Below are 115,343 nucleotides of genomic sequence, written 5' to 3' on the forward strand. Positions count from 1 at the left end.
AAGGGGATCACAACTGGAACTGTGTCACTAATAAAGCAAATGGTTGGATTTGCTTTAAAAATGTTGATTTAGGGGCAGGCAGCCGGCAGCTTGAGATACATGCAGCAACCGAGGGCGGCGCTGGAACAATTTCTGTTGTATTAGATGAGGTAAACGGTAAGAGCCTTGCCAATCTCAGAGTTGATTCTCACTATCCATTTGAATGGTTGGATGTTGAAGCACAACTTGAAGAGGTAAAAGGGATTCATGATGTCTATGTAAAATTTGAAGGCCCTATTTCTTTAAATAGTCTAAAAATGGTTTAAGGAGATTCTATGATAAATATTGCTCAAAATGTTCCATTAAGAGGTGCTATAAATCGTTCATATGCAAAAACTTGGGAAAATGCAATGGTAAGTGGAAATGGCCGCCAAGGAGTTATGGTCTTTGGCGATCCCTCCGATGAAACAATTATTGGCACGCATTGCCGATTATACCTTCCACAGGGTAACAATGATACCTTGCCCCATATGGCACCTTATCTGCCAACGGTAAGAAAGATCATTCAAAAGGAAGGGTATCAAAAGGCGATTAAATTTTTTTATGAAAAAAGTATTGATTTAGGCTATCGCGGCCTGCAAATGAGCGACCCGTCTCATCCGGGCTTTCAATTGCATATCCACTCACCATTAAAAGTGATTCGTGATTACTATAGAATGGAGAATTTTGAAACGGGTGAAATCGTTGTCAGCTTTGTTGATGAACAGAATATTCATCACGAGCGAAAAACATTTGTCTCGCGTTATGATAATGTGATTGTCCACACGGTTACAAACGGTGAGAATCGTGTGTCCTGCCTGCTTGAAGTGGAGGATTACGGGCAGCCGCTGATTGACCATCATCGGGATATACAGAAGAATTTTATCTTTTTAAATAATCTCTATCTTAAAGGCGATGGAAAAGGCTATAGGGCAGGTATTCGGATCCTTGCCCCAAATGGAAAGGTAAAAGTGGCAGACGGAAACATTCAAGTAGAAAATGCGGACAGTTTAACATTATTAATGAAAATCGTTCCTTTTCAGGGGGAAGCAGAATTTAGCAGTGAAACACTCAGAAACGATTTAAATACTATTGATGACTCTTACAAAGGATTATTAATCAAGCATAAGGCCATCCATACCGAAATCTTTAATCGCGTATCGCTAAATCTGGCAGACGATCAAGATCGAATGCGATCCATAGAAGATTTAGTACAGGAAGCAAAGGAAACGAATACGATTCCACTGGCATTGCTTGAAAAAATGTACGATGCAGGACGTTATGTTTTCATTTGCAGTTCTTGTGAACTATCTCCCAACTTGCAAGGGATATGGTCTGGGGATTTTCATCCAGCTTGGAGCGGTGATTATACGTTTGATACCAATGTCCAGTTATCAATCGCATCCGCCCTTTCATGTAATATGATGGAAGGCCTGCACGGCTTCATTCGAATGGTAAAAGAATTCTTGCCGGGATTTCGCGAGAATGCCGCCAGCTATTACGGATGCAGGGGAATCATGGCCTCCTGCCATTCGAGCACCACAGGAAGGCACTTTCATTGGAACGAAGAATGGCCGCTCATTTTATGGACATGCGGAGCAGGCTGGCTTGGTCACTGGTTTTATCAATATTATCAATATACCGGGGATAAAAAGTTTCTTTTGGAAGAAACCATTCCTTATTTAAGAGAATGTGCCTTATTCTACGAAGATTTCTTAATTGAAGATTCCAATGGTACTTACCGATTTACACCTTCTTATTCAGCGGAAAATGGCTGCGGCGATAATGCCACTCAGGATATAGCGGTTGCAAAAGAAGTTTTGACCAATTTGATTTCAGCTCATAAGGAGCTGGGGTTGGAATCTGATGAAATAAGCAAATGGGAAACGATGCTGTCCAAACTGCCTCCTTACTTAGTTAATAAAGAAGGAGCAATTCAAGAATGGTCGACTCCTGGTAAAGAAGAAAATTATAATCATCGGCATTTTTCCCATCTATATCCGATTTTTCAAAGTAATGAATTTTCCAGCAGCAGCAATCCTGTGTTATGGAACGCTTCTAAAATGGCTTTGGAAAAACGATTGGAAGCCTGGCTCAGGAACAAAGAGGGTGATACATCCTCTACACATGGCAGGATGCATGCCGCCCTATGTGCAACCAAATTCGGGATGAGCCAATTAGTCTATGAGATTTTGCAAATGATGGTTGTCAATGATTCGATGTATCCGACGATGGTTACTTCCCATTACAACAACCAAAATGTCTTTAATGTAGATGGAAATGGGGCAATCCCGCAAATTATCAATGAAATGCTTATTTATAGTAATAATGATAGTCAAATTACCCTTTTGGGAGCATTACCGGAACAGTTTTCGAAAGGAACACTCAAGGGGCTTCTATTGCCAAAGCAATTGCTGGTAAAAGAGCTAAAGTGGGATACGGAGAAGAGAGAAATTATGTTAGAAATTGAATCGGCTATTAAGCAGCAAGTTACGATTCAATCTCCGATATTTCCCAATCTCAAGATTACACATGACCGGAACTGTAAAGTAGTAAGTTCATTAGACTCCATTTGCATTGAATTAAAGCCGAAAGAAGCAGCTGATCTGTTATTGACCATTTAAATGAGGTGATGACCAATATGATAGAATCTCCCAAGGTACATAAAATTTTATACGGTGGAGATTACAACCCGGAACAGTGGCCAGAGGAGGTGTGGCAGGAGGATATGCACCTTCTTCCAAAAGCACATATTGATACCGTGACAATCAATGTGTTTAGCTGGGCCAAATTACAGCCTAGTGAAGAAGAATATGACTTTTCTGAACTTGACAAAATAATGGAGATGTTAAAGAAAAACCATTTTAAAGTTTGTTTGGCAACCTCGACCGCTGCACATCCGGCATGGATGGCGAAACGTTATCCGGATATATTGCGGGTTGATTTTGAGGGGAGAAAGCGAAAATTTGGCATGAGACACAACTCCTGTCCGAATAGTCCAACCTATAAAAAGTACTCTGTAAAGCTAGCTGGAGAACTTGCCAAGCGCTATAAGGATTTCGATCATATTGTGGCTTGGCATATTTCTAATGAGTATGGCGGAGAGTGCTATTGTGACAATTGCGGCAATGCCTTTCGGGGCTGGCTGAAAGAAAAATATAAAACAATCGACAATGTCAATAAAGCCTGGAATACAAGCTTTTGGGGACATACCTTTTATGATTGGGATGAGATTGTCCCTCCCAATAGCTTGAGCGAACATTTTGGCTATAATCGGACGACCTTCCAAGGAATTTCATTAGACTATGCAAGATTTAATTCTGATAGCTTACTAGAATGCTATAAAGACGAATACAAGGTAATAAAAGAAATAACACCACATATCCCGATCACGACCAATCTTATGGGCCTCTATAAACCGCTGGATTATCAAAAATGGGCTCCTTATCTTGATTTTATCTCATGGGATAACTATCCATCCAATGATGATCCATATAGCAGAACAGCGATGAGCCATGATTTAATGCGCGGATTAAAGCAAGGGATGCCTTTTGCGCTAATGGAGCAAACACCAAGTGTAACCAACTGGCTTCCATATAATGCCTTAAAACGGCCAGGTGTGATAAGGCTTTGGAGCTACCAGGCGGTTGCCCATGGTGCGGATACGGTCATGTTTTTCCAGATGCGACGTTCCATTGGTGCATGTGAAAAATACCACGGCGCTGTTATCGATCATGCAGGTCATGAAAATACCAGGGTATTCCGAGAGTGTGCCGAATTGGGACAGGAACTGGAGCTATTAGGAGATAAACTCCTTGGAAGCAGGGTCAAATCAGATATTGCCATTCTATTTGATTGGAATAATTGGTGGGCGATTGAATATTCTGCAGGGCCGAGTGCTGATTTAAAGTATCAATCACAAATTCACCACTATTACCAGGCATTGTTTAACGAAAATTACAATGTCGATTTAATCAGCGTGAATGATGACTTTGATCAATATAAACTTATCATTGCCCCGGCTCTTTACATGGTGAAAGAAGGCGTGGACCAAAAGTTAGAGAAGTTTGTGAAAAATGGCGGTACATTCCTGACCACTTTTTTTAGCGGCTATGTAGACGAACACGACCTTGTTCAGGTGGGCGGTTATCCAGGGAAACTAAGTGAGTTGTTAGGAATCTGGGTGGAAGAAACAGATGCTCTGCCAGTTGATCAGTGGAATGAAATTATCGAACAGGAACAGTCCTATAGCTGTAATTTATTATTTGACATTATCCATTTGAAAGGGGCAGAAGCCATTGCTTCTTATGGAAAAGATTTTTATGCGGGTACTCCTGTAGTTACGAAAAATACCTTTGGACAAGGTGCAGCGTGGTATGTCGGCTCTAATCCGGAAGAAAGATATTTATCCAAGTTACTTAAAACTATCTGCCATGATGCAGGCATTAAACCGATTTTGCCAGCAAGTGAAGGAATAGAAGTTTCAAGAAGGGTAAAAGGAGAAAGTCAATATACCTTTATATTAAATCATAATGACCTTCCTAAAAAATTGGTATTAGAGCAACCCTATCGCAATCTGCTTAATAACAAAGAGTACGCAAATGGTGAGGAAATTGTCCTGTCACCGAAAGATGTATTAATACTTGAGAATCTGTAAGGATTACTAAACTATTTTATAAAAATAGATTGCAATAAAAGGTGGAGATCAAGAGATGAAATTCAGTAATGGATGCTGGTTAAATAAAGAGGGATACCAATTCTTTCACCCTGCTGAGGTAAATGATACTAGATTAACAGATAACAAAGTGACCATTTATGCTCCTTGCCGAAAAATTAATCATCGTGGTGATACTTTAGACGGAGGAATGATCACAATAGAGTTATCCTCCCCAATAAACAATGTGATTAAAGTAAAAGCGTACCATCATAAGGGGACTCTAAATCTTGGACCTCATTTTGAAATCCATAAAGAAAATGTGGAAACTGTTATTGACACCCAAGAGAAGGTACTAACATTTGTTAGCGGAAATCTAAAAGCAAGCGTGAACAAAGAAGATTGGAAGTTATCCTTTCATCATAATAATGAATTATTAGCTCAATCTGAAGGGCGTTCGATGGCTTATATTTTAACAGAGGAAAATCAGCCTTTTATGCGCGAACAGCTTTCTCTTGATGTAGGTGAATTAATCTACGGATTGGGTGAACGCTTTACACCGTTTGTTAAAAATGGTCAAACAGTCGATGTATGGAACGAAGATGGAGGAACAGGCAGTGAACAAGCTTACAAAAACATACCTTTTTATGTAAGCAACAAAGGCTACGGGGTACTAGTGAATCATCCGGAAAAGGTTTCTTTTGAAGTCGGTTCAGAAAAAGTCTCTAAAGTCCAATTCAGTGTGGAAGGGGAATCCCTGGAATACTTTATTATTAATGGACCTACATTAAAAGAGGTTTTATCCAATTATACGAAACTTACGGGAAGGCCAAGTCTGCCGCCAGCATGGTCGTTTGGTTTATGGCTGAGTACTTCATTTACGACCAATTATGACGAAGAGACGGTTACCAGTTTTGTTGAAGGCATGGAACAAAGGGATATTCCAGTAGAAGTTTTCCATTTTGACTGCTTCTGGATGAAGGAGTTTGAGTGGTCTAACTTTAAATGGGATGACAGAATGTTTCCAGATCCAGAAGGCATTTTAAGAAGATTAAAGAACAGGGGCTTAAAAATCTGCGTTTGGATCAATCCATATATTGCGCAAAAGTCTGAGCTATTTGATGAAGGAATGGAAAAGGGTTATTTAGTAAAACGTTCTGATGGTAGCGTTTGGCAGTGGGATAGGTGGCAGGCAGGCATGGGCCTTGTTGATTTCACCAATCCGGATGCATGTAGATGGTTCCAGGAAAAGCTGGAAGTATTGCTCGATATGGGAGTAGATTGCTTTAAAACAGACTTTGGTGAAAGAATCCCAACAGATGTCGTGTACTTCGACCATTCCAATCCGCAAAAGATGCATAATTACTATACACATCTTTACAACAAGACTGTTTTTGAATTATTGGAACGGAAGTTTGGCAGAAAGGAAGCGGTAGTGTTTGCACGATCAGCCACTGTAGGCGGGCAGCAGTTCCCGGTTCATTGGGGCGGTGATAGCTGGTCCAATTATTACTCCATGGCAGAAACACTACGCGGCGGATTATCTTTCGCATTGTCCGGGTTCTCCTATTGGAGTCATGACATCAGCGGCTTTGAAGCAGGGGCTACACCGGATCTTTATAAGCGCTGGACCCAATTTGGGCTTCTTTCTTCACACAGCCGTTATCATGGAAGCGGTGAATACAAAGTTCCTTGGCTCTATGGTGAAGAAGCGGTCGAAGTGTCACGATATTTTACGAAGCTGAAGCTTCAATTAATGCCATACTTGTATAGAAATGCATGTGAGTCGGCACTATCAGGCATTCCTATGATGCGGCCGATGGTGTTGGAATTCCTGGAGGATACAACGTGTCATTATCTAGATCAGCAATATATGCTGGGTGACAGCTTGCTTGTGGCACCAATACTTAATGACCAGAGTCTTGCAAAATATTATCTTCCTGCCGGAAAATGGACCAATTTTATTACGAACCAGGTAGTAGAAGGTGGAAAGTGGATTCAAGAAGAGCATGGATATATGACTTTGCCTTTAATGGCTCGCGAAAACTCCATTATTGTAATGGGAGCTGAGGCCAATAGAGCCTCCTATGATTATACTGAAAATGTAACGCTTCATCTATTTGAATTACAAGAAGGCACGCCTGCTGCTGCAGATATTTACAATCATCAAGGAGAAAAGGCAGCTAGGGTGACGGCTGTAAAAGAGGGAAATCGTATTAAAGTAAACAGTGAAGGTTTAAGCGGACAATATAAGGTAGTATTGCGTAATATTTTTAATGTCCAAGATGTTTCTTCAGGTGAGACCACTCTTACAGCTGAAGGAATCATGATTACTGTGGATTGTGAAAGAGTTGAAATAGAAATATCATAAAAAAAACAGCCAAGATTTTTTCTTGGCTGTTTTTTTATGACTATTTGGAGAACTTGGGATTCGATCCTGTAATCTACTCCATCAATTAATAAAACCTCATTTACAAAACGGTTGAGCAGCTGTTGATCCATCTGCAAAATCCCCCGCTAACAGCTCTATCACAAAATCCTCAAAGGGTGTCTTCCCAGAGTTGTTTTGTAATTTATAAAGATGAAGAATTCTTTTAAAAATATTGGCTATACAGTTGTTATCCCCTCTGGAAATGACAGAAATCTAATTGTTTTTATATTATACGATAAGAAGTTCCTAGGAAATACATAAATTTGCATTGTTATAATCTTATAGATTATTTTATGAGTAATTAAAATAAGTTCCTTTCACCACCTGTGGTTTTGTCGAATACTTCGACTTTATTCGGGGAGTGACAGGCACTTACATTAATAAAAGGATATAAAACGATCTTGAGGAAGATGTGGGAAAGCTAATCGGTAGGGTATTTAATAAGGTGTACCCCAATGCAGAGATAACAGCCATTAATAAAATGGATTTTGTTCTCTGGGGGACCAAAGGTTAAATAAGAGAAATAATGTAATGCCTTATTCATTCTAGGTTTTGGTTAAATGTGGTATATACTAAAATTACTATTATATAATTAGGCAGGTGCTAGTTTTGAGCAAATATGTTGTTAACAATAACTCCATTGATACCATCATGGGATGGATTAAGGCGGGAGAAATTGCAATCCCAGAGATCCAAAGGCCATTTGTATGGGATGCAAGTAAAGTAAGGGATTTGATGGACTCTCTTTATCAAGGTTTTCCTATTGGGTATATAATCACATGGAGGAATCCGGATACAAAACTAAAAGACGGGACCACTTCCCATGGTAAAAAAATATTAATCGATGGTCAGCAAAGGATAACAGCTATGACCGCTGCTCTTCTTGGTGAAGAGGTGGTGGGATCAGATTATAAGAAAAAGAGAATCAAAATATCCTTTAATCCAAAGGAAGAAAAATTTGAGGTTTTCAATCCAGCTATCGAAAAAAATTCCGAGTGGGTAGGGGACATTTCGAGTTTTTTCAAAAATGGTTTTGATATGTTTGGATTCGTACATCAATACTGTTCGATTAATGAAATTAGTGATCAAAATAAAATTGGTCAGATTATCAACAGACTAGTCAATATTCGCTTCAGTAACATTGGAATAATTGAGTTATCCCATGAACTTGATATTGAAACAGTGACAGAGATATTTATCCGAATTAATTCTCAAGGAGTTGTTTTAAGTCAAGCGGACTTTGCGATGTCTAAAATAGCTGTAAATGAAATTTATAATGGGGTACTAATAAGAAAAACCATTGATTACTTTTGTCATTTAGCAAAAAATCCGGCAGATTTTTCAACAATACAAACTAATGATTCACAGTTCGCGAGTACGCATTATTTTGACAAAATTAAGTGGATTAAAGATCATCATGAATCTCTGTACATACCTGATTATTCTGATTTACTTCGTGTTGCTTTTACATCAAAATTCCTTCGTGGTAGATTATCAAACCTAGTTAGTTTACTTTCAGGAAGGGACTTTGAAACCCGTGAATATAAAGAAGTAATTGCAGAGCAAGCATTTGCCACCCTGGAAGAAGGAGTTTTAGCATTTGTAAATGAGACCAATTTTAAAAGGTATTTGATGATTGTAAAATCGGCTGGGATTATTAATAAGAGCCTCATTCGGTCACAGAATACATTAAACTTTGGCTATATTTTATATTTACTTCTGAGAGATAAAAAGGTTGATCAGGCTATTATCACTAAAACAGTTCGAAAATGGTTAGTACTTTCAATATTAACTGGCCGTTACTCTGGATCGCCAGAGTCCTGGTTTGAGTTTGATGTTCGACGTTTTAAAAGTGCTGTTGATGTAGAACAGTATGTTAAAAATGTTGAGGACGGAGAACTATCTGACGCGTTTTGGAATAATATTTTAGTTACCCGATTAAATACATCAGTTGCAAGCAGTCCTTATTTTAACCTGTTCCTTATGGCACAAATAAAAAGCAGTGATAAGGGGTTTCTTTCAAAAGAGGTGGAAGTAAGGCATCTCATCGAGGAACGTGGCGATATTCATCATATTTTCCCTAAGAAACACTTGCAAAGAAACGGCATTAATAATCGTGGCCAGTACAATCAGATTGCTAATTATGTATATACCCAGCAGGAGATTAATATAGCGATAAAGGATCAGTCCCCTGCAGAATACATGAAAAAAATGAAAGAGCAATGTAATACCAAAATAATAAAATTAGGCGAAATTGATGATTATACTCTTTTACAAGAAAACTTAAAAGAGAACTGCATTCCTGATGAAATTTATAACATGGATTTCAATCAGTATGAAGAATTTCTAGAATTAAGAAGAAAGTTAATGGCTATAAAAATTAAAGAATTCTATTTTGCTTTATAAAAATTATGTTGGTCAGTGGAGCTATTTCGAAATCATTCACAAGAACCACTGACATTTCCTCTTATTTGTATGAGTTCCTGTCACCACCCACAATTCCCCTTTCAAAGATTGAGGTAGGTAGACATACAAAAATCAAATCTAATCCGATTATAGATTGTTTAATTAAAGCTCTATTAAATAATCTTATTAAATGTAAGTGTGAAATAATCCCCATTTGCTTGACAGTTGGGGATTGTTTTTACGCTTACCAATATTCTTTAAACAAAGTCCATTAAACCGGGATAGTAATTGAATTTTTCCATGTACAATAAGGTTGCACTAACTATAAGTGAGCATTACAATTGAAGTATCAATTGGTAATGAATGGTGATTAAATGAGTAATTTTATTGATAATCTAAAAGTCTCTTTACATAAGGGGTTTATTGACCAAAGCACAAATAAAACCGGAATTTATAAGCCGAAGTTATTAGTGAATAATGCAAAAAAGGGCGAAAATGTTTTAAATACCTTACTTGATGAACTAGATAGCTGTGAATCCTTTATTTTTTCAGTAGCATTTATTACTGAGAGCGGCCTGGCAACTCTTAAATCCCATTTTCTTGACCTTAAACGAAAAGGGGTAAAAGGTCGTATTTTAACTTCAACTTTTCTGAATTTTAATCAGCCAATAGTCTTTAAGGAACTCATGAAAATTGAAAATGTTGAAGTTCGGACGACTGATTTAGAAGGGTTCCATTCTAAAGGATACATATTTAATCAAAGAAAACATTATTCTTTAATTGTGGGGAGTTCCAATTTAACAGCCCATGCATTAAAAGTGAATTACGAATGGAATGTTAAATTAACTTCGCATGAAAACGGGGAAATTGTTAATCATTTTAATAATCAATTTGAAGAGGTTTGGAACGAGGCCCTTCCTTTAAACGAAGAATGGATTCAAACGTATGAGAAGAGGTATACACCACTTGTTCACAGGAAAGCTTTAGACCAGGTGATAGAGTTACCGTCTCAATATAATATTAATTCTATCGAAGAGGCCCTGAAAATAAAGCCAAATAAAATGCAAGAAGCAGCATTGCAAGGAATCCAGGCGATTCGTGATTCAGGAGCAAATAAGGGTTTAATCATTTCTGCAACAGGAACTGGTAAAACATATTTGTCTGCGTTTGATGTGAGGCGGTTTAGCCCAAAACGGATGTTATTTATCGTACATAGAGAGCAAATACTGCAAAAGGCTAAAGAAGATTTTAAAAAGATACTTGGCGGAATAGATGCGGATTTTGGAATACTGTCAGGTACTAGTAAACAAACAAATGTAAAATATTTATTTGCCACGATTCAATCCATTTCGAAGGAAGAAACTTTGGCCCAGTTTGATTCAAAGGAATTTGACTATATTTTAATTGATGAAGTACATAAAGCTGGTGCTCAATCCTATCAGAAGGTTATTGATTATTTCAATCCAGACTTTTTAATGGGAATGACTGCTACTCCAGAACGTACAGATGATTTTAATATCTTTGAGCTTTTTGAGTATAACATTGCTTATGAAATTCGTTTGCAAGAAGCCCTGGAAGAAGATATGTTATGTCCATTCCATTATTTTGGGGTTACAGAATTAGAATATAATGGTGAGATAATTGATGAGACAGCGGTATTAGCTAAGCTTGTTACAGAGGAACGCGTAAATCATATTCTTGAAAAGATCCATTACTATGGCTTTTCAGGAGAAAAAGTAAAAGGGTTAATGTTCTGTAGTAGGAAAGATGAGGCAATGAAGTTAGCTGATGCTTTCAATGAGAAAGGACTACGAACAGTTGCTTTAGTCGGGGATCACAATCAGGATGAACGGGAACGTCGGGTAAAGCAACTCGAAGAGGGCCTATTAGATTATATCATTACTGTAGATATTTTTAATGAAGGAATCGACATTCCTAGTGTTAATCAGGTAGTCATGCTAAGACAAACCCAATCCAGTATCATTTTTATTCAACAACTTGGTCGGGGACTTCGTAAACATTCAACTAAGGATTTCGTTACGATCATTGATTTTATCGGAAACTATAAAAATAACTATTTAATACCTATTGCCCTATCCGGGGACAAATCACAGAACAAGGATAATATTCGTCGCTATATGAAGGATACAAGCTATATTAAAGGAGTATCTACGATTAATTTTGAGGAAATTGCCAAAAAGCAGATTTTTAAAGCGATTAACAACAGTAATTTAACAGCTTTAAAAGTTTTAAAAGAAGCATACGTTGAGTTGAAGAATCGGATTGGCAGAATTCCTTATTTATATGATTTTGTAACGAACCATTCCATTGACCCTGAAGTCATAGTTGATAAGTACACGAACTATTATCAATTTTTATTGAAACTAAAGGAAGAAGTACCGTTATTGACGAAGTATCAAAACAGTATTCTGACTATGCTTTCTACGGAGATCTTAAATGGCAAAAGGAAACAAGAGATTATTTTATTAGACCTTCTTTTAAAAAAAGAAACAGTAAAATATGATGATTTTATAGAGAAATTAATTCATTTTAATTGTCCAATTGACGAGGAGACCCTTTCCTCAGTGTTGCGCGTTTTTAGCTTGGAGTTTTTCACACAAAGTTATAAAGAAAAGTATGGAAATAAGCCAATTATTCTTTTACAAGATGATGGTACCTTTACATTTAATAATTTGGTTCGAGAAAGTTTATTGGATAATCCATATTTTAACTTTCTAGTAACTGATGTTGTAAAAAGCGCCAAGGAAAAATCTAAGTTATACCAATCTGAGGAACCTCTTAGCCTTTATCAGAAATATTCAAGAAAAGATGCATGTAAGCTTTTGAATTGGACTAATGATGAAAGTTCTACCGTTTATGGCTATAAAACAAAACACAGAACTTGTCCAATTTTTGTGACCTATCACAAAAACGAAGATGTTGAATCTAGTATAGATTATGTAGAAGAATTCCTAAGCCCTGAAGTCCTTAAGTGGTCAACAAGAAGTAACAGAACGCTAGAATCCAAAGAAGTGAAAACAATTATTGAATCCAAAGAAAGAGGGATTGACCTTCATATTTTTGTAAAGAAAGATAATGATGAAGGAACTGATTTTTATTATTTAGGAAAAGCAACCCCAGATAAAAATAATATCGAGCAAGCAATTATGGAAGATGGTAAGGGAAAAAAGTTACCAGTTGTTCATATGAACTTGGTAATGGAAAATCCAATTGAAAATAAACTTTACAACTACATTATTAATGGTACGAATGATTAAAGTATAGTCTTCTCATTTCGAGAAGACTATTTTTCTTGGATTAATTGTTGAACTGCTGGAACATCCGCCGGTGCCCACTTGAGCGACTCTAAGTTTTCTCTTTTTAACCAGATCAACTTTGAATGCTCACTTGGAGTTGGTGTTCCCTTTACTACTCTACATTTAATTGATATCAAATTGACAATAAATGTTTCGTATTCATGTGTGTTGTCATTAAAAACTTCATTAAATGTCTCAATCTTACAGCCCAACTCTTCATCAATTTCCCTTTTTAGCGCTGAATAAATGTCCTCATTTACTTCCACTTTCCCTCCTGGAAATTCCCACATATTTGGAATCGACATTTCGGGGGACCTTAAAGCACATAGAATTTCTTGCTGTTCGTTTTCAATGATCGCTGCGACTACTTTTACAAGTTTTTTCAATGGTAACCTCCTAGAAGCTGATTATTAGTAATACTATATCATTTTTGAAAAAAAGATTCTAAAAGGGAGTTTTTATAACTTAAATCTTAACGTTAAAATGGGGGCAGTTGGTGTTGGTTATTATGTGAATGGTTGAACAAAGGTGTAAAAAATCTAAAAAATGCTGCAAAAAAATCGTTTCATAAAAAAATGAAAAAGCTATTCCATTTTGGTAGCTTTTGGAATATAATACAAACTGTACTACGAATAATAGTACACTTAATACAGATTGGAGGCACCCGTTATGTTTGAGCTAGACATAAGGAGCCGGAAGCCGATATACGAACAGTTGGTAGAAAAAATGAAGGAGCTTATCATGAATGAAGTATTAAAACCTGATGAACAGCTGCCATCCGTAAGAACATTAGCCACAGAACTCACAATCAATCCGAATACGATCCAAAAGGCTTATCGAGAATTGGAAATCCAAGGATTTATCTATTCCATTAAAGGAAAAGGCAGCTTCGTTAATCCCAATAATCAAATAAAGGATGTAGAGAAAATAGAGGCTGTACGAAAGGATCTTGAAAAGTTAGTCGTAGAAGCTTTGTACCTGGGAATCCCAGCGAGTGACATCATCCAATTAATTCAAGACCTGGACAAAGCAAAAGGGGGAGGCGAAAGCAATGATTGAAATGAAAGGTGTCAGCAAAAAATTTGATCGGTTTATTGCACTGGAAAAAGTCAATTTATCCATTAACAAAGGCTCCATTTACGGACTGATCGGATCAAATGGTGCAGGGAAAACCACTTTAATTAAACTGTTGGCAGGAATTTATCGCCAGGATCAGGGAGAAGTAACAATTAATGGGGAAAGAGTATTTGAAAATATCAGTCTAAAGCAAAAAGTCTTTTACATACCAGACCAGCCCTACTTCTTCTCGCAATATACTGCAAAGCAAATGGCCCGTTTTTATAAAAGCTGTTACCCAACCTGGGAGGAGGAACGGTTCCGAAGCTTGGCCGAGTTATTTGAGCTGAATGTGAATAAAAAGATCCATACCTTCTCAAAGGGATGGCAGCGACAGATTGCCTTCATTCTCGCTCTTTCCTCCAATCCGGAGATCCTCATTTTGGATGAGCCATTGGATGGGCTTGACCCAGTTGTCAGGAAAAAGGTGAAAAACCTGTTGATTCATGATGTGGCCGAAAGAGATATGACCATTTTAATATCCTCACATAATCTTCGTGAGATTGAAGATATTTGTGATCATATCGGGATTATCCATAAAGGCACACTCTTAATCGAAAAAGAATTGGATGATCTGAAAGCTGATATTCATAAAATACAGGTTGCTTATAAAAATGGTACTCCTCCAGAAAAGCTTCTATTAAATCTTAATCCTCTTCATACAGAAAAGCGGGGAAGCGTGTACCTTTTCATTGTCAGAGGAGATGAAGATGAAATAGAGAGAAAAATCCTGCAAACAAACCCTGTCATTTTTGACTTGCTTCCTCTTACGCTTGAGGAGATCTTTATATATGAAATGGGGGATATCGGCTATGCTATCAAGAATGTCTTGGTTTAAAAAAGAATTACTGCTTCAAATTGGCCGTAGTACGGGCTGGGTTTCAATTGTTTACTTTCTAGCGTTGCTATTTATTTTGCCGATTCAATTATTAATGATCATCTCTGATGAAACCAAAAGTTATTATCCACAACCTAACAATCTGTTTCTTGTTAATTTTTCCTTTCAAATTGGGCTAATGGTTATTGTCCCAGTCATCTTGGCAGTATTCTTGTTTCGTTTTCTTCATGTGAAACAAGCAGCCGACCTGATGCATAGTATCCCTCTTAAAAGGGATAGGATTTTTCATCAATATGCGCTTACCGGGATGATATTTTTAATCCTGCCTATTGCCGTCATTACACTCATTATCCTTTTTATGCATAACATTCTAGACATCAGTGCCTTGTATAGTATAAAGGATATTTTCTACTGGGCGGGGACGACAATAATAATTACTTTGCTGTTATACTCAGCCGCTTTGTTTATTGCCATGATGACAGGAATGTCCATCGTTCAGGCAGTTCTAGCTTATGTTTTTCTCTTCTTCCCAATCGGGATTACGATGTTGGTATTTTTTAATTTAAAAATAGTACTCTATGGTTTTCCAGGGGATTATTTTCTCAATCGACAGCTTGAAAAATTGTCCCCCATTACCTATGCGGCTGTCCTCGATGGCAGGAAGTTTCGATGGAACGATGGGATTGTTTATATGATTTTAACGATCGTACTATATGGACTTTCACTGTTTTTCTATAAAAAAAGAAACCTCGAAGCAGCTTCCGAGGCGATTGCCTTTCCGAAATTACGTTCCGTTTTTAAATATGGGGTTACATTCTGTGTGATGCTTCTGGGTGGTTCCTATTTTCAAGAGGTTTCCTATCAAAGCTTTAGCTGGACCGTTTTCGGTTATGTGATCGGGGCTGTGATTGGCTATTTAGGAGCTGAAATGATCTTAAGAAAAACGTGGCGGGTTTTCGGACGTATAAAAGGCTTAATTGTTTATTTAGCCATAATCGCTGTCATGGGTATAGGCGTTCAAATTCTAGGAATCTATGAAAATAAAGTTCCTGAAGAAGAACAAATTAAAATCGTCCTGTTCTCCAATCAATTGGGTTTTTATGCAAAAGATGATATTTACAGAGAATACTATACGCCATTGCCGATGAAGGAAAAAGCAAATATTAAGGCCGTCCGCAGGCTTCACGAGCAGCTTCTTTCTGATAAAAAACTCAATCAGACAAAGAAAGAGCGCCAATCTGTGAATTTCTATATTCAATATGAATTGAAAAATGGGAGCAAAGTGACAAGGGAATACAGTGTAAATGAACGTCTTTATGAGGACTTTCTCAAACCCGTCTATGAATCGAAGGAATATAAGCAATCCACAAATGAGATTTTTAAACTAACCGAGAATAAAATTAAATCCCTGACGATGGGTGCTGGACCAGTTTCCAACGGAGTGACCTTGTCTAATTCTAACGATATAAAAGAAGTGATTGCAGCTTTAAGGAAAGATGTATTGGCAGAATCATATGAAGACAGCCGGTACTTTAAGGGCTCATCGATTGAAGTCTATCTAGGCAGTGACCGCTTTATGAGTCTTGAGTTTAAGCCAAACTATCAAAATTTAACTCAATGGCTAAAACAAAAAGAAATGCTGAAAGACGCCATGCCAAGCTCAGATGATGTCACTCATGTACTTGTAGCAAAAGAAGGCGGCATTGAAAATCCTGAAGATATCGAAAAAATTAAACGTGAAATTGAAAAAAGTAAAGAGGCCTTAGACGTAACCAATAAGGGTCAAATTGATCAAATGTTAAATAACGCAAGTATGAACTCGAATCACGAATACATGGCTGTCTTTTACTTCCGCACTGGCCATTATTATGAAGTCATGTTCTTTGATGAAAAGCATGCACCGGAGTTCATGAAGGATCATTTCAAATAGGATGGTGGAGAACCTGAGCACGATTGATTTTAACCAAGTCTATTCTGAGTACGCCAACGGTCTGCTCTATATTGCCTTCAGTTACACACATGACAGGCGTTGGGCAGAGGACATTGTTCAGGAAACATTTATAAAGGCATTTAAAAAAATAGATACAATCGAAGATACGAAAAAAGTAGGTGCCTGGCTGTCGATCATAACAGCCAGGACTGCGATCGATTTTTTGCGATCGGAAAAAAGAAATAGATGGATAACAGTTGACGCTGCTCAAATGGAACCTATCATGAATCATAAGAAAAATGGAATGGATACCGAGGAAATGGCAGGCATACGTTTTCTTCAAGAGGATGTGGGCAGGTCAATGGAAAGCCTATCAAAGGAGTTCCAAGAGGTGCTTACCCTTAAGGTGAATTATGATCTAAAGGAAAATGAAATCGCACGGCTGCTCGGTTTGAAGTCAACAACGGTCAAGACGCGGATATATCGGGCTAGAAAACAACTAAAACAGGTCTTTGCAAAAAAGGAAACAGTTTTAGATCTATATTGATCTCCAAATGGCAACCCGCTTACAGTAAGAATGGAATTAGAAACTGAAGTTCCTGCAAGTTTTTATACAGAGTTTACAAAAAAAGTGTAGTCTTCTCATTTTGAGAAGACTACTTTTCATTAATGAGTTGTTCAACTGCGGGAATATCAGCTGGGGTCCATTTAAGTGAATCAAGATTTTCTCTTTTTAACCAAATGAGTTTTGAATACTCAATCTTTGTTGGGGTACCTTCAACAACTCTACATTTGATTGAGATTAAATTGATAATAAACGTTTCGTATTCATGGGTATTGTCATTAAATACTTCTTTGTATGTCTCTATTTTACAACCTAACTCTTCAGTAATTTCTCTCTCTAATGCTGAGAAAATGTCTTCATTTGCTTCTACTTTCCCCACCAGGGAACTCCCACATATTTGGTATAGACATTTCAGGTGATCTTATAGCACATAGAATTTCTTGGTTTTCATTTTCAATAATCGCTGCCACTACTTTTACAAGCTTTTTCATGATGCCTCCTATTTGTAATTATTTATTAGTAATAATATCATCTTTATTTAAAAATTCTTGTTGAGAGAGTACTGAAGCACCAGATACTGATTGATACAAAAGTTAATCAAACGATTAATTGCATCGTTAAATCTCTTGGTACATATAAAGTGTCGGAAAACATTTCTAGTTGATAGCTTTTAACTCAATAATCTTCTTCTCATTGCAATCCCCTTCGACTTATGCTATGACTAGACTAGAATTTAAAGGATATAGGTGTGGTACGAATGAAGATAAAAGCATTGTTTGTGGCCCCGTATGCCGCTATGGAGAATTTAATAGAAGAGTGTCGGTATGAAGAGACTGAAATAGATCTTCACATTGAAATTGGAAATCTTCAGGAAGGCGTTGCTTTAGCAAAAAAGGCAGAAGCACAAGGATTTGACGTCATCATCAGTCGTGGTGGAACTGCCAAGTTGATTGGTGAAACGGTCGGCATTCCTGTTATCGATGTCCATATTTCTGGTTACGATATGCTTCGAGTCTTCACGCTTGCGAATGATCTTCCCAGGAAGAAGGCGATCGTAGGCTTCCCAACTATTACTCTCGGAGCAAAGGCGATTATAGACCTTTTGGATATTCCAATAGATATTTTCACGATTAATGATGAAAGTGAAACAGAGCCATTACTATCAAGGTTAAAGCATGAAGGGTATCAGCTCATCATAGGGGATGTCGTAACGTATGAAACAGCTTCAAGATTGGGGTTGCTAGGAATATTGCTTCAATCGGGAAGGGAAGCTATATTTGATTCATTTAAGGAAGCGAAAATGGTGGCAAGATGGATGCTGAATAATAAGCTGGAGATCGAACGATTAAAGGCTTTATTACATATTACTGCAAAAGACTTTATGCTTCTTTCACACAATGGCGATATTGTCTATGAACAATGGGCTACTTTCCAGTCAAGACCCATAAATGAAATTCCATTAATTATGGATACAAATCAGGATGAAGCTAGTGGGAAGGAAATCTCCTATATCAAAGATAATAATGGGGAAACATTAAAACTAATCAAAACGAAAATAATGACAACAGAATTCTCCTATCTTTTTTGTCAATTTTCTCATTTGAAGATTAATCCTGAATCAGAAGAAATTATGAAGGTCAATGTGCTCGCTCCCCCGCCAATTATTCACCATAGTAAAGCGATGAATTTATGTCTAAATATGATTGATCGCTGTCTTTCTCACACTCGTTTTATCTTAAATGGAAAAAGGGGTACCGAAAAGGAATTGATTGCTCAGTATATTCATTACCATAAAACACATGGGAACGGATTATTTGCTTCGATAAAAGCATTGGATTTACTAGATATCAATCTGGAAAAGGTAGATAAGGATATCAAAACCATCTATATTCATTCTATTGATCTTTTAGATGAGGCACTAAGAGATGAGCTTTGGAGAAAAATCGGGTCTATAAAAGTTAGAGGAATAACAATTATTATTGGAATGATCGAACTACAGCACTCTTGGGAAATATATAGTGATGATATCATTCGGATTTATATCCCTTCTTTGGCTGAACGGAAAGAGGATTTAAAGGAGCTTGTGACGTCGTTTATTCTTCATTTTAACCAAACATTAGGGACATCTGCCATTAAAATGAGAGAAGATGGGTTAGCATTATTGGCGGAGTATGATTGGCCAGGTAATGTAGGAGAATTAAAGGCAATATTAAAAGATGCCGTCCTCATGGAAAAGGGTTATGTCATTGAAAAAGGATTAGTTGAAAGTCTGTTAAAACAGAAAGGATCAGCAGATGTGGGAATTTCCACCGATTTCTTGATGGGGACCTTAGAAGACATCGAGAAGAGAATTATTGAAAAAGTGTTAGAAGAAGAGGAATTTAACCAAACAAAAGCAGCTAAACGCTTAAATATCAATCGCTCCACACTTTGGCGTAAGTTAAAAAGTTAATTTAATAACAGTTTAAAAATGCAACGGTTTCATTTCATCTAAATTTATTTGAAATAAAACTGTTGCATTTTTTGTCGAATGGAATTAAAATAATAAATGTAATCGATTTCAAGTGTTTTAACTGTTGAAAAATACAACATAAGGGGATATGATTAATATGAGAATTAAAGCAGCGATTGATAAAGTTCCAGGCGGTATGATGTTAATACCCTTACTTATTGGAGCGTTAATTCGTACATTTTTACCTGGAATTTTTGATTTACCAGAATTTAAAAGTTCTTTTACAGGGGGATTATTAACAGGAACTTCAGCTCTACTAGCAGCATTTTATATTTGTTTAGGTTCAACTATACGATTTCAAGCAACCGGTTACATCTTGAAAAAAGGGGTAAGCTTATGGGTTGGTAAAATTGGAACAACATTTCTCATCGCTTTACTGATTAAAGCCATTTTTCCAGATCAGAACCACTTATTCTTAGGGTTATCTGCTTTAGCAATTATAGCGGCATTTTCTGATACAAACGGTGGACTTTATATGGCACTTATGGGTCAGTTAGGAAAGAAAGCAGAGGATGTTGCAGCTTATTCCATTATGTCTCTTGAATCTGGTCCATTCTTTACGATGTTAATTCTTGGGGTTGCTGGATTAGCAAGTTTCCCACTGTTAGCATTTGTGTTTGCTATCCTTCCTTTATTACTTGGAATGATCCTCGGAAACCTTGATGAAAAAATGCGGGAATTCTTAAGTAAGGGACAAGACGTTATTATTCCATTGTTTTCTTTAGCCATCGGTGCTGGAATTAACTTAACTAATGTCGTGAAAGCTGGATTTTCTGGTGTCATCTTAGGTGTGGCGGTAGTCGTAGTTACAGGTATAGTCTTATTTATCATTGATCGCATCACAGGAGGAAACGGTGTAGCAGGTATTGCCGCTTCATCAACTGCTGGAAATGCTGCAGCTGTACCAATGGCTGTTGCGGCTGTTTATACCGGATATAGTGAGATTGCAGCTACAGCAACACTTCAAGTTACAGCAGCGGTTATTGTTACGGCCATTTTTACTCCGCTCCTTACAACTTGGTATGCAAAACGAGTGGAACAACGAAAAGCAACAGTATAACTGTGTGGAAAGAATTTAGTAATAAAGGAGTCGTAAATGATGCAACGTTTTTACATTATTGCGGATGATCTAACAGGGGCAAATGATGCAGGGGTGCAGTTATCGAAAATAGGGATATCCTCTACTGTGTTCTTTGATTATAAAGACTCCTCTTTACAATCAATAGAGGATGTCGCAATTATTGATACTGATAGTCGCGCGCTAAGTGAAGAAGCTGCATATGAAACGATTCAGAATGCCAGTTCTATCTTTCGGAAACAAGGGTATGAACAAGTATATAAAAAAATGGACTCAACATTACGAGGAAATGTAGCCGCCGAATTGGCGGCTCTTGTTTCCGTTTATCAGCCTGAAATAATTGTTGTTGCTCCAGCCTTTCCGAAAATGAATCGTCAAACAATTAATGGCTATCAATATGTGAACGGTGAACGTGTCTCGGAAACAGAATTTGGCAGGGATCCGAAAACGCCGGTAAAGGAAAGCTTTATTCCGGATCTATTAAAAAAATATGTAGACGATCGGATTTGTTTAATCGATCAATCTTTATTAAACTCCTCAAACGAGAATTTAACCAATAAAATTGTAGAGAATACAGGGCATGGCACCACTTGGTTTATATGTGACGCAGCAACAGATGATGACTTAAAGATGATTGCAGAGACATTTGGACAGTTTAATAAAAAAACCGTTTGGGCTGGATCAGCAGGATTGATTGAATATTTGCCGAATGCCTTACAACTAAAAAAAGCGGAAATAAATCAGCAAGAGGCACTAGGAATCGAACAAACATTAACCGTATCAGCTAGTCTATCATTGGTTACAAAACAGCAGCTTGAGATGGTAAAGATGATGCCCGATACTCATTTTGTAGAAATAGATCCTGTTAATTTAATTAAAAAAACCTATAGATTATCCGAAATTATCGATGAGTTTACAAAGGAATCCTACAAGAAACATTTTGTGCTTTTTGTGGATTCGTCGGTTGAAAATAGAGAAGCAACCAAACAGCTTGGAACTGAACTTTCTCTAGGTAATACACAAATTAGTGAAGCCATTTCCATGGAACTTGGCGTGATTGCTAAAGCCATTGTTCATTCAATGCCCACTATTAATGGATTAATTCTAACCGGCGGGGACACTGCAAAAGCTGTCTGTAACCAACTAAATATGAATCAAATGCAATTGTATACAGAAATAGAAGCGGGATTGCCTTTAGGGAAATTAGGTAATGCAACAAACGCTCAAAGGTACTGGACGGTTACGAAGGCCGGCGGTTTTGGAAATGAACATTCATTACTAAATGCTTTGAAATTTATGACAAGAGAGGATGTTTGAAATGGTTGAAATTAAACCAATTATTGGAATTACTATGGGGGACGGCGCAGGAGTAGGCCCTGAAATTATTTTGAAAAGCCTTCAAAATCAAGAAATATATGATATTTGTAATCCAATTGTCATTGGTGATACCAAGATTCTGAATCGCGCAAAAGGATTTGTTAATAGTGATTTAACGGTTGAAACCATCACTGATACTCAAATTGATGGTCTTACGTTTGAACGCGGAATCGTCTATTGTTTAGACCTTAATTTACTTAGCGAAGACTTACCTGTTGGACAAGTGTCCGCCGAGGCAGGACATGCTGCATTTGAATACTTAGCAAAAGCGATTGATTTAGCTAATAACCAAAAGATTGATGCCATTTGTACAGCTCCTTTAAATAAAGAAGCTTTGCACAAAGGGGGACATCGATATCCTGGACACACAGAAATTCTCGCTGATTTAACCAATACAAGTGAGTTTTCGATGATGCTTTCTGCGCCGAACTTAAAGGTTATTCATGTGACAACACATGTTGGTATTATTGATGCTGTTAAAATGATTAATCCAGAACGTGTCTACCGTGTGATCAAGTTAGCTCATGAAACACTTACTAAATCCGGAACTGAAAACCCAAGAATTGCTGTTTGTGGAATCAACCCGCATGCAGGTGAAAATGGCTTATTTGGTTACGGTGAGGAAGAAGAGAAGGTCATTCCTGGCGTCAATAAGGCGAAAGAAGAAGGAATTAACGTTGTGGGTCCTTTACCAGCAGATACATTATTTTTCCGAACTGTTCGCGGCGATTTTGACATCGTTGTCGCTATGTATCATGATCAAGGACACGGACCAGTTAAAGTATTAGGCTTAGATGCCGGCGTTAACATTACAGTTGGCTTACCAATTATTCGAACAAGTGTTGACCACGGAACAGCATTTGACATTGCCGGTAAGGGAATTGTCGAAGAAAAGAGCTTAATGGAGGCAATCCGCCAAGGTGTGGAACTTGCTCCGAAGAGACAATAGAATTCTCAGGAAGGATGCTGATTTAATAAGTTTGATTTCTTATTAAATCAGCATCCTTTTTATATGGCATCTCGGTTCAAATCAAATCGTTATGAGACAGGCTACTTTTTCGATAGGCTTTTAATGAGATCGCAGCTAGTAAAATAATCGAAATCAGTATATAGGCAATCCCACCTATCAATCCTAAAGATCGAGGTGAAAGATAATTTAGAGCAACCCCAGCTAAAAACATCGACAGCCCCAATATCGTATTTCCAATCGTTGCTAACAGCCCAAACATCATTCCCTGATTCTCTTCAGGAATTTCCTTCATCAGTACGGTATCAAAGCAGGCATTCCCTATTCCCGACACAAAGGCAACAAGGCAAAATAGAAGAATCGCAAAGACAACTAAATGGGTTCTACTTAATAAAAATAGGAATGTTCCCTCGAGCATTAAACAGACTAAACCCGTGACTAAGAAGTTTTTCCTAAGTCGATTGGCTATCGAATAGCTTAACGTTAACCCAATCCCTAAAGACCCATAAAAAAGACCGACACCGATATCTCCTAAATGATAAACATTAACAGCATAGACACTAATCAGGACATTATCAATTCCATTCATAAATGCAATCAAAATTTCGCAGATGAATAGGATTAGAACGGCAGCCGACATCAAAACAATCCTTTTGAATACAGCGAATAACGATTTCTTTTTTGATTCATTGTTTTCTGTAATTCGTTCATTTTCAGGGAACTTTATTGTAGAGATAATAGCTGCAGCACCTAAGAATGATGCTGCGTTGAGCCAAAAGGTTACATGGGGTCCAAAGATAAACGCCACGATTCCTCCCGAAAAGGCACCACCGATTAAGACGATCCCAATCAGTACTTGTTCCAAGCCATTCACTTTCAAAAGATGCTCCATGTTGACAATCCGAGGGATGGACGATTTTCTTGTGGGGCTATAGATGGCTTCACCAGCAGCTAGAAGGAAGGAGCTAATATAAACAATCCAAAGTTCCTCTTTACTGTGAACCCATAAAAAGGAAAGAGCAAATACAATTCGTATTAAATCAGTTGTTACTAATATGGCTTTCCTAGAGAACCGATCTGCCAGCCATCCCCCTATAGGAGCAAAAAAGGCAAAGGGAATTAATCGTATCGCTAAAGTCATTCCCACGGCTAAACCTGAACCCGTTATCTGTAAAACAAGTGCTAATACGGCAACTGAGCTAAAGCGATCTCCCATTCCATTCACAACTCCCGCTAGGAATAACCTCTGGTACTGTTTTTCTTTTCGTAAAATGATCATCACGGGCACCTTCTTTCATAGAAATCTAATTTTATAACCATCTAATTAGCTGAGCGAAAAAACCGAGCGCCGGAAGACGCTCGTTTAGCTCAACCACCATAACTCAACAGGGTTTAATTCATATTGATTATTTTCACGGTACATATACTGACACATAATAAGCTCACGCCGTAATGTCGCATAATCCTCATGAAATTGCTTTAAATATTCATTGATTTCTTTTTCAGGATACACTTTTCCAAATTCTAATCCTTTGACCATGTGCTCGAGTACCACCAGCTTTTTCTTTCGTTGGGCTGGGTAATTTTTTAGTTTTCCATCTTTGGTGAAGAAGTTATTAATAATAGCTGCCCGTTCCTCAGCGGTAACCGACATTTCCATACTTGCTTTTCCCCCTGTGCCAGCTGTTAGAATCGCCTTCGCACTGCTTTCTAATATTTTCGTATTAAGTGAAAAATAGATAGTGTTCTTATCACGCTTTTCCTTGATTAGTCCAACTTCTCTAAGCTTTGCCATATGGTGGGTAATCGTTGGCGGTTTAAGTCCAAGCTTTCCAGCAATCGCTTGGCCATGCAGTGGACCCTGTTGGAGCAGAGCAATAATACGAATTCGGGTAAGATCGCCTAAAGCTTTATGAAATTCCACAATTTTGTTTAATTGCATTCTTTATACACCTGCTTTAATAAATATCTAATTAGATAATAGTCGAATTACATATTTAAATCAATGGTTAATTATCTTAGTTGGATAAAATTGCATTACTTAATTAAAATGTAATTGGATCTCTTGGAAAGTAAAGAAACATTTCACTCAAAAAGGTTTAAGCAATACCATAGAAATTAATTCGAAATAGATCTTATTAAAGAAAGTGATGATTGAAGATGAGAGTAATAGGCATTGATTTATCAGGGCCGAGTAACCATAAGGATACTGTTCTGACTGTATTTGAAAAACAAGGCAGCCAATTAAAATTTGTGAAATGGATCAGTAACGTTGGTGACCAGGTGATCTTAAATGAAATTTTAGCTCAGAGTCAATCAGGTGAAGTTGTGGTGGGTATAGATGCCCCGTTATCCTACGAGGATGGGGGCGGGGACAGGCAAGGTGACCGTGAGCTTAGAAAGTTTATTGTCGGATTAGGAATGAAGCCAGGATCAATTATGCCGCCTACTCTAAATAGAATGGTGTATTTAACGCTAAGAGGAATAAAACTGTCAAGAGAAATCGAGAATCTTAACACTCCTTACCCTGTCTCCATTGTCGAAGTACATCCTGGGGCTGTAATGGGTTCAAGGCTGTCCAAAAATGAATTTGAGTTTGTGCTGAACTATAAACAAGTTCTGTCATCACGAATGTTTATTTGGGAATGGCTTAATCAGCAAGAACTAATAGGACTCCCTGTATTGGTCGAGGAACCAAGTCATTGGATTGATGCATGTGCTGCCGCATTAGGTGCTTGGCATTGGAAAGATCCCGCGTTAAAACCGAGCTGGTTATATAAAGCTTTGCCGCCGCTGCATCCCTACGATTATTGTTGCTAGTTTATAGAGGTTTGTAGCAGGCTGTTGTTTTGGCTGTTAAAGGAAGTAGCTGCTTGGAAAAGCTTCCAGTATCCAAAATCGCTATGAAATATTTCTTTCAAGCCAACACCTTCCATTTGACATTTTCAACTGTAAATATTAAAATTACAGTATAGAATCTGATAAATGAGTTAGAAGGTTAAATTTTTTTAATTGAACTGTAATTATTTTTATTACATTTTAAGGGTATGTAAAGTTAGATTGTGTAAAATTAAGCCATGTTTCATCCAACTCACATTGGGGTATCTAACTAACTGATATCTCACGTATACCAAATAATATGTAAGGAGTGTTTAACGAATGGTGACTCTTTATTCGACTCCAAGCTGTGGTTCTTGCCGAAAAGCAAAAGCGTGGCTCGAGGAACATCATATAGACTATATCGAAAGAAATATATTATCTAATCCCCTTACTGTCGATGAGATAAAATCGATTCTTCGCTTGACTGAAGAGGGAACGAGTGAAATTATTTCAACTAATTCGAAGACATTTCAGGAACTAAATATAAATATTGAATCTCTACCGCTTAATGACTTTTACAAATTAATCATGGAGCACCCGAAAATGTTGCGGCGTCCAATTATTCTGGACGAAAAAAGATTGCAGGTTGGATATAACGACGAAGAAATCCGAAGCTTTCTACCCCGTAAGCTTCGTACATTTTTGAATACCGAACTACAAAGAATAGCCAATTAGAGATTAAATAATAAAGGAGAAATGAGAAATGATTGAAGTATTCGTAACAGTTAATTATAAAGAAAGAAATTATCATACAAACGTCCTTGTGAAAAAGGAAATGGCCTGGGATAAAATTAAAAGGATTGCAGAAGAACAAGTTAAAAAGCAATGGAATGTTTAAATTTACCCTAGCTTAAAGGAGATATCTAGCTTTAATTAGCTAGATATTTGACAAGCTAATCTGGAACGGTTTAGTATTAATGATGCTAAAAATAATTGTACTATAGTTTTTATTTCTTAGGAGGGCAGGCCATGAATAGTGATTTTACACTAGCGATTCATAGTTTAACTTTTCTTGCGCTGCAGCCCGACCGGATGTCGACAAGTGATGCTATTTCAGCGAGTGCCTGTGTACACCCTGTGCGGATTCGTAAAGTGCTAAGTTTGTTAAAGAAAAATGGAATTATAAAATCAAAAGAAGGACCTGGCGGCGGATTTTTGTTTGCTCTGGAGCTAAATGAAGTTAATCTTTGGGATATTTATAAGATCACCTCTGAAGGAGCGCTGCAGCCGAAGTGTCCTGATTCAAATGAGCGATGTATTGTTGGTGCGAATATGCAAAGAGTTTTATTTTCTATATTCTTAGGTGCTGAAGAACATTTGGGTGAATATTTAAAGAACTATACATTGAAAGAAATTATCGATCTTGTCAATCACGAACAATAAGTGGATGAGACTGTTAGATGATCGCAGATTTCTTTTTACTTTAATTGTAATAAAAAAAGTTACAGATTAAATTATTATGTACAATAAACTAAACTAAGTAGGTGAAAAGAATGTTGTTACAAACAGGTGATTGGATTAAGGGAACATTACGCGATGGGGAACTAATCATGGGTTATATTGAATCACTTGATACTTCAGGAATCGTCAGGGTAAATGTTGTTACAAGTGACAATCATGAGGTCATTGGAAAAAAAGTTACGATGCTGGGTGAACGAGTGAAGAGGCTGCCTGTCTCTAATGTGTCAAACAAGGCACAAATTCAATTCCTAATCGACTTGGCTTTATCCACCGGGGATGAAGAATGGTTTATTGAGCTTACTTCGAAATTAAACGCAATGAAACAACTGCTGAATCAATGATAAAAAGAAATCTTCATATATAATGGAAAAAATCCGTAGGTCAACCAAATTGCTGGTTGACCTTTTTGTTTAGTCCTTTAATATTAAGTAAAAATTTAGTTAAATGAACCAGAATTAATTCATGGTAATTTTATTATATTCTGTCTTTGGAAATGCTAGTAAACGAGTGAATTAAGTTAGTATTATATTATAACTCCTATTAACTTGTTAAATAAGGTTATAAGTAGAGTGCTTATAGAAAATATTTACTTTTTATGGAATTTTTTAAAAAATATATTTTACTAAATATTGAATATTTTTAACTAAAATTATAAAATATAACTAAGTTTATTTTATGAAAGTAAAATGCTAAATAGAGGCTTGTAAACACCATGAATAGTAACATATTAACCCGAACAGTTTGAAGAAACTACGAGGTCACTGTCTATGTTGCAAGTATTGGAAAGGTGCACAAGAAATTAAATCGAGTACGTGCTATTAATATCATTAAATGAAATGGGGATTGTGAAAATGAGTGTATTAGTTCTTGGTGGAGCCGGTTATATTGGATCACATGCTGTTTATCAATTAATTGACCAAAATGTTGACGTTGTTGTTATTGATAACTTATTGACAGGTCATGAAGAAGCCATTCACCCAAAAGCGAAATTTTATAAAGGTGACATCCGTGATAAGGAGTTTTTGCAAAGCGTTTTCGAGAATGAAAAAATTGAAGGTGTCCTCCATTTTGCTGCAAGCTCGCTTGTTGGCGAATCAATGACCAACCCTATTAAATATTTTGATAACAATGTATACGGAACACAAGTTCTTTTGGAAGTTATGAAAGATTATGGAGTGAAAACAATCGTTTTTTCATCTAGTGCTGCAACGTATGGGGAACAAAAAAGTATGCCCATCACAGAAGAAACTCCCACAGTACCAACCAATGCTTATGGAGAAACAAAGTTAACAATGGAAAAGTTGATGAAGTGGTGTGACACTGCTTATGGAATTAAATATGTATCATTGCGTTACTTCAATGTGGCGGGAGCAAGAGAAACAGGAGAAATCGGTGAGGACCACGATCCTGAAACCCACCTCATTCCTGTTATTCTTCAAGTTGCTTTAGGAAAAAGAGAGTATATTTCTATTTTTGGCGATGATTACGATACGGAGGATGGAACCTGCATTCGTGATTATATTCATGTAGAGGATTTAATTGCAGCCCATTTATTAGCACTACGTTATTTACAAAATGGCGGGGACAGCGATATCTTTAACCTTGGAAGCAGTAAAGGTTTTTCTGTTAAAGAGATCGTGGAATCTGTGAGAGCTGTAACAGGTCATTCAATCCCCGCGAAAATCGAAGGCAGAAGAGCTGGTGACCCAAGTACATTAATCGCGTCCTCTGAAAAGGCGAAACAAAGCCTCGGTTGGAATCCTAAAAGAACTTCAATTGATAAGATTATTAAGGATGCATGGAATTGGCATCAGACAAAAATAAACGGATATGCAAAGTAGGGAGAGAAAACCATGAACGTATATAATTCATTAGACCTGCTGCTTCAATATGACGTGATAGTTAATTAAACTTCATTCTTTTTGCTGCTTTTTAGATGTGCCAATTTGGTAAATAACGGGTTTAAAGCGTGAATTCAAAGAGTTTACTCAAAAAGGTGAAATAAGAATAGCAATCCGAATGGAACAAGTAGATCCTTTTCTTCCTTATACATTAATACTAACCAATTAAAAGGGAGGCATTTTTATGAATGAGCAAGAAAAAGAGTTGCAGTATAAAACTTCTATTATTCTAGGAAAAGATACCAGCCACATGAAGTTAAATGAAATTATTGCAAGATTGGTTAATGTGATTGAAACAACCAAAAAACAAAAATAACAAAGTAGAATTTATTATAAGGAGCCTGAATGTGTTAGAACAAATAATTGTTATGGGTTTACATTCTAATAAAGCTGCTGAATTTGTGGAAAGAGCATCCTCCTTTGAATGCAAGGTATTTATCTTGAAAAAAAAGTCTAGGTGACCGGCGATGATAACAAAGGAAGAGACTCTTGATAATCTAAAAAAAGAATTGCTTCGAATTGGTACAACAAACCAAAGCGATTATGATTTGTTTAAAAGGAAGGGTCAAGTTTATAGTACTACCATTTGCCGCAGATTAAAACTTAGTTGGCCTAGGATTGTGGAACAAACCGGTCTGAAGGACTTGAAGAAAACTTAAATACTTAGCACTAAAATTTCTTAGGGCTTTGATTCAAATAACGTAAGCTTCTCAAACTAAAAATCACCTCGAAGTGATTGGATAGAGAAGCTTTTTTTTATGTTTATCTCCTATACACCCTCTATCTATAATTCAACATCTAATACAATAAGAAAATATTGTTCGAAAGCGATCTCTCTGTTATCATTAATGTAAATTAAGTAAAATTGAGTAAAGACTGAAAATTAATGGAGTAGATGATTAAAATGGTAACAATAAAGGATATTGCAAAAGAGGCCAGTGTTTCTATTGCCACGGTTTCAAGGGTTTTAAATGATGATCCACTTCTTTCTGTTTCAGATGAAACACGAAATAAAGTGTTGGAAGTAGTAAATAAATTAAATTATAAACCGTTAAGAAGAAAAAAGGAAAAAGTAATAAAGAATAAAGAGGCCTATAATATCGGCTTGGTTTTAACAAATGATGAATCCATTGATCCTTATTTCATGTCTATTAGGCAAGGTATTGAAAGTTTTTGTGATCAATATTCATTAAACATTAGCTCTGTTTTTAATGTAGGTAAGAGTGGTTTTTCCGCTGCGGCTATGGCTGGGCTTGAGGGTCTCATTATTCTTGGTGATGTAAATATAAATGAACTAAAGGAAGTTTATCGTAAAAATAATAATATTGTATTTGTGGATTTTTCACCGGAAGAACAAAATTGTGATGTAATTATCTCGGATTTCAAGGCGGCGACTTGTGAGGTTATGAACTATCTGCTTAGTGAGGGACATAATCAAATTGCGTATATCGGCGGAAAGGGGTTAATAAGGAGCATTCATAATAATGGGATGATGCTTGAGAAAGAAGATATTCGGAAAAGCACCTATGAAGCTATAATGAAGGAAAATGGACTTTATCAAGAGGAACACGTTCTTTTGGGGGAATTTGGCCCACAAAGCGGTTATACATTAATGAAACAATTAATGAGAAATGAATCAATTCCAACTTCGGTTGTCATTGCAAGTGATCCAATGGCGATTGGAGCCATTAGAGCGTTACAGGAAGCAGGTATTAAGGTTCCAGAAGATATTTCTGTTATTAGTTTTGATGATATAGAAGCTTCAGCCTTTTTAAATCCACCTCTTTCTACAGTGAAAGTCCAGACTGAAGAAATGGGAAAAACAGCCGTTAAACTTCTATATGATCGACTTAAAAATGGGAGAGAAATTCCATTAAAAGTCACTTTGCCGACCGAACTTGTCTTAAGAGAAAGTACAGGTCCTAAAATCTAATATGTTTTTTATTTAGTTGAAGAGGGAGTTGGATTTCAATAGGGATTCAATCTCTCGCAAGAGGATGGTTATTTGATTAGGTTAAAAGGAAGTAAATAAAATGATGTGTAAGACATTCTGAGGACCTTTTCTGAAGGGGTCCTCTTTTTTATTTTAGTAAAACCGATCTATTTTACTATAAATTTACATGTAATTATACGAATAACACTAGAAAAAGCACTTTAATATGAAGAAATATATGAAAAATTTCAAAATGTCTTGAATGTATGCGCTGTATTTGGTAAACTATTTTTAGTAAAAGAAATGTAAATTAACTATTTAAATAAATGTAATCGTTTTATTAAAAAGGTTAAGAGGAGATTTAAAATGAAAAATTTAAGTAGAAATTATTGGCTTTTTGGTGCATTCTTTTTTCTTTATTTCTTTATTTGGGCTGCTAGCACAATGTTTTTGTCTCTGTGGTTAACAAATGTAGGGGGATTAAGTGGGACAAAAACGGGGATTGTTTTCTCAGCTATATCGATCGCTGCTATCTGTTACCAGCCGTTCTTTGGAATAATTGCGGATAGGTTAGGATTGAAAAAGAATTTACTTTGGATCTTTATCTTTTTATTAGTATTTATTGGACCATTCTTTATTTATATATTTCCTCCGTTGTTAAAAACACATATTATTCTGGCGGTAATCATTGGCGGTGCTTATCTGGGGGCTATCTTTAATGGCGGAGTAGGAGTAATTGAAGCCTATATCGAGAAAGTTAGTCATGTAAATCATTTTGAATATGGCCGGGTTAGGGTGTTTGGAAATTTTGGTGCTGCAACTAGTACTTTTGTTACTGGTCATTTATTCAATACAAATCCAAATCTAATCTATTGGATTTGTACGGTTGCAGCCATTCTTTTAGCGGTTGTGTTTAGCTTTGCGAAAATGGGTGGAGAAAATTCGAAAATTGTTACAAATGAAAATGAATTAGCAGTACCTAAAGGTTCAACATTGGAGCTTTTTAAAAACAGGAAATTTTGGTTTTTTATGCTGTATGTAGTTGGAGTAGGCTGTGTTTATGAAGTATACGATCAACAATTTCCAGTATTTTTTACACACTTCTTTGCAACGCCGGAAAAAGGTACAGAGATTTTTGGAAATCTTGTAACTCTGCAGATCTTCCTGGAAGCGATTGTCATGATATCTGCACCATTTATTATCAATAAAGTAGGGGCGAAAAGTGCTCTTATCTATGCTGGTTTTATAATGTCTTTCAGAATTCTAGGTTCTAGTTTTGCTGAGGGGCCAGTTGCCATTAGTTTATTAAAATTAATGCATGCTGCTGAGGTACCTATTTTATTAGTAGCGGTATTTAAATATATTTCAGCGAATTTTGATATGAGATTATCAGCAACCATCTATCTAATTGGGTTCCAATTTTCAAAACAAGTAGGATCAATCTTTTTATCTACCATTGCAGGAAATATGTATGATACTGTAGGATTTGAAAGAGCCTACCAATTATTAGGTGCCGTAGCGTTGGTATTTACAATTGTCTCAATATTTACACTTTCTTCAAAGAATAAAGGTAAAATCCAAACTGTAAATGTCCAAAAAGCATCTTAGACCATAATGGGGAGCTTTTTATAAACGTAATTAAAGGGCATTTTTAAGAAACACAGAAAACCTTGCCGTTTTGGCAAGGTTTTTTATAGTCTTAATTTTATACAAACCGATTTCGACCTGACAACATACCAAAAACTGTAAGAACGACAGAGACGGTCGTTAGAGCAATAAGTGGAATGGTCCACACATGGGTCATATCAAACAAATAGCCGATAAGCAGAGGGCCTACTGCGGCTAGGATATAACCGGTTGATTGTGTCATTCCCGATAACTCTACAGCACGACTGGCGTTCCGAGAGCGAAGTCCAATATAACTTAGCGCCAATGGGAAATTCCCGCCTAGTGCAACCCCAATAAAGATAATACTAATAATTAAAATAGGATAGGATGATCCTAATAGTAACCCAGCATAACCAATAATAGACAACAACCCCAATAGTAATGCAATCCATACCTGGGAACGATAACGTCCTGCGATGACAGGGATAAAGAAACTAGCTGGCAGTCCGACTAGTTGGGTAATCGATAGCATCCAGCCAGCGGTTCCCATACTTAGTCCATGACTTTGGAGAATTTCAGGTAACCAAGAGATCGTTACATAAAATAAAAACGATTGAAAACCCATAAAGATGGCAATTTGCCAGGCAAGAGGCGATTGCCACATTTCCTTTGAACTTGATGGAGCTTTTTTGATTTCTTTATGATTCCCTTGATTAAATCTAACCAGATAGGTCCATAACAAAATCGCTATGACCGCTGGTATTCCCCATACAATCAGGGCTCCCTGCCAGCCAAGATTCAAATCTTTTGCGAGCGGAACACTTAATCCTGATGCTAATGATGCAATCAATCCCATTGAAGTAGAATACACACTTGTCATGAGACCGAATTTCTCTGGGAACTTATCCTTTACCACGGCAGGCAAAAGGACATTTCCTACTGCAATTCCTACCCCGATAAAAAGAGTGCCTGTGAAAAGAAAAAACGTCATGGGGATGGACCGAATCACGATACCGATCACAAGGGAGATTAAGCCAAGTAATAACGTCATTTCATTAGAAAAGCGGTTAGCCAGCCTTGGAACAATCGGTGACATGGCAGCAAAAACAAGTAATGGAAAACTCATTAATAAGCCAGCACTCCAATGGGCAAGGCCAACATCCTCTTGAATCATCCCTACTAAAGGGCCTACCGAGGTAATCGCCGGCCGCAGATTAAAGGCTACTAAAACAATCCCAGTAACCAATAAAAATATATATGTCGATTTCACGCGTGCAGTTGATTCATGTGGTAACTCCACTAATAAAACCCCTCTCTAAAAACAAACCTAAATTAGTATATCATAATTCATTTGAGATGGAGGCAGATGTTCGTTTTTAGTCTGCTAAATTCTTCATAAAATCCTGATACTCCGGCCAGTTTACAATCCGAGGCATTGCTACGTGCCGGTTATAGGATTGGTCTTTTAGATAAACTTTTACAGCTTCTTCTGAAAGAGTCTGTAAAATCGCTGGCTTATCATCGAAGTAAAAATCTAAGTGTAATTGCTTAATAATATTCACTTTTTCGTGATCCTTCATTCCCCAGAAAAACCGTTCATCATGGACAGGAAAACCTTGTTCCAATAACCATTTTTTCGTGCGTTCGCCATGCTCTTGGTAACGTGCCGTAATATAATAAATTTCATGACCCTGCTTTTCTAGCTCTTGCAGCAGTTCGACCGCTCCTGGAAAAGCAGGACAATCGGTGTAGTAAATTTCCTCTACCGTACTTTTCCACATCTTTGAGCCTTCTTCGGCTGTCATTCCGAATGGTTCATGAATCTCTACTTTTTTTAATGCCTTAAAAATTTCTAGTCCTATTTCTTGGCCTAATTTTTTATTATAAATATGGAAGGCATGCTCTCTTAAATTAATCAGCGTATCATCAATATCAAAACCAAATCTCATGTAAACTCCTCTTTCATATTGCTATTTTTTATCTTTTAGAAAAATTCCTTGTCCTATTTTAATTGTTGAAGAGCTCTTTGATTACCCGATGGGGTGGCGAATCCTCTGTTCGGGTAAATGAAACGTCTTTTCATTGCCTGGTGAGGAGGCGATTCCTCTGTTTGGGTAAATGAAATGTCTATTCATTGCCCGATGGGGTGGCGATTACCTCTGTTACGGTAAATGAAGAGCTTTTTCATTGCCCGATGAGGTGGCGATTAGCCCTGTTACGGTAAATGAAGAGCACTTTCATTGCCTGGTGAGGTGGTGATTAGCCCTGTTACGGTAAATGAAGAGCTCTTTCATTGCCCAGTGAGACGGATTTCTCCCTATTACAGTAAATGAAGAACACCTTCATAGCCCAGTTAGCTACAACATCCCCCGGTTACAGTAAATGAACTGCTCTTTCATCTAAAAAAAATGGATGGTGACCAGCACCGTCCATTTTTTAATATATCGGATATCCTGTAAATTTAAAATCCCGCCCAACTGGCGTAACGGTTAAATTGGATAACTCAACAGCATTGCCCATCTCAGCAATTCCTGCTCCTTCTAAAAAGGTAGGAGCAGACTGCCCGCCTACAAGCTTTGGAGCCATGTATAGGACCACTTTATCAATTAATTGTTTCTCAAAAAGAGCCGCATTGATCGTACCACCTGCTTCAATTAAGACAGAAGATACAAGCTTTTCCCCAAGCGTATTCATCACATCTGCCGGATCCACTTGACTTGAACCGCTTGTGACAAAAACGGAGATGCCGCGTTCCTCTAACTGTTTCCGTTTTTCATTATCGTAATTCTCACTAGTAAAAACCCAAGTCTCTGCCTGCTGATCGGTTACCACCTTTGCATTCAAAGGAATTCTGAGCTTTGAGTCCAAAATCACCCGAATCGGATTCCGGCCATTTGGAATTCTTGAGGTTAGTTCCGGATTGTCTTCCACTCCTGTATTGACCCCAACAAGAATCGCCATATTTTCACTTCTTAACTGATGGACATCTTGGCGGGCATCTGGAGCAGTAATCCATTTGCTGCTGGCCGTATAGGTAGCCGTTTTACCATCGAGAGTGGTGGCTGCTTTTAAGGTGACAAATGGTTTTTTCTCAATGATGAATTTATTAAATACTTCATTCATTTGACGGGATTCTTCCTCGCATACTCCAATCACCACTTCAATCCCGGCATCTTTAAGAATTTTCACACCGTTACCCGCGACAACAGGATTTGGATCCAACGTCGCGATGACGACTTTTTTAACTCCGGCCTCGACAAGTGCAACGGCACAAGGACCTGTCCGCCCATGATGGGAACAAGGTTCTAAGGTTACATAGATGGTCGCACCTTTAGCATGATCTCCTGCCATTCGAAGGGCATGGATTTCGGCATGTGGTTCGCCGGCTTTCATGTGAGCACCGACCCCGAAGATTCGATTGTCATTGACAATCACGGCGCCAACCAGCGGATTCGGATCGGTCTGGCCTTTCATGGCTTGGGCATTCTGTAATGCCAATTGCATATAAAATTCATCATTCATAAAACCCATATCCTCCTGCCATATCAGGATGATGCTCGTATCATCCTGTTTCTCAAAGCTTATCCAAGCTACTCTAAATGACCTGATTTATTAACTTTTGTCTTTAAGTATTTCTCATTATACTCAGAAACATCGCCCCATAATGGCGTTCTGCCGGAGAGCGGGGCACCTGCATTTTTTAAGGCTTTCAGTTTTTTTGGATTGTTTGTAATTAAGGTGACTGGCTTTGAGCGCAGTGCCTTTAATACCTCAATTGCGTCATCATAGTTTCTTGTATCATCCGCAAAACCTAAACCTTCATTCGCCTCAACTGTATCATATCCATTTTCTTGAAGAATATAGGCCATCGCTTTGCTAAATAAACCGATTCCTCTGCCTTCGTGGTTAGCTAGGTAAAACAACGCGCCTGCCCCATGCTCGACGATCATTTTCATGGATTGTCGTAACTGGAAGCCGCAATCACAGCGTTTGCTGCCAAAAATATCGCCAGTATGACAGATAGAATGCATCCGAATCAAGGCATCATCACCGTATTCAAAATCTCCGTATACAAGGACACTTGATTGTTGAAATTCCGCTAATTTAGCTGAAGATAAGTGCTGAATGACTTGTTGAAAATCTTCTGTTACATGGTCCGTCTTCAACCAGCTGTACCATTTAAACTCAATGGTTTCCCCATATAAATTAACAGGCAGCTTAATTGGGCCGACCAGATAAATGGCCTCTTCACCTTTATTAATTAATTTAATTTTATCTTCTAATAATGAAAGGACATCTGCCTTTAATTGAACTTGTTCCATGATCATTTCCCCAATCCCATGTTTTTATTATTTTTTAAACACCGTTTGACAGTGCAGGAATTTTAAAATTGTCTTGAAAGGTTTGTTCTTTTATCATTTGCTGACTTTGTAGTTTCTCTGAATCAGCACGCCGGGCGACTTCTAATTTTCTTAATTGTGCTGCACTTCGATCATTTTTGTCGAGTGCTTCCTCGATGACATCTGCTAAAGCATCCGCATCTAAAAGGGCACAATTGATTCCGAACGCACCGGTGGGACTCATTGTATGAGCAGCATCCCCCATGATCACAACCCCGTCCTTCGCCCATACCGGTGAATGACTGCTTTGTACTTTTAATAAAATAAAGTCGTTCCATGACTGAATATTTTGATGGACAGTTTCCGTTAGCTCTGGAAATGCCTCGATCACTTGCTCCATAAATGGGGCAAATGATTGCTTTTTCAAGATTGGATAGGAATCTTCTTCAATGTTCCAGCCAATCTGAATAAATCCGCCCTGCTGGGTAAACAATGCTAGCTGTTTACCGCCGACTAGGGCATTTTTAATGGTTGGCTCCCATCCTTCAGGGCTCGGAATTTTCGCCCAAAGCAAGTCATACCCATGTTTAATGGTTGAAAAAGGGATACCAGCAAGTCTTCTTACGGTCGAGAAACGGCCATCTGCGCCAACGACAATCTTACTTTTTATTGTTACTTCTTGATCGCCTTTTGTTGCTAAAAGGCCTGTAACCTCTCCATTATTATTAAAGCTTAAATCAGTCACTTTTGTCCCCATTAAGAGCTTATAATTCTGATAAGGTTCCGATTTGCGAATCAATACACTTAACAGATTCTTCTGTGGGACATGGATACCGACGTGCTCTTCTCCAGCTCCTGGTGTAACGGTTTTTATGACATGACCATGCTGCCAATATTCGATCCGTTCCATTAATAGCAGCCCAGCTTCTTGTACTTCATTATATAGATTATATTTTTTTAAAACACGTTCCCCGTCTTGATTGAGATGTTCGCCCCGAAATTCTTTGTCGATCCCTGTGTGACGTTCAAGAACGATGGTTGATATCCCTTTTTTCGCGAGCAAATATCCTAGTAGGGCGCCGCCTGGACCACCACCGACAATACAAACATCTGCTTCATGATTCATGTGTAAGGACCACCTTATTTAGTCTCGTATTATTTCTATTTATATTAACGTATCGGTAATGTACTAAAGCAATTGAACAAGAATGATAATGATAATGATGTTATGTTCCTTCGACTTAATAACTCACTTACTTTATGTAACTTATTATATTTTTGAAATTAAGTTATGTCAAATAATTTTATTACCTATTGTAATTTTATTGTGATTTGTAATATGATAATGATGAATAGGAGGGGAAACCATGAATCAACCTGAAATTTGTCCTCGATTCGAAAAAGCCATGGTGATGATGAGCCAACGCTGGACAGGTCTAGTGATTTATCAGCTGCTAACAGGGTCGAAACGCTTTTGCACACTAGAATCTTCTATGGGAATTAGTGGGAGGGTTCTTTCGGAGCGTCTAAAGGATTTAGAAAATCAAGGAATCGTTAAACGCGAGGTGTTCCCTGAGACACCAGTACGTATTGAATATTCCCTAACCGATAAAGGACTAGCCTTGGAGCCCATCATTAGAGAAATTGAGAAGTGGTCACAAGCCTGGCTGCCAATGGAATCGGAACAATAAAACAAAAAGTAGCTTTCGGATGGCGCAATGCCATCCGTTTTTTTTGTTTACATAGAAATCATATGCGATTAGGACAAGAACGGCAAGAGTGGGGTCGGCTAGTCCAAATGCAAGAAAGATTCGGTCTGGAGCGAGAGTTGAAGGGAGGTCTAGTCTAAATGAAGGAAAGATTCCAACACTACCACAAGAACCCCAAAAAATTTCGAATCATCTATTTCAAATCGTAATCACAACTTTTCCTTGCGCATGTCCTTCATCAAAATACCTAAAGGCATCCCTCACTTCGCTCAACTTATAACATCTATCAATAACTGGCTTTACCTTGCCAGCTTCAACAAGCTCTTTCATATAGATCAAATCCTCTTGGTTCGCCCTTTGTAAAAAGCTGCCCATTTTCTTACTTCCAGTCATAGAAATCCAAGGTCCAAGGGCAAGGGCTTGAAACATTTGAGAACCGGAACCGCCGACATGAACAAACATACCATTGGGCTTCAAAGCACGCTTATAAGCAGAAAGTGGAAGACCTCCGTTAACACCAAGAATCAGGTCAAAACGCTCTGTTTTTTCAGTAAAGCTCTCTTTGGTATAGTCAAGACAACGATCTGCCCCAATTGACTCCAGAATAGCTAAATTTCTCGGACTGCACACACCCGTTACCTCAGCACCAAGTGCTTTCGCAATCTGTACAGCAAACGTTCCGACACCGCCAGAGGCACCATTAATCAGTACCTTCTGACCGGACTGAAGTTTGCCTTTATCTCGCAGACTCTGCAACGCTGTAACCCCCGCCATTGGTACTGCGGCAGCCTCTTCAAAGGATAAATTACCAGGTTTTAATGCTAAGGCATTTTCAGGAACAGATACATATTCGGCAAATCCAGCCCACCCGCATCCGGAAAGGTCACCAAACACTTCATCTCCTGATTGAAATTGCTTTACCTCTTTGCCAACAGCTTCAACCTGACCCGCAATATCACCTCCAGGAATCGTGTATTTTGGTTTCAATAGACCAAAGGCAAATCGGGCTAAGAACGGTTCACCTTTTAAAAGAACCAAGTTTCCATAATTCAAGGATGCTGCCTGAATTTTTACTAGTACTTGATTCTCCTTAGGCTCAGGTTTTTCCACTTCTTTTAATTGAAGAACATCTGGCGGGCCATATCTGTCATAAACAATAGCTTTCATCGTTTCTCCTCCTAAATTCCTATGAATGTTTAGCTAAACTCTTCAATATCTAATAATTATCGTTAAAGGAACTATAAAAGAACTACTATTAGATTTTTCCTCACTCTGAAGAAGGGTGGAGAAGAAACGCAGCGAATTAAATAAGTGACCTAATATTTGAGGTGTCAAGTTATGCTGACACCAAGTATAAATCACTCTTAAAAGTACGAGGATATAAGGATATGAACAGAAAATGAGGGATATGAAGTGAGGAATCTTACAAAATTCACTATAAAAACGCCAGCAAATGAAGTATTTGAAGCCTTCGTAGATCCATCCAAAATCGGTAACTTTTGGTTCTCATCGAGTTCGGAAAGGTGGGAACAAGGTAAGATCATTACTGTGAAGTATAAAGAGTACAATGCCCAATTGGAAATAGCCGTGTTGGAAATTCAAACCAATAAGAAGATCGTATTCCAGTGGGGGGCCAATGGAGAAGGGCACGTTGTCACAATTACTTTAAAAGAGGTGGAACCCTCAAATACGATCATTGAAATTGTGGAAGAGGGGTTCCATGAAAACGATGCCGATTTCGTCAATCAACTATTAGATAATAAAGAAGGCTGGGTCTTTATGTTAAGCTGCTTAAAAGGGTACCTGGAATATGGGGTTACTGGATTAAGAGGCGGGTTAGTGAAAGAGTAATATGGGTGATAATAGAAGGGGAAGTCTTGAAAAAGGTTTCCCTTCTTTAGTCATGCTCGTTTTTATTCTCCAATCCAAAACTACCCCAGATTTCTCTACAGACCAATAATGGCTGTTTTATGTCGTTATATTTAATAAACCAATACATACAGGCTATTTTTACGATGACTTGTATGTATTGGTTTATTTCTGTGTTAAAAGCGCCCATGTTTTGCTTTCCTTATTCTTTATATCCCATGACCCGAATCCTTTTATAATCACCAATCCAGCTGCCGTCCTTAAACAGAACCTCTTTTAAATTGGTTTCCACCTTTGCGATCAGGCAGTCCTTTTTACTTTCAGGAACGCCTGCTAACATGCCGCCACAGAACATATCGATCCAGTTTTTAATGGCAGATTTCCCCTCTAATGGAGTTGGCCGGTCAAAGTGATGTGCAAAAGTTACTCTGAACCCGGCTTGTTCCATTAAGGACGAGTATTCAGCAATACTTGGAAAAAACCAAGGAAAACTTTCTAGGTCAAAAGTGAAACCTTCTGCCTCAATTTGATGAATCACTCCATCCGATATAGCCTGAACGTTACCCTTGCCGCCAAATTCAGCCACAAATCTTCCGCCTTGTTTTAAGCTATTATAAATACAAGTTAGTGCTGGTTGTGGTTGTTTGATCCAATGAAGTGCAGCGTTGGAAAATACAGCATCAAATTCATGTTGAAATGCTAACTCTGTTGCATCTTGAACGAGGAACTCTAAGATGGGTATTTACTTCTGGCTTGCTCAATCATTTTCGCGGATTTATCCACTCCGGTAATCTCTGCACCAAAACCAGCTAACTTTCTTGCTAAATCACCTGTTCCACAGCCAAGATCAAGGATTTTTTCTCCCTTTCTCGGAGCTAATAACTCAATTAAACTTTCTCCAAACATCGATACAAATGAATGTTTAGAATCGTATAAATTGGCATTCCATGAGTCCATTATTTTTTCCATCTAAATCGCTCCTTTAAAATGAACTGTATATTCCTTTGATTCGATTATAATGGAGTAGTTAAATAATGGATATTAACAAAAAATAAAGAATTTAATAACGAACTGTTATTGATCGTCTGAAGAGCTTTTTCTGACTTGATTCAGTTTGCAATTACTAAACAAATTAGTTTCTAAAAACACAAAGCACCGCAGGAGCGCGGTGCCATAAGTAACTATTATATTCTTAATCTTTGTCGACATCTGCTGTTAGCGATGTGCCGGCAGGTCTCTCGCCATTCTGTAAATCAGCAATGGTCAGGCCGAAATTCATTTCTAAATGGGGGTAATCTTTAAAGCCCTTCCAGTCACCGCCCCAGTCAAATCCTAAAGCCTTTGCCATTTGAACGACTTCAGTCCAGTCTGCCACTCCATTTTCATTTCGATCATATTGCCTATCCCAAAGTACATCACCTGAAGGGGTCTCTAATGCAAAGTCAATCGCTAGCCCAAAATTATGATAGGACTCTCCTCCTTTAGCGTTTGTAACAATATTCCCCCCGGTTGAACGGCCTTGTTGATAAAGTTTGTCTTGATCCCCCGCACTACGAAAACCATCTGTAATCACGACTTCAATTCCTTTTTTAGCGGCTTGCTGGATTAATTGATCGCTCCGTTCTTTTACAACTGGATTAAGTTCTGTAGGTAAGGGTACCGACTGATTTTTTTTCAAGTCCGTAGAGGATTTAGAATCCAAATAGAATAGGATGAAGACCAGAACTAGAGTGATAGTAAACAATACACTTCCTATCCGTTTTAGCTTCAAAATGACTAGTCCTTTCATAAAAGTTATTTCATTATAATAAGATGAGAATCATCTAAGTGTTGTTTCCTATATTTCGGTTCACTTTAGGATAACGTTGGTTCCTTTATTATAGCTTAAAAAATGATAGAAATAAGTAATTTAGGGGGATTATGCGGAAATATACAAAGAACACGCGGATAAATGTCGAAATAACGCAGTAACAATTAGAAATCCCACGAAAGAAACCAATCCTTAGTGGAATATTAGATTGATAGTCGGAATTTCTAGAAAGAAAATCGTCATGGAATAAGTTATGTTTGCTTAGGGACTTAAATAGGAAGACTGGCAAGAAAAGGGGTATAATAGACGCTATAAAATTGTCGTAATTTTTGAGAAAAAGGGCGTGAATTTGATTTTGCTTTCATCAGGTGATTCACTTTTTAAACAGCCGGCTTTTAGGAACTATTGGGTATCAAGGATTTTAGCATCGACCTCATTCCAAATGCTGTCCGTTGCAATCGGATGGCAAATGTATGATTTGACTCATGATGCTTTCAGTTTAGGATTAGTCGGACTTGCTCAGTTCATACCGATGGTACTACTAACATTTGTTGTTGGTCAGATTGCCGACAACTATGACCGTCGAAAAATAGTTTTCATCTGCCTAACGATTGAAGCTGTTATTGCTGGATTGCTTCTATATGGAAATATTGGCGGCTGGCTAGGTCGTGAAGCGATATTGGCGGCAGCTGCTGTTCTTGGGGCTTGTCGAGCGTTTGAAGGTCCCACCTCAGCTGCGTTATTGCCGCAATTGGTGCCCAAAAAAATCCTGCAGCAAGCCATTTCATTAAGTACTACTGCTGGACAGACATCCCAAATCTTAGGCCCCATGATCGGTGGTTTACTTTTTTCATTAGGGGCTTCCTATGTTTACAGTACGGCAACAGTTGCGTTGCTTGTGGGAGCTGTTCTTACATATATGATTCGTGCTGAACATGAATTCATCCGAAAATCTGAGCCGGTTTCATTACGGTCCATTTTCTTAGGATTGGAATTTATCTATCGTCATCCGGTTATCTTAGGGACGATCTCGCTTGACTTGTTTGCCGTCCTGCTAGGCGGAGCTACCGCGCTTTTACCGATTTATGCACAGGACATTTTGCATACAGGTCCATGGGGATTGGGATTAATGCGGACTGCTCCGGCAGTTGGTGCGTTAGTAGTGTCGCTTGTGCTTGCCTATTATCCGCTTAAAAATAATATCGGTTTAAAGCTGTTTGGAGCACTTGCAGTGTTTGGTTTGGCAACGATGCTTTTTGCTCTTTCAAGCAACTTAATCGTTTCGTTGTTTGCGTTACTGCTGATTGGTGGTTCGGATGTCATCAGTGTGGTGATAAGATCCTCACTGGTACAGCTGCAAACACCAGATGAAATGCGAGGCCGCGTGAATGCGGTAAACTCGCTATTTATTGGGACGTCTAATCAACTTGGTGAGTTTGAATCAGGAACCTTAGCGGGTCTGATTGGAACAGTACCTGCGGCTTTTATTGGTGGAGTTGGAACGATTATTGTTGCGGGATTATGGATGTATTTGTTCCCTTCGTTGAGAAAGATTCGATCATTATCAGAGAGTTAACACTTTTAGGATAGATGTGATTTTATAACGGTTTCCGTTTCATATCCACATTAGACAGGCAATAGTAAAGATTAACTAATTGCATCGCATTTGCGGTGCTTTTTGTTTAAGTGCTAAAATGATGAGCTGTCAATTTTAAATTTTAGGAAGAGGATTCGTTATAGGGGATCTTCATTTACCGTAACGGGTCAAAATTCACCTCACTGGGCAATGAAAGGATCTTCATTTACCGTAACAGGTCAAAATTTACCTCATCGGGCAAAGAAAGGGAACTTCATTTACCAAAACAGGTCAAAATTCACCTCACGGGGCAATGAAAGGGAACTTCATTTACCGAAACAGGTCAAAATTCACCTCACGGGGCAATGAAAGGGCTCTTCATTTACCATAACAAGGCAAAATTCACTCCACCGGGCAATGAAAGGGCTCTTCATTTACCGTAACAGGTCAAAATTTACCTCATCGGGCAAAGAAAGGGAACTTCATTTACCGAAACAGGTCAAAATTCACCTCACAGGGCAAAGAAAGGGAACTTCATTTACCGTAACAAGGCAAAATTCACTCCACCGGGCAAAGAAAGGGAACTTCATTTACCGTAACAGGGCAAAATTCATCTCATCGGGCAATGAAATAATGGCACAATTTTTCTCATAATAAAAGACCTATCATCAGTAGCTTCCATATGATAGAGTTACCTAATAATAACTAAGTTAAGGGTGATAGTATGAGTAAAGGGCTTAAAATTGAATCTCCCAAAATAGCAACAAACTTAAGTACGGCTCAATTCCATGATGTTTATAATGAAGAAGATCCGCAATTAATCAACTGTATGGTGACAGGTTCTCGAGCAGATGAGGTTGAAATTAATAAACTGATACTTTCGGGAGTTGTCTTTAAAAATGTAACGTTCCTTAATGCTAAGCTGCATAGGATTGATATGACAGATGTAGTCTTTGAAAACTGTGATCTCTCCAATGTTAGATTCAGTGAAGGAATCATCCATCGCGTCTCCTTTAAGGATTGCAAATTAATGGGAGTGGATTTTTCTGACGCTAATCTGGGAAATGTAACGTTTGACAATTGTTTGGCTAATTTCAGTGAGTTTGTTGAATCTAGTTTAAAACAGGTGGCCTTTCAGCAAAGCTCCTTACAGAGTGCCAACTTTTATGATAGCAAACTTACTAAAGTGAAAGTGACTGAATGCGACCTTAATGATGCTCATTTTGAACAAACATTGTTGAAAGGGATTGACATTAGTACCTGTCGATTTGAAAAATTAAATGTGTCGATTGAGAGTCTGGCTGGGTGTGAAGTCTCACCGGAACAGGCAATCGGATTTGCTTCTTTGATGGGATTAAAGGTAAAACAATAAGCTTTTTAGAACGATGCATCCATAATACGGAGCATCGTTTTTTTTTTGCAGTTTTTTTGATTGTAATAATAATTTTTTCATTGAGAATTAAAAAATACGAGTCCAGCCTTGATATAAAATGTATATTCCTAAACCGGTATAGATGATAACCAGCAAGAAGCTAATCCAATATTTCTTAGTTTCAGAACTAATCGGGTTACGGTAGTGCATGGGGACAAAAAATTCACCGATATGATCAAACAACCTTATGTAAACCCAATAAAGTGAATAGGAGTCCCAATAATCCCAGCCATTTTTAAATCTAATAAACCCTGCAAAGTCCTTAAGAAGAACTTCAATCGAAAAAACCAAGGTAAGTGTCATAAAGAAAAATGGAAAGGTTCTCCGTTTTGGTCTAAACCTTATAATAAATAATGCCAAGAAGCTAAAGCTGATCGCAACTACGGGCAGTACCAGTGGGAGAGGGAGGACAAATCGGTAAAAATCCATCATGTAAAATATAAGGCACAAACAAGAGGAAATAATTAAACTAATAATCAGTACGAGTCCATAACGAAAGATATTTTTTCTTACAGTAAAAAAACAGCCTAAACCGTTACATATAAGGGCGAGAAATAAAATTATATAGTTTAAGGTTATTTGTCTCATTTAAATAACGCCTACCTAATAGGGAATACTATATTAGTCTTGTTCATTGATCGATATTCATACCTCCTGGTTAAAATAAAAATGTTGAGCGTGAGGACATATTGTTCATTTTGCTGCTGTTGTGGCAGCGATTATTTTTTTCAGTATCTCCCTTTTTCAACGTATTAGTTAAAAAGGCTTGGTTCGTAATCAAGCCTCTTTTATTTTAGAAAAAACATAGTTTCTAAGAAAATTCTAATATTGCAGAGCTACACTATTCTTGTGTAAAAGTTATAAAACAGCAATAGGAGGATTTGTGAAATGAATAAAATGAACAAAAAGTGGATTGCCCTTTGTTCTACGGCTATTACAGCAGTATACGCAGCGGGATATTATACAACCGATACACAGGCTGCTAATAACCAGCCTATTCAACATATTGCTACAAATGTCCAAACAAATAACCAAACCTTAAATAATACAAAAAGCAGCAGCAAAGAAGTTAATAAACTCTACAAAGATGGAACCTTCACGGGTACTGGCATGAATCGACGCGGAACCATAGCTGTCCAAGTTAATATTAAGAATGATCAAATTACTGCTGTTGAGATTAGTGATTTTGCCATGCATTATTCGGAAAGTGATGTTGTAGGCCTGCCAAACGAAGTCTTGCAGAAACAAAGTGCCCAGGTAAACAATGTTTCAGGTGCCACTTATAGTACCCAGGCTTTTGAAGATGCTGTGCAGGATGCTCTTAACCAAGCACATAACGAGGTAGGGTAACCATGAGAAAAACAAAATTATATATGGATACCTTTGTTGATATACAGGTTGTTGCAAAGGGGGCAAAGGAAGAGGCTGAAGTCAGGATTGAACGGGCATTTAACGCCTTTTACAAAGTGGAACAAGCCTGCAGTCGTTTTACCTCTTCAAGTGAAATAATGCAGGCTTCTCGTACGGTTGGCACTCCAATTAAAATCAGCCCATTTTTGTTTAAACCGCTTCACTTTGCAATCGAAATGGCAAGGTTGACGGATGGATTATTTGATCCGACTGTGGGAAAAGCGATGGAGCAGCAAGGGTTTAACCGCCATTATTTAACAGGAGGCCTAACCGAAAGTCCATCAGCGGCTTCTGTTTCCTACCAGGATATTATCCTAAATGAACAAACTAGCACCCTAACTTTAAAAAAGCCTTTAGTCATTGATTTAGGAGCTGTTGCTAAGGGATTTGCAATTGACTTGGCTTCACACGAACTCGAGGACTTTGAGGGATTTGTAGTCAACGCCGGCGGTGATCTGTATGCAGGCGGACTTAATGAACACGGACAGTCGTGGAAAGTCGGTATCCAGCATCCTTATCAAAAAGGACAAGTGATTGACACCATAGAGATTTCAAATGAAGCAATCTGCACATCTGGAAGCTATGAACGTAGGTATCCAGCAAAATCAGATTTTCATCATTTAATGAACCCTAAAACAAATCAATCACCCAATGAATGGATCAGTGCCAGTATTATTGCCCCGTTTGCCATGATGGCAGACGCTTTTTCAACCGCCTCTTTTCTATATGGCAGAGACAAAGCGAAAGGGTTTATTGAAGAGACAAATCTAAAAGGAATGCTGGTAACACCTGAATTACAAATTATTAGAGCAGGAGGGATTTAAGTGAAAGCTAATAAATGGTTAAAAACACCAAAAGGCTATGTCATCATTATCATGGTTGTTTATTTAGTCATTGCATCGATTGGGGCAAATACAATATTGGGTTTGGTAAATAGTCTAATCGCTGTTATTGTATCTTTTGTAGTTGACCGAATTTATTGTAAAGTGACAAATCGAAAGAGCAGCAAAGATGCTACGGTGATAACAGCCTTAATTATTTCTTTGGTGTTAAGTGTAACTACGCCTTGGTTCATGGTCGCTGGAACAGCTCTTATCGCTATTTTGTCTAAGCATCTGTTGGTATATAAGAAGAAACCAATTTTTAATCCAGCGGCGTTTGGATTATTTATTTCAATTATTATCTTTCATACAGAACAAAGCTGGTGGGGAGCTTTTGGGGATCTTCAATGGTGGACGATAATCTTCCTGTTGATTGGCGGCTATCTCGTAACGGACCGGGTTAATAAATACCCGCAAGTCTTTTCTTTTTTGGGGACCTTTTTTGTGTTGCTATTTCTGATGGGCTGTTTGAATATCGGGAGTGCGGCGGATGCCCTAAGACCGCCATTTATTAATGCTGCTCTATTTTTTGGCTTTTTTATGCTCACAGACCCGCCTACATCGCCTGCTAAATATAATAAGCAGGTTAAGTTCGGTGTTCTTTCAGCAATTTCAGGAATTATTATTTATGCCATTTTTGGTGGATTAACCTATTTGTTTGTTGGGCTATTTATAGGGAATCTTTATAGTTATTATCAAAAACGCTCCTCTTCAAAAAGGGTAGGAGGTAGAAATCAGGAGAAACCATACTATAGGGCGATTAGTAAGTAGGCGGAAAAGTTGGGGAAGACTAATTTTTATGGTGTAAAAGGAAGTGGCGGGGAACAATGCGGATATTGGTCGTAGAAGATGACTTACCTTTAAGAAGAATCATTTCAACTATTTTAAAAGAAGAACAATATGAAGTGGATCAAGCTGAAAATGGGGAAGATGGCTATTTCATGGCTTCATCAACTGAATACGATTTAATTACACTTGATATTATGCTTCCGAAAATGGATGGCTTTACCTTAATAAGACAGCTGCGGAGCGAAGGATTTCAAACACCTACCTTGTTTCTTTCGGCTAAGGATCGGATTGAGGACCGAGTAAAGGGACTCGATTTTGGGGCGGACGATTATATTGTTAAACCCTTTGCAACAGAAGAGTTTTTAGCGAGAGTTAGGTCGCTCCTTCGCCGCACAGGGAAGATGGGATTAGAGGGGAAAATTGCATACGGCCCCATTCTCTTAGACACGAATCAGCATGAAGGATTTATCCAGCAAGAAGTTTTAAAGTTAACGATTAAGGAATATGAATTACTTTTTTATTTGATTCAAAATAAAGAACAAATACTCACAAGGGACCAAATTTTTCAAAGAGTATGGGGAATTGAATCAGAAACAACAGAAGCAATTGTTGATTTGTATATCCACTATCTACGAAAGAAGTTAGCTCCTTTTGGTTATGAGCCATTCATTCGCACTGTCCGTGGTGTGGGATATATGTTAAAGGAGTAGTGGGCTCAATGTTTAAAAAAACAAAACTCAGGCTTGTTGTTCTAAACGCACTTGTCTTTTTTATCCTCCAGAATACTTTTGGGGCTCTGATTTACCTATATATGCACTATAGTTTGTATCAACAAGTAGATAACAATCTTTTAGAAAAGAAGGATCATTTACTCCATGAGAAGGAGAAAATTGGGGAGGAGTTTAACCAGGAGCGAGAGGAGAATCATCGACTTATCTATTTATTATGGGAGAAAGACCTTAAACTAAGAAAGACCATTCCCAGCAATTCGTTTACTAAAAAAGATACTGAACGCTTTTCAAAGTTGTTAAATAAGGAAGGGCTTCAAACTTTTTCGATTGGTTCGAACTCCTATCGTTTCATCAACCTCTCTGTTTCAAATAATAAAAACTATCCATCTGTTGAAAAAATACAAGTGATTTATAACCTTAAACGTGAAAAGGAAATGTTATCTCATTTACTTATGGTTATTGGTTTTGGCTCGTTGATCAGTGTATTTATTGCTATTCTTGCGGGAATTTACCTTGCTAGAAAAGCCTTAATTCCCATTAAGCTTTCTTGGGAGAAGCAGCAGCAATTTGTTGCAGATGCTTCTCATGAATTGCGGACCCCGCTATCTGTTATGAAGCTCAATTTAGAGCACTTATTTCGCCATCCTGACCATAGTATCGAAGAGGAAAGTGACATCATCCATCAAGCTATACAAGAAATTAACTACTTGTCAAAGATGACCTCCGATTTATTGACCTTAGCTCGTTCGGACTCCAGCGAACAGCTATTAAGAGCAGAACCCATCCATTTAGACGATATTTTAGACAAAGTAGTGAAGGAATTTAGTATGCTAGCTGCCGTAAAAAGGATTGGGTTAACGGCTGATATTCAGCCTATCGAGATGACTGGTGATAGAGAGAGACTAAAACAATTGTTTATCATTCTATTAGACAATGCACTAAAATATACGAAAGAAAATGGAGCGATTTCCGTTAAAACTAGCAGTAAGAGTTCCCGTGTTTTTATAGAAATTTCCGATACAGGGATCGGTATTTCGAGTGAAGACCTTCCGCACATCTTTAATCGTTACTATCGTGGAGATAAGTCGAGGACTCGCCACTTGGAAGGATCTGGATTAGGGCTTTCTATCGCTCAATGGATTGTTCAATCCCATTCAGGCAAGATTCGGATTACTAGTAATGAAGGGGAAGGGACCCATGTTTTTATCAGCCTTCCCTCTAAAAATTAAGAACCGATTGAAGAGATGGGAATTCCTTCTCTTCTTTTATTTTGTGGCAGGGTTTGTTTAGAAATAAAAAGAATTTCCTTAACGATCTAATTTTTCTCTAATAGTCACAAAATAGAATTTCATGATGAATATTAATTCCTCCTGGTTAAAATAAAAATGTTGAACTTGAGGACATATGTCCTATCTTGAACACGAAGAAATATCTTTTAATAAAGGTAAATCTAGTTTAGGGAGAGATACATGATGAAAGGATTCCTATTTGCCGTTTTCGGGGGAGCTTTTATTACACTGCAAGGGGTAGCGAATACACGGATTAGTGATGGTATAGGGACCTGGCAGGCAGCGACGATTACCCAGTTTACCGGTTTTATAGTGGCACTCGTGATTACTTTTTTCGTCCGAGAAAATAAATGGCAGGGATTCAAGCGGGTAAATCCTTTATATTTATCTGGAGGTGCGTTTGCAGCAATTGTTATTTTTGGTAACGTCACATCGATCCAAAGAATTGGAGTGACCATGTCCATTTCTGCCTTATTGATTGCCCAGTTAACGTTAACTTTTATTATTGATAGTAATGGCTGGTTTGGGCTAGTAAAACAACAGATGAGACTGCCGCAATTTATCGGGATTGGCTTGATGATTGCCGGTGTAGTCATACTTCGTTTTTAATGGAGGTCGAAGAGTTGTGAGGGAAATCATAGATGGAGGGAAGTTGGATACTTATATCCAGATGCATCATATGGATAGGATATTCACGGAACAGCTCCTACAACATATAACTCTGTATTGCTTTGATAAAGGGGAGTTAATTTGCTCTCAAGGTGATCCAGCGCAGTATTTATATATTCTAGTTGAAGGGAAAATCAAAATCTATACTAATTCTGCTGAAGGTAAAACCCTTATCCTTTCGTTTAAAACGCCGCTTGAGGTGATTGGGGATCTGGAATACGTACAGAGTATTGATTTTATCAATACCGTTGAAGCGGTATCGCCGGTTATGATGATCGGTGTTCAGCACCGCTGGCTGAAGCAATTTGGTCATGACCATGCACCATTGCTCAATTTTTTATTAGAGATTATTACGAAAAAATTTCATCTTAAAAATAAATCAATGAGTTTTAATATTATGTACCCTGTGGAAGTCCGGCTGGCGAGTTACCTTTTATCTATCTCGTTTGAAGAATCGGAGCTGGTTACCAGCATAAAAGACGCAGCAAACTTAATTGGAACAAGTTATCGTCACTTAAATCGGGTGATTACTCAGTTTTGTAATGAAGGCCTGATTGAGCGGCATAGAGGCTTTATTCTTGTAAAGGATATAGAGGGATTAAGAAAGCTTGCTGGGGACAATATTTACGAATAAGGTTGAGGGAGTGAAGCTTAAATGATAGTAGGATTTATGTTTGCATTGATCGCGGGTTCGTTAGTTAGTTTGCAAAATATATTTAACAGTAAGGTCAATGAACGGGCAGGTTCATGGGCGACAACTACGCTTGTGTTAGGGCTTGGATTTTTGGCATCCTTGATAATGGGGCTGATTTTTGAAGGGGGAGAATTGTTTCATTTACAAGGGATGAAGCCCTGGTACTGGGTGAGCGGAGTCATTGGGGTAGGAGTGGTTACTTGTATTGTTCAAGGAATAAAACGGCTCGGACCGACAGTTGCTATATCGATCGCCTTAATCTCGCAGCTTGCGTTCGCATTATGGTGGGATTCCATGGGTTTTATGGGATTGGAAAAGGTGCCTTTTACTTTTAAGCATTTGCTTGGTGTCCTGGTGATTGTGGCGGGAATTGTCGTATTTAAGTTTGGCGGCAGACATGAGAGTCGTAAAGTGTCCAGGATTATTCAAAATGGGTCAGAGCATTTAGGTAGAAACTAAAGCAACCTTTTACGGCTGCTTTATGTTTTGTTGCTCTGTTGATGTTGATTGCAAAGAGGAACGTTCTAAGGCTTCGGTTATTTTCTCTTTGGTGATTTCGATATTTTCTTCGGTACGGGTATTCCAAATACTATACTTCATTTGATTTCCCCCGCCATCGTTTTCGTTTTTCATCAGGAAATTCACCTCCATTCTTATCGTTTCTAGAAGGAGGTGAAAATATTTATGCAGCCTAAGGAAATCTACGTCCATTTCTTTGGATAAAGGGTATTGACTCACGGATGAAGGGGATTTTTGCTTAGAAAAGGGGTGTTTAGTCTCGGATGAAGGAAATTTACTTCCGAGAAGAGAGTTTTAGATTAAAGTAAACGCTACGAGTTAAATTTTTGATAAAGCGATGCGATCCAAAGAGAAGCTAGAAATCTATCAAGAGCGCATCATAAAAATAATTGAAAATCAATTGGCCAAAAAATTACTGGGATCTTGAACTGCAGTACCTAACTCGTCATCCCGTCCCCTCTAGTACCGGCTCCACCTACGCCAAATACCATGATAGCCACACATGCTATCCCCACTAATAGATAGTATACCCATTTTTTATTAACAAACTGTGTCTTATTTGTTATAAGCATATTAATTCTCTATTAAAGTAGTATTAAATCTAAAATAGTTTATCAGTTGATTTAATAAGCATTAAAATAAAAAAGACGGTTCGGAATCCTGAACCGTCTTTTCATTATGTTGTCTTTACACTGTGGCTTTAGGTTTTTCAGCACCAGCATTTTTGTTAGCCATTTTTCTAACGAAAGGAACAACCCAACGGTCTAAACCAATTTTACCAGCGTTATAGCCTGCGGTTAAGATGATAAAGCCTAAGAAAATGTCTCTAGGGTTATGAGATACTGTTCCTGCTAAGAAGAAAGAGAAGTTCATCACTAGACCAAAGAACATCGCCGTTGTTGTTAAGCAGCCTAAGATTAAGCCTAAACCGATTAATGTTTCACCCCAAGGAACGATTACATTAAAGATATCAACGTTTGGTAATGCAAAGTGTTTTAGGAAGTCTACATACCAGCCAAATACGACAGCGCCGTCTGGGCCTTTTACGGGGTTGGCGATCGCTCCTTTTAAAAATCCAGAAGCATCGAATCCGCCGCTCGTTAATTTTCCAATCCCTGCAGAGATCCAAGAGTAGCCAAGATATACACGCAAAACAGTTAAGATCACTGCTGAAATTTTATTTTCTCTTAAAAATTTGTTAAACATAAATGATTCCACCCTTCAAATTTTGTTTTCTCTTTATGGTTCTACTATATTCTTTTTTCACTTAAAAAACATGGCAATAGGGATTAGTTCAAAGTTTGTTCGAAATGTTATGGCAGAAATTTGACAATCAGGAAGGGCATCATATTAGTGAGAATACAAAATCAAAACTCCCACTACGGGGTGGCAGTGGGAGTCTTGATTTTATATTCTAGTTTTTCACTTAATAAGGTCGAGCCGAGGATAAGGATTCCGCCTATGATTTGAATGACAGTCATGCTTTCACCTATGAAAATGGCAGAGATTATAACAGCGGAAATTGGGTCGATATAACTTAGAACTGCAATGGTGGAACCCTTTAGTTCTTGAATCGAGGTAAAATATAAAAAATAAGCCAATCCTGTATGGACAATACCAAGGATCAGGATAAAGAGAAATGAAGTAGCTTTTAGCCCTGTAAAAGTAAGATCCCCGTGCCACCATACATATGGCAATAGCACAATGGCTGCTGCCATTAATTGGACTAAGGTAATTTCAAAACCTGATAGGTTTTGAATAAATTTATTCATTAAGATAACGCTGGCATATAGGGCTGCTGCCAGCAGACCATATAAGATGCCAAGGGTCTGATTTTGCCCTTCTCCCCCTGGATTAACAATTAAAAACAGGCCGATCATTGCGGCGATAATGCAGCCAATCTTTCCGCTTGTCAGTTTTTCCTTCAGAACCCATGGAGCCAGGATCATCACAAAGATAGGAGCAAAGTAATAGCTGATCGTAGCGTTTGAAATGGTTGTGTACCGATAAGATTCAAATAAGAAAATCCAATTGAGGCCGATTGCTCCTCCTGATAGTAAGAGGAGGAGTGCATTTGCTTTTAATGCTTTGAATGATGGCTTATGTTTGACTAAAAAACTAGCTGCAAGCAGGAACAGGCTCCCGATTACTCCTCTTAAAAACGCAATTTCACTGGATGACATCTCAATATTTTTTACAAAGACCCCAATGCTTCCAAAGATGAGCATGGTCGTGATAAGTCTCATTTTTCCTTTCATGTCTAGCCCCCCTAGTATAGTTAATCGAATCATAAAATACGTGTTTTCACAACCGTTTTTTGGTGGGCTTTAAAAAAAAGAGCAGCTCATCTGTTTGTTGATGGCTGCAGATTGTCTTGATATAAATCAATATACAAGTTTCCTTTTGTGGTGACGACGGCATAGGAGACTTTAGAAACCACGGTATTTCTGTTTTGGAGTTCTGCCTTGAGCCATTCTTCAGTGTAGGGGGAGTTAGAGAGGTTATCCGATAATACTTTACCATCCATTATTAACTCTACTGGAATCTTGTACGGCGTCGGCTTTATATTTAAATCTCTTCGGGTGAGACTCTGATATTCTGCTTTTTTTAAAACTGACAGGGAGCCATTTACCTCTAAAATAGCCCACTCGACTTCATCGATCGTAAAGATATCTTTACCCCGTAATGCTTGTTTTAGAATATCAATGGAAAACCCCACTTTTTGTAATGATTCTTCTAGGATTTTCCCCTTTTGTATGAGCGTGACGGGTTTTCCAGCAATCCGTTCTCGAAAGCGCTGACTTTTGACAGAGAGGATATTTAAGGTAAAAATAATGGTCCCCATCATGACAAACGAAAGGATAAAGTACAGAAAGCTGATTTTATAATTAAAGGTTAAATTTCCTGCTATGGTACCCATGGTAATGGTAGCAATAAACAAATGATAGGTTTTTTGAAAAATGGTTCGTTTTCCGAGAATATGTACAAAAATCCATAAAATGACAAAAGCCGTAATTGTCCTCATGATAATAACTAAAAACACTGACATACGTTTCTCCCAAACGATGATTTGTTTGGGATAGTTTGTTCTTTTGAACGAGATTTATTCTTTTCTTCTATAACTGATTAAGGACCTTTGAAATAAACTCTGAATAATTTTCAATATGATAATCCGCGGTGATCACAGGATTTTGAAACGCAACCGTTTTAATGTTTAAACGACGGGCTGGGATTAAATCTAAATCGCGGTCACCGACAACCAAATCAATATGATTATTTTTTAAGACGTACTCATAGGAAGCCGTATGCGGCTTTCTAGTAAATCCTTGTTCTTCAACTGAGACAATCTCTTCAAAGTATTTTAATAAATTGAATTTTTCCAGCAGCATCAGGGTGGATTCCTTTTCACGGTGTGTGACAATAAAATTCCGATCGACTGAATCCAAAACCTCCTCAATATGATCAAAAGGCTGACTGTTTACAGAGTGTATATTGTACAACCGCTGATATTCTCCCCTCAGGTCTTCCGAAATACCATAATGCTTAAAGGCAGTTTTTGAATCCTTTTTCAACCACCGTAATACTTCGGCTCGATCTAGGTCCTGCTTGCTAAGACTTACAAACCCCTCCACCAGTGCCGGATAAGTATCAAAAAGGGTACCGTCAAAATCCCAGAGTAAATTCATTTTTATCCCTCAATTCTTAAAAGTTTTCACTTTCCTTATCCTATAGAAAAATCAGACTATATTCAATTATTCCAAACCTTTCCTTACATACATAAAGACCCCTAAAGTTGGAAAACTATTTTAAAATGGGGGTGGTTCATAATGAAAAAGACAATTTTGAAAATGCTTCTGAAAAAATTAAATTCTGAACCACAGTTTGACGAACAATCTAATCAAAAGGTAATGGATCTAAAGAAAAGGGATATAAGCAAGAATTATGAACATAATTTGGATACGTTTAAAACCCTCTTCAGCTATCCGAAAAATACAGATGTTAAGGTACGTGAATTAAGGGTCAGAGCCCTTGACCGCCGTGCCTTTATTATCTATATAAGTACAATGGTTGATGTCGAAAATATTCAGGAAGGCATTATCGAAAAATTACTCAAAAGCAATCAGCCTACAAGGAATATCGAGGATATCGTCTCCTATCCCATTCTAAAAACCTCGACCATCATCGGAGAAATTACCGAGTATATTACAGGTGGCATAGCTGCACTGTTTATTGATGGTGATCAGGACTGCTATTTGTTTGAAACGACCAAAACGCGCGGACGTGGAATAGAAACGTCGCAAAATGAGGTAATTGTTAAAGGGGCAAAGGAAGCCTTTAATGAAAAGGTAATTGATAATATAGCGCTAATTCGAAAAAAGATTAAGAATGAGAATTTGATTATAGAGTCTCAAGTTGTATCGAAACGGTCAAGGAATGATGTCTTTCTTGTTTATCAGAAAGATTTAGTGAATGAAGAACTGCTCAAGAACATAAAGGAAAAATTAGCCGGACTGGATACCGATAAAATCCTCGATTTAAGTATATTAGAGCAATATCTTGAAGAGCGGCCCAGATCACTATTTCCAACGCTATTGTATACAGAACGTCCTGACCGGGCAGCCTCCTTCATTGAAGAGGGGCATATTATCGTATTGATGTCGAACTCGCCCAGCTGTTTAGTGCTGCCAGCTACTTTTTGGGCAATCATCCATTCCCCGGAAGATCATTACCTAAGGACGCCTTATGGTAATTTCATTCGTATTTTGCGGTTAATGGCGATGTTTGTCGCTGCATTCGCCTCATCCTTTTATATTGCCATAACCAATTATCATGTTGGGATGATTCCGCCGGATTTATTGATGGCGATTGCAGGGACAAGAGAACGCGTTCCTTTTCCATCGATTATCGAAATTTTGATGATGGAAATTGCCTTTGAACTCATTCGGGAGGCCGGGTTACGAGTCCCGTCTCCAATTGGTCCTACAATAGGTATTGTTGGTGCTTTAGTTTTAGGACAAGCGGCCGTTCAGGCAAATGTGATTAGTCCGATTGTTATCATCGTCATTGCCTTGAGCGGCTTAAGTTCATTTATTATTAGTGATACCAGTCTTAATTTTGCCATCCGAATCAGCCGCTTTTTATTTATTTTTACTGCCGGGACTATGGGGATCTTCGGGGCAACATCATTATTTATTTTAGGATTGTTTTATCTAGTTTCGTTAAAATCCTTTGGTACCCCATACTTTGCGCCGATGACCCCGCACTTCTTTTCATCTAAGGATTTAATTATCCGGCATGTTCCGTTTAAAGAAAGGCTTCGCCCTGGTTATTTAAAACCAAAGGATATGGTTAGACAAAGAAAGGGATAACATTATGGATCAGCAGCAGATAAAACTTGGTATACGTGAATATGTTTCTATCGCTATATTGATGGTTGGGGCGAAGGCAACCGAGGATACTCCGACCATTCTATACAAGATAGTACAAAATGCCTCGTGGATGATTCCCATTCTTGCGGCAGGAATTTCTATTATTCCATTACTTTTATTGTTAAAAACTCTTTCATTGTACCCTGACAAAGATTTATTTTCAGTTATTCGAAAAGTATTCGGCAAGTACATTGGTTTTTTGATTTGCCTGGTTATTTTCCTTATTAGCTCATGTGGGATATCGTTCGATTCACGGTCGTATTCTAATATCATTCGGACCTTTTATTACCCAACCACCCCTACACTAGTGATTTATGCCTTGTTATTGTCCATATGTGCATATGGTGCAAAAAAAGGCATTCAACATATTGGATCGGTAGCGTATCTAATTGTTTTCTATGCAGTTATCTCCTTATATATTGCCTTTTTGTTAAGTACAAAAACCAGTACAATTCGAGCAATGTTTCCCATATTAGGGTCAGGACCTGTAGAAATAGTTAAAGGTAGTTTTATCGGACTGTCACTATTCACTGATTTTTTTCTATTTACGACCTTCATCCCTTTTATAAGTTCCGGAAAGGATTTCCGGAAAGGAACCTGGATTTCTTTTCTATTTATCACATTTAGCCTAGGTGTGATGATACTAGCTTATATCTGTATGTTTGATACTTCATTAGGAACGATTGGCTATCCTTTTCATACACTGATCCGCTATATATCACTGGGAACCTATCTTCCTAATGTAGAAATCATCTTTTTTGTCATTTGGCTAATGTCAGCCTTTATTCGCTTTACGGCGTTTTTGTATATTAATGGGATGATGTTCGGATTTTTGTTTAAAATCAAAGATTTCGAATACTTAATTCCATCCTTAGCCACACTTTACTTATTAATAGGAAGCTTTCCCGAATCAGCCATCGAGGTCAGCCAGCTTAAAATGTTTACTTCGAGTGCTGCAGGTTTTGTATATACTTCTATGTCGGTCTTGCTTTGGTTAGCTGCAATGTTAAGAGGAGAATTTAAACATGCGAAAAACAGGAATAGTATGTAAAGGAATCATATTTCTAAGTATGATATGTCTTCTATCAGGCTGCTGGGATCGAGAGGAACTCGAAGATCGCTCCTATGTAATAGGGTTAGGACTTGATAAATCCGAACATAAAGGAAAAATCAAAGTGACCATGCTGCTTGCAAACCCTGAGGTGGGCAGTGTACAGGGAGGCGGGGGTTCAACCGAAAAGCCGCGAGAAATTATTACCTTTGATGTGAATGATATGATTGCCGCCAAAGGGACCGCCAATTCCATCATTTCTCGAACCATTAGTTACGAATTTTTACGAATTATTATCGTATCTGAGAAATATGCGAAGGATAAAAACTTTCCGACGACCATTTTTGATACTCAAAAAGATAAAGAAATTCGAATGAATACCTATTTAGCTGTTTCTCGAGAAAACGCTAGTGACTATTTTGTTAAAAATAAGCCTATGATGGAAACAAGGCCGCATAAATACTTTCAATATATGGTCGATCATGGGATTGAAAATGGAATGATTCCAGATTCAACCTTATTCCGCTATTTTAAAACGTTAGATAGAGGAACAGACCTCTATTTGGCAATGTATACAACAGCTATCAAGTCTAAGAAGACCAAGGTAAAAAGTGAAGATGAATATATTGCGGGCCAGGTAGATGCATCCGGTGAACTGGATGATACGCAATTTATTGGCTCTGCCGTTTTTAAAAATGGGATAATGACTAAAAAGCTCACTGGCCAAGAAACTAGGATTGTCAATATTCTAGATGATACAACGGACATCAAAGACATCTTAATCGATATTCCGGAACCTTTTTCTAAGAAGGGGAAGGAATTAACTTGCAGAATAATGAAAAGGGAAAATAATAAAGTGAAAATGAGAAATTTAAAAGGGACGAAGCCTAAAATTATTATCACCATCCCTTTAAAAGTAGAACTTATGACAAATCCATCGATGGTTTCCTACATATCTGAAAAAAATAGGCGAATATTAAAAAAACAAGTGATTAGCTACTTAAAAGAAAAGCATGAAAATTTATTTAAGAAATCACAAACAAAATTGAAGGGTGTACCCTATCCATTACCCCTTTATGCACGTCCCTATTTCCTAACGAATAAGGAATTTGAAAAATTCGATTGGGGGAAATCGTTTTTAAGAGCCGATATTATTGTAAAACCGGAAATCGAGATTATTGATTATGGAAAGCAAACAAAAAAACCAGTCAAGGTGGGAGGATAGTATGCAATTAGTAACGTACATCGTTTTATTTGGCATTATAGCCTATACCTTTGGTTTTGGCGTTACCTTGTGGAAGGGAAAACAGAAGTTAAGTGCGGCTGCTGTATTTTTTCTATGCCTCACGATAATCGTCCTTCCGTTCTTTACGATTATTTAAAAGAAGGCAAGCTAGTTGATCACTGATACCACACCTAATTAGTTCCTACCTCGATAAGTAAGAAAACCTGTTGAGTAACTGGGTGACCTTTTCTTAAAGCGAATTACTTTATCGATGCGAATGTAGATACTTTCGTTAAACTATAAAATAGGTTTATACTAGGTAAGTAGATTATTTGCGAAAAAGTAGACTAGGAGAGGTGATCATCGTGCTGAAAAAAATCGATATTTTAACCAAAATTGTAGATTGCGGGGTCGTTGCAGTTGTTCGTGCCGATTCTAAGGAAGAGGCCGCAAACATTTCTGAAGCCTGTGTAAAGGGAGGTATTCAGGGTATTGAGGTGACCTTTACAGTCCAGGGTGCAGATGAAGTGATTAAAGAATTGGCAGCGCTTTATCAAAATCACCCAGATGTGGTGATTGGCGCAGGAACTGTGCTTGATGCGGCAACTGCTAGAATAGCGATTTTAGCCGGAGCACAGTTTGTGGTCAGCCCGGCGTTTGATGAAGCAACGGCAACACTATGTAATCTTTATCAAATTCCTTATATGCCAGGCTGTATGACGCTTACTGAGATGAAGCGAGCGTTAGAAGCAGGAGTGGATATTGTGAAATTATTCCCTGGCAGTGCCTACGGTCCAGATTTTGTTAAGGCTGTCAAAGCGCCGCTTCCACAAATTAATATTATGCCAACCGGCGGTGTTAATTTGGAGAATGTTGATAAATGGATCAAGAATGGCTGTGTCGCCGTCGGTGTAGGCGGAAATTTAGTCGAACCAGCCAAAACGGGGGAATATGAAAAAATCACTGAATATGCTAAGCAGTATATCGAAAAAGTTCAAGCGGCAAGAGGATAATAACCGATAGGGGGATAAGCTGATGGCAGTCAATTTAAAAGATACGACCACCTTACATAACGGCGTGAAAATGCCTTGGATGGGATTAGGCGTGTTTAAAGTAAAAGAAGGCGAAGAAGTGGTTGAGTCGGTTAAGGCCGCACTTAAAAACGGTTATATTAGTATCGACACTGCTGCAATATATGGCAATGAAGAGGGTGTGGGTCAAGCAATTAAAGAGTCGGGCATTCCCCGGGAAGAGTTGTTTATTACGACAAAGCTTTGGAATTCTGAACAGGGATATGAATCCACGCTAAATGCTTTTGAAACCAGTCTTAACAAGCTTGGACTCGATTATCTGGACCTTTATTTAATTCACTGGCCAGGAAAAGATAAGTTTAAAGATACGTGGAGAGCGTTTGAAAAGCTCTATAAAGATGGCCGTGTGCGTGCTATTGGTGTAAGTAATTTTCAAATCCACCATTTAGAAGAGTTGATTAGTTCGGCTGAAATTAAACCAATGGTGAATCAGGTGGAGTATCATCCGCATTTAACACAGAAGGAGCTTCATGCTTTCTGTAGAAAAGAAGGAATTCAACTTGAAGCATGGTCACCTTTAAAGCAAGGACAGCTGCTTAGCGAACCGGTTCTTGTCGATATTGCCCAAAAGTACAATAAATCGGTAGCTCAAGTCATCCTTCGCTGGGATTTGCAGAATGAAGTGGTGACGATTCCAAAATCTATTAAAGAACATCGCATCATTGAGAATACCGAGGTCTTTGATTTTGAATTGTCCCAAGAGGATATGGATAGAATTGATGGATTAAACCAGGATAGTCGTGCAGGTTCTCATCCGGATGAGATGACTGTTGGCTTTGTATAATACGGAAGCACAAGCAGATAAGCTTTATCTTGCTTGTGCTTTTTTTACTTGAAGGCTCAGGCTGCTAGCCTATCTTTAAATTAATTTCTCATTAAGCTAATCTACGTTTATTTTAGCGGTATCCATATCTCAGAGTAATAATCTGGGCTCCATGGGTCACCTGGAGAATAGACTTCTAACTCAGGACCCGCTGCATGCTCGAAATGACTTGATGGGAACCATTCCGAAAAGATCTGTTTCCAAGCATTCTGCATGGAATCTGGCATTGCCCCGTGTATTTCAAATACTCCCCACTTGGCTGCAGGAATATCAAGAATCTCTAAACCCTCTGGCTGAGGACCTTCATATTCAGCAGCAATCCAGTAATCCATTAATTCGGGCTGCTGGGAACGTTTGTCTACACAGACACCCACAACACCTTTGATTTCACCATTATTGAGCTCAACTAACAAATCATTTGTGCCATCAGCATGAACGTCATCCCACATTTTTGGAATTTCCCTTAGATTTTCTCCGTTCACACAGGAAAACTCTCGCTTAATTCCAACCACTTGAAAATGTTCTCGTTCAATAATTTTATAAATCATCCGCTTTGCTCCCTTTCGATTTATCAAATATCAATGAAGGCGATAAAGGATATTTTATGATTTAATCTTTTTTACCTAACCCGTGCATGATAAATTGGACCGTGCGTTCGGTTTCCAGTTCATCATCCCACGGAGCATCTGGGAACAGGATATACCGTGAAAATAAGTAACCCATAACACTAGTGATCACGAGACGAGCAACACTTACGGCAGGCATCTCAATAATTTGCCCCTTTTGCTGATAGCCTTCAATGATGTTTGAAACACGGCCAAACAAATTTTTCGCAATCAAATCAATAAATTGTTCTCGCAGCTCTGGGTGAAAGGGAATCTCTTGAACCATGATTTTAACTACAGGGAGAAGTTTTTTTAAGACATCTCTGCGGTTCTCAATCGTCGCCTTGAGAAAATCCTCGACGCGGTCGTACTGCTGATTTAAGACCTTATCAAAGTCATTTATAATATAGGGGCCAACCACCTTTGCCATGATGGGAACAACAATAGCCATTAATAAATCCTTTTTGGTTTTATAATGACGGAAAATCGTTCCTTCCGCTACCCCAGCTTTTTTAGCAATTTCACTTGTTGACGTGGAGGCATACCCTTTTTCTGAAAAGGATTCAATCGCCGCAAGGAGTATTTTACGTTGCTTCTCGGTTAATTTTTCCTCATCAAACAGCTGTTGTATCAGCATTTCTTCTTGTTCGAACATGGTTTACTCCTTTAAATTTTTCGATACTTCTTCAAAACTACTATATTTAGGAGGATAAAAACAAGGGCAAATCCTAATAAGACAAGCAGATCGTTAATAATATCAGTAAAGCCTAACCCTTTATACATAATGGAAACCAATGCATCTCCGCCGTAATACAGGGGCATAATTTTTGCAATTACTTGCATCCAGTCCGCCATACCTTCGAATGGGAAAATCCCTGCAAAAAAGACCTGAGGAACAATCGCAATCGGTATAAACTGCATCATTTGGAATTCGGAATTGGCAAAAGCAGATAATAGGATCCCAAGGGACAAGGCAACAAGTGCAAGGCACAGATTGATAACGACCACATTCCAAAATGAGCCCACAAGCATAATGTCTAATACTTTGACCGCATAAACAACGACAATCAGGGTTTGAATGATCGCAAATAAACCGTATCCTGACAAGTAACCAAGCACAATGTCTCTTCGTTGAATCGGTGTAGCTAATAAACGGTCCAACGTTCCAGTTGTCCGTTCCCGAAGCAAAGCGATACCTGAAATCAGAAATACAAAGAAAAAGACAAAGAAACCAACTAGGATAGGGCTTAACTGATCAAAATAGGTTGTATCGTTATCACCGTATATATAAGTGGTTTCGATTTTTGGAGCCGCAGCCTGCTCGAGTTTTAATGGCACCCCTTGCAGCTTATTCTGAATCTCTTGCATGAATTGGGTCATTTTTGCAGATTGCTTTTTGGCATTTTCCGCCGCAACCGCTTGTTGAACTTTGATTAGCAGGGCCTTAGTAGCGGAAGGCTGATCATTTTCAAGTGTAAGTTTTATATCATTTTCATTGACTTGAAGAATCGCATCTAAATTATTTTGTTCCATGACTTTTTTCCAGTTAGAACGGCTGGTATATTGTTTAACAGTGATTTCTTTACTTTTTAATTGTTTAACAAGGGAAGCATCCGCTCCAATCACACCCATTCTCGGATTAACCGTATTACCTCCCAGCAGGTAATGGAGAAGAGTAAGAATTAATAATGGAGCAACCATCATCAAGGCAAGCGCCCGTTTATCGCGGAGCATTTGATGGATAATTCGTTTAACTAAAGCTAGAATCCTCATTTTTTAACACCGCCAGCCTTTAAAAATACCTCTTCTAATGTCGTGATTCCGTACTGTTTCTTTAATTCTTGCGGTGAACCGCTTGTTAGGATTTCACCATCTCGAACCATGGCAAGATAATCACATTTTTCGGCTTCGTCCATTACATGGGTTGTAACTAGGATGGTTTTGCCTTCTTGCTTTAAACGGTTGATTTCAGCCCAAATCGATAGGCGCAGTTCGGGGTCGATTCCGACTGTTGGTTCATCTAATACAAGAACCTGCGGGTCTTGGATGAGGGCAACAGCTAATGATAACCTGCGTTTCATGCCGCCAGAGTAGTCTTGAACCTTCTTTTTTAAATCAGCTGTGAGATTAACTAAATTGGCAGCATAGGCAATGCGTTCTTTTTGTACTTCTTTCTTAAGTTTAAAAAGTGAAGCGAAGAAGGCCAAATTTTCTTCACCGGTTAAATCAGTGTAAAGCGCATCAGCTTGGGCCATATAACCAATTTTTTGCAGCAGCTGTAAGTTAGGAACCGTTGTATTTAGTACCTGAACATCACCTTCGGAGGGACGATCCATACCGACAATGATTTTTACTAGCGTGGTTTTGCCGGAGCCAGAGGGCCCAATTAGGCCGTAAATTTGTCCGGGTTCAACCGATAAGTTAACATGATGCAAAACTTCTTTTTTTCCAAAACTTTTACTGACATCTTTCAAAAGAATCGATGCTGACATAGATAAACCCCCTTCGGGAATAAAAGTGAGTGATTACTCACTTTTATTATAAAGCAGCTAAAAGTATAAGGTCAATTGTGTTTTGAAAAAGTTTAATAATTTGATGGGAGATATAAAAAAAGCACGATTTCCCTGATGGAAATCGTGCTTTGAATAAATTATTCTGTTACAGGCTTTTTCAAGATACCAAGAAGCACTGCGGAAACAACTGCACCAATCACGACTGATAACAAGTAAAGCAACCAGTTACCGCTAACAAGCGGCATGACGAATACTCCGCCGTGAGGGGCACGAAGGCCAATATGGAACATCATGGTTAATGCACCTGCTACAGCAGAACCTGCCATTACAGAAGGAATGACACGAAGCGGGTCTGCTGCTGCAAACGGAATCGCACCTTCCGTGATAAAAGATAATCCCATAATATAGTTTACTTTACCAGCTTCACGATCCTGCTGGCTGAACTTTTTCTTGAATACAGTCGTTGCGATGGCAATACCTAGTGGAGGAACCATTCCAGCCGCCATAATCGCTGCCATTGGCTCATATACACCATTTGCTAATAAACCAGTACCAAATACGTACGCTGCTTTATTGATTGGACCGCCCATATCAAACGACATCATAGCACCAAGGATAATTCCAAGTAGCACGGCATTTCCAGTTCCAAGATTTGATAACCAGTGAGAAATAGCAAGGTTTAGAGCACCGACAGGTTTATTGACAACAAACAACATGATGAAACCAGTTAATGCAATACCTAATAATGGGTATAAAAGAATGGTTTTAATACCTTCAAGTGATGCTGGCATAAAGGTTAATACTTTCTTCAAACCGACTACTAAATAACCAGCAAGGAAACCTGCGATCAGTCCGCCTAAGAAACCAGCGCCGCCGGCATTTGCCAGCATACCGCCAACCATACCTGCCGCGAATCCAGGACGGTCTGCAATACTCATCGCGATGAAACCAGCTAGAACAGGAACCATTAGAGCAAAAGCATTACCGCCGCCGATCGTCATTAGGGCTTCAGCAATCGGATTATAAGTTGGATCATCTGGTTTAAAGGCATTAAAGCCAAACATGAAACAGATGGCGATTAAGATACCTCCGCCGACAACGAATGGAAGCATGTTGGATACACCGTTCATTAAGTGCTTGTAAATCGTTGCTCCAACGCCTCTGCCTTGCTTTCCGCTATTATTGCTAGCAGCAGATCCATTTCCTTGGTAAATTGGGGCATCCTGCTTTAACGCACGGTCAATTAATTCCTTAGGTTTGCGAATTCCGTTTGCTACCGCGGTTTCAATTACGTGCTTGCCGTTGAAGCGGGCCATTTCCACTGTTTTATCAGCCGCAACGATAACTGCCACAGCGTTTTCAATTTCTTCCGCTGTCAGCACGTTTTTCGCCCCACCGGAACCATTGGTTTCGACTTTGATGTCAACACCCATTTCCTTCGCTTTTGCCTTTAAGGAATCAGCTGCCATATACGTATGGGCAATTCCTGTTGGGCATGCTGTAACGGCAACAATAAATTGATTTTTCCCAGCCATTGACTGTGTTTCTTCTTTGTCTTCTTGATCATACTTGTTGATGATTGCTAACACTTCATCTTCGGACTTTACTTCTAACAGCTGTTGACGAGCCTCAGGGTTCATTAAGATAGTTGAAAGACGTGCAAGTGCTTCTAGGTGAGTATTGTTTGCACCTTCTGTTGCTGCGATCATAAAGAAAAGGTGGGCTGGCTGACCATCAAGAGATTCATAGTTTACTCCTTCTGTTGATCGGCCAAACGCAATCGCAGCTTGTTTAACTGCCTTTGTTTTGGCATGTGGAATGGCAATTCCATCACCAATACCGGTTGTACTTTGTGCTTCTCTTGCTAGAATAGCTTTTTTATATTCCGCCTTGTCAGTTAATTTGCCGGCACGGTCTAAGACCGTAACTAACTCTTCAACTACATCTAATTTTTGTGTGCCTTTTATGTTTAAGTTAATCGTATTTTTGGTTAAAAGCTCTGTAATTTTCATAAACAGTCTCCTTTAGAATAATTTCGTTTCGAGCTTTACTTGCGGGAGTAAACTTTCGATTTTTTCAGGGGTACATAGACCAATCGAAAAAGCTGTAGCACTTCCTGACGCAACACTAAAGCGGAAGGCTTCTTCAATCGATTTTGTTTTTTCATAGGTTGCTAGAAAACCAGCTACCATTGAATCCCCGGCACCAACGGAGCTTTTAACCTCTCCTGTTGGAACTGTTGCGATGATGGCTTTGTCTTTGTTAATAAGGACGGCACCTTCACCTGCAAGAGAGACAATCACATTTTGTGCACCTTGTTTGATCAGCTCTCTGCCATATGGAATGACTTCTTCACAAGTGGATAGGGTCGTATCAAATAAGTCACCCAGCTCATGATGATTAGGCTTGATTAAGAAAGGCTGTAATGGAATCACCTTTTTTAATAAGTCTCCTTCAGCATCAACGACAAATTTAATGCTTTTTTCATTACAAATCTCAGCAAGCTGTTCATATGTGTTCGTTGGCATTGTGGAAGGAATGCTTCCCGCCAAAACAAGGGTATCCTCGCTTGTTAACTCATGAATTTTTTGCTTCAATGCTTCGAAGTTTTCTTTCGTAAGGTTGGGACCGGATGCATTGATTTCCGTTTCTGAGTCAGACTTTACTTTTACATTGATTCTGGTATCGCCTTCAACCCTGACAAAATCCGTGTTAATTTCAAGAGACTTTAGATAGTTTTCAATATAATCTCCTGTAAAACCGCCGATAAAACCTAGGGCTTTGTTCGTCATGTCTAATCTTTTTAAGACTTGTGATACGTTAATCCCTTTTCCGCCAGGCAATTTAGTTTCCTTTTTCGTTCTGTTTAATCCGCCTAAAGTGACTTGTTCTAACTCGACGATATAATCAAGTGATGGATTTAGCGTTATTGTATAAATCATGAAGTAACCACCTTTATTTTTGTCTTACTGGAATACTGTTCCTTCGTATCGGGGTCCAACTCGTTTGTAAGAATTGTTGCTTCGTGAAGGTCGGTTATTTTTGCAAATGCAATCTCAGAGAATTTGGACTCATCTGCTAAAATATAGGCTTCACGAGAGAGGTTGATAGCTTGTTGTTTAATCATGGCCTCTTCTTGGTCAGGAGTTGTATACCCTAATTGTGGGTGTATACCATTTACACCCATAAAGCATTTATCAAATCGATACTGTTCAAGGCTCTCAAGTGCACCGCGGCCAACCATAGCTTTGGTAGTAGACTTGATGTGGCCCCCTAGTAAATAGGTCTTTATATTTCTGTCGAGTAGCTCGTTTGCATGCATAAGTCCGTTTGTTACAACGACAATCTGACTGGGAAGGAAAGGAATCATTTCAAAAATGGTCGATCCTGCATCTAAATAGATACAATCACCTTCTTCAACTAAGCCTCCAGCATATTGAGCGATTTCCCGCTTAGCTTGAAGGTTTTTGGATGATTTCTCGGTCATGCTGGGTTCTTGCAGCTTTCCCTGAAGTCTGGCTGCACCACCATGAACTCTTTTAAGAAATTTGCCTTCTTCAAGTTGGGTGAGATCCCGGCGAATCGTCGATTCTGATGAATTCGTAAGCTCAACTAGTTCATGCAGCTTAACTGAGTTCTTTTTCTTTAATGTTTCTAGAATAATTTGATGGCGTTCAGGCTCTAACATCCGATCTGCCTCCTATAAAACGCTTTCATAACTTACTTGTAGTTCCATCATACTGATTTTTTTAAAAAAAATCAACCAAAAACTTTCATAAACGTTCTATAACATTCAAAAGCGTTCACTATTTTGACGTAATTTTAAAAAAGGCTTTAAACCTTATAAAAAGGCAAGAAATTAAGTCCCATTGTTATTTATTTGGTATAATAATGTTGATATTGGTAAATTTTACTTGGAAGTTGCTGACTGTTTCTTTTTTAGTTTTGCCTGTTTTTTAGATAAAAATATAGGTATTTTGGAAGGGAGTCATTGGAGTGTTATCTTTTGAGGAAAAAAAGGCTATTTTTCATTCATTTAAGTTGAAGGAAAAGATGAACGGTAATGGAAAGGTGAGCTTTGTTTATCCTGAAAGTATTCAAAAGGGCCAGACTTTGGCCACGCAATTACACCCAAGTGGAAATGGCTATGTGATCGGAAAGTATATGTCAGAGGACACTATCAAGAAACACGGTTTTCAGGTGGATCCACGCGGGTGGATCTCCATTAAGGTATTGTCAAAGGAAGAAATCACGAAGGTTATAACGGAGGCTATCAACTCGATGTCTGGCGGTCCTGTGGATGTGCTGCTTCCAGAGAGTGAGGGGGCAGAACAGGAAGTTGCAGAAAGGGACGATTCTTTTGAAGCAGTAATTTCTGAAAAGACTTCGGATCCTGTGGAGGCTTCTGTTTCGGCAGAGGATTTTGCAGAAATAGGAGAAGAGAGGACTGCTGTGGCTTCTGAAAAGGTGGAAGGTCCTGCTGTTGAAAAAATTCCTGCTGGGAGGGCTGAGCGGGAGAATGAAGGGGAGCCTGTCCAACAGGGTACATATGAGTTTTATCCAGGTTCGTGTCTGTTTGCCTGGATGGGGCTGACGTTGTCAACTATGGAGTACGGGTATTTGGTGTGGAAGAAGACATTTCAAAATATAGTTGGTGCCGGTTTAACGGGAGATAAAGATTAAGTGGATTATTTTGGAAGGCACAAGCAATCTGGGATTGCTTGTGTTTTTTGATGGAAGCTAATCGGTCTTAGAACTAGTCCATCAAATCACATCTATCTGACAATTTCCGATTTCTATTGGACAGTTTAGCTAAGGGATCCGATGATTTTGTCCAATAGGAAGGTTCTAAAGGACAGTTTGGCTATGAGATTCGATGATTTTGTCCAATAGGAAGGTTCTAAAGGACAGTTTGGCTTAGGGATCCGATGATTTTGTCCAATAGGAAGGTTCTAAAGGACAGTTTGCCTAAGAGACCTGATGGTTTTGTCCAATAGGAAGGTTCTAAAGGACAGTTTAACTAAGAGATCCGATAATTTTGTCCAATAGGAAGGTTCTAAAGGACAGTTTAACTAAGAGACCTGATGGTTTTGTCCAATAGGAAGGTTCAATTGGACAGTTTAACTAAGAGATCCGATGATTTTGTCCAATAGGAAGGTTCTATTGGACAGTTTAACTAAGAGCTTCGATGATTTTGTCCAATAGGAAGGTTCTAAAGGACAGTTTGCCTAAGAGACATGATGGTTTTGTCCAATAGGAAGGTTCTAAAGGACAGTTTAACTAAGAGATCCGATGATTTTGTCTAATAGAAAGGTTCTAAAGGACAGTTTAACAATGAGATCCGATAATTTTGTCCAATAGATAACCTCGATCGGACAATTCCTATTACTAATTATACAGAGGGAAACATTGTCCATTAGAAATAATCAATCCGAGCTAACCAAGCATAAAAACTACTCCCGTATCCAGCCATTTTGTTTTATAGTAAAAGGTAATGAAAGGAAGTGGACCCATTGTCTAATCATACCGTTTTATCTCATGATGATCGCAGTCATGAGCCGCTTCGTGCCAAGTGTGAGGACTGCTTCGGGTTGTGCTGTGTCGCCTTGCCGTTCGCTGCTTCAGCGGACTTTGCTTTAGACAAGGAGGGAGGAACACCCTGCACGAATCTATAATCAGACTTTCGCTGCGGGATCCATCAGCACTTAAGGAAAAAGGGATTCAAAGGCTGTGCAGTTTATGAATGTTTTGGAGCCGGACAAAAAGTCTCACAAGTTACCTGCCAAGGTAAGAACTGGCGGGACAAAGAAACATCCAAGGAAATGTTTGCCGTATTCCCTATCGTTCAGCAGCTCCAGGAAATGCTCTGGTATCTAACTGAAGCCCTATCATTGGAAGCCACCGCCGTCATCCATACAAAACTCCGTCAAGCCATCGATCAAACAGAAAAACTTACATTCCTCAGTCCTAACCAACTTAAGGAACTCTATATACCAGGACACAGAGCGGAGATAAATAACTTACTTGTAAAAACAAGCGAGCTAGTCCGTGCTGGTTCGAAACCAAAACGAAAGGTAAGTCGTGGTGCTGACCTCATTGGAGCTAACTTAAGAAAAGCGGATTTGAGAGGAGCTAACTTACGTGGGGCCTTTCTGATTGCGGCGGACCTCAGGGAAGCAGACCTGCGAACCGTAGATTTTATTGGAGCCGACCTTCGCGATGCTAACCTTAGCGGAGCTGACCTGACTGGAAGTATCTTTCTCACTCAAGCCCAAGTAAATGCTGCCAAGGGAGATGCCAAGACAAAGCTGCCTCGATTACTCTCGCATCCATCCCATTGGTCAGCCTAATCATCCAAACCCGCACTATATAAAAGATAGCTGACCAGTAAAGGGGAAAAGTTATGAGACAAATCACGTTATCTAACGGAACCATTGTTGAGGTGGAGTGTTTAAGCTGTGCATTAACAAGCGGCCTGGTGCAGCCTGATGGTGGAGTTGTCATTGAGACAGAGCATTTCCATGCGCATCAGGATGTCGCTTACCCCATCAAAGGATTAATCATCTTGGCATCAAAGCGGCATATTTATTGCTTTGATGAATTAACGGAAGAAGAGAAGCTTGATTATATAAACCTTTTAACAAAAATCAGAAAAGCACAAAGAGAAGTTCTAGGAATCGACCATGTTTATTACTTTTATAATGAGGATACTACCCACCACTTTCACACTTGGATGGTACCACGCTATAAATGGATGAACGAATTTGGCCGCTCGGTTGAATCCCTAAGGCCTGTCTTACGTCATGCTAGAAATGAAATGAATGACCAAGAGAATGTAAACGAGGTAATTGAAGCGATTAGCCTGCTGGCAAAGGCATTACGTGGGGAGAGGTAATGGTCCGATTGAGCGACCAAGTCAAAAAGGAGGAAAAATACATTCCCTCCTTCATTTACCGCGTAGTTTCCTTAAAAGTAGTCCTAATCACCTGACTGGTTGCAGGGTTGAACTCAATATCGACAAACACGCCAAATTCCTTTTTGTCATCTTTTAACCAGAGTTTAAATTTTTCAGTGCTGGACCGCGGGCCTGTTACTCTCCCAATATGAAGATAATCGATAATTTTCGCATGAGGATACCTTTCTTGCGTTTTCTTCATTGCGAAGGTACCCCATTTGGCATAAGGAGGGATGGGTTTTTGTTGGGCGGCAGCCTCGTGATGGAACTGCCATATTCCCATATCTATAAAAACAAACGTAATCATCAAGCTGATCAGAAGTTTTTTCATATGATTACCCCTTTTTTATTAGCATTACATATCGGGTTATAACTTATGTTGGGAAAAATTGAAAGAAGAGAAATAAATTGTTCAGCGTTTATAATCGAAGATAAACAAAGGAGAGCGCGCTAATGGAAATTCGGTTATTAACCCCATCTGTTGCCACAAACTACTGGGCATTACGGCTCGAAGCATTAAAGAACCATCCAGAGGCCTTCTTAACTAGCTATGAGGAAGCAGTCACAAGGGAAAATGCTGTGGAACAAACGGCTCGTAACTTTACAGCGGAAGGAAACTATACATTTGGAGCGTTCGATAAGGATGAACTAATTGGCGTAGTGACGCTTCTTCAAGAAGAACGGATGAAAATTCGCCACCGGGCAAACATTTTTGCCATGTATGTCACCCCTAGAAGTAGGGGATTAGGGGCAGGAAAGGCATTAATGACCGCGGCTATTCAGAAAGCGAAGGACGTCGGGGGAATTGAACAAATCAATTTAAACGTAACTGCCAATAATCATCGTGCGAAACAGCTTTATATCCAATTAGGCTTTCAAGAGTTTGGGCTTGAAAAGAACGCTTTAAAAATAGACGGTGTATATTATGATGATGCCTATATGGTGTTACATTTAAATAGATAGGAATTCGTTGCTTAAGGATCGGGGTATGGGCAAATTATGAATAACGTTCATACTCCAAAATGGAGGCTATTTTCTTTTATTAGAATTTAATGAAAGCGCTATCAAAAGCGCAGCTCAAGTGATATAATGGAATAGAGGAGCAAGTATGTCACTTCTTAACAGGAAAGGGGTCGCTTGAGTATGACGGAAAGCATTTATTCTCATTTGAAAAAAAGAGGGGTTGTTGTTCCCGAGCATTACATTCAACCTTTAAAGGCCCAGTGGGATGCACACCAGATTTTAAATAATAGTCCTAATCTTAATAATTATAAAGAATTTAATCTTAGCTCGAACCATTTGAACGAGGAGTTTGATCACGAGTAGAGAGAAATTCCACAAAATGACAGAAACCTCTTGATTCTAAAACGGAATTCCAGTAAGATAAACATACGTTATAACGAAAAGGGTGACTTAAAGTCCAATGATTAACTAGTCCTATTTTTGGAAAAAATTCGGATAACGAACATATTCTGGATAGGATTCGTGCGGGCTTTTTAATAAATGTAGCGAAGTAAACGAGTACTTGGCTGTTTTATGTCCTATAGTGCCTCCTGTCCGGTTTGTTGGATAAGGAGGTTTTTTATGGAACAAGCAAATGCAAATGTTTCAATGGGGTTATTGTTTCGAAATAGGGTAATTCAGACGTTATTACTCTCGACGTTTTTTCTACAAATTGGGGTTTGGGTAAGGAATTATTCCATTTTGTTATATGTGGTAGAAAAAACAAATGAAGACCCTGTCGCTGTATCACTGATATCGGTAGCGGAGTTTGCTCCAATCTTTCTGTTTTCATTTATCGGCGGGACCTTTGCGGACCGCTGGAAACCGAAAATGACGATGATATGGTGTGATTTTCTGAGTGCCATCTCCATTTTTGTGGTCTTGCTGGCCCTTTTCTTTGGTGGATGGAAGGTCATCTTTTTTGCAACATTGGTATCATCGATTTTATCCCAGTTTTCACAGCCTGCTGGAATGAAACTTTTTAAGCTTCATGTAAAAGAAGAACTCATTCAAATGGGAATGTCCATTTACCAAACCATCTTTGCTTTGTTTATGATCATTGGCCCGGTACTTGGTACGTTTGTTTACCAGCATTTTGGAATCAATGCAGCGATTGCCATTATGGGAGTAGCCTTTTTACTTTCAGCAGGGATCTTATTCTTACTGCCGTCAGACTATGATGCAGAAGAAATGTCAGAAGCTACGACCTTACTCCAAGAGATGAAGGCTGGATTCAAATATGTATGGCAGAGCCGTGCCCTCACAATGCTGGGGGGATGTTTTGCGGCGGCGGGCTTGGCGTTAGGGCTTACTCAGCCATTAGCTGTATTTCTTGTAACGGAACAGCTTGGTCTGCCGAAAGAGCAGCTGCAATGGCTGATGGCGGCATTTGGGATCGGAATGATTTTGGGCGGAGGTCTTACAGTCGGGTTCTCGAAAAAGACACCACCGCAAATTTTGCTTGCGATTGGTATGGGTGTCAGTGCCCTTGGCTTTTTGGTAATGGGGCTTTCCGACATGTTTTGGTTGACCTTGACCGCTCAATTTATCAGCGGTTTGTTTATGCCATGTGTCCATATCGGAATCAATACCATGATCTTAAAGAATACCGATTCAGCCTTTATTGGCCGTGTTAATGGGATACTAAACCCAATATTCATGGGTTGCATGGTAATTACAATGACAACAAGCGGCTGGTTGAAGAAGACTTTTTCCCTAGTTTCAATGTACGAAACGACCGCTTTGCTTTTTGTGATCGGTGTTCTTTTTCTAGTGCCTTTATTCAAGGGATCTACGATATTGGAAAAAAGTAAAGAAGCTTAATAGAACAAAGGGGGGAGCTTGGAGATCCAAGCTCCTTTTAAGTTTATCTTATATTTGGTAAAATTAGGATGTCGAAAAGGAGGGCATCTTCAAATGGATGTTATTGAAAAAGCGCTGCAAATTGCAGCAAAAGCCCATGTTAAACAACGCCGAAAAGGAAGCGATATCCCCTATATTGTGCATCCTGTAGCAGTTGGTATGATTTTAATGAAGGCAGGATATGATGAAACGCTGATTGCAGCTGGTATCCTCCATGATACGGTAGAAGACACGGACCTTTCATTGCAGGATATTGAACAGGAATTCGGATTCAAGATTGCGGAAATTGTTCGTGGATGTTCGGAACCAGATAAATCTTTAACGTGGGATCTTCGAAAAAAACATACAATTGAATACCTAAAAAATGCTCCAAGTGATATCAGGGCAGTCGCTTGTGCAGATAAATTACATAACGTACGTTCCATTACGAACGATTATAATCAAGTAGGGAATGAAATTTGGAGTAAATTTAATGCCGGTAAGGAAAAACAAGAATGGTACTATACCCATATAGTAGAAAGTTTAAAATACCAAAACTCCTTTCCTTTAGTCGAAGAATTGGAAGAAGCGGTCCATCACTTATTTAACAGATGTTCGTAAAGACTTTGCAGGTCAGACTTTACTAGAAAATATGATAGAATGGGAACATTGGAACTGGTGATGGAGGTTTACAAGTGATTACATTCTACAAAATTGTTGTGTTCATTCATATCTTTTCTGCAATCATCGGAATGGGTCCAGGGTTTATTTTAACAACAGTCGTTAAATCAGGAAAAACGATGACTGAATTAAGACATTCTTATCGGATCCGACACAAGCTCCATATTTTTGTGATGGCGGGCGGCACATTGCTGCTGATTACAGGGATAACGATGGGTTTTCTAAATCCCAGCTTGTTTCGGATGGGATGGTATGTGACCAGTTTGGTCTTATTTTTAGCGGCACTTGCAATCGGTCCGCTTGTCTTATCCCCAAGGTCAAAACCTGTAAAAGCATTATTGGCCAACCATCAAGGTGAGGAGATTCCTGAGGAGTACTGGCGTTTAGCCAAAATTTTATTTCGCTGTGAATACTTAGAAAATTTCATTTTCATCATTATTATCGCTCTTATGATATTAAAACCATACTAACCAAGGAAGGTATTGCATATAAATGTGCATACCTTTTTTTGTTATCTAGGAAAATGGAAAGCTGTTTGACTATACAAAAAAATAAATTCAAGTTAAACTGTATTAAAACATATAATTCCAATAAGAAAGGTGGGTATTTTGATGACCGACGATATACGATCAATACCTCGTCCACTTGTAAGAACGAATCAATGGATCATCGTTCTAAGTGTGGTTCTCACATGGATATCTGGTATAGAGTGGCTTTTATTAATACCGCTTCTTGCTGGGTTAAGCGGACTTTTATTCGGATTTAATCCAGATTGCAAAACTATTTTTAAAGAAAGAGCCTAAGGCGTACATTCCTGAAGATTGGGAGCAGCAACAGTTTAATCAGAAGTTGGCTGTTTCATGTCTGGCTGTAGGTTTTATTAGCTTCTTAGCGGGCTGGAATGTGTTGGGCTTTATCTTTACTATTCTAGTTGCAGTGGCCGCATTTGTTGCCATTCTTGGCTTTTGTATCGGCTGCTTTGTCCATTATCAATGGAGACAATATAAATACCGGCGTTCCTCTTTATAGCTGCTCAAAAGCTTTTGCCAGCCGTGCAAGGGCTTTTTTGAGTAAAATTAATAATTTTTAAATAGTAGGTATTGTCAGATATTTGTGTTGACTGATAAAAGTTAGAACTACTAAAATTAAATGATCAAACTGTAATCGAATCGTTGACTTTCCGAATTTATAGGGATATTTACGAGTTCTTTATCAGACTCCTGGTTTTGGTGATACGACTGATTTTGATGCGATTAATAGGCATTACCACCTATCGAACCATATTGCTAGTAATGACCAAAAAAGTTTTCATATTTTGCCGAAAGTACCTGACCTTTCAGGACTAACTTCCCAGCATAATCGTCAAAATTCAAGTAATAAGCCTGAGAAATTTTTAATAAAATGTGAGAAAGCAGAATAGGAGTATAAAGTTAATGATTATACGTGATGCTGTAGTAAAGGAATTACCGCTGATTCGAGAACAACGGATTCATGCTTATGAAATACATGAACATAGCATTCCAGAAGGACATTGGGGAGCATTGAAACAAGCAATTTCATCCGATGCGGATACCAATCCTGATATTGTACGAATCGTGGCAGAATTAGACGGAAAGATTGTCGGCAGTGTGGTTTTATACCCTGCTAAAATAGATGCCTATGAAGGCAATGTCGAGAACCTAGATTATCCTGAAATTCGCATGCTCGCGGTTGCCCCCGAGGCCCAAGGAAAAGGGATTGCAACGGCGCTTATTTCTGAATGCATCGCCAGAGCAAAAGGCAAAGGCTTTCAGTTTATCGGTTTGCATACCGGAGAATTTATGACCGGTGCAATGAGATTATACGAACGGCTGGGATTTGAGCGAATTCCACAACATGATTTTCAGCCTGCCAATGATGGTATCGTTGTAAAGGCCTATCGCCTCAGCTTAAATAAAGAAAATCTATCATATTAGTAAAAATATTTTAATAATTAAATAAAATTATCTTAAAACCCACTTGACACCTCGGAAAAGTCAGAATAAAATGGAAATAATTAAAGCCCAAATAATAAATTAAAAAAGGTTAAGCTGATTGGTCAACCAAAGGCTTATACTCCCAGACGAGAGTATAGGCCTTTTTGTGTCTAAAGAGAGGAGAGATCAGCCAATGACGTATCCAATAAGTAAGTGCAGTCCACATTGTAGTCAATCAGATGGAACATTAAAATTTTTTATTCATAAAACCAAGTATTCTGATGTGATATTGGCGAATTAAATTTAAAGGGAGAGGGTCTGATGGCAGCAATAGATCAAGAGAGAACAAAAGTCATTTTAGAGGCATTAAAAAATATTGAGTATGGTTCTGTTACAATCACGATTCACGATGGGTCAATCACGCAAATAGATAAAACAGAAAAGACTCGTTTCGAATCAAGACGTTCTACTGCAAAAAATCAAAGAGTATAAGATAAGCCGATCAGACGACTGAAGGCTGCTTAATTTTACCTATGCTTACGGCATGCCTGAAGATAGGCACATCGATTCTTAGGCAGGAATAAAAATTAGGCAGCTTTTTTTAATTAGAGGGGGAATCATGATGAAGAAGCATTTATGCAAATTTACACTGGTATTTGCGTTAATCGCACTTATTTTAGCAGGATGCAGCAGTAACGAGAAATCTAGTACTGAAACATCCACGAAAAAAGAGAAAACGGCCGCTCAAGAAACGACGAAAAAGAAAGATCCAGTCCAGTTATTAAACGTATCGTACGATCCTACGAGAGAGCTTTATGAACAGTACAATAAAGAATTTGCTCAATACTGGGAAAAGAAAACCGGTCAGCAGGTGACCGTTCAACAATCACATGGCGGTTCTGGTAAACAAGGGCGTGCGGTTATTGATGGACTTGAAGCAGATGTGGTAACACTGGCATTGGCCTATGACATTGATGAGATTGCTAACAATGGTTTGCTTTCTAAGGACTGGCAAAAGAATTTAAAGGATAATTCTACACCGTATACTTCAACGATTGTTTTCTTAGTTAGAAAAGGGAATCCAAAAGGGATTAAGGATTGGGATGACTTAACGAAGAAAGGAGTATCTGTTATTACTCCGAATCCAAAAACGTCTGGCGGCGCTAGATGGAACTATTTAGCTGCTTGGGCGTATGCACAAGAGAAATTTGGCGGAGATGAAGCCAAAACCAAGAAGTTTATGAGTCAATTATACAAAAATGTCGAGGTATTAGATTCAGGAGCTCGCGGTGCAACGACTACGTTTGTCGAACGCGGAATTGGTGATGTGTTAATTGCCTGGGAGAATGAAGCGTATCTCACTTTAAATGAGTTAGGAAAAGATAAGTTTGAGGTTGTGAATCCGTCACTCAGCATTCTTGCGGAACCGCCGGTGGCTGTCGTTGATAAAGTAGCAGATAAAAAGGGGACAAAAGAAGTAGCAAAGGCCTATCTGGAATATTTATACTCCGATAAAGGACAGGAAATTATCGCGAAGAATTACTATCGTCCACGGAACGAAGAAATTCTGAAGAAATATGCAGATGTCTTCCCACAAATTAAGATGGTCACGATTGATGATTATTTTGGCGGCTGGAAAAAGGCGCAGGAAAAACATTTTAATGATGGCGGGACCTTCGACCAAATTTATCAACCTAAATAAGAAGAATAATAGGGAGCATTCGTGCTCCCTATGTATCTAAATCGGAAGGGGTCAACCTCATGGGTCTTTTTAAAAAGAGAACAGGCGTATTGCCGGGTTTCGGATTATCGCTAGGGTTTACGATGACCTATATTAGTATTCTAGTAATCTTACCTTTATCGATGATTTTTATAAACTCAGCGAAAGCTCCTTGGTCAAAAATTTGGCATACCATCTCGGAGCCAAGGGTTGTGGCGTCCTATCAGTTAAGCATCGGTGCCTCTCTAATGGCGGCAGCGATCAATGTTATTTTTGGAGTTTTAATCGCTTGGGTCCTAGTTCGATACCGCTTTCCAGGTAAGCGTATCATTGATGGGCTCGTAGACTTACCCTTTGCATTGCCAACCGCAATCGCTGGGATTGCTTTAACGACCTTGTATACGGAAAATGGCTGGGTCGGCCAATTTTTAGGATTTAAAGTGGCATTCACTTCGCTCGGAATTACAGTAGCCTTAATGTTTATTGGCTTACCCTTTGTTGTTCGAACGGTACAGCCCGTTTTACAGAACGTAGATAAGGAAGTGGAGGAGGCCTCTGCAAGCTTAGGGGCAAACCGGCTCCAAACCTTTGTGAAAGTGGTTATGCCGGAGCTGTTCCCTGCTGCTCTGACAGGCTTTGCCTTAGCTTTTGCCAGGTCGCTGGGTGAGTATGGATCAGTAGTATTTATTGCAGGAAATATGCCGATGAAAACAGAAATTACCCCGTTGTTAATCATGACAAAGTTAGAACAATATGACTATGCGGGCGCAACTGCGATTGCCGCTGTCATGCTTGTATTTTCCTTTTGCATGCTGTTGGTTATTAACCTATTACAATGGTGGACCAATCGAAAATTTATTTAATAATGAGGTGTAAAAAATGTCCGGACATGTTCCATTAACATACTCAAATCCACAGATACAGAATTCCAATAAAGAAGCTGAACCGCGTTGGGTTCGTTATTTATTGATTACATTAGCCGTCGGTTTTTTAGGGCTGTTCCTGGTTTTACCACTTCTTGCTATTTTTATAAAGGCCTTTGATAAAGGCAGTTCTGTATTTTTGGAGGCGATCAGCAATCCAGACGCCATTGCGGCAATCAAATTAACGATGCTGGTTGCTTTGATTGCTGTACCACTTAATGCCATTTTTGGAGTTGCCGCAGCATGGGCGATAACTAAGTTTAATTTTAAAGGAAAAAGTTTGCTGATTACGATTATTGACCTGCCGTTTGCGATTTCACCGGTTATCGCAGGGCTGGTGTTTGTTTTGTTATTCAGCAGTCACGGATTATTTGGTCCATGGCTGCAGGCGCATGATATAAAAATTATCTTTGCTGTTCCCGGCATTGTGCTGGCAACCTTGCTAATCACACTGCCTTTCGTAGCGCGAGAATTAATTCCATTAATGCAAACACAGGGGACAGCCGATGAAGAGGCCTCGATGACGCTTGGGGCAAGCGGTTGGAAAACGTTTTGGCTGGTAACCCTTCCGAATATAAAATGGGGCTTATTATATGGAGTGATTCTCTGCACGGCCCGTGCGATCGGAGAATTTGGTGCGGTATCGGTTGTTTCAGGACATATTCGTGGAATGACGAATACCATGCCGCTTCATATTGAAATTTTATATAATGAATATCAATTTTCAGCAGCCTTTGCTGTCGCATCATTAATGTCACTGTTCGCAATCATCACTTTAGTAGTAAAAAATATCATTGAGTGGAAAGCAAATAAGACCATGAAACCAGAAGAGGGGGAAGCATAAAATGAGCATTCAAATTAATAACATCTCAAAATCGTTCGGAAGCTTTCAAGCCCTCGAACATATTAATCTAGACATACAAACTGGGGAACTGGTTGCACTCCTCGGACCGTCTGGTTCTGGGAAAACCTCGCTGTTAAGAATTATTGCTGGACTTGAAGATGCCAGTGATGGTGTGATCCTGTTCGGCGATGAAGATATTACTTTATTGAGTGCAAAAGAACGCAAGGTTGGCTTTGTTTTTCAACATTATGCCTTATTCCGCCACATGACCGTTTTTGATAATATTGCGTATGGTTTAAAGGTCCGTCCGCGTAAAAATAGACCCTCAAAAAGTGAAATAAAGGAAAAGGTCACTGAATTATTGAAACTAGTAAAACTTGAAGCTTTTGCGAATCGTTATCCGTCCCATTTATCAGGCGGACAACGGCAGCGTGTCGCTCTTGCCCGGGCATTAGCCGTTGAGCCTAAGGTGCTTTTGTTAGATGAACCGTTTGGCGCTTTGGATGCCAAGGTCCGAAAAGACCTCCGCCGCTGGTTAAGAAGACTTCATGATGATTACCAGATTACGAGTATATTTGTGACGCATGATCAAGAAGAGGCCCTTGATGTGGCCGATCGGATTGTTGTCATGAATGAGGGTAAAATTGAACAGATTGGCACGCCGGAGGAAGTCTACGAACACCCGAATAGTCCGTTTGTTTATCACTTTTTAGGAAATGTGAATCTCTTTAAAGGCCGTTTGCATAATGGAAAATTGCAGCATGGGGAGTTTGAAGTGGACGCTCCCGAATTTGCAGAGACGCTTAATACTGAAGCGGTTGGGTATGCGAGGCCGCATGATATCAGTATCAAACGGGAATATAGGCAGGATTATGCAGCTGCTAAAGTCAATTATATTCATCAAATTGGTGCAATTGTCCAGGTCGAACTAATACGAAACGATACTGGCGATTATTTAGAAGCCGAATTAACGAAGGAATATTTTCGAAATCTTGACCTTAAAAATGGGGAAGAAGTATATATTAAACCAAAGCAGTTAAAAGTGTTTATTCCAGAGGATTATTCCATATAGATTTCAGGTGGGCTTTACTTCAAAAACGAGGTAGGCCCTTTTTTTGATATTTTCATAAGTGGGTTAAAATTGTATAATATAGGAAGAATTATAGTTCAAAAGATGGAAGGTGATGGTAGATGTTTAGGAGAAGGACTACCCCAATTAAGAGTAAATACCAACCGGTTGCATCGTTAGAAGAGGTTGTACTTGGCGGGAATAAACAATTTATTTTAATCAGAGGGGAAAATGTAGAGAATCCGCTGATGTTATTTTTACATGGCGGACCAGGAACGGCTCAAATCGGCTTTGCTCCGAAATTTCAAAGAGACTTGGAAAAGGACTTTATTGTGGTGAATTGGGACCAAAGAGGCGCAGGTTTGTCTTTTTCTCCAGAAATTAACAAAGAAGAGTTGACCGTGGAAATCATGGTCCGAAATGCAGTCGAGTTAATCGAGTATTTATTGTTAAGGTTTCAACAATCGAGACTGTACTTAGTTGGCCATTCCTGGGGAACAGTACTAGGGACATTAATCATTCAAAAATACCCGCACTATCTTCATAGTTACATAGGCATCGGCCAGGTTGCCAATATGAAAAGAGGAGAAAAGATTTCCTACGAGTACACATTGAAGAAAGCCGATGAGTTAAATGAGGAAAAAGCAGTCAGGCAATTAAATGGTCTGGTGTACAACCCTTCCGATATGAACTATCTTATAACTCAAAGAAGATGGCTGACGAAGTTTGGCGGGTCTGCCATCGGGGTTAGTGATTTTGATCTTATTTATTCCAATATGTTTTTTGCTCATGAGTATACCCTTAAGGACTGGATGCGTTATATGAAGGCAGGGAGATTTTCATTAGAATCAATGTGGCCTCAAATACTGGAGATTGATTTTCTAACGAATCCCCTTCAGGTAGAGATACCTGTTTATATTTTTGCAGGCAAGCATGATTATCAAACCCCTTCCGAATTAGCTTCCGAATATTTTAACAACATAGACTGTCCCCATAAAGAGTTTATTTGGTTTGAACACTCTGCCCATTTATTAAATTTCGAGGAACCAGAGAAGTTTTACGAGCAATGTTTAAAAGTTAAAGAAAGGTTGCATAAGATCTAGGACCTGCAGAGTTGCTTTATCGCAATTTTGTATGAGTGTGATTACTACTTTTTTACAGATGGTCGTTTCAGCACCCCTTTTTCAAACTTGTGATATACTTTAGGTAAGAACCAGTTGTCATGTGAGGAAGGGGACGAGTGCAATGGGTAGTGAAATTTTGATTAAAGATAAAAAACAAACGGTAAAAGGGACGCTTGCTCGCGGGGCGGTTTTTGCTAGAAGTAAGGTATTCGAGGTTATAAGCGAGAATAACGAAAAATGGTACTTAGTTTATTATAAAAACACCATAGTTTATGGAGCTAAGCTTGACCATCTGGAAGAAGGTACATTTATTCAAAAGGTCTTTACCGAGGGAATCGTTCTTGATTCTTCCCATCCAGTTTTAGCAGCACTAATTCCCCAATTATCCGTTACCATTCCTACGAAGAGTAAGCTTTTCTCCCATCTGCAACTCCATTTCCCGCTTCAGGAAGTTGCCTTTATTGCCACAACACTTGACGCCTTTTATGAAAAAGAACAGGTAATCAGTGTTTTAGATAAAATCTATTTTAACTTTAGAAGAAACGGCAAGTTTTTAAAATCCTTTCAAGTTATCCAACTCTTATATGATTTCTCTCCTTCATTAAAATCTGCAAAGGAACGTATGGATTCACATGAATTCCATCCGTATCATCAAATTTATCATTCCAACGATTTATCCACTCTCTATGAAAAAGATCCGTTATTTGTAGAAATACACTGTTTCAGACTTCGTTCCCAGCAAAAAGAAAGAGCATTCCTTCTAAACAAACAAGATGGTTTAGCTGCGGTTTTGCTGTGGTTAGAATTCCCGGACGCCGGCAGCGTAGAAAAATATACAAACATTGCCTTACAATTTATCACGATGGAAGACTGGCTCCTCCTCTTAAGTCAGGTCCAGGTTAATCCATTTAGGTACTTGCTTGAGGGAAAACCCACACTAGAAAAAATGCTTCAGGCTGGTAGGGTGGAGAAAGCTGCTACTTGCTTATTCCCATTTATTCAAGACCTGCCAGCGGCTTATGATGACCTGCTAGAACAGATTTGGGAGAAATCTGACCCAGATTTTGTCCTAGCACATATTAATGAATGGATTCTTGCATTGAATCATCTGCCTGATCATCATCCCCTTCTGCAATGGGAGGAGAAATTATTTCAACTAACGGTTAAACTGCTAGATTTGTACGATCTTCCTTCTGTTGAGGAAAAGCTACTATCGTTTCAGACTGTATTCCCAACATCAGAGGTGATTCAAAAAATAAAGGAAATGACCGCTTTAGAAGAAAATCCTGATCGGATGATGGATTTGGGTGACTATTATGCTGAATTTAAACAATATGACAAAGCAATTGACTGTTTCGCATGGGAGATGGAATTGCAGCCACAGAATCCTTCGCCTGTCCGGAAAATTAGTAAAATGTATCAAGCTAAAGGCTTAGTAAAGGAAGCGTCGGCCTATCAGCAAATCTTGAATCAATTGTCTTCGAATAAACATATAGGATAAAAAAGGCGTCTAACACCAGTTTTGGTGTGGACGCCTTTTTTATAGGTTGGAATATAAGTAATACAGCATATTAGGGACGCTTGTCCGAAAAGATAAGCATACAGCCTTTCACCTTACTTAATTTTACGGGCAGCCATTGGCGGTTGTTCCAGCCATTTAGATTCAATCATTAGGTTCAATCCATCATCAAGAAAGGTGCCAGTTTCAACAATTAGGAATCCAAATAAACTGCTTAAATCTCTTCTGACAACAAAACTTAAAGCATTTCCATATCGAGCGATGGCAATTTGGGCAAGTGAAAGCGCCTCAAACATAATCAGGCGGTCGGAAAAAGGGGAAATCGTCGATTGTGTTATCTCAGATTCATACGTAGCTTGAAACGGAAGGTTTTCCGCTGTATTAAACGACTGAAATCTTTCTACCCTTTTTCCAGCTATATTTTTGCCTCTCCGGCAATATTTTTTAACTTTTGGATCCTTAGCAATTTGTGAAAATATCATAAACATTGTTTTCGCAAGGACTACACCGCGAAGGCTAAAAATAAGATTATCAATTTCAATCCCGGTAAGCTGTCGCTGGTCACCCCACCAACCTGACACAAAAGAATGATGTTCAATCATTTCTGGTTGTTTAAGTTCCGGTATATAAACAGGCTGATGTCCATATCCCTTTTTATGAACTGTTTCCGTAATCATCCGATAAAGCTCCGTTGAATTTTTGAGACATGTTTCAAAAAAAGGCAAAACCTCAGGATGATCTGTTTTTCCCAAGGTTAACCCGTAACCATATATGCCATATTCGGAAAGTACATGGAGAATAAAAAGGATTAGTTTATCAGACATTAGCCGAGGGACCTCTGGACTAACGTCACTCTTCAGACTAAACCCAATCGGCGGAGTAAACCCGGCTTTTGTATATAAAGCAAGACCATCATCCACAATTTTCGTGGCTATTTTTTTAGATTCCTCTAAGATTTTTTTTAAATCTTCGTCTTTCGCGTGAAAATCCCAATAGGCTAATAAACAAAGGTGGGCTTGATTGGCGATAATAAACTGCCATAAATTCGAAATCTCTCCCGCTGTTGGTTTGAGTTCCATAGTACCTCCTAAAAATTCCAATTAAATATAATTTAGATTCTGCTATAAATTCGGCTGTTATACATAGACTGAGGAAACTGAAAATATCTAAAAGCAGGAAAGTGTGACACCGAGTTAGAAAAGATAAAGGATTAAAAATTATCATGAATTAGACAAAATACTCCTGTATAAATGAGATAAATGCTATACCAATACTGTGGTAATTCATATAATATAAGGATATATAGACTGTAAATTTAAGGAATAAGGACAAGCAGATATCCGTTTATAAGAACTCTTTGGCTGGACTAATCATGATTGATTAGTTAGGGAGATGATTATTTGATGAAAAAACAGTATGATTCACTTGCCGATCTGAAAAGAGGGATCTATCTTTGGATTGTGCCGTTAATTGTAACCGCTCTAATACTAAATACTGTCATGCAAAATAGTCCTATTGAAAATAAAATGAGTTTTATTATTAATAACGCTCTGACAATTTGGCTGTTTATTTGCTGGGTTTTAGTAATCAAAAGGCGTTGGGTTAAGTTTGCTGAGTATTCTTGTTTAGCTTTAATTACGATTTACCATATCGCTACTTTTTTTGATACAGTCTCTCATTATTTGCTCCCAAGTGGAGGAGCCTTAGGAGATTTTATTGTTTGGATGCCTATTTATCTTGCATTTATTTATTTAACATTAGGAGTTAAAAAAGGTCTTCCCTTCTCGATACTGGTTTTTCTTCTGACACTAGTAGATGGTCTTATTTATTTTGATAGACTCTCAACCGACTCACTTGATTCGTTATTACAGTATTATTTCGCCAATTTTGTGTATGTTATCGTTCTTTATTATGCTCAGCATATCTTTAAAGTATATGCGGAAGCACAACTGATTAAAAAGCATGCCTATTTAGATTCTTTAACAGGGATTGCTAACCGTCATCAAATTGACGGCTGGTTTGAACAAAAACTAAAAGATTCTAAAGAGATGAATATAAGTTTTTCCGTAATTTTTTTCGATATTGATCATTTTAAAATGATTAATGATCAGTTTGGCCATAAAGTTGGAGATGCTATTTTAATTGAGATAGCTGATTTAATTCAAAAGAAACTGGTTGTCAGAGAATTGTTTGGACGATGGGGCGGCGAGGAGTTTATTATTATTCCTACCGTTACAGGGAAGGGAGCTATTAATCTTGCAGAATTATTACGAGAAACGGTTGCCCAGCATGATTTCCATATTGTAGGACAATTAACGGCAAGCTTTGGCGTTACAGAATCTTTGCCGGAAGACACAATTGATTCGTTATTAACCCGGGTTGATGAGGGGTTATACCAGTCAAAACATCGCGGCCGAAATAAAGTAAGTAGTGTAAGTTAAGAATAGGAGTACCTAGCTGCCATTAGGCAGCTTTTTGTATTAATTAAATTTCAAAAAGCATAAAATTTGGGAATACTGTTTTAATAAGTTACATTTGATGTACACTAGCCCATTCAGCAAGGAGAGGATTTCATTATGATCACGATAGACCCTTCCCAAAATACCGAAAGAGAAAATTATAAATTTCTAATCGGCAGTATTATACCGAGACCGATTGCTTTCGTGACATCCATCTCAAACGAGGGTGTTTTAAACGGTGCGCCATTTAGTTATTTTAATATTGTTTCAGCCAATCCTCCAATGATATCCTTAGCTATCCAACGCTCTGGCGGGAAGCAAAAAGATACAGCGAGAAATATTATCGGCACTAAAGAATTTGTTGTGCACATTGTAGATGAACAGAATGTTGAACTAATCAATAAAACGGCCGCCAGTCTCCCGCCCGATCAAAGTGAGATTGACTTAGCCCAATTAACTCCTGTAAAAAGCGATAAGATTTCTACACCGGGTGTTAAGGAAGCTAAAGTTAGAATGGAGTGCACATTAGAGCAAGCTTTAGAATTAGGCGGTGAAGATTCTCCGGGATGTGACTTTATCATCGGTAGAATTGTCCAATTTCATATAGAAAGTAGCCTTTATCAAAGCGGGAGAATCGATCCTAAAGGCTTAGCTGCAGTAAGCCGATTGGCAGGTAACAATTATGCGAAAATCGGGGAGATTTTTGAAATTGAAAGACCACAGTAGCTCCAATAGTGACTATCCTTATAAATAACAACGCTCATTTTCTGCTTTGAGCGTTATTTTTATAGGGTAAAAAGCAGTCGTTTATAATAGGATAAGTTGATTGAATTCTTAGTTGTTTCCAGAGAATAGATAAATGATATCAGCGAAAGGGTGAAATTCATGTACTTCCTCTATTGGTTTCTAAAATGTGGATGGCTGCTGTTCATTATTTTTATTGGAAATATTTATTTAAGCCGTATGGGCCTTTGGTCTGTCATCATTTGCATTGCTGTCTTTTTGGCTGGGAATCAGTTGATTAATAAAAGCATGGAAAGGGTTTTTTCGAGGAAGAAATAGAATTTAAGCATGTTTTTAAAGAGTATACCTATTCTAAACTTCATTAGTAAAAATGGAGTTTTTATTTTTTAAAAGGAGAATCAAAGAATTTTTGAAGGATTGATGATGGAATCTTTGAATTATATTAATTTTCCCAACGTTAGCAAATATCATGTGTAAGGATTTTTAATAGAATTACAAGAATCGACAGTTGATGAGCCCTTTTCTCATCACTTTTTTCCCAATTATGCAGTCGATATTGCCATGATATGATGTTTCTGCACCCCAAAAAACAATATAGTATTAGGAGGCTGGGAAACGATGAAGAAGAGAACATCTATCATGCTAGCATTAGGTTTAACGGTTGGGTCAGTATTGCCGATAACGGCTGCAGCCAACACTACTCCGTATAATGTTACTGCTGCTAAGGATGCAAGTCAGTTTGGCAAGGATGCAAAGGTAACGTGGAAAAAAGGGCAAACCGTTCCCTCCTTCGTCCATGGTAAATTATCTACTAAGGTCTATAAAGATCACGCATCCGTAAAGCAATTTTTAAAAGATAATAAGTCGTTATATCAATTAGATGCCGATAAGGATTTAACCTTGTTGGATGTTCAGACCGATGAGCTTGGCAGCAAGCATTATAATTTTGTTCAATCTGTGCAAGGAATTCCGGTGGACGGGGCCAAATTCAAAGTGCATACCGATAAAAATGGCATCATTACAGCGATCAATGGTGATGTTTTTCCAGCCGCTTCCAACTATTTCAAGGGGAACTTGAAAGCTCAGCTGACAAAGGACGCTGCACTTGAGAAAGCTTGGAAATCTATTCATTTAACAAAAGAGGAAACATTAACAAATGCTGAGGTCGGACCAACTGGTACGAAATTTGAAGATACTGTGGAAAAGGCAGAATTGGTCGTTTATAAAAAAGAAAATGACTTCTATCTGGCCTATAAAACAAACCTGCAATTTATCCAGCCATATGGGGCTAACTGGGTAGTATATGTTGATGCTTTAAATGGGAATGTGTTAGATTCATATAATGCCGTTGCGGACGGTGCCACAACAGGATCTGGATATGGCGTATTAGGCGACTATAAAACACTAAATACCTATTATTCAAACAGCACTTATTATTTATATGATGTAACAAAGCCGATGTCGGGGGTAATTGAAACGAGAACCGCACAAAGCCGAACCGTGTTACCGGGTAATTACTCAGTGGACGCCGATAATCAATTCAATGCTGTTTCCCAAGGTGCAGATGTCGATGCTAACTACTATGCGGGTAAAGTCTATGATTATTACAAAAATACGTTTAATCGTAATAGTTTTGATAACAATGGAGCAACGATTCGTTCTTCGGTGCATTACAGCCGCAATTACAATAATGCTTTCTGGAATGGTTCACAAATGGTATATGGGGATGGTGACGGTGTAACCTTTAGACCATTGTCTGGTGCTCTGGATGTCGTTGCCCATGAATTAACACATGCAGTTACGGAAAGAACGGCAGGGTTAGATTATGTGAATCAATCCGGGGCCTTGAATGAGTCAATCTCCGATACGTTTGGAGTATTTCTCGACAAGGGAGATTATTTAATTGGTGAAGACGTGTACACGCCAAGTAAATCAGGCGATGCGCTCCGCAGTTTATCCAATCCAGCACTTTATGGCCAGCCTGACAACATGAGCAATTATGTTAACACTACTTCTGATAATGGCGGGGTGCATACCAATAGTGGAATCCCTAACAAGGCGGCCTATTTAACGATTTCCAGCTTAGGTACATCCGTTGCTGAAAAAATCTACTATCGTGCGCTTACCGTATATCTAAATCCGCAAAGTAACTTCAGCGATGCACGCGCCTCACTTCTTGCTGCCGCTGCAGATCTATACGGCACAGGCAGCACCCAATACAATGCAGTTGCCTCCGCATGGAACCAAGTGGGAGTATACTAAAATAAAAAAAACAAAAGGCCAGCCATCACACATAGTGGTGGCTGACTTTTTTGTGTGAGGATAGTGAAAATGGTGACAGGCACCAGGTAGGTTAGGACAAAAAAATAGATTGGTGCCGGCACCAATCCAAAATGGGAAGTTTTAAGAAATGAGCTCCTTCGAACTTATTTCCTAATTAAGTTACTCTTATAATAGTGAAAAGTTGTGTAGAAAATAGGGGGAAGTTGTGTGGAAGTTATGAAGATTTTGTTTTGAAGACAAAAAAATAGACTGGTGGGTTCACCAATCAAATTATGGGAAGTTTTAAGAAATGAGTTCATTGAACTATTTCCTAAATAAGTTACCTTAATCATAAGAAAAACATATGAAGAAGTTATGCAGAACTTATGTGGAAGTTGTGAAGTTTTTTCTTCCTAAGATGGTTTTTAACCATTTAAAACGACCACGGCTATAAACGGAGAATCATGCTAGTGTGAATCACTGACCCAATTGGATAACAATCATTTCCCTCCTTATCAGTTTTCATTAACTTAACTTTAACAGGACTAGCCTAGCAATGGGCATTAATCTAGTCCGATTTCGAAGTATAGACATACACTGTTTACAGTTAGATATAAGGAGGGAAATTAGAATGGAAGAAAGACAATTTGGGGTTCCTGGTCAAACATATCATCATGGCCAAGGCGGCTATTATCCAGGTCAGGGTTATCATCACGGTCATGGAGGGTATTATCCACCGCCGGTAGGATATCCAGGTCATGGATATCATCATGGTCATGGAGGTTATTATCCGGGTCATGGTTATCATCATGGCCATGGAGGCTATTATCCAGGTTACGGCTACCACCATGGTCATGGAACCTATTATCCAGGCCAGGGATATCACCATGGCCATGGCACTTATCAACCAGGTCAAAGGTAAAAAAAGCCTTTTGAAACAAACACAGTTAACAAGGTAAAAAAAGTGCCTGACACCCGAAGGGTGTCAGGCACCTTTTTTACCTTTGGGTAGTTGTGTTTATTAAAAAATGCCATATAATAGAATTATCAGCGTTCACAAAATTGTCGAAAATAGAATATTGCTAGTGTATAGGGATAAGCATAAAGGACAGAAAACTTGGAGGGATTGCTCAATGGTAAAAGCAGCAGTTGCAGGTGTAATTGGTTTTATACTAATTTTTATCGAATCAATGATCGTAATGAAATTAAAAGGCTATGAAACAATTGAATATGGAGGCATTGCTCCTTTTATTAATGTCTGGGCAATGAATTTCTTTTTTGTTTATGCTATTCTTACACAGGTTACAAATTGGTATGAAAACACTCACGAACTTAATGAGGACAATAGCTTCTAAGAAGCCTACACCATGTCTGGTGAAATAAGATAAGCAGATCTTCTCAATCTGAGAAAGGCTGCTTATCTTTTTTTATTTGAAAAAATTGGAGTTAGCACTTGATTTAACTAATGACATTAGTTAAAATAAAACTAATGATATTAGTTTTAAGGGGATGAGCTAAATGAGGCTATTAAAAAAAGGATATGTTTATCAAGTAACATTTATGGCACGTGTTTTTCCGGTTAACTGCTATTTGGTGGAGGAAGAGGATGGGTTAACGTTAATCGATGCTGCCCTGGGATTTTGTGCAAAGGGAATATTGCAGGCTGCTGAACAAATCGGAAAACCGATTACTAAGATTGTACTAACACACGCTCACGAAGACCATGTGGGTGCGCTTGATGCAATCAAATTGGCGAATCCAGAAGTACCCGTTTATATCTCATCCCGTGACTACAGACTAATGAATAATGATCGTTCACTTGATCTGCATGAAGATCAAACCCCGATAAAAGGGGGAGTTCCGAAAGACCTAAAAACCCGGGCTACTATTTTACTTAAAGAAGGCGATTTAGTTGGCTCATTAACAGCGATTGAAACACCTGGTCATACACCTGGATCGATGTCATTTCTCGATTTGCGGACAAAAGCCTTAATTGCTGGCGATGCCTTTCAAACAAGAGGCGGCATCGCGGTTGCCGGAGATATAAAACCATGGTTTCCATTCCCTGCTTTTGGAACTTGGAGTAAGAAAACGGCTTTAGCAAGCGCCAAAAAATTGCTTAGTTATCAACCAAAGCTACTGGCGGTTGGCCACGGGGAAATGGTGGAGAATCCTATTGCTGTGATGGAAAAAGCAGTGGAAGAATTTCAGCGGAAAATCGGATAAAGGAGAAGAAGCATCATGTCACCAAGACCGAAAGTCGGACTTGAATTGTCCGCCATACTAGATACAGCGGGGGAAATTGCCGACCACCAAGGAATGTCTGAGGTTACACTCGCAAACCTTGCGAAGAAATTGGGAATTCGCCCCCCATCATTGTATAACCATTTTGATGGATTGCCCGGATTACGAAAAAAACTTGCTATTCATGGTATCGACCGATTATATGAGGTAATGGCAGATGCGGCAAAAGGGGCAGTGGGAACGGAAGCGGTTCTTGCCATGAGTATGGCTTATGTGAATTTTGCCAGAAAACATCCAGGTTTGTATGATGCAACTTTACTTGCGCCAAACCCGGAAGACGAGGAGGTACAACAGGCCGGAGGGAAAATTGTTGACCTTTCGGTCCGTGTCCTGCAAAGCTATCATTTGCGGGGAGACCAAGCCCTACATACTGTTAGAGGATTACGCAGTATTTTGCATGGTTTCGCTGCATTAGAGCAAAAGGGTGGTTTTAAAATGAAGTTGGATTTGGATGATAGTCTGAAAATCATTATTCAAGCATTTCTTAAGGGAATGGTGAGCAGCAGTTAGTTTTGTCCAAACAATGGTAATGTTTTAATCATCAGAGCTTTGATATAATGGAAATAACTTTACTTTAAGGAATGATCAGTATGCAAAGATCGGAACAGTTTGGGTTAATATTGGATGTTGAAACAACCGGCTTGGGACCAACAAAAGACGAAGTGATTGAACTTGCTCTTAAGTTATTTACCTACCGGAAGGAAACGGGAGAAATCATCGAAATAATCGAGGAAGATTCTTTTTTACGTGAGCCCCTTTCAAGGACAGCCCGGAACAATTATGATACTGCCTTTCGTGTCCATGGAATTCCTTATGAGTTAGTAAAAGGGAAAAGCTTCTATGATGTGAAAATTAAAACTTATTTTCATCGTGCTGATACGGTGTTTGCCCATAACGCTTCTTTTGACCGCAGCTTTTTGTACCACATGTATCCTGAAGTCAATGAACTAAAGTGGTATTGTACAATGAGAAATATCCCTTGGAAAAACTATGGATTTCCAAATGGAAAACTCCTGACTTTATTACAGGCTCATGATATCACAGATTATCAAACACATAGAGCGCTCGATGACATTACATATTTATTGGATCTGCTCAAGAAAACAAGTCCGAAGGGTAACCTTTATCTCCAAGAAGTCCTTGAAAAAGGACCAATGAGAAAATACCAGCCAACCGCAGCCCGCACCAAACTTGGCTGAAAATTGGTGCCTGTCACCGTTAATGATATTATCACTATACCAATGTTGAAGACTCATTAATTTATAACATGAAGCTTGTATGTTAAAATATTCACTATGTTAAAATACATCGGGGTATGGTGATTATGAAACTCTTAACATTAAACTGCCATTCGTGGCATGAGGAACATCAGCTTGATAAAATCGCACATTTAGTAGATACGATAATTGAAAATTCTTATGATGTTATTGCCTTGCAGGAGGTAAGCCAGTCAAAAAGTGAAGAGTATGTGGACGGGAAAGTAAAGAAGAATAATTACGTCTACGTTTTGTTACAAGAACTTAAAAAGCGTGGCAATGACGAATATTCGATGGTGTGGGATTTGACTCACTATATCAAAAATGGTACCTATGAAGAAGGAGTAGCGATTCTAACCAAACATCCAATCATTCGGCACCACTCCTTTTATGTATCGCAAAGTGAGGATTATGCGGTAAACTGGAAAACCAGAAGAATTATAGCAGCTACGATAAAGTACAAGGACAAACCCTATACTTTTTATTCTTGCCATATGGGCTGGTGGCATGATGAAGCTGAACCTTTTAAGGCACAGGCTGACAAGATGTTCAAGAAGTTGAATTGGGATGAGGATTTCTTTCTACTAGGGGATTTCAACAACGATGCTTCTCTTCAGGGAGAGGGGTATGACTATTTGTTGAATCGTGGTCTTTATGACACATACACTCTTGCTGAAGAAAAAGATGAAGGAATTACCGTTAAGGGGAAAATCGCTGGATGGAGCAATAATAAACAAGACCTGCGAATTGATTTAATCTTAACCAATCAACCTGTACAAGTAGATTTTTCAAGAGTAATCTTTAACAATCACAATAAAATGGTGGTTTCTGACCACTATGGTGTGGAGGCAAAGGTTAACTTATAAACGTAATGAATCGTCACTTGATTTATGAGTGAGCAATGGATAAAAACAAAAAAACGGCTTTGCTGCATAGAGAGCATGCAAAGCCGTTTTTTTGTTGTTTTTCCGTTATGTATAGTAACCTCATGCTGGATATCCCGTTTAGGGATGTGATTAAAGGATTATCTGCCCTCAGTGAAAACTTGAAAAGTAACTCCAAACTTATCCGTAACAGTGCCGTAGGCGGGGCTAAAGAAGGTCTCTTGCAAAGGCATGCCTACTTGACCGCCATCCTTTAATGCATCAAAGAATTTGTGCGCCTGATCAGCATCATTAGTTGTAATACAAATGGTTACTTGATTTCCGCTCTGATGTGGCTGGCCAGGGAAAGTATCGGAAAACATTAGGTCTGTTTCACCAATTTTAATTGTTGCATGACTGACACGGTCCTTTGCCTCAGCTGGCAATGGAAATTCAGGATTCTCTGGCATTTCACCGAACGATTGGCTGAATATAACCTGAGCATCTAAGGCCTTTTGGTAAAATTCAATTGCTTCTTTTGCATTACCATTCATTACTAAATAGGGAATCAAACGTAATGTCATCATAAATCAGCTCCTTGATTAATTGGTAAACTTCACTTTCCATCTGGAACAGGAATCAACATTGGTATGAACAAGGATAAGTGAAACAACACAACTCCTATTCTTACCAATAATCTAATTATAAAACAAAGAACGAATGTTCGCAATAGTGATAATGGTGCCTGACACCAATAGTACTATAAGTATCGTTCATTTATTATTTTTAGGTGGTGGAGTGCGTGGCCTGCGATGATGTAGGCGAGGGCACGTGTTGTGATATTGGAATTGTTGGCAACTCCAGTTCTCTCCCAAGCTTCTTCTGCCATATTGTTGACGAGTGTAATGGTAGCTTTACGTACGGCTGTGAAGTCTTCGATGATTTGTTTAACAGACAACGTATCAAAGTTAGCTGCAGCTATGTAATCGTTCTCGTTGAAACCAGCAAGTGGTGTTTGATCGCCACGGCCCACTCGCAGCAGACGATAGCTCATAATCCGTTCTGTGTCAGCCATATGACCAAGAACTTCTTTGATACTCCACTTCCCTGGAGCATATCGAGATTGTCCGGCTTCCTCAGATAAACCTTCAGCTAAGGAAATTGTTTTCTCCAAATTCTCTTTCAATGCTTCCAATAAGTCCCCATCTGGAACCAAATTTACATAGGGCAGGTAATACTCTGGAAATTCACTTACACTTGGACGTTGAATCATCGTAATTTTCCCCCTCATGTCTAAAATGAAAAATTATTTTTTAATGCCTTTGTCCCCCTAATTGTACAGCCGGCTTGCACATTTTATTATAATTTTTCAAAAATTAAACCGCCATCTATCTGCCTAATTTAGTGAAAATTACTTCACCATATAATAATCTTTTCTCATCAAAAAGAGCTGCTGCAATATGCAGCAACTCTCCGTTTTTAAAATTAAACCATTTTCTCAAAATGGACACGTTTATTTAAAATATACATTACCGGCATTCCTACGGCCATAACAACCAATTCACCAATAGCGGTGGTAAGCCATGTGAATAGAAATGGCAGATTAAAAGCTAAATGCAGTTCAAGCGCAATCAAAAACATCGTGACCGTGAAAACAAGGGTGTTGACGATCATTCTAGTCCAAATTCCTTTAATAAACCGTGAGCAAAGAATAGTAATGACTAAAGCAATCACCGATTGTCCTACTCCAAAAATTAAATCGTAAGCCTTCATTGGCGAAAAAAATAAATTCGTCAAAAATACCCCTAAAACAATCCCGTAAATGTACTTTTTATTAAAAACGACTAAGTGATTAAACATCTCCGATACACGGAACTGTACTTGAGTAAACCCGAACGGCTGAATCAACGCCGAAACTGCAATGTACAAAGCCGCAATTATTCCATTCACGACGATTCCGTGCGCGTTTCTGTGCACTTTGCCTGATGGGGTATTGGTACTTACCGGCTGCGCAAATTTCTCCATATTCATTTCTCCTTAGTTTTTTTACGTGGGAGGTTCTCGAACCACGTTAAATTAGAATACTTGCAAACTAATATATTATTATAAAAAAAAACATGAGTCAATGACATTATTTTGAAATAACGGGTGTAGTACTTTTTTCCAAAATAGTAAATAATACCACAGCTTACTGCGCATATTAAAAATAAAAAAGGAATGGCTATAGATGAAGCATAATAAAATGTTCTTACTCGTGTTAATGTTAGTACCATGGCTGTCGGTGCCAATGCTCGGAAAAAGAAACTTTAAACGATTTTTACCAGCAGCCTTTTTTATGATGGTCTGGATAGCTGTAGAAAGCATAATGGCCAAAAAAAGAGTCTGGTGGAAGTTTTATGAAAAACTAATTCCCAATACAATGGGAGAATTGCCGTTCCTTTTAGGACCGTTTATGATTGGTTCGATTTGGATTTTAAAATTTACATTTGGAAACTTTTTTCGCTATGTAATCGTGAACTTAGTCACGGACTTTTTGTTTGTCTATCCCGGCATGTTTATATTAAAGAGAATGGGTATAATCTCTCTCGTTCGAATGAAGCATTATCAAATGGGAATTTTGTTTATGGCCAAATCCGTCCTTATGTACGGATTTCAATACATTTTTGAAAAATCACGTAAGAAACCCAAATCATTAATCCAACGACTCCTTCCTAAAAAGTAACAAGGGCTGATTTTCCTATTTATCGTTCTTTTAATTATTGCTTGTCTTCGTAATTGATGTTAAGATTTTATTAATTTAATTTTAATATTATAGGATTGTTACTGTTAAATCAGGCAAAACCTAAGACTAATGCCATTATCGTTAGTTTTAGGTTTTTATTTTTTTAGAGGTGATTGACTTGAAAATTGCGAGAGTAATTAATAATAATGTCATCAGTGTGATCGATGCCCATAAGAATGAACTTGTTGTTATGGGCAGAGGGATTGCGTTCCAAAAAAGACCCGGTGACCTTGTGGACGAATCAAAGATCGAGAAAACGTTTAAGTTAGATAATAAGGATGTCACGGAAAAGTTTAAAACACTATTGTATGATGTTCCGATGGAATACATGGATGTTTCTGAACGGATTATCTCCTACGCGAAAGAGAGACTGGGCAAAAAATTAAATGACAGTATCTATGTTTCGTTAACGGATCATATCACCTTTGCGATTGAAAGAAGTCAAAAAGGATTAATTATTTCGAATCCATTACTTTGGGAAATCAAACGAATTTATGCTGACGAATATTCGATTGGTTTAAAGGCTATAGCAAAGATTCAAGAAATGCTAGGAATTACTCTTCCGCAGGATGAAGCGGGCTTTATTGCGATGCATATTGTCAATGCAGAGTTAAATGAAGAAATGCCGAATGTCGTGAATATGACAAAATTAATTCAGGATATTCTAAATATTGTTAAGTACCATTTCAAGATAGAGCTTGATGAGGAATCATTGAACTATTTCCGATTTCTTACCCATCTCAAATTTTTTGCACAGCGATTATATACTGATTCTCCGTACAACAACGAAGATGATTTTCTCTATGAGATGGTCAAAGAGAAGCAAAAAGAAGCCTTTGCCTGCGTCCTGAAAATTCGCGATTTTATTGAAAAAACGCATAACCATCAGCTGACAAAAGAGGAAATGGCTTACCTAACTATTCATATTGAACGTGTAGTAAATAGATCCTAAAAAGTTTTTTTTAGGAGAAAGCGTTGACAAGGAATGAAAGCGTGTGCTACGATTAATTCACAAATTAATATTAATTTATTAGGATTGTTACTGATCAAGCAGGCAAAACCTAAATTGTATGATTATCACTTTTATGGTGTATAGCGTGCAATTTAGGTTTTTTTTATTCCCTAAGTCGAAGTGCTGTTGCAGGAACTGGCCAGAACTTACAACTGGCTTCGGCAGGATAAATTTAATTTAATACTTTTAACACAGGATTGTTACTGGTAATGCAGGCAAAACCTGAGAAACATGAGTGGGACCATAGGGTCATTTCCATCTCTTGTTACTCAGGTTATTTTTTTACAAAAAATCTGGAGGAATCATCATGGACTACAAAAAAACAGCTATAAGTATTGTAGAGCTTGTCGGCGGCGAAGGAAATGTACAAAATGTTATTCACTGTATGACAAGATTACGTTTCAATTTACAAGATAATAGTAAGGTTGACCGTAAGAGGTTAGAAAAGGTTCCTGGAATCATGGGTACTAATATAAGCGGCGACCAGTTTCAAATTATTATCGGAAACGATGTTCCAAAAGTATATAACGCTATTTTAGAAAACAGCGCGATAAAAATAGATAGCAAGGGTCAGAAGTCCTCTGCAAAAGGAAAAAATCCGATCAATGCCATCTTTGATGTAATCTCTGGGGCATTCACACCACTTCTTCCTGCGATTGCCGGTGCCGGTATGATTAAAGGAATCTTAGCCATTGCCCTAGCTTTTGGGTGGATGACAAACACTAGTCAAGCATATACCATTTTAAATGCTATTGGTGACGGTGCTTTTTACTTCTTGCCAATTATTTTAGCAGTAAGTGCTGCAAAAAAGTTTGGCAGTAACGTTTATGTAGCAGCAACAATTGCAGCCGCACTTTTACATCCAACCATTACAGCATTATTAGGTGCAGGTAAACCGATTCATTTCCTAGGACTCCCTGTAACCGCAGTCACCTATTCTTCAACTGTTATTCCAATTTTACTAGCGATTTGGATTGCATCATATGTTGAAAGATGGGTTGACCGAGTTATTCCAAGTATGTTTAAGCTTATTTTAGTTCCTACTATCACTTTACTTATCATTGTACCAGTTACATTAATCGCAGTTGGTCCATTAGGTGCCATTCTTGGAAACTGGCTTTCTTTAGCAATTGGGGCATTATTTAAATATGGATGGATCTTTGCAGGTTTAATCTTAGGTGGTACATTCTCATTAATTATTATGACGGGTATGCATTATGCATTTACTCCAATCGTAATGAACAATCTTGCAACAAAAGGATATGACTTTATCTTACCCTCGATGTTTGCTGCAAACATGGGTCAAGCAGGAGCAACATTTGCTGTATCTTTACGTTCAAAAAATAAAACATTTAAATCACTAGCGATGACAACTAGTTTAACAGCACTAATGGGTATTACAGAACCAGCTATGTATGGTGTTAACATGCGCCTTAAGAAACCATTTATTGGCGGATTAATTGGTGGTGCTGTTGGCGGCGCTTACTATAGTGCAGTAGGTGTTAAATATTTCATCCTTGGTGGTAACGTTGGTTTACCAGGTATTGCTTCCTTTATTGGATCTACATTTGTATTAGCCATTATTGGATTACCGATAGCATTCGCAGCAGGTGCAATTGCTACATTTATTATGGGATTCAAGGATATTGAAAGTGAAGAAGAGCAAGATGCAACAACCGTTGAAGAATCTAACACAGTAGACACTAAAACTGAATTAGTTGTAGCAGCGGAAAAAGTATTCAGCCCTTTAAAGGGAGAAGTAAAAGCATTAAGCGAAGTAAATGACCCAACGTTCTCGACTGGAATTATGGGTAAAGGTTTAGCGATCCAGCCGCAGGAAGGAAAAGTAGTTTCTCCTGTTACTGGTAGAGTAACAACTATTTTTAAAACAAAGCATGCCATCGGTATTACAAGTGATAATGGAGCAGAAATCTTAATCCATGTTGGTTTAGAAACAGTAAGACTAGAAGGAAAACATTTCACAGCACATGTGAAAGATGGCGACTTTGTTGAAGTAGGCCAAATACTCGTAACATTTGATATGGATGCTATTAAAGCAGAAGGATATGACTTAATAACACCGGTCATTATTACAAATCCTGATCGCTATCAAACGATTGAACCTGTAAAAAAAGGAAACATTAATGCTCGTGAGGCATTCCTAGCATTGCAGTAAGTTTAGGATAGGGGAATTCCAATTTCCCCTGCTTCCTTCCTATATTATTCAACAATTTATAACTAATAAAAAAATTATGAGGTGACTAATGATGATGAATCGTAAATTTCCAGAAGGCTTTTTATGGGGCGGAGCAACCGCAGCCAACCAATTAGAAGGAGCCTATCAAGAAGGCGGTAAAGGCTTAAATCTTGCTGATGTCCTTCCTGGAGGAAAAGTTCGGTTAGAACTTCTTATGAAACCTGGTTTTAATTATGAAATAGAGCAAGATAAGTACCACTATCCAAACCACGAAGGAATTGATTTTTACCATCGCTATAAAGAAGATATTGCTCTTTTTGCGGAAATGGGTTTTAAGGTATTTCGTATGTCGATTGCTTGGTCACGTATTTTTCCAAGAGGAGACGAAGAAACTCCGAATGAAGAAGGTTTAGCTTTTTACGACCGGGTATTTGATGAGTTACACAAACATGGTATTGAACCAGTAGTGACGATCTCTCACTATGAAACACCTCTACACCTGATTAAAGAATACGGTGCTTGGAAAAACAGAAAGCTCATTGGTTTCTTTGAGCGCTATGTAAGAACTATTTTTAACCGATATAAAAATAAAGTAAAGTATTGGATGACATTTAACGAGATTAATGGAGCAACACATTTCCCACTTTTTGGCTTAGGTTTCTCGGCTTCAAGTGAGGAAGCGCGGTTACAAGAAAGTTTCCAAGGACTGCACCATCAATTTGTGGCTAGTGCTCTAGCAGTGAAAATTGGACACGAAATCATTCCTGGCTCCCAAATTGGTTGTATGCTTGTTTATGCACCAGTTTATGCTTTCGATAGCAACCCTGAAAATGTCATGTATGCTCTCAGTGAGGAACAAATTTTCAATTACTATTGTGGAGATGTTCAAGTTCGTGGTGAATATCCTGCCTTCGCCAAACGTTATTTTAAGGAGAATGGGATTAAATTAGACATTCAAGATGGCGACTTGGAGATGATTAAAGAAGGTACGGTTGATTATATTGGATTTAGTTATTACATGTCCCGCACTGAAAGAAAAGAAAAAACGAACGAAGAAAGTGCATCAGGTAACATTATCGGCGGTGTGAAAAATCCATTCCTTAAAGCAAGTGATTGGGGCTGGGAGATTGACCCAGAAGGTCTGCGAATCTCATTAAACAAACTCTATGACCGTTATCAAGTACCTTTATTTATTGTAGAAAATGGTTTAGGAGCAAAGGATGAAGTAGAAGCAGATGGTTCAATTAATGACGACTATCGGATTGATTACTTAAGAGATCATATTAAAGCGATGGGTGAAGCGATCGAGGATGGTGTTAACCTAATGGGATATACTCCTTGGGGCTGTATCGACCTAGTGAGTGCATCTACTGGTGAAATGTCCAAACGTTATGGATTTATTTATGTTGATCGGCACGACGACGGCAGCGGAACATTAGAACGCAGCAAGAAAAAATCCTTCTTCTGGTATAAAGATGTGATTGCCACTAATGGCGAACAACTTTAATCCTAAGTATGCCGGCAAGCCTTAGTTGCTTCCGGCTTTTCTTATTTTGAAGTTGAATTGAGCTTTTTAAATGAATGTTGTGAGATTAAAATCTCCCATAACCTCTGAAGGACATGTCGCGAATGGATTTCGACAGATAAGAGAGGTTCATAACCCTTGAAGGACATGTCGCGAATGGATTTCGACAGATAAGAGAGGTTCATAACCCCTGAAGGACATGTCGCGAATGGATTTCGACGGATAAGAGAGGTTCATAACCCCTGAAGGACATGTCGCGAATGGATTTCGACGGATAAGAGAGGTTCATAACCCCTGAAGGACATGACACAACTGGATTTCAACAGATAAGAAGGGTTCATAACCCCCCTAAGAAATTAAACAAGTAAGTTTCGGCAGAAAACAGGGTTCAATAAGCCTTAGATAACATAAATTGGAGGAGAATAAAAATGAAACATACTAAACTTAAACCATTCCCAGCGGACTTTTTCTGGGGAGGCTCCACATCTGCTTACCAAATCGAAGGAGCTTGGAATGAAGACGGAAAAGGCCCTTCAGTCATCGATATGGCTAAATATCCTGAAGGCACTACCGATTTTAAAGTAGCCAGCGACCACTACCATCATTATAAGGAAGATATTGCTCTCCTAGCAGAAATGGGCTTTAAGGCATACCGCTTCTCGATTGCTTGGACACGAATCTATCCAAATGGTTCAGGTGAACTAAATCAAAAGGGAATCGAATTTTATAATAACTTAATTAATGAAATCATCTCTCACGGAATCGAACCAATTGTTACGATGTATCACTTTGACCTGCCATACGCTCTTCAGCAAAAAGGCGGCTGGTCCAACCGGGAAACGATTGATGCATTTGAGGTATACTCTCAAACCCTATTTGAAAACTTCGGTGACCGCGTGAACTATTGGTTAACGATCAACGAACAAAACATGATGATTCTCCACGGAGACGCAATTGGAACAGTAGACCCTAACTTAGAAAATCCTAAAAAGGAACTATATCAGCAGAACCATCACATGCTTGTGGCACAGGCAAAAGCAATGAATTTGTGTCATCAAATGCTGCCAAAAGCAAAGATCGGTCCAGCACCGAACATTGTGTCCATCTATCCAGCGAGCTCGAAGCCAGAGGATATTATGGCGGCTCAAAATTATTCAGCAATTCGTAACTGGCTTTACTTAGATATGGCTGTTTTTGGCCGTTATAATACAACAGCATGGAATTACTTTGAAGAAAAAGGCTATGTTCCTACCATTTTAGATGGAGATATGGAAGTTTTAGCAAGTGCGAACCCTGACTTTATTGCCTTTAACTACTATACTTCTCAAACGGTTGCGGCCAGTGAAGAGGATGGTTCCGATGCAGGTCATACAGGAGACCAGCATATTACCGTCGGTGAGGCTGGTGTCTATAAAGGAGCAACCAATCCAAACTTGAAAAAGAATGAGTTTGGCTGGGAGATTGACCCGGTTGGCTTTAGAAACACATTAAGAGAAATCTATGACCGCTATAACCTTCCGCTAATCATAACAGAAAATGGTTTAGGAGCATTCGATCAGCTAGAAGAGGGTGATGTGGTTAATGACCCTTATCGTATTGACTTCTTACAAAAACATATCGAGCAAATGCAGCTAGCAATTACTGACGGTGTTGAGGTATTTGGCTTCTGCCCATGGTCAGCGATTGATTTAATTAGTACCCATCAAGGCTGCAGCAAGCGTTATGGCTTTATCTTTGTGAACCGTGATGAGTTTGATTTAAAAGATTTACGCCGGATTCGCAAGCAGAGTTTTTACTGGTACAAAGAGCTTATTGCTAAAAACGGGGAAAAATTAAATTAATTGAAGAAGAGCTTGTCCTGAAATAGGACAAGCCCTTTTTTTAAGAAAAAGCTGAAAAATGGTAGAATAATAGATAATTTATTCTTAGGGGTGAGTGTGTGAAACTAACTAATTTTGAGCAGTGGATTGAAGATAAAGTGCTTGAACGCGGCCAAGGTTATTTTAAAAAAGGAAAAATTCAAAAACTTACTACCTCAGATGACATTCAATATAAGGCCCTAGTAGATGGTTCGGAAGTTTATCGCGTTAATATATATCTGAATGGTGATGTCGTAGTCAATGCTTATTGTGATTGTCCATACGACTTGAACGAATATTGTAAGCATAAGGCAGCTGTCCTTTATGCGTTAAGAGACAATAGGCCTCAAATACAAGATTCAGCGAAAATTGAAGAACCTGAGAAAAGAAGTGTCAATTCAATTCTAGCCAGCCAAAACAAAGAGGATTTAATTAACATGATTCTTGAATTAACTGAGGAGTTTCCAGATTTAGAAAAAAGATTGCTCTTTAAGTTTAGTCCTGATAAAGAAGAAATATCTTCTGCCAAAAAGTTAATTCAGGAATATATTAGTGGGGCAAAAAGAAAAGGATTTATTGATTGGCGTCATATAGGCGAGGCACTAAAAGGGGCAGATTTAACACTGCAAAAGGCACAGGAGAAACTAAATACGGGGGACGTACAGAATGCAGTGTTATTGTCCCTCATAGTCTTATCTCCTGTTGTAAAAATGCTCCAGCATGCGGATGATTCCGATGGCTCTGCCGGAAGCACAATTAATTGGGCGCTGACCATTACGAGAAAGGCAGTTTCAGCGAGTGTTAAACTCTTACCCGAAAAAGAACAAAGGAAACTTTTTGAAGCCATCTTAAAAGAATCGCAGAAAGCCATTTACGACGACTGGAGTGACTGGCGTTACGACCTCTTGAGGATTTGTACCTATTATTCCTATCATAGTGAATTGAGAAAGAAGTTAGCAAAGCAATTAGAAATCCTTCTTGAGCAAGCCGGGACTTCTTGGAATGATAAATATGACTTAAAAGAAGTGAAGTTGCTGCAACTTGAAATGATTGAAAGATGTGAGGGGAAGGATGAAGCTAAGAAGTTTATTTATGAAAATATCCGTTTTAGCGAATTCAGAAAAAAGGCTATTGCTTTGGAGCTGGAATCAGAAGACTATAAAAAAGTAATTCAGCTATGCTTAGATGGGGAGGCAGCGGATAAAGAATATCGTGGGCTTGTTCATGATTGGAAAGAATACCGCTATCAAGCATATGAATTGATTGGTGATATTGAGGGGCAGAAAAGCCTAGCAAAGGAACTTTTATTTAAAAATGAATTTAAATACTACCAAAAGTTAAAAGAGTTATATCCCTCAAGTGAATGGGAGTCGATTTTGCAAGGAATTGTTGATGAATTTGGCAAGCAGGACTACCAGCCTTCCACGTATGTATCAATTTTAATACAGGAGGATTTGAAAGCGGAGCTTTTGCGCTATTGTCAGCACAATAAATTGGTCATTACGGAATATTATCCGTATATAATCAAGGATAATATTCCGTAATGAAGTAAACGATGTGTTTTCTCACTATATTACTCAATCAGCGGATGAAGCGACTGATCGAAAAAAATATCGGAAAGTCTGTGCATTGATTAAAACGTATAAAAAGGCTTGCGGGACAATTGCTTCTCACCATCTTATTACAGAGTTAATGGAAAAACACAAAAGAAGACCAGCATTTTTAGAGGAATTAGCGAGGATAAGGTAGGGGAGAAAATAGACTTTAGTTGCCAAGCAACAATCCTTTAGAAATAATCTCAAGTCGATTATAATAGTGGAAGGGTTTACAGAAGAAAAGTGAGGGGATTACTATGGTTTACCAAGCAGCAGAAAATCGTTACGAAACCATGAAATACAATCGAACTGGCCGCTCTGGATTATTGCTTCCGGCTATTTCTTTAGGGCTTTGGCATAATTTTGGCGGCGTCGATACATACGAAAATGGCAGGGACATGTTGAGAAGAGCCTTTGATCTAGGTATTACCCACTTCGATTTAGCCAATAATTATGGCCCGCCGGCAGGTTCTGCGGAAGAAATGTTTGGCCGTATGTTAAAGACAGATTTCGCTCCTTATCGTGATGAAATGGTCATTTCAACAAAAGCAGGCTATTATATGTGGCCTGGTCCATATGGAGATTGGGGTTCAAGGAAATATCTAATCTCTAGCTTAGATCAAAGTCTCAAACGACTGGGCCTTGATTATGTAGACATTTTTTACTCACATCGTCCGGACCCAAATACGCCAATCGAAGAGACCATGACCGCTTTAGACTCGATTGTCCGTCAAGGAAAAGCGCTCTATGTTGGAATTTCTAATTACAGTGCCGAACAGACCGCTGAAGCCATTCAAATCTTGAATCAGTTAGGTACACCGCTGCTAATCCATCAGCCTAAATATTCTATGTTTAACAGATGGATTGAGGATGGATTGCAAGATGTATTACAAGAAAATGGAGTTGGCTCGATTGCCTTTAGTCCATTAGCACAGGGCTTGTTAACGAACAAATACTTAACAGGAATTCCATCGGACTCCCGTGCAGCGAGTCCAACAGGATTCTTGCAAAAAGAACATGTTACACCGGAAGTACTAGATCAAGTTCGGAAATTAAACGAAATAGCTGCCGAACGTGGTCAAAGCTTATCGCAGATGGCCCTTTCATGGGTATTACGAGGCGGCAAAGTGACAACCGTTTTAATTGGTGCGAGCCGTGTCAGTCAAATTGAAGAAAATGTTGCGGCTTTGAACAACCTCGACTTTACAGACGAAGAATTAGCAAGAATTGAAGATATCTTAAATAGCTAAAAAAAAATCTGTCAGCAGACTGCTGACAGATTTTTTAAGATAGGGCATTTAACCCTATAACCCCGATAATAATCAATACAACACTAAATATACGTCCAGCGCTTTTAGATTCTCCTAACAGAAACATATTAATGAAAACAGCCCCAGCCGTTCCAATTCCCACCCAAACGGCATAGGCGATACTCAGTTGGAGAAACTGAAACGATCCATATAAAAAGGCAAGCGAAGCTCCGAATCCACCAATATAAACGATTCCATTACGGACATTCTTTTGCTGACTATACAATTTTAATCCTACAGCACCGATAACCTCACTGGCAGCAGCTAACAAAACGAATAACCAGCCCATAGTTATGCGGCACCTTTCATGGCGACTTTTTCTTCCTTATTATCGGAAAGATTTAAGCCAATTACACCAATAATAATGACGGCGATAAAGAGAATTTCCCCCAGGCTGATATGACCGCCAAAAAGGAATACATCCATTAATACCGTACCAACCGTACCAATCCCCGCAAAAATAGCATAAACCGTACCTGTTGGGAGGGTTTCACAAGCCTTCGGAAGAATATGATAATCCCATAAAATGACAGCTATAACCAATGCCCACTGCCACCACGTATGGGCTGTGTTAAACCCGTAAACCCATATCCATTCAAACACACATGTTAAAACAACATAGAACCATGCTTTATTCATCATTTGCACCTCTTAGGAGAAAAACCAATTTATTTTAAGAATACCATAACAAAAATTAGGGTGGGCTTAATAACTACTTTCTATAACAGTGATTTATATCACTCAACTCTAGTTAGTTTGCCTTTATTATTATGTAAATAGGGGAAAATTAATAGTGGATGGTGAGAAAAATGGATTATAATTTTAAATCCTTATATAGTGAAATTGGCGGACAGGAAACGATTGATAAGCTAGTGAACGCATTTTATCCACGGGTTTATGCAGATCCAGTCCTTGCTCCGCTTTTTCAAGGAGATATGGAAGAAATTAAACGAAAACAGCGAATGTTCTTGCCACAATTTTTAGGTGGACCTGCTCTTTATAGTCAAGAATTTGGTCCTCCGGCGATGAGAGCGCGGCATCTGCCTTTTGAGGTAACACCAACCAGGGCTCAGCATTGGCTGAAATGTATGAAGGAAGCCTTCCAGGAAATTGGTCTTGATCAGAACCCTGCAGGAACAGCCTTATATGAGCGATTAACGCAAGTAGCCGGAATCATGGTAAACACACCGGATAGGGATAGTAAATAAAATAAAGGCTCTTCTCACAGCGAGAGGAGCCTTTACAAATTTATTATCTTACTTTTTTAATTTAGCCCATGTTTCGTCAAGAGCCTTCATAGCTTCTTCTTTTGTTTTTTGACCGCCAACATATGCTTGTAGTGTTGCACCAAATTCTTGTCCAGCACCATCAGGATATTTCATGAACTGCCAAGAATACGTTTTTCCATCCTTAGAATACTTTTGAAGGTCAGCACCTAGAGGTCCGATATCTTCTGCTTTTGCTTCAATTGTTTTAAAAGCAGGAACATATTTGAAATCTTTAACTAAAGCTGTCTTACCTTCTTCAGAAGTTACCATCCAATTTAAGAAATCTTTTGCAGCCTTTTTGTCTGCATTAGGTGCTTTGTTATAAACAACCCAGTTAGTTGGTACGTCAACCATTAATTTATCAGCTTGTGCGGCATCGTCTGTAAGTGCTAAAGGAATAAAGCCGACTTCCATATTTGGACTAATTTTATCCAGCATTGGCTGAATCCAGTTACCTTGTTGGATCATGGCCGTTTCGCCATTAGCAAATTGAGTAACTTCTGTATTGTAGTCAGTCGTTAATGGATTTTTGTTTCCATACTTAACTGTTAAATCAACAAGCTTAAAGTAGTCTTCAAAGTATTTGTTTCCTGCAATCTTTGATTTCCCTTCATTTAAACCAGGGATAAAGTTTTCGTCATCTGCTTGTTGGTAAGCAAATGGTACGTTAAGACCATGGTTTGCTAATACCCACCATTCCGCGTAGCCAACGGAGAAAGGAGTGATTCCTGCAGCTTTAAGCTTTTTCGCTGCTGCTTCTAATTCTGAGTAGGTTTTTGGAAGCTCGGTAATACCTGCTTTTTTAAATAACTTCTTATTGTAAGCAAAACCGTAACCTTCCATGTTCACTGGCTGGCCATAGAGTTTTCCATCCATTGTCATTGGTTTTAACGCATCCTCATAAGCATCCTTTACCCAAGGCTGGTCAGATAGATCTTCCAATTTATCCTTCCAAGTAATCGCTTCTTGGTAACCGCCGTTTCCAAAGATGTCGGGTGCTTTATTTGAAGCGAATTTTGCTTTAAGGGCTGCTGCACCATCAGCACCGCCTCCGACTGATTCGACATTAAAAGTAACGTTTGGATGTTCTTTTGTATATTTATCTGTTAACGCTTTCAACTGATCTGCGATTTCAACCTTACCGTTAAAGATATCAACGACGACTTTCCCATCTTTGCTGCCGCTGTCTTTTTTCGTTCCAGATGCGCTGTCACTGTTGCCGCAAGCTCCTAGAAGAAGTGAAGCCGATAAAATCCCCGCTGCGATTGAATATTTTTTAAAAGCCATTTGTTTTCCCTCCTGAAATTATATATCTATTTTATATATCCCTGCTGTCAGTACATGCCGACAGCAGAGGTTGACCCCAGTATGAATGTTACTTGATAGAACCGCTTGTAATTCCTTTGATAATGTGTTTCTGCATTGAAAAGAAGAAAATTAACAATGGTATGATACCAAGAACAAGTCCTGCCAAAGCTAAATCCCATTGCTTGGTGTACTGACCAAAGAAGGAGAAGGTCGCTAATGGAATAGTTTTAAATCCTGGATCCTGAAGAACCAGTGATGGTAATAAGTAGTCATTCCATATCCACAAGCTGTTTAAGATGACAATGGTAACGGTGATGGGTTTTAGTAATGGAAAAACAATTCTCCAAAACACTCCAAACCTTGTACATCCATCGATAATGGCTGCCTCTTCAAGTTCTACCGGGATGCCTTTGATGAACCCGTGATATAAGAAGATCGTCATTCCAGAGCCAAAACCTAAGTACATGATAACCAGACCCCAGATACTATTAAGTAATCCGAAATTACCGGCCGTTTTAATGAGCGGAATCATTATGGATTGAAACGGAATAATCATGGCTGCAACGAAAGTCATGAAAATCACATTACTGATCTTCTTTTTCGTTCTAACCAGCATATACGCTGCCATTGAGCAAAAAACAACCAGAACAACGTTACTAATCGCTGTGATCATGACAGAATTGGTAAATACCTTTAGATAGTTTAATTTTTCAAAGGCATTCACATAGTTGTCGAGCATCAATGTTTTTGGTAAAGCAGATGTGTTCGTTAGAATCTCTGCAAAGGGTTTTAAAGAGTTTGATATCAGATAATAAAATGGGACTAAAAAGACAAGACCAAGTAAGATGGCAAAGAACTCACCGATAAATGTTTTTCCTGTATACCTGTTTCCCATTATGATTCAACCTCCCTCTTCTTAGAAATTGTTACTTGAAGGATGGTAATTGCAGCAACCACAATGAAGAAAATTAATGCCTTTGCTTCACCGATACCATATCGGTTGTTAACAAATGCTTCCTTATAAATGTTAAGTGCTAACATTTCTGTGGATTTAAACGGTCCGCCGCCAGTTAGCGACAGGTTTGCGTCAAAAATTTTAAATGATGAGGCAGTTGTTAAAAATAAACAGACGGTCACGGCAGGAGCTACTAGTGGCATTGTAATATGGCGAAGAATCTGCCATCTGTTTGCTCCATCGATTTTAGCTGCTTCAATTAATTCTTGCGGAACATTTTGTAAGGCGGCAATATAGATAATCATAATATAACCTGCTCCTTGCCATACACTGACAATGACAATTCCCCAGAACGCAGTACTAGCATCCCCCAGCCAAGGTAATTCGAAAAAAGGAATATGCGTTAACTGTCCAAGTGAAGCAAAGCCTTTGACAAAAATGAATTGCCAGATAAAACCTAGTAACAGACCTCCAACCATGTTTGGCATGAAGAAAACGGTTCGCAATATATTCCTTGTTTTCAACTTCTGTGTAACTAGAATGGCTAATCCAAAACCAATCATATTTGTTAAAACGATCGCTACAACGGTATATTTAGTTGTAAGAATAAAGGAATCTTGAAATTGCTTGTCCTGTGTAAATAGGTATTTAAAGTTATCGAGACCAACCCATTTGATATCTCCTGTTATTCCGTTCCAATCGGTGAAGGCGTAATAGATACCCGTAAAGAAGGGAATTAGGACAATAATGGTAAACGCTAAAAATACTGGTCCGACAAATAGGGCGAATAACCCTGCGTCTTTTAGCTTCTTCTTTTTATTTAAAGAAGTTGACTCTGAAATTTTTATACTAGTTTTGCCAGGTAATGCTGAACTTTCTAACTCACTGTGATTACTCATTGACGGCACCTCCTATATCTTCATTCTAGGGATTTTTAAAAATTATGAAACGGCTTACATTGACCAGTAGGGTGGAAAATATTGAACTGTCCATTTTTCCATATTAAAATAGACACCATGTAATACGTTGTTTCTTGTGCTAAAATGGTGGGGAATTTAGTATCACTTAGAAAAGGGGGGAGGCTAGTTCAAGTTTAGGGACTAGCCCAAGAGCGAATGCAATGGGGGATCCGAACTAAACTAATTATTACTTTAATGGCTGTCATCATACTCCCTTTTGGAATTGCGATTACGATTACGTATTATCAAACGACAAAGTCAATAAATGACCGTTTTGTCTCTACGAATCATGATTTAATTGCTAAAGGGGAAGCAGAGCTAAGTACTTATTTAGAAGATGTCGCACAAATGTCGACTGTTTTATATCGCTATACACCATTTATGTCGGTAATGAGGGTTGGGATATCAGACAACCTAAGTAGTAATCAAGAAGAAGTACGCAGAATGCTCGCTTATACCTTTAATTCCCGGCCGGAAGTCGAACAAATGCTTCTTTATATAAATAAAGGAAAAGATTCTTATACCAACTATCACTCAAGAATTAGCGGCAGAGGGAAATACGAGAGCATCTTGTCCAATCCATTCTATGCCCGCTTAAGCAGGTCTCATGATTTTTCCGTTATTGAACCGCCACATGAGATTTATAGTTACAATAACTTGTCGGTGATTCCTAATTCCGAGAAAAATCAGGTTTTAAGTTTCCATACGATTATTAGAGATGTACCATTAGATACTATTTTAGGTTTTGTATCGATCGATATTAATCTTTCCAAGATTAGAGATATTTCTGGAAGGTTATATACGGATGGGATTGAAGACTTATACATAATGAATGAAGATGGAGTTGTCGTCTATTCTTCAAATAACCACGTAATTGGCAAGGCCAATAAGGATGCATGGTTTAAGCAACTAAAGAAGGAACCGGAAGCTAATAAAAGTCTTGAATGGAAAGACGAAAAATTTTCAGGCGTTATTGTCTACCAAAAGTTCTCTGATTCGTTTAAAAACTGGTACATTGTGAAGAGAATTCCTTATGATGTCCTTTATCAAGGTGCGAGGCAGACGGTATTTACCAATATAATCATTGTTATTATTACGCTTATTATCGTTTTATTTGCTACAATGTTCATCTCTTTCAGACTTACTGCTCCAATCAAAGTATTAATTGCTAATATGAAAAAAGTAGAAAAAGGTGTGTTTGAAGCAGATTTTGAATCATTAGGAAATGACGAAATTGGGATGCTGGGCAGGCATTTTAAATTAATGATTTCGAAAATAAATGAGTTAATTGAACGCGAATATAAACTGGAAATTGAAAATAAGTCTTCCCAGTTAAGGGTTCTTCAGTCTCAAATAAATCCGCATTTTCTTTATAATGCGTTTCAGTCGATTGGAACGTTAGCCTTAAAATTGAAGGCAGTTCAGGTGTATTCGTTATTAAACTCATTATCGAATATCATGCGTTACAGCATGAATATGAACGATGATATTGTCCCATTTTTAGCAGAGGTAAACCATGTTAAATCCTATCTTAATTTACAAAAGCAACGATTTGACGAGCAGTTTGAGTTTGAATTAAATATTGAAAAAGGTATAGAAGAGGTTCTAGTACCAAAAATGATCCTACAGCCGATTGTCGAAAATTGCTTTAAGCACGGCTTTGACCAAAAGCTAGGAAAAGCAACCATTGTCATTACAGCAAGAGGGGAGCATGACGATTATTTATGCATTTCTGTCCAAGATAACGGAGTGGGTGTTAGGGAGGACGCTCTTGAACAACTTCGCCGGGAATTGGCCGAAAACGAGAGTGACGGAAAGTCCAAAAGCACTGGTATTGGTTTGAAAAATATTTATGACCGGTTAAAGATTTATTATAGTAGTCAGGTGGAAATGGAAGTTGATGGCGGCGAAGACGGCGGATTTACGGTTACGATCATCATTCCAAGAGATATAAATAATGAGGTGGTACATCCATGAAAGTTTTAATCGTCGATGATGAAAAACATGTTCGTGAGGGAATTAATCTGCTCGGGGAATGGGAACAGAATGGGATTACGGCGATTTATGAGGCCAGTAGCGGCGAAGAAGCGATTCGGCTTATCCAAACTCTTCGCCCGGAAATCATTTTTTCTGATATGAAAATGCCCAAGATGGATGGTACACAGTTGTTAGAGTGGATTAAAGAAAATCAGCCAACTAGTAAAACAATTGTGGTAACGGGTTATGATGATTATCACTATATGCGTAAAGCCATTCATTTTGGCAGTTCAGACTATTTATTAAAACCGGTTGACCCGGAAATATTAAACCAAACGTTGGCAAAAGTAGTGAAGGAATGGAAAAAGGAGGAAGAGGAACGGAATAGTAAAACCACCAGCTATCAATTAATAAATGAAATGAAGCCAGTTTACCGGGATCGGAAGCTTACTCAATTATTGAATAGTGATAATCTTAAAGAAGAATTGTATGAGGAATTCGGTTTTTCTAGGTCACAAACATACCTCATTGCGCTAGTCCGAATCAATAGGAAGGCAATCGAGGCTTTTCAAGGGGACAGAGATTTAACCTATTTTACACTCTTGAATGTCATAAATGAGATTTTACAAGAAAAAGAATGTGGCATAGCCTTTCGCTACCTGGCAAATAAAGGCGAAATTGTCATTGTGTTTTGGAATCAGTTTACCCAAATAGAAGAACTGCTGGGACGCATCTATAAAGCAATTCTGAATGTCATAAATGTTTCTTGTCATATTGCGGTTGGGATAGAGATAAATAAAAGAAACAAATTAATGAATTCTTATCAACATGCCAAGCAGGTCCTATTAAACAGTAATGTATTAGATAGTATGGAGACCAAGGTTTACCGGCAAGATATTCTTCATACGCCTGAATTAAAAAATCTTTATGCCTATTCATCGGAAATTGAATTAGCTGTGCAAGCAAGTGAGATCAGAGCTTTTGAAGATTTAATTAAGAGAATTTCTAAAGATTATACTGAAGGCCATTATTTAGCCTGGAGCCAGCTGCTCCTGCTTGAGAATGAGTATCTCAATATTAGTAATCACTGGTTTAAACACTTTGATATAGCCGTGAAAGTGTCGAATCATATTGAATATCGGGTGGATCCATTTTTTAACCAGTATGGTACATTCGAGCTGGAAGCTTATATTGAGCGAACTTTACGGGAAGTTTCCATCTTTTTAAAGAGAGTGAAGCGAAAGACAGTTCAGAAAGGCAATAATGTCATACACGAGATAGAGAAATATTTACAGGCGAACTTTGATCGGGATGTAAAGCTGCAAGAGATATCAGACCTCTTTTATATTAGCAGAGAATATATTTCGAGAAAATTCAAGCAAGAGTTTAATGTTAATATTTCCGATTATGTGATCAAGATCCGCATGGAGAGGGCAAAGTCATTATTAAGAAATAGTAAGCTGAAAATTTATGAAATCGCTAATATGGTCGGTTATCAGGACGACAAGTATTTTCGAAAGGTTTTTAAAAAGGTGGAAGGCGTAACACCAAATGAGTACCGGGAATTACATATTACTCAGAAATGAGCAGATTATAAATAGTAAATGGGAGTTAATATAACTATTAT

Annotated in this window: 111 protein-coding genes, 4 pseudogenes and 1 riboswitch (1 of these 116 only partly in view); of the genes and pseudogenes, 79 read left to right on the top strand and 36 right to left on the bottom strand. The window is 38.5% G+C overall.

The window, feature by feature from the left end:
• The 6 genes from L1999_RS03455 to L1999_RS03480 form a co-directional block, all read left to right on the top strand.
• Window positions 1–305, top strand: the end of a protein-coding gene (locus tag L1999_RS03455; RefSeq protein ID WP_235742242.1) for a glycoside hydrolase family 3 C-terminal domain-containing protein. Its footprint begins 2,503 nt before the window's first position; only the last 305 of its 2,808 coding nucleotides appear in the window; the start codon falls outside the window, past its left edge; it ends in the stop codon at window positions 303–305.
• A 9-nt stretch (window positions 306–314) separates the two neighbouring features.
• Complete coding sequence (locus L1999_RS03460) at window positions 315–2,642, top strand: glycosyl hydrolase family 95 catalytic domain-containing protein (protein ID WP_235742244.1); 2,328 nt, start codon at window positions 315–317, stop codon at window positions 2,640–2,642.
• Between the two features lie 20 nt (window positions 2,643–2,662).
• Window positions 2,663–4,675, top strand: a complete 2,013-nt coding sequence (locus L1999_RS03465; protein ID WP_430540023.1) for a beta-galactosidase — start codon at window positions 2,663–2,665, stop codon at window positions 4,673–4,675.
• A 55-nt stretch (window positions 4,676–4,730) separates the two neighbouring features.
• Entirely contained in the window at window positions 4,731–7,043 is a 2,313-nt protein-coding gene (gene yicI, locus L1999_RS03470; RefSeq protein ID WP_235742247.1) for an alpha-xylosidase, read from the top strand.
• A gap of 669 nt (window positions 7,044–7,712) precedes the next feature.
• Entirely contained in the window at window positions 7,713–9,509 is a 1,797-nt protein-coding gene (locus L1999_RS03475; protein WP_235742248.1) for a DUF262 domain-containing protein, read from the top strand.
• A gap of 374 nt (window positions 9,510–9,883) precedes the next feature.
• Entirely contained in the window at window positions 9,884–12,787 is a 2,904-nt protein-coding gene (locus L1999_RS03480; RefSeq protein ID WP_235742249.1) for a DEAD/DEAH box helicase, read from the top strand.
• Window positions 12,788–12,813: 26 nt separating this feature from the next.
• On the opposite strand, the gene L1999_RS03485 is transcribed toward L1999_RS03480, so the two are convergent.
• The gene (locus L1999_RS03485; protein WP_235742251.1) at window positions 12,814–13,212 is read right to left on the bottom strand and encodes a (deoxy)nucleoside triphosphate pyrophosphohydrolase; all 399 of its coding nucleotides are present in this window, start codon (window positions 13,210–13,212) and stop codon (window positions 12,814–12,816) included.
• Window positions 13,213–13,495: 283 nt separating this feature from the next.
• Between L1999_RS03485 and L1999_RS03490 the strand changes: the two genes are divergently transcribed.
• The 4 genes from L1999_RS03490 to L1999_RS03505 are packed head-to-tail and all read left to right on the top strand — an operon-like array spanning window position 13,496 to window position 17,257.
• Window positions 13,496–13,885, top strand: coding sequence for a GntR family transcriptional regulator (locus tag L1999_RS03490; RefSeq protein WP_235742253.1), 390 nt, complete (start codon window positions 13,496–13,498; stop codon window positions 13,883–13,885).
• Window positions 13,878–14,780, top strand: a complete 903-nt coding sequence (locus tag L1999_RS03495) for an ABC transporter ATP-binding protein (protein ID WP_235742254.1) — start codon at window positions 13,878–13,880, stop codon at window positions 14,778–14,780. Before L1999_RS03490 ends, L1999_RS03495 begins: the two co-directional genes overlap by 8 nt.
• Window positions 14,755–16,710, top strand: a complete 1,956-nt coding sequence (locus L1999_RS03500) for a DUF6449 domain-containing protein (RefSeq protein ID WP_235742256.1) — start codon at window positions 14,755–14,757, stop codon at window positions 16,708–16,710. Before L1999_RS03495 ends, L1999_RS03500 begins: the two co-directional genes overlap by 26 nt.
• Window position 16,711: 1 nt before the next feature.
• Window positions 16,712–17,257, top strand: coding sequence for an RNA polymerase sigma factor (locus tag L1999_RS03505; protein ID WP_235742257.1), 546 nt, complete (start codon window positions 16,712–16,714; stop codon window positions 17,255–17,257).
• 109 nt (window positions 17,258–17,366) lie between these two features.
• On the opposite strand, the pseudogene L1999_RS03510 reads toward L1999_RS03505, so the two are convergent.
• Window positions 17,367–17,766 (bottom strand): annotated as a pseudogene (locus L1999_RS03510) ((deoxy)nucleoside triphosphate pyrophosphohydrolase).
• Window positions 17,767–18,032: 266 nt separating this feature from the next.
• On the opposite strand from L1999_RS03510, the gene L1999_RS03515 reads away from it, so the two are divergent.
• From L1999_RS03515 to pdxA, 4 genes are all read left to right on the top strand, one after another.
• Window positions 18,033–19,727, top strand: coding sequence for a sigma-54-dependent Fis family transcriptional regulator (locus tag L1999_RS03515; protein WP_235742258.1), 1,695 nt, complete (start codon window positions 18,033–18,035; stop codon window positions 19,725–19,727).
• 157 nt (window positions 19,728–19,884) lie between these two features.
• Entirely contained in the window at window positions 19,885–20,847 is a 963-nt protein-coding gene (locus tag L1999_RS03520; RefSeq protein ID WP_235742259.1) for a 2-keto-3-deoxygluconate permease, read from the top strand.
• A gap of 36 nt (window positions 20,848–20,883) precedes the next feature.
• Window positions 20,884–22,182: a four-carbon acid sugar kinase family protein gene (locus tag L1999_RS03525; protein ID WP_235742261.1), complete on the top strand. Its 1,299-nt coding sequence runs from the start codon at window positions 20,884–20,886 to the stop codon at window positions 22,180–22,182.
• 1 nt (window position 22,183) lies between these two features.
• On the top strand, window positions 22,184–23,191 hold the full coding sequence (gene pdxA, locus L1999_RS03530) for a 4-hydroxythreonine-4-phosphate dehydrogenase PdxA (protein WP_235742263.1): 1,008 nt from the start codon (window positions 22,184–22,186) through the stop codon (window positions 23,189–23,191).
• Between the two features lie 76 nt (window positions 23,192–23,267).
• Here pdxA and L1999_RS03535 read toward each other — a convergent pair whose 3' ends face one another.
• Together L1999_RS03535 and L1999_RS03540 are read right to left on the bottom strand one after the other, a co-directional pair.
• Window positions 23,268–24,488: an MFS transporter gene (locus tag L1999_RS03535; RefSeq protein WP_235742264.1), complete on the bottom strand. Its 1,221-nt coding sequence runs from the start codon at window positions 24,486–24,488 to the stop codon at window positions 23,268–23,270.
• Between the two features lie 84 nt (window positions 24,489–24,572).
• On the bottom strand, window positions 24,573–25,151 hold the full coding sequence (locus L1999_RS03540) for a DUF2087 domain-containing protein (RefSeq protein WP_235742265.1): 579 nt from the start codon (window positions 25,149–25,151) through the stop codon (window positions 24,573–24,575).
• Between the two features lie 218 nt (window positions 25,152–25,369).
• Here L1999_RS03540 and L1999_RS03545 point away from each other — a divergent pair, with 218 nt between their 5' ends.
• The 10 genes from L1999_RS03545 to L1999_RS03585 all read left to right on the top strand — a co-directional run bounded on the left by L1999_RS03545 (window position 25,370) and on the right by L1999_RS03585 (window position 32,992).
• On the top strand, window positions 25,370–26,029 hold the full coding sequence (locus L1999_RS03545; protein WP_235742266.1) for a DUF429 domain-containing protein: 660 nt from the start codon (window positions 25,370–25,372) through the stop codon (window positions 26,027–26,029).
• A gap of 339 nt (window positions 26,030–26,368) precedes the next feature.
• Window positions 26,369–26,764, top strand: a complete 396-nt coding sequence (spxA, locus tag L1999_RS03550; RefSeq protein WP_235742267.1) for a transcriptional regulator SpxA — start codon at window positions 26,369–26,371, stop codon at window positions 26,762–26,764.
• Window positions 26,765–26,792: 28 nt separating this feature from the next.
• Window positions 26,793–26,927 (top strand): BA3454 family stress response protein, encoded by a 135-nt coding sequence (locus tag L1999_RS03555; protein WP_235742269.1) that lies wholly within the window; start codon window positions 26,793–26,795, stop codon window positions 26,925–26,927.
• 131 nt (window positions 26,928–27,058) lie between these two features.
• The gene (locus L1999_RS03560) at window positions 27,059–27,472 is read left to right on the top strand and encodes an RrF2 family transcriptional regulator (protein WP_235742270.1); all 414 of its coding nucleotides are present in this window, start codon (window positions 27,059–27,061) and stop codon (window positions 27,470–27,472) included.
• 110 nt (window positions 27,473–27,582) lie between these two features.
• Complete coding sequence (locus L1999_RS03565) at window positions 27,583–27,891, top strand: IDEAL domain-containing protein (protein WP_235742272.1); 309 nt, start codon at window positions 27,583–27,585, stop codon at window positions 27,889–27,891.
• Between the two features lie 510 nt (window positions 27,892–28,401).
• Window positions 28,402–29,391, top strand: coding sequence for a UDP-glucose 4-epimerase GalE (gene galE / locus L1999_RS03570; RefSeq protein ID WP_235742274.1), 990 nt, complete (start codon window positions 28,402–28,404; stop codon window positions 29,389–29,391).
• Between the two features lie 244 nt (window positions 29,392–29,635).
• Complete coding sequence (locus tag L1999_RS29525; RefSeq protein WP_275677363.1) at window positions 29,636–29,767, top strand: hypothetical protein; 132 nt, start codon at window positions 29,636–29,638, stop codon at window positions 29,765–29,767.
• Between the two features lie 151 nt (window positions 29,768–29,918).
• Window positions 29,919–30,110 carry a hypothetical protein gene (locus tag L1999_RS03575; protein ID WP_235742275.1) on the top strand — a complete coding sequence of 64 codons (192 nt, stop codon included), beginning with the start codon at window positions 29,919–29,921 and terminating at the stop codon, window positions 30,108–30,110.
• A 245-nt stretch (window positions 30,111–30,355) separates the two neighbouring features.
• Window positions 30,356–31,384, top strand: coding sequence for a LacI family DNA-binding transcriptional regulator (locus L1999_RS03580; RefSeq protein ID WP_235742276.1), 1,029 nt, complete (start codon window positions 30,356–30,358; stop codon window positions 31,382–31,384).
• Between the two features lie 366 nt (window positions 31,385–31,750).
• A complete protein-coding gene (locus L1999_RS03585) occupies window positions 31,751–32,992 on the top strand; it encodes an MFS transporter (protein WP_235742277.1) in 1,242 nt (413 codons plus the stop codon).
• Between the two features lie 97 nt (window positions 32,993–33,089).
• Here the strand turns inward: L1999_RS03585 and L1999_RS03590 are convergent, their stop codons facing one another.
• From L1999_RS03590 to L1999_RS03610, 5 genes are all read right to left on the bottom strand, one after another.
• Complete coding sequence (locus tag L1999_RS03590) at window positions 33,090–34,292, bottom strand: CynX/NimT family MFS transporter (RefSeq protein WP_235742278.1); 1,203 nt, start codon at window positions 34,290–34,292, stop codon at window positions 33,090–33,092.
• A 76-nt stretch (window positions 34,293–34,368) separates the two neighbouring features.
• Window positions 34,369–34,941, bottom strand: coding sequence for a 5' nucleotidase, NT5C type (locus tag L1999_RS03595; RefSeq protein ID WP_235742279.1), 573 nt, complete (start codon window positions 34,939–34,941; stop codon window positions 34,369–34,371).
• A gap of 487 nt (window positions 34,942–35,428) precedes the next feature.
• On the bottom strand, window positions 35,429–36,514 hold the full coding sequence (gene ribD / locus L1999_RS03600) for a bifunctional diaminohydroxyphosphoribosylaminopyrimidine deaminase/5-amino-6-(5-phosphoribosylamino)uracil reductase RibD (RefSeq protein ID WP_235742281.1): 1,086 nt from the start codon (window positions 36,512–36,514) through the stop codon (window positions 35,429–35,431).
• Between the two features lie 68 nt (window positions 36,515–36,582).
• A complete protein-coding gene (locus L1999_RS03605) occupies window positions 36,583–37,314 on the bottom strand; it encodes a GTP cyclohydrolase II (RefSeq protein ID WP_235742282.1) in 732 nt (243 codons plus the stop codon).
• 34 nt (window positions 37,315–37,348) lie between these two features.
• On the bottom strand, window positions 37,349–38,458 hold the full coding sequence (locus tag L1999_RS03610; RefSeq protein ID WP_235742284.1) for an FAD-dependent monooxygenase: 1,110 nt from the start codon (window positions 38,456–38,458) through the stop codon (window positions 37,349–37,351).
• Between the two features lie 241 nt (window positions 38,459–38,699).
• Between L1999_RS03610 and L1999_RS03615 the strand changes: the two genes are divergently transcribed.
• Window positions 38,700–39,023: a winged helix-turn-helix transcriptional regulator gene (locus L1999_RS03615; protein ID WP_215041445.1), complete on the top strand. Its 324-nt coding sequence runs from the start codon at window positions 38,700–38,702 to the stop codon at window positions 39,021–39,023.
• Window positions 39,024–39,239: 216 nt separating this feature from the next.
• Here the strand turns inward: L1999_RS03615 and L1999_RS03620 are convergent, their stop codons facing one another.
• On the bottom strand, window positions 39,240–40,208 hold the full coding sequence (locus L1999_RS03620; RefSeq protein ID WP_235742285.1) for an NAD(P)-dependent alcohol dehydrogenase: 969 nt from the start codon (window positions 40,206–40,208) through the stop codon (window positions 39,240–39,242).
• A gap of 246 nt (window positions 40,209–40,454) precedes the next feature.
• Here L1999_RS03620 and L1999_RS03625 point away from each other — a divergent pair, with 246 nt between their 5' ends.
• The gene (locus tag L1999_RS03625) at window positions 40,455–40,892 is read left to right on the top strand and encodes an SRPBCC family protein (protein WP_235742286.1); all 438 of its coding nucleotides are present in this window, start codon (window positions 40,455–40,457) and stop codon (window positions 40,890–40,892) included.
• Window positions 40,893–41,112: 220 nt separating this feature from the next.
• Here the strand turns inward: L1999_RS03625 and L1999_RS29745 are convergent, their stop codons facing one another.
• The 4 genes and pseudogenes from L1999_RS29745 to L1999_RS03635 all read right to left on the bottom strand — a co-directional run bounded on the left by L1999_RS29745 (window position 41,113) and on the right by L1999_RS03635 (window position 42,699).
• The gene (locus L1999_RS29745; protein WP_345790877.1) at window positions 41,113–41,496 is read right to left on the bottom strand and encodes a hypothetical protein; all 384 of its coding nucleotides are present in this window, start codon (window positions 41,494–41,496) and stop codon (window positions 41,113–41,115) included.
• Between the two features lie 57 nt (window positions 41,497–41,553).
• A pseudogene (locus tag L1999_RS29750) lies at window positions 41,554–41,652 on the bottom strand (methyltransferase domain-containing protein); the annotation flags it as partial.
• The gene (locus L1999_RS29755) at window positions 41,640–41,879 is read right to left on the bottom strand and encodes a class I SAM-dependent methyltransferase (RefSeq protein ID WP_345790878.1); all 240 of its coding nucleotides are present in this window, start codon (window positions 41,877–41,879) and stop codon (window positions 41,640–41,642) included. The gene L1999_RS29755 and the pseudogene L1999_RS29750, both read right to left, overlap by 13 nt.
• 223 nt (window positions 41,880–42,102) lie before the next feature.
• Window positions 42,103–42,699: a M15 family metallopeptidase gene (locus L1999_RS03635; protein ID WP_235742287.1), complete on the bottom strand. Its 597-nt coding sequence runs from the start codon at window positions 42,697–42,699 to the stop codon at window positions 42,103–42,105.
• Window positions 42,700–43,063: 364 nt separating this feature from the next.
• Between L1999_RS03635 and L1999_RS03640 the strand changes: the two genes are divergently transcribed.
• From L1999_RS03640 to L1999_RS03685, 10 genes are all read left to right on the top strand, one after another.
• Window positions 43,064–44,296, top strand: coding sequence for an MFS transporter (locus L1999_RS03640; protein WP_235742288.1), 1,233 nt, complete (start codon window positions 43,064–43,066; stop codon window positions 44,294–44,296).
• 724 nt (window positions 44,297–45,020) lie between these two features.
• Entirely contained in the window at window positions 45,021–45,668 is a 648-nt protein-coding gene (locus tag L1999_RS03645) for a pentapeptide repeat-containing protein (RefSeq protein WP_235742289.1), read from the top strand.
• A gap of 948 nt (window positions 45,669–46,616) precedes the next feature.
• Window positions 46,617–47,078 carry an FMN-binding protein gene (locus L1999_RS03650; RefSeq protein ID WP_235742290.1) on the top strand — a complete coding sequence of 154 codons (462 nt, stop codon included), beginning with the start codon at window positions 46,617–46,619 and terminating at the stop codon, window positions 47,076–47,078.
• A 2-nt stretch (window positions 47,079–47,080) separates the two neighbouring features.
• Complete coding sequence (locus L1999_RS03655; RefSeq protein WP_235742291.1) at window positions 47,081–47,962, top strand: FAD:protein FMN transferase; 882 nt, start codon at window positions 47,081–47,083, stop codon at window positions 47,960–47,962.
• A complete protein-coding gene (locus tag L1999_RS03660) occupies window positions 47,963–48,790 on the top strand; it encodes an RnfABCDGE type electron transport complex subunit D (RefSeq protein ID WP_235742292.1) in 828 nt (275 codons plus the stop codon).
• Window positions 48,791–48,846: 56 nt separating this feature from the next.
• Window positions 48,847–49,518, top strand: a complete 672-nt coding sequence (locus L1999_RS03665; protein ID WP_235742293.1) for a response regulator transcription factor — start codon at window positions 48,847–48,849, stop codon at window positions 49,516–49,518.
• 8 nt (window positions 49,519–49,526) lie between these two features.
• Window positions 49,527–50,768: a sensor histidine kinase gene (locus tag L1999_RS03670; protein WP_235742294.1), complete on the top strand. Its 1,242-nt coding sequence runs from the start codon at window positions 49,527–49,529 to the stop codon at window positions 50,766–50,768.
• A 243-nt stretch (window positions 50,769–51,011) separates the two neighbouring features.
• A complete protein-coding gene (locus L1999_RS03675) occupies window positions 51,012–51,437 on the top strand; it encodes a DMT family transporter (protein WP_235744237.1) in 426 nt (141 codons plus the stop codon).
• 16 nt (window positions 51,438–51,453) lie between these two features.
• Entirely contained in the window at window positions 51,454–52,131 is a 678-nt protein-coding gene (locus L1999_RS03680; RefSeq protein ID WP_235742295.1) for a Crp/Fnr family transcriptional regulator, read from the top strand.
• Window positions 52,132–52,152: 21 nt separating this feature from the next.
• On the top strand, window positions 52,153–52,650 hold the full coding sequence (locus tag L1999_RS03685) for a DMT family transporter (protein ID WP_235742296.1): 498 nt from the start codon (window positions 52,153–52,155) through the stop codon (window positions 52,648–52,650).
• Window positions 52,651–52,659: 9 nt separating this feature from the next.
• Here the strand turns inward: L1999_RS03685 and L1999_RS03690 are convergent, their stop codons facing one another.
• The 5 genes from L1999_RS03690 to L1999_RS03710 all read right to left on the bottom strand — a co-directional run bounded on the left by L1999_RS03690 (window position 52,660) and on the right by L1999_RS03710 (window position 56,396).
• The gene (locus tag L1999_RS03690) at window positions 52,660–52,824 is read right to left on the bottom strand and encodes a hypothetical protein (RefSeq protein ID WP_235742297.1); all 165 of its coding nucleotides are present in this window, start codon (window positions 52,822–52,824) and stop codon (window positions 52,660–52,662) included.
• Window positions 52,825–53,397: 573 nt separating this feature from the next.
• Window positions 53,398–53,916, bottom strand: a complete 519-nt coding sequence (locus L1999_RS03695; protein WP_235742299.1) for a DoxX family membrane protein — start codon at window positions 53,914–53,916, stop codon at window positions 53,398–53,400.
• A gap of 173 nt (window positions 53,917–54,089) precedes the next feature.
• A complete protein-coding gene (locus tag L1999_RS03700; RefSeq protein WP_235742301.1) occupies window positions 54,090–54,968 on the bottom strand; it encodes a DMT family transporter in 879 nt (292 codons plus the stop codon).
• An 86-nt stretch (window positions 54,969–55,054) separates the two neighbouring features.
• On the bottom strand, window positions 55,055–55,759 hold the full coding sequence (locus L1999_RS03705) for a DUF421 domain-containing protein (RefSeq protein WP_235742302.1): 705 nt from the start codon (window positions 55,757–55,759) through the stop codon (window positions 55,055–55,057).
• A gap of 67 nt (window positions 55,760–55,826) precedes the next feature.
• Window positions 55,827–56,396, bottom strand: coding sequence for an HAD hydrolase-like protein (locus tag L1999_RS03710; RefSeq protein WP_235742303.1), 570 nt, complete (start codon window positions 56,394–56,396; stop codon window positions 55,827–55,829).
• A 141-nt stretch (window positions 56,397–56,537) separates the two neighbouring features.
• Between L1999_RS03710 and L1999_RS03715 the strand changes: the two genes are divergently transcribed.
• The 6 genes from L1999_RS03715 (at window position 56,538) to L1999_RS03740 (ending at window position 62,290) form a co-directional block, all read left to right on the top strand.
• Window positions 56,538–58,079 carry a spore germination protein gene (locus L1999_RS03715; protein WP_235742305.1) on the top strand — a complete coding sequence of 514 codons (1,542 nt, stop codon included), beginning with the start codon at window positions 56,538–56,540 and terminating at the stop codon, window positions 58,077–58,079.
• A gap of 4 nt (window positions 58,080–58,083) precedes the next feature.
• On the top strand, window positions 58,084–59,190 hold the full coding sequence (locus tag L1999_RS03720) for a GerAB/ArcD/ProY family transporter (RefSeq protein WP_235742306.1): 1,107 nt from the start codon (window positions 58,084–58,086) through the stop codon (window positions 59,188–59,190).
• Window positions 59,165–60,415 carry a Ger(x)C family spore germination protein gene (locus tag L1999_RS03725; RefSeq protein WP_235742308.1) on the top strand — a complete coding sequence of 417 codons (1,251 nt, stop codon included), beginning with the start codon at window positions 59,165–59,167 and terminating at the stop codon, window positions 60,413–60,415. Before L1999_RS03720 ends, L1999_RS03725 begins: the two co-directional genes overlap by 26 nt.
• Before the next feature lies 1 nt (window position 60,416).
• A complete protein-coding gene (locus L1999_RS03730) occupies window positions 60,417–60,572 on the top strand; it encodes a hypothetical protein (RefSeq protein WP_235742309.1) in 156 nt (51 codons plus the stop codon).
• A gap of 211 nt (window positions 60,573–60,783) precedes the next feature.
• A complete protein-coding gene (locus L1999_RS03735; protein ID WP_235744238.1) occupies window positions 60,784–61,428 on the top strand; it encodes a bifunctional 4-hydroxy-2-oxoglutarate aldolase/2-dehydro-3-deoxy-phosphogluconate aldolase in 645 nt (214 codons plus the stop codon).
• 22 nt (window positions 61,429–61,450) lie between these two features.
• Complete coding sequence (locus L1999_RS03740) at window positions 61,451–62,290, top strand: aldo/keto reductase (RefSeq protein WP_235742311.1); 840 nt, start codon at window positions 61,451–61,453, stop codon at window positions 62,288–62,290.
• Between the two features lie 107 nt (window positions 62,291–62,397).
• Here L1999_RS03740 and L1999_RS03745 read toward each other — a convergent pair whose 3' ends face one another.
• The 7 genes from L1999_RS03745 to L1999_RS03775 form a co-directional block, all read right to left on the bottom strand.
• Complete coding sequence (locus L1999_RS03745; RefSeq protein WP_235742312.1) at window positions 62,398–62,877, bottom strand: GyrI-like domain-containing protein; 480 nt, start codon at window positions 62,875–62,877, stop codon at window positions 62,398–62,400.
• 61 nt (window positions 62,878–62,938) lie between these two features.
• On the bottom strand, window positions 62,939–63,589 hold the full coding sequence (locus tag L1999_RS03750) for a TetR/AcrR family transcriptional regulator (RefSeq protein WP_235742314.1): 651 nt from the start codon (window positions 63,587–63,589) through the stop codon (window positions 62,939–62,941).
• 11 nt (window positions 63,590–63,600) lie between these two features.
• A complete protein-coding gene (locus L1999_RS03755) occupies window positions 63,601–64,707 on the bottom strand; it encodes an ABC transporter permease (RefSeq protein WP_235742315.1) in 1,107 nt (368 codons plus the stop codon).
• Window positions 64,704–65,426: an ABC transporter ATP-binding protein gene (locus tag L1999_RS03760; protein ID WP_235742317.1), complete on the bottom strand. Its 723-nt coding sequence runs from the start codon at window positions 65,424–65,426 to the stop codon at window positions 64,704–64,706. Before L1999_RS03760 ends, L1999_RS03755 begins: the two co-directional genes overlap by 4 nt.
• A gap of 158 nt (window positions 65,427–65,584) precedes the next feature.
• On the bottom strand, window positions 65,585–67,459 hold the full coding sequence (locus L1999_RS03765; protein ID WP_235742319.1) for a PTS fructose transporter subunit IIABC: 1,875 nt from the start codon (window positions 67,457–67,459) through the stop codon (window positions 65,585–65,587).
• Window positions 67,460–67,471: 12 nt separating this feature from the next.
• Window positions 67,472–68,389, bottom strand: coding sequence for a 1-phosphofructokinase (gene pfkB / locus L1999_RS03770; RefSeq protein WP_235742321.1), 918 nt, complete (start codon window positions 68,387–68,389; stop codon window positions 67,472–67,474).
• Window positions 68,386–69,135: a DeoR/GlpR family DNA-binding transcription regulator gene (locus tag L1999_RS03775; protein ID WP_235742322.1), complete on the bottom strand. Its 750-nt coding sequence runs from the start codon at window positions 69,133–69,135 to the stop codon at window positions 68,386–68,388. Before L1999_RS03775 ends, pfkB begins: the two co-directional genes overlap by 4 nt.
• Window positions 69,136–69,443: 308 nt before the next feature.
• Here L1999_RS03775 and L1999_RS03780 point away from each other — a divergent pair, with 308 nt between their 5' ends.
• The 3 genes and pseudogenes from L1999_RS03780 to L1999_RS03790 all read left to right on the top strand — a co-directional run bounded on the left by L1999_RS03780 (window position 69,444) and on the right by L1999_RS03790 (window position 72,342).
• A complete protein-coding gene (locus L1999_RS03780; protein WP_235742324.1) occupies window positions 69,444–70,130 on the top strand; it encodes a hypothetical protein in 687 nt (228 codons plus the stop codon).
• An 830-nt stretch (window positions 70,131–70,960) separates the two neighbouring features.
• Window positions 70,961–71,797: pseudogene (locus L1999_RS03785) on the top strand (pentapeptide repeat-containing protein).
• A gap of 53 nt (window positions 71,798–71,850) precedes the next feature.
• Window positions 71,851–72,342, top strand: coding sequence for an HIT family protein (locus L1999_RS03790; RefSeq protein ID WP_235742326.1), 492 nt, complete (start codon window positions 71,851–71,853; stop codon window positions 72,340–72,342).
• A gap of 55 nt (window positions 72,343–72,397) precedes the next feature.
• Here the strand turns inward: L1999_RS03790 and L1999_RS03795 are convergent, their stop codons facing one another.
• On the bottom strand, window positions 72,398–72,733 hold the full coding sequence (locus L1999_RS03795; RefSeq protein WP_235742328.1) for a DUF3889 domain-containing protein: 336 nt from the start codon (window positions 72,731–72,733) through the stop codon (window positions 72,398–72,400).
• A 122-nt stretch (window positions 72,734–72,855) separates the two neighbouring features.
• On the opposite strand from L1999_RS03795, the gene L1999_RS03800 reads away from it, so the two are divergent.
• From L1999_RS03800 to L1999_RS03865, 14 genes and pseudogenes are all read left to right on the top strand, one after another.
• A complete protein-coding gene (locus L1999_RS03800; RefSeq protein ID WP_235742329.1) occupies window positions 72,856–73,365 on the top strand; it encodes a GNAT family N-acetyltransferase in 510 nt (169 codons plus the stop codon).
• Window positions 73,366–73,545: 180 nt separating this feature from the next.
• Entirely contained in the window at window positions 73,546–73,728 is a 183-nt protein-coding gene (locus tag L1999_RS03805) for a hypothetical protein (protein WP_235742331.1), read from the top strand.
• Window positions 73,729–73,986: 258 nt separating this feature from the next.
• The gene (locus L1999_RS03810) at window positions 73,987–75,228 is read left to right on the top strand and encodes an MFS transporter (protein ID WP_235742332.1); all 1,242 of its coding nucleotides are present in this window, start codon (window positions 73,987–73,989) and stop codon (window positions 75,226–75,228) included.
• Between the two features lie 93 nt (window positions 75,229–75,321).
• Window positions 75,322–75,867 carry an HD domain-containing protein gene (locus tag L1999_RS03815; protein WP_235742333.1) on the top strand — a complete coding sequence of 182 codons (546 nt, stop codon included), beginning with the start codon at window positions 75,322–75,324 and terminating at the stop codon, window positions 75,865–75,867.
• A gap of 74 nt (window positions 75,868–75,941) precedes the next feature.
• Window positions 75,942–76,397, top strand: coding sequence for a DUF2269 family protein (locus L1999_RS03820; protein ID WP_235742335.1), 456 nt, complete (start codon window positions 75,942–75,944; stop codon window positions 76,395–76,397).
• Window positions 76,398–76,538: 141 nt separating this feature from the next.
• Window positions 76,539–76,956 (top strand): annotated as a pseudogene (locus tag L1999_RS03825) (DUF4395 domain-containing protein).
• 404 nt (window positions 76,957–77,360) lie between these two features.
• A complete protein-coding gene (locus tag L1999_RS03830) occupies window positions 77,361–77,882 on the top strand; it encodes a GNAT family N-acetyltransferase (RefSeq protein ID WP_235742337.1) in 522 nt (173 codons plus the stop codon).
• A gap of 321 nt (window positions 77,883–78,203) precedes the next feature.
• Window positions 78,204–78,374: a YezD family protein gene (locus L1999_RS03835; protein WP_215041379.1), complete on the top strand. Its 171-nt coding sequence runs from the start codon at window positions 78,204–78,206 to the stop codon at window positions 78,372–78,374.
• Window positions 78,375–78,504: 130 nt separating this feature from the next.
• Entirely contained in the window at window positions 78,505–79,584 is a 1,080-nt protein-coding gene (locus L1999_RS03840) for a sulfate ABC transporter substrate-binding protein (RefSeq protein ID WP_235744239.1), read from the top strand.
• A gap of 59 nt (window positions 79,585–79,643) precedes the next feature.
• Window positions 79,644–80,465: a sulfate ABC transporter permease subunit CysT gene (gene cysT, locus L1999_RS03845; RefSeq protein ID WP_215041377.1), complete on the top strand. Its 822-nt coding sequence runs from the start codon at window positions 79,644–79,646 to the stop codon at window positions 80,463–80,465.
• A 16-nt stretch (window positions 80,466–80,481) separates the two neighbouring features.
• The gene (gene cysW, locus L1999_RS03850) at window positions 80,482–81,369 is read left to right on the top strand and encodes a sulfate ABC transporter permease subunit CysW (protein WP_235742339.1); all 888 of its coding nucleotides are present in this window, start codon (window positions 80,482–80,484) and stop codon (window positions 81,367–81,369) included.
• A 1-nt stretch (window position 81,370) separates the two neighbouring features.
• Window positions 81,371–82,441, top strand: a complete 1,071-nt coding sequence (locus L1999_RS03855; RefSeq protein WP_215041375.1) for a sulfate/molybdate ABC transporter ATP-binding protein — start codon at window positions 81,371–81,373, stop codon at window positions 82,439–82,441.
• Between the two features lie 119 nt (window positions 82,442–82,560).
• Window positions 82,561–83,541 carry an alpha/beta fold hydrolase gene (locus tag L1999_RS03860; protein WP_235742341.1) on the top strand — a complete coding sequence of 327 codons (981 nt, stop codon included), beginning with the start codon at window positions 82,561–82,563 and terminating at the stop codon, window positions 83,539–83,541.
• Between the two features lie 142 nt (window positions 83,542–83,683).
• Window positions 83,684–85,063, top strand: a complete 1,380-nt coding sequence (locus tag L1999_RS03865; protein ID WP_235742343.1) for a tetratricopeptide repeat protein — start codon at window positions 83,684–83,686, stop codon at window positions 85,061–85,063.
• 113 nt (window positions 85,064–85,176) lie between these two features.
• On the opposite strand, the gene L1999_RS03870 is transcribed toward L1999_RS03865, so the two are convergent.
• Window positions 85,177–86,160, bottom strand: a complete 984-nt coding sequence (locus tag L1999_RS03870) for a DUF3231 family protein (protein WP_235742345.1) — start codon at window positions 86,158–86,160, stop codon at window positions 85,177–85,179.
• Window positions 86,161–86,484: 324 nt separating this feature from the next.
• Between L1999_RS03870 and L1999_RS03875 the strand changes: the two genes are divergently transcribed.
• From L1999_RS03875 to L1999_RS03915, 9 genes are all read left to right on the top strand, one after another.
• Window positions 86,485–87,522, top strand: a complete 1,038-nt coding sequence (locus L1999_RS03875) for a GGDEF domain-containing protein (protein WP_235744240.1) — start codon at window positions 86,485–86,487, stop codon at window positions 87,520–87,522.
• 135 nt (window positions 87,523–87,657) lie between these two features.
• A complete protein-coding gene (locus tag L1999_RS03880; RefSeq protein ID WP_235742347.1) occupies window positions 87,658–88,266 on the top strand; it encodes a flavin reductase family protein in 609 nt (202 codons plus the stop codon).
• A gap of 636 nt (window positions 88,267–88,902) precedes the next feature.
• The gene (locus tag L1999_RS03885; RefSeq protein ID WP_235742348.1) at window positions 88,903–90,546 is read left to right on the top strand and encodes a M4 family metallopeptidase; all 1,644 of its coding nucleotides are present in this window, start codon (window positions 88,903–88,905) and stop codon (window positions 90,544–90,546) included.
• Window positions 90,547–91,177: 631 nt separating this feature from the next.
• Entirely contained in the window at window positions 91,178–91,468 is a 291-nt protein-coding gene (locus L1999_RS03890) for a hypothetical protein (RefSeq protein WP_235742350.1), read from the top strand.
• Between the two features lie 211 nt (window positions 91,469–91,679).
• Complete coding sequence (locus L1999_RS03895) at window positions 91,680–91,901, top strand: hypothetical protein (protein ID WP_235742352.1); 222 nt, start codon at window positions 91,680–91,682, stop codon at window positions 91,899–91,901.
• 163 nt (window positions 91,902–92,064) lie between these two features.
• On the top strand, window positions 92,065–92,772 hold the full coding sequence (locus L1999_RS03900; RefSeq protein ID WP_235742354.1) for an MBL fold metallo-hydrolase: 708 nt from the start codon (window positions 92,065–92,067) through the stop codon (window positions 92,770–92,772).
• A 15-nt stretch (window positions 92,773–92,787) separates the two neighbouring features.
• Window positions 92,788–93,360 carry a TetR/AcrR family transcriptional regulator gene (locus tag L1999_RS03905; RefSeq protein WP_235742356.1) on the top strand — a complete coding sequence of 191 codons (573 nt, stop codon included), beginning with the start codon at window positions 92,788–92,790 and terminating at the stop codon, window positions 93,358–93,360.
• A gap of 80 nt (window positions 93,361–93,440) precedes the next feature.
• Window positions 93,441–94,049 (top strand): exonuclease domain-containing protein, encoded by a 609-nt coding sequence (locus L1999_RS03910; RefSeq protein ID WP_235742358.1) that lies wholly within the window; start codon window positions 93,441–93,443, stop codon window positions 94,047–94,049.
• Window positions 94,050–94,174: 125 nt separating this feature from the next.
• Window positions 94,175–94,972: an endonuclease/exonuclease/phosphatase family protein gene (locus L1999_RS03915; RefSeq protein WP_235742360.1), complete on the top strand. Its 798-nt coding sequence runs from the start codon at window positions 94,175–94,177 to the stop codon at window positions 94,970–94,972.
• A gap of 158 nt (window positions 94,973–95,130) precedes the next feature.
• Here the strand turns inward: L1999_RS03915 and L1999_RS03920 are convergent, their stop codons facing one another.
• The 3 genes from L1999_RS03920 to L1999_RS03930 all read right to left on the bottom strand — a co-directional run bounded on the left by L1999_RS03920 (window position 95,131) and on the right by L1999_RS03930 (window position 96,994).
• On the bottom strand, window positions 95,131–95,553 hold the full coding sequence (locus L1999_RS03920; RefSeq protein WP_235744241.1) for a VOC family protein: 423 nt from the start codon (window positions 95,551–95,553) through the stop codon (window positions 95,131–95,133).
• A gap of 176 nt (window positions 95,554–95,729) precedes the next feature.
• A complete protein-coding gene (locus L1999_RS03925) occupies window positions 95,730–96,242 on the bottom strand; it encodes a DinB family protein (RefSeq protein ID WP_235742361.1) in 513 nt (170 codons plus the stop codon).
• A gap of 212 nt (window positions 96,243–96,454) precedes the next feature.
• Window positions 96,455–96,994, bottom strand: coding sequence for a QueT transporter family protein (locus L1999_RS03930; protein WP_235742363.1), 540 nt, complete (start codon window positions 96,992–96,994; stop codon window positions 96,455–96,457).
• A 6-nt stretch (window positions 96,995–97,000) separates the two neighbouring features.
• Window positions 97,001–97,045: riboswitch (PreQ1 riboswitch) on the bottom strand.
• A 151-nt stretch (window positions 97,046–97,196) separates the two neighbouring features.
• On the opposite strand from L1999_RS03930, the gene L1999_RS03935 reads away from it, so the two are divergent.
• The 8 genes from L1999_RS03935 to mgrA all read left to right on the top strand — a co-directional run bounded on the left by L1999_RS03935 (window position 97,197) and on the right by mgrA (window position 107,189).
• Complete coding sequence (locus L1999_RS03935) at window positions 97,197–97,691, top strand: hypothetical protein (RefSeq protein ID WP_235742365.1); 495 nt, start codon at window positions 97,197–97,199, stop codon at window positions 97,689–97,691.
• A 178-nt stretch (window positions 97,692–97,869) separates the two neighbouring features.
• Window positions 97,870–98,703 (top strand): BglG family transcription antiterminator LicT, encoded by an 834-nt coding sequence (gene licT, locus L1999_RS03940; RefSeq protein WP_235742367.1) that lies wholly within the window; start codon window positions 97,870–97,872, stop codon window positions 98,701–98,703.
• Between the two features lie 367 nt (window positions 98,704–99,070).
• The gene (locus L1999_RS03945; RefSeq protein WP_235742369.1) at window positions 99,071–100,939 is read left to right on the top strand and encodes a beta-glucoside-specific PTS transporter subunit IIABC; all 1,869 of its coding nucleotides are present in this window, start codon (window positions 99,071–99,073) and stop codon (window positions 100,937–100,939) included.
• Window positions 100,940–101,030: 91 nt separating this feature from the next.
• On the top strand, window positions 101,031–102,467 hold the full coding sequence (locus L1999_RS03950) for a glycoside hydrolase family 1 protein (protein WP_275677670.1): 1,437 nt from the start codon (window positions 101,031–101,033) through the stop codon (window positions 102,465–102,467).
• Between the two features lie 446 nt (window positions 102,468–102,913).
• Window positions 102,914–104,326 carry a glycoside hydrolase family 1 protein gene (locus tag L1999_RS03955; protein ID WP_235742373.1) on the top strand — a complete coding sequence of 471 codons (1,413 nt, stop codon included), beginning with the start codon at window positions 102,914–102,916 and terminating at the stop codon, window positions 104,324–104,326.
• A 98-nt stretch (window positions 104,327–104,424) separates the two neighbouring features.
• Entirely contained in the window at window positions 104,425–105,888 is a 1,464-nt protein-coding gene (locus tag L1999_RS03960; protein ID WP_235742375.1) for an SWIM zinc finger family protein, read from the top strand.
• 13 nt (window positions 105,889–105,901) lie between these two features.
• Window positions 105,902–106,093 (top strand): hypothetical protein, encoded by a 192-nt coding sequence (locus L1999_RS03965; RefSeq protein ID WP_235742377.1) that lies wholly within the window; start codon window positions 105,902–105,904, stop codon window positions 106,091–106,093.
• Window positions 106,094–106,196: 103 nt separating this feature from the next.
• Window positions 106,197–107,189, top strand: a complete 993-nt coding sequence (gene mgrA / locus L1999_RS03970) for an L-glyceraldehyde 3-phosphate reductase (protein ID WP_235742379.1) — start codon at window positions 106,197–106,199, stop codon at window positions 107,187–107,189.
• Window positions 107,190–107,223: 34 nt separating this feature from the next.
• Here the strand turns inward: mgrA and L1999_RS03975 are convergent, their stop codons facing one another.
• Together L1999_RS03975 and L1999_RS03980 are read right to left on the bottom strand one after the other, a co-directional pair.
• Window positions 107,224–107,538 (bottom strand): DMT family transporter, encoded by a 315-nt coding sequence (locus tag L1999_RS03975; RefSeq protein ID WP_235742381.1) that lies wholly within the window; start codon window positions 107,536–107,538, stop codon window positions 107,224–107,226.
• A gap of 2 nt (window positions 107,539–107,540) precedes the next feature.
• Entirely contained in the window at window positions 107,541–107,891 is a 351-nt protein-coding gene (locus L1999_RS03980) for a DMT family transporter (RefSeq protein ID WP_235742383.1), read from the bottom strand.
• A 167-nt stretch (window positions 107,892–108,058) separates the two neighbouring features.
• Here L1999_RS03980 and L1999_RS03985 point away from each other — a divergent pair, with 167 nt between their 5' ends.
• Window positions 108,059–108,457, top strand: a complete 399-nt coding sequence (locus tag L1999_RS03985; protein ID WP_235742386.1) for a globin domain-containing protein — start codon at window positions 108,059–108,061, stop codon at window positions 108,455–108,457.
• A 48-nt stretch (window positions 108,458–108,505) separates the two neighbouring features.
• Here L1999_RS03985 and L1999_RS03990 read toward each other — a convergent pair whose 3' ends face one another.
• The 3 genes from L1999_RS03990 to L1999_RS04000 all read right to left on the bottom strand — a co-directional run bounded on the left by L1999_RS03990 (window position 108,506) and on the right by L1999_RS04000 (window position 111,679).
• Window positions 108,506–109,804: an ABC transporter substrate-binding protein gene (locus L1999_RS03990; RefSeq protein ID WP_215041351.1), complete on the bottom strand. Its 1,299-nt coding sequence runs from the start codon at window positions 109,802–109,804 to the stop codon at window positions 108,506–108,508.
• A gap of 88 nt (window positions 109,805–109,892) precedes the next feature.
• Window positions 109,893–110,720: a carbohydrate ABC transporter permease gene (locus L1999_RS03995; RefSeq protein WP_235742388.1), complete on the bottom strand. Its 828-nt coding sequence runs from the start codon at window positions 110,718–110,720 to the stop codon at window positions 109,893–109,895.
• Window positions 110,720–111,679 (bottom strand): carbohydrate ABC transporter permease, encoded by a 960-nt coding sequence (locus L1999_RS04000; RefSeq protein WP_235742391.1) that lies wholly within the window; start codon window positions 111,677–111,679, stop codon window positions 110,720–110,722. Before L1999_RS04000 ends, L1999_RS03995 begins: the two co-directional genes overlap by 1 nt.
• A 216-nt stretch (window positions 111,680–111,895) precedes the next feature.
• Between L1999_RS04000 and L1999_RS04005 the strand changes: the two genes are divergently transcribed.
• Together L1999_RS04005 and L1999_RS04010 are read left to right on the top strand one after the other, a co-directional pair.
• The gene (locus tag L1999_RS04005; RefSeq protein WP_235742394.1) at window positions 111,896–113,716 is read left to right on the top strand and encodes a sensor histidine kinase; all 1,821 of its coding nucleotides are present in this window, start codon (window positions 111,896–111,898) and stop codon (window positions 113,714–113,716) included.
• The gene (locus L1999_RS04010) at window positions 113,713–115,302 is read left to right on the top strand and encodes a response regulator transcription factor (RefSeq protein WP_235742396.1); all 1,590 of its coding nucleotides are present in this window, start codon (window positions 113,713–113,715) and stop codon (window positions 115,300–115,302) included. The genes L1999_RS04005 and L1999_RS04010 overlap by 4 nt, the downstream gene beginning before the upstream one ends.
• Window positions 115,303–115,343 lie beyond the last annotated feature (41 nt).

This window comes from Neobacillus drentensis (assembly GCF_021560175.1).
Taxonomy (GTDB): domain Bacteria; phylum Bacillota; class Bacilli; order Bacillales; family Cytobacillaceae; genus Neobacillus; species Neobacillus drentensis_A.

What these genes read in the sequence shown, in the direction of transcription:
- L1999_RS03535 (WP_235742264.1), bottom strand. Translation starts at nt 24,488, where the DNA reads ATGATCATTTTACGAAAAGAAAAACAGTACCAGAGGTTATTCCTAGCG.
- L1999_RS03760 (WP_235742317.1), bottom strand. Translation starts at nt 65,426, where the DNA reads ATGTCAGCATCGATTCTTTTGAAAGATGTCAGTAAAAGTTTTGGAAAA.
- L1999_RS03830 (WP_235742337.1), top strand. Translation starts at nt 77,361, where the DNA reads ATGATTATACGTGATGCTGTAGTAAAGGAATTACCGCTGATTCGAGAA.
- L1999_RS03975 (WP_235742381.1), bottom strand. Translation starts at nt 107,538, where the DNA reads ATGGGCTGGTTATTCGTTTTGTTAGCTGCTGCCAGTGAGGTTATCGGT.
- L1999_RS03720 (WP_235742306.1), top strand. Translation starts at nt 58,084, where the DNA reads ATGGATCAGCAGCAGATAAAACTTGGTATACGTGAATATGTTTCTATC.
- L1999_RS03575 (WP_235742275.1), top strand. Translation starts at nt 29,919, where the DNA reads ATGATAACAAAGGAAGAGACTCTTGATAATCTAAAAAAAGAATTGCTT.
- pfkB (WP_235742321.1), bottom strand. Translation starts at nt 68,389, where the DNA reads ATGATTTATACAATAACGCTAAATCCATCACTTGATTATATCGTCGAG.
- L1999_RS03505 (WP_235742257.1), top strand. Translation starts at nt 16,712, where the DNA reads ATGGTGGAGAACCTGAGCACGATTGATTTTAACCAAGTCTATTCTGAG.
- L1999_RS03645 (WP_235742289.1), top strand. Translation starts at nt 45,021, where the DNA reads ATGAGTAAAGGGCTTAAAATTGAATCTCCCAAAATAGCAACAAACTTA.
- L1999_RS03925 (WP_235742361.1), bottom strand. Translation starts at nt 96,242, where the DNA reads ATGATTCAACGTCCAAGTGTAAGTGAATTTCCAGAGTATTACCTGCCC.
- L1999_RS03855 (WP_215041375.1), top strand. Translation starts at nt 81,371, where the DNA reads ATGAGCATTCAAATTAATAACATCTCAAAATCGTTCGGAAGCTTTCAA.
- L1999_RS03525 (WP_235742261.1), top strand. Translation starts at nt 20,884, where the DNA reads ATGATGCAACGTTTTTACATTATTGCGGATGATCTAACAGGGGCAAAT.
- L1999_RS03800 (WP_235742329.1), top strand. Translation starts at nt 72,856, where the DNA reads ATGGAAATTCGGTTATTAACCCCATCTGTTGCCACAAACTACTGGGCA.
- L1999_RS03980 (WP_235742383.1), bottom strand. Translation starts at nt 107,891, where the DNA reads ATGATGAATAAAGCATGGTTCTATGTTGTTTTAACATGTGTGTTTGAA.
- L1999_RS03865 (WP_235742343.1), top strand. Translation starts at nt 83,684, where the DNA reads ATGGGTAGTGAAATTTTGATTAAAGATAAAAAACAAACGGTAAAAGGG.
- L1999_RS03745 (WP_235742312.1), bottom strand. Translation starts at nt 62,877, where the DNA reads ATGATTTATAAAATTATTGAACGAGAACATTTTCAAGTGGTTGGAATT.
- L1999_RS03670 (WP_235742294.1), top strand. Translation starts at nt 49,527, where the DNA reads ATGTTTAAAAAAACAAAACTCAGGCTTGTTGTTCTAAACGCACTTGTC.
- yicI (WP_235742247.1), top strand. Translation starts at nt 4,731, where the DNA reads ATGAAATTCAGTAATGGATGCTGGTTAAATAAAGAGGGATACCAATTC.
- pdxA (WP_235742263.1), top strand. Translation starts at nt 22,184, where the DNA reads ATGGTTGAAATTAAACCAATTATTGGAATTACTATGGGGGACGGCGCA.
- L1999_RS03695 (WP_235742299.1), bottom strand. Translation starts at nt 53,916, where the DNA reads ATGTTTAACAAATTTTTAAGAGAAAATAAAATTTCAGCAGTGATCTTA.
- L1999_RS04010 (WP_235742396.1), top strand. Translation starts at nt 113,713, where the DNA reads ATGAAAGTTTTAATCGTCGATGATGAAAAACATGTTCGTGAGGGAATT.
- L1999_RS03610 (WP_235742284.1), bottom strand. Translation starts at nt 38,458, where the DNA reads ATGAATCATGAAGCAGATGTTTGTATTGTCGGTGGTGGTCCAGGCGGC.
- L1999_RS03555 (WP_235742269.1), top strand. Translation starts at nt 26,793, where the DNA reads ATGATTGAAGTATTCGTAACAGTTAATTATAAAGAAAGAAATTATCAT.
- L1999_RS03860 (WP_235742341.1), top strand. Translation starts at nt 82,561, where the DNA reads ATGTTTAGGAGAAGGACTACCCCAATTAAGAGTAAATACCAACCGGTT.
- L1999_RS03500 (WP_235742256.1), top strand. Translation starts at nt 14,755, where the DNA reads ATGCTATCAAGAATGTCTTGGTTTAAAAAAGAATTACTGCTTCAAATT.
- L1999_RS03815 (WP_235742333.1), top strand. Translation starts at nt 75,322, where the DNA reads ATGGATGTTATTGAAAAAGCGCTGCAAATTGCAGCAAAAGCCCATGTT.
- L1999_RS04000 (WP_235742391.1), bottom strand. Translation starts at nt 111,679, where the DNA reads ATGAGTAATCACAGTGAGTTAGAAAGTTCAGCATTACCTGGCAAAACT.
- L1999_RS03480 (WP_235742249.1), top strand. Translation starts at nt 9,884, where the DNA reads ATGAGTAATTTTATTGATAATCTAAAAGTCTCTTTACATAAGGGGTTT.
- L1999_RS03620 (WP_235742285.1), bottom strand. Translation starts at nt 40,208, where the DNA reads ATGAAAGCTATTGTTTATGACAGATATGGCCCGCCAGATGTTCTTCAA.
- L1999_RS03805 (WP_235742331.1), top strand. Translation starts at nt 73,546, where the DNA reads ATGACGGAAAGCATTTATTCTCATTTGAAAAAAAGAGGGGTTGTTGTT.
- L1999_RS03665 (WP_235742293.1), top strand. Translation starts at nt 48,847, where the DNA reads ATGCGGATATTGGTCGTAGAAGATGACTTACCTTTAAGAAGAATCATT.
- L1999_RS03495 (WP_235742254.1), top strand. Translation starts at nt 13,878, where the DNA reads ATGATTGAAATGAAAGGTGTCAGCAAAAAATTTGATCGGTTTATTGCA.
- L1999_RS03990 (WP_215041351.1), bottom strand. Translation starts at nt 109,804, where the DNA reads ATGGCTTTTAAAAAATATTCAATCGCAGCGGGGATTTTATCGGCTTCA.
- L1999_RS03985 (WP_235742386.1), top strand. Translation starts at nt 108,059, where the DNA reads ATGGATTATAATTTTAAATCCTTATATAGTGAAATTGGCGGACAGGAA.
- L1999_RS03635 (WP_235742287.1), bottom strand. Translation starts at nt 42,699, where the DNA reads ATGAAAGGACTAGTCATTTTGAAGCTAAAACGGATAGGAAGTGTATTG.
- L1999_RS03615 (WP_215041445.1), top strand. Translation starts at nt 38,700, where the DNA reads ATGAATCAACCTGAAATTTGTCCTCGATTCGAAAAAGCCATGGTGATG.
- spxA (WP_235742267.1), top strand. Translation starts at nt 26,369, where the DNA reads ATGGTGACTCTTTATTCGACTCCAAGCTGTGGTTCTTGCCGAAAAGCA.
- L1999_RS03595 (WP_235742279.1), bottom strand. Translation starts at nt 34,941, where the DNA reads ATGAGATTTGGTTTTGATATTGATGATACGCTGATTAATTTAAGAGAG.
- L1999_RS03685 (WP_235742296.1), top strand. Translation starts at nt 52,153, where the DNA reads ATGATAGTAGGATTTATGTTTGCATTGATCGCGGGTTCGTTAGTTAGT.
- L1999_RS03895 (WP_235742352.1), top strand. Translation starts at nt 91,680, where the DNA reads ATGGTAAAAGCAGCAGTTGCAGGTGTAATTGGTTTTATACTAATTTTT.
- ribD (WP_235742281.1), bottom strand. Translation starts at nt 36,514, where the DNA reads ATGAATGATGAATTTTATATGCAATTGGCATTACAGAATGCCCAAGCC.
- L1999_RS03765 (WP_235742319.1), bottom strand. Translation starts at nt 67,459, where the DNA reads ATGAAAATTACAGAGCTTTTAACCAAAAATACGATTAACTTAAACATA.
- L1999_RS03875 (WP_235744240.1), top strand. Translation starts at nt 86,485, where the DNA reads ATGAAAAAACAGTATGATTCACTTGCCGATCTGAAAAGAGGGATCTAT.
- L1999_RS03700 (WP_235742301.1), bottom strand. Translation starts at nt 54,968, where the DNA reads ATGAAAGGAAAAATGAGACTTATCACGACCATGCTCATCTTTGGAAGC.
- L1999_RS03870 (WP_235742345.1), bottom strand. Translation starts at nt 86,160, where the DNA reads ATGGAACTCAAACCAACAGCGGGAGAGATTTCGAATTTATGGCAGTTT.
- L1999_RS03890 (WP_235742350.1), top strand. Translation starts at nt 91,178, where the DNA reads ATGGAAGAAAGACAATTTGGGGTTCCTGGTCAAACATATCATCATGGC.
- L1999_RS29755 (WP_345790878.1), bottom strand. Translation starts at nt 41,879, where the DNA reads ATGGAAAAAATAATGGACTCATGGAATGCCAATTTATACGATTCTAAA.
- L1999_RS03900 (WP_235742354.1), top strand. Translation starts at nt 92,065, where the DNA reads ATGAGGCTATTAAAAAAAGGATATGTTTATCAAGTAACATTTATGGCA.
- L1999_RS03880 (WP_235742347.1), top strand. Translation starts at nt 87,658, where the DNA reads ATGATCACGATAGACCCTTCCCAAAATACCGAAAGAGAAAATTATAAA.
- L1999_RS03605 (WP_235742282.1), bottom strand. Translation starts at nt 37,314, where the DNA reads ATGGAACAAGTTCAATTAAAGGCAGATGTCCTTTCATTATTAGAAGAT.
- L1999_RS03885 (WP_235742348.1), top strand. Translation starts at nt 88,903, where the DNA reads ATGAAGAAGAGAACATCTATCATGCTAGCATTAGGTTTAACGGTTGGG.
- L1999_RS03950 (WP_275677670.1), top strand. Translation starts at nt 101,031, where the DNA reads ATGATGAATCGTAAATTTCCAGAAGGCTTTTTATGGGGCGGAGCAACC.
- L1999_RS03755 (WP_235742315.1), bottom strand. Translation starts at nt 64,707, where the DNA reads ATGAGGATTCTAGCTTTAGTTAAACGAATTATCCATCAAATGCTCCGC.
- mgrA (WP_235742379.1), top strand. Translation starts at nt 106,197, where the DNA reads ATGGTTTACCAAGCAGCAGAAAATCGTTACGAAACCATGAAATACAAT.
- L1999_RS03705 (WP_235742302.1), bottom strand. Translation starts at nt 55,759, where the DNA reads ATGTCAGTGTTTTTAGTTATTATCATGAGGACAATTACGGCTTTTGTC.
- L1999_RS03725 (WP_235742308.1), top strand. Translation starts at nt 59,165, where the DNA reads ATGCGAAAAACAGGAATAGTATGTAAAGGAATCATATTTCTAAGTATG.
- L1999_RS03910 (WP_235742358.1), top strand. Translation starts at nt 93,441, where the DNA reads ATGCAAAGATCGGAACAGTTTGGGTTAATATTGGATGTTGAAACAACC.
- L1999_RS03490 (WP_235742253.1), top strand. Translation starts at nt 13,496, where the DNA reads ATGTTTGAGCTAGACATAAGGAGCCGGAAGCCGATATACGAACAGTTG.
- L1999_RS03655 (WP_235742291.1), top strand. Translation starts at nt 47,081, where the DNA reads ATGAGAAAAACAAAATTATATATGGATACCTTTGTTGATATACAGGTT.
- L1999_RS03930 (WP_235742363.1), bottom strand. Translation starts at nt 96,994, where the DNA reads ATGGAGAAATTTGCGCAGCCGGTAAGTACCAATACCCCATCAGGCAAA.
- L1999_RS03810 (WP_235742332.1), top strand. Translation starts at nt 73,987, where the DNA reads ATGGAACAAGCAAATGCAAATGTTTCAATGGGGTTATTGTTTCGAAAT.
- cysT (WP_215041377.1), top strand. Translation starts at nt 79,644, where the DNA reads ATGGGTCTTTTTAAAAAGAGAACAGGCGTATTGCCGGGTTTCGGATTA.
- L1999_RS03775 (WP_235742322.1), bottom strand. Translation starts at nt 69,135, where the DNA reads ATGTTAGAGCCTGAACGCCATCAAATTATTCTAGAAACATTAAAGAAA.
- L1999_RS03995 (WP_235742388.1), bottom strand. Translation starts at nt 110,720, where the DNA reads ATGGGAAACAGGTATACAGGAAAAACATTTATCGGTGAGTTCTTTGCC.
- cysW (WP_235742339.1), top strand. Translation starts at nt 80,482, where the DNA reads ATGTCCGGACATGTTCCATTAACATACTCAAATCCACAGATACAGAAT.
- L1999_RS03935 (WP_235742365.1), top strand. Translation starts at nt 97,197, where the DNA reads ATGAAGCATAATAAAATGTTCTTACTCGTGTTAATGTTAGTACCATGG.
- L1999_RS03835 (WP_215041379.1), top strand. Translation starts at nt 78,204, where the DNA reads ATGGCAGCAATAGATCAAGAGAGAACAAAAGTCATTTTAGAGGCATTA.
- L1999_RS03715 (WP_235742305.1), top strand. Translation starts at nt 56,538, where the DNA reads ATGAAAAAGACAATTTTGAAAATGCTTCTGAAAAAATTAAATTCTGAA.
- L1999_RS03750 (WP_235742314.1), bottom strand. Translation starts at nt 63,589, where the DNA reads ATGTTCGAACAAGAAGAAATGCTGATACAACAGCTGTTTGATGAGGAA.
- L1999_RS03905 (WP_235742356.1), top strand. Translation starts at nt 92,788, where the DNA reads ATGTCACCAAGACCGAAAGTCGGACTTGAATTGTCCGCCATACTAGAT.
- L1999_RS03840 (WP_235744239.1), top strand. Translation starts at nt 78,505, where the DNA reads ATGAAGAAGCATTTATGCAAATTTACACTGGTATTTGCGTTAATCGCA.
- L1999_RS29525 (WP_275677363.1), top strand. Translation starts at nt 29,636, where the DNA reads ATGAATGAGCAAGAAAAAGAGTTGCAGTATAAAACTTCTATTATTCTA.
- L1999_RS03650 (WP_235742290.1), top strand. Translation starts at nt 46,617, where the DNA reads ATGAATAAAATGAACAAAAAGTGGATTGCCCTTTGTTCTACGGCTATT.
- L1999_RS04005 (WP_235742394.1), top strand. Translation starts at nt 111,896, where the DNA reads ATGCAATGGGGGATCCGAACTAAACTAATTATTACTTTAATGGCTGTC.
- L1999_RS03795 (WP_235742328.1), bottom strand. Translation starts at nt 72,733, where the DNA reads ATGAAAAAACTTCTGATCAGCTTGATGATTACGTTTGTTTTTATAGAT.
- galE (WP_235742274.1), top strand. Translation starts at nt 28,402, where the DNA reads ATGAGTGTATTAGTTCTTGGTGGAGCCGGTTATATTGGATCACATGCT.
- L1999_RS03520 (WP_235742259.1), top strand. Translation starts at nt 19,885, where the DNA reads ATGAGAATTAAAGCAGCGATTGATAAAGTTCCAGGCGGTATGATGTTA.
- L1999_RS03585 (WP_235742277.1), top strand. Translation starts at nt 31,751, where the DNA reads ATGAAAAATTTAAGTAGAAATTATTGGCTTTTTGGTGCATTCTTTTTT.
- L1999_RS03515 (WP_235742258.1), top strand. Translation starts at nt 18,033, where the DNA reads ATGAAGATAAAAGCATTGTTTGTGGCCCCGTATGCCGCTATGGAGAAT.
- L1999_RS03560 (WP_235742270.1), top strand. Translation starts at nt 27,059, where the DNA reads ATGAATAGTGATTTTACACTAGCGATTCATAGTTTAACTTTTCTTGCG.
- L1999_RS03730 (WP_235742309.1), top strand. Translation starts at nt 60,417, where the DNA reads ATGCAATTAGTAACGTACATCGTTTTATTTGGCATTATAGCCTATACC.
- L1999_RS03460 (WP_235742244.1), top strand. Translation starts at nt 315, where the DNA reads ATGATAAATATTGCTCAAAATGTTCCATTAAGAGGTGCTATAAATCGT.
- L1999_RS03955 (WP_235742373.1), top strand. Translation starts at nt 102,914, where the DNA reads ATGAAACATACTAAACTTAAACCATTCCCAGCGGACTTTTTCTGGGGA.
- L1999_RS03565 (WP_235742272.1), top strand. Translation starts at nt 27,583, where the DNA reads ATGTTGTTACAAACAGGTGATTGGATTAAGGGAACATTACGCGATGGG.
- L1999_RS03690 (WP_235742297.1), bottom strand. Translation starts at nt 52,824, where the DNA reads ATGAAAAACGAAAACGATGGCGGGGGAAATCAAATGAAGTATAGTATT.
- L1999_RS03945 (WP_235742369.1), top strand. Translation starts at nt 99,071, where the DNA reads ATGGACTACAAAAAAACAGCTATAAGTATTGTAGAGCTTGTCGGCGGC.
- L1999_RS03915 (WP_235742360.1), top strand. Translation starts at nt 94,175, where the DNA reads ATGAAACTCTTAACATTAAACTGCCATTCGTGGCATGAGGAACATCAG.
- L1999_RS03540 (WP_235742265.1), bottom strand. Translation starts at nt 25,151, where the DNA reads ATGCAATTAAACAAAATTGTGGAATTTCATAAAGCTTTAGGCGATCTT.
- L1999_RS03710 (WP_235742303.1), bottom strand. Translation starts at nt 56,396, where the DNA reads ATGAATTTACTCTGGGATTTTGACGGTACCCTTTTTGATACTTATCCG.
- L1999_RS03920 (WP_235744241.1), bottom strand. Translation starts at nt 95,553, where the DNA reads ATGACATTACGTTTGATTCCCTATTTAGTAATGAATGGTAATGCAAAA.
- L1999_RS03545 (WP_235742266.1), top strand. Translation starts at nt 25,370, where the DNA reads ATGAGAGTAATAGGCATTGATTTATCAGGGCCGAGTAACCATAAGGAT.
- L1999_RS03790 (WP_235742326.1), top strand. Translation starts at nt 71,851, where the DNA reads ATGAGACAAATCACGTTATCTAACGGAACCATTGTTGAGGTGGAGTGT.
- L1999_RS03675 (WP_235744237.1), top strand. Translation starts at nt 51,012, where the DNA reads ATGAAAGGATTCCTATTTGCCGTTTTCGGGGGAGCTTTTATTACACTG.
- L1999_RS03740 (WP_235742311.1), top strand. Translation starts at nt 61,451, where the DNA reads ATGGCAGTCAATTTAAAAGATACGACCACCTTACATAACGGCGTGAAA.
- L1999_RS03580 (WP_235742276.1), top strand. Translation starts at nt 30,356, where the DNA reads ATGGTAACAATAAAGGATATTGCAAAAGAGGCCAGTGTTTCTATTGCC.